We start from the raw sequence: 101,877 nt of genomic DNA, 5'->3' as shown, positions 1-101,877 counted from the left end.
TTTTGTGGTGATTTAACAATACTACTTTTAGGACTTGCTTTCCACTGTTTTTTATTATAGAAAACAGAAAATCGCTATGCCACAGCCTTGGCAGGCCATCGCGCAGCGATTTTGTTCAATTCCAGTTTGTAGCAGACAGTTTTTTAATCGACTGTCTGCTTTTCCTTTTCAATCATAATTGATAGTAGTGGTATAAAATGGTTCATATCCATTGTGAAAAGACCATTTAGAACGGTGTAGATTGATTGTAAGGGTGGTGGGAGTTCCGTTGATTTGGTTATGTTCTGCTTCAATTTCTGCTACCACTTCATCAGTATTCCAGTATTGATATACGATAACTTGTAGTTCGGTATCACGATTAGCCCCATTGCTGAATGACATACTGTTAAATACAAGATAATCGGGTAAACTGATATAATAGAGAACACTTGCAAGCAAGACTAGAATAATAGTGATAAATAATAATTTCTTTTTCATTTTGACATACCTCTGTTTCTATATATTTATAAGGATAACTATATAGTACCTCACTGTATAGTGAATTACTACATAAAGATTTATTGAATATACTTTTATGTAGAGGTGAGGTAATGAAGTACGGACATTTAGAACTTCACATAGAGGAACTGCTGAAAGAAAAAGGAATTAGTAAGAATACCATTTGTAAAGAATTGGATATACCGAGGTCTAATTTTAATCGTTATTGCAGAAATGAATTTCAGAGATTAGACGCACAACTAATCTGTAAACTGTGCAGTTACTTGGATTGTGGAATAGAAGAATTGATAGAGTATGTGAAAGAATGAGAGTCTGTCGGATTGAAGAAAAATCGTGCAGGCTTTTGTTGTGTCAAGAAAAAGAGAAAACCTAGTGAGGTCAAGGAACAAGGCGTAGCCGATACGCCGTAGGGCAGTCCTTGACGGAACGGACGCAGCCAACTGCACCATGATACAGCAGAGGACTTGAAAGGTCAGAAACCTTGCAAGTCCTCTTGTCTGTTATTGGGCGTTATTCTTTAAATAAAGTGCTTCTTTTACCACTTCTTTTTCAAATGCTGTTATGTGACCGTCCTGTATTCCGTTGTCGATATAAAAGCAATCGTCAGTTTGTGAGTAGGCAAGTTTGGTAACTTTTGGTTCACAGGTCTTTGTATCAATTCCATAATAGTAAATCGTGGCTGTTGTTAATACCATGTGAATACTTTCAAAATCTCTTGTAAAAATGGTATGCCTGTCAGAATAGAAGAAATCAGACGGACATTCATAGAATTGGGAACTATCCTCTTTCAAAAATAATGGCAGTATGTGCATTGCATTTCCAGCACGATTGACAAGGACATAAAAGCGTGGAATAAGGGCGGCATATTGCGTCATCATGGCAATATAGATATCGTCTAAATTATCGAGAAGATATTCGGAGCAGGAGTTGTTATAAAAGACATATTGCAGGGCATTGTCATTTTGGCTTGTATGTTCCATAGGCACATTTTGTCCGTAAAGCCACCGCAAGTCTACATCTAAGGAGTCAGCAATCAGTTCCATTTTATCGGCTTTCGGATTGTACTGTCCCGAAAGATAGGAACTGAACGCCCCTTTGCTGATACCTGTATCTTTGACTATATCTACCTGTTTTTTATTTTTTGCTTTCATGGCAAATTTAATCCGTTCTGCGATTGTATTCATCTGAAAACCCTCTCTTTCCATATCCTGTTATAACTTTTCATATCTTATCGTCTAAGGACACTATACCACAAGTTCAGAAAAAAGAAAACAAAAAGTTTATAAAAAACTAAACTTTATATTGCAAAACGAATATGTCTGTGCTAATATACAATTAAGTTCAGAAATAACTGAACTAAAAACGACGTCGTAAATATGAAAATGAAAATATGAGAAGCTGACCTATCGGTTCAACGGGGAGAAAGGAACGTGTATGCAGATTACATTGACAAAAGAACAGGTAAAAGAAGCGTTTGGAGAACTTCGTTTTATGGGTGCGGATAACTGTTACCGCTATGATAAAGACAGTAAGAAGAAAACAGAGGAAGTGGAAGCCTTAAAACTTCATCTTGGAAGCATGAAACTTGGGAACAGCGTGGATATTCGCTTGGAAGCAACGGAACTTCCGAAGATTGAGCCTTATGCTGTGGTGGAACTGGAAGAACCAGTATATGCTCCTTATGTGCAGAGAGGAAACTTTCCTGTATTAGTGGAGAAGATTACCTGTAAGGGTATCCGCCCTGTTCCAAATAAAAATATGTAGGCGGTCAAAGTTCCTGCCCTCGTTCTGACGTACCAAACGGCAGGTTGGGGGGCAGGGCAATGGCAACGCCATTGCAGGTAAGGAGGTTTGATAAATTTGGAAGAAAGAAGCGGAAGTTTTCTTCCAGAACTCCCCTACACTAACAGGGGAGTAATACGGCAGAAAGAAGAATTAAGTGCCTTGATAGATTGGTGTCAGATAACCATTAAGGAAGTTCCGTTAGAAGCAGTCATAGAAGATGTGTTGAAAATACCTATGGAACTTATGACTGTAACGGGCTATGAAAAGGGGATTGCAGGACATGAGGTTGTGGCAATCTTCGATAATATCAAGGTGCTAAAGCCGACAGGAAATGCACAGTATCAAGGCTTTCAGATTTTGATGAGTGGGAAAGGCTGTCGCAACTATGAGAATTTTTTACAACTCAATGAGGAAACATGGTTTGATTTCTTGAACAGAGTTTGCCAGTATCATATCAATGTTCCTCGGATTGATTTGGCGATAGACGACAGAAAACCGTATTTGAGTATTCCCGATTTGATTGTACGGACAAAAGAGGGATTGCTTTCCACAAAACTAAGGGAGATAGATTTTCACGACTCGGGAGAACTGAAAGAAGAAGTGTTTCAGAGTAAAGGTGGCAGTCTTTATCTCGGCAGTTCAGCCAGTAATTTGAGATTGGTATTTTATGAAAAGGGATATGAACAGAATAAAAAGTATGGAACAGAATTAGACGAAAATTGGAATAGATATGAGTTGAGATTTCGGCAGGAAATGGCGGTAAGTGTAGTACAGGAATTATTGAGATATAGAGATGTGGCAGGACTGGCAATGGAAGTATTGAACAGTAAAATACGATTTTTAGAAAAGCCGACAGGCAGCATGACAACACGAAAAAGACTTTATCCAACCTATCAAGCATGGGCGGAACTGATGAAAGATATAGGCAAGGTGAAACTTACCATGCAACCACAGAAGAAAAGTTTACAAAAGGTGTGGGAGTGGTTGGAAAAGTATGTTGCCCCGTCTTTGAAACTGTTTGCAGAGGTTGGGAAGATAGAGCAGAGAGATTATATTGGCAATCTCATAGAAAATGGAGAAATGAATATTACACAGAAGCAGTTGTATGATGATTATATAAAAGCAAGAAAATTAGACGAAAGGGGGTGATCGTATCGAAAAAGCATTACTAAATATAAATGAATTTTGTGAGTATATGGGGATTGGGAAAACAAAGGCAAGAGAACTGTTGAACAATCCGAAAAATAGATTTACAGTACGCATTGGTAATCGGTTGTATGCAAATAAGAAATTACTTGATGAATGGCTGGAATATCAATGCAAAAGGGCTTGAAAAGAAAATGGGGTGTGGATATAATGAAAATTGAAATATTTACTTTACCATATTTCTTTCAGTAGAAGAAAGGAAAGTTGGTATGGGTAAAGATTTAAAGGGCAAAGAACTCGGTAAGGGAATTTCACAGAGAGCAGACGGACGCTATATTGCAAGATTTACAAGCAAAACAGGGAAACGAAAAACGCTTTATGATTTTAAACTGAATGAATTAAAACGGAAGTTGCGAGAAGCGGTTTATGAAGATGAACATGGTTTGAATGGCAATGGCGAAAGTATCACTTTAAACGCATGGTATGTAACGTGGACGGAGTTGTATAAGAAGAAAACAGTTAAAATGACTACGATATATAAAAACCACAGTTACTACAATTCAAGAGTGAAGAACTCTATCGGAAAGATGTATTTGCAGGATATTAAAACATATCACGTTCAGAAGTTTTTAAATGACTTGATAGACAGCGGTCTTGCACATGGAACGGTGTCGAACATCAGATTTATGTTGAGTGATATGTTTGATAAAGCGGTATTGAGTGAATACATTAGAAAAAATCCTTGTATCGGTGTGGAAATGCCAAAAGAAGTGAAAAAAGAAAGACGTGTATTAACAAGAGAGGAACAGGAAAAATTCTTTACATTTGCTTCTTCCTACATACACATCAATGTTTTGAAATTTGCTGTGACAACAGGTTGTCGGATTGGAGAAGTGCTGGGACTAAAATGGGAAGATTGTGACTTTGAAAAAAGAGAAATTATAATCAATAAGACAATCCATTATTCAAAGGCTTCCAGTCCTGTTGAGGGTTCAAAGTTTTTCTATACGACTGCAAAAACCATATCCAGTAATCGTGTAATTCCTATGACAGATGAAGTGTATGAGATTTTACAAAATCAGAAGATAAAGCAGACAGAACAGAAGATGTGGAAACGCTCGATATGGAAACAGCATAAAGAATTTCAAAACTTGGTATTTACCTGTTCTGATGGTTCGCCAGTTTATTATTACAACGTCAATAGTGCAATCAAAGACTATGTAGCGAAAATCAATGTGATAGAGATTGAACTGGCAAAGGAAGAAAAGAGAGAGCCGAAGATATTTGAAGTGTTTACCTGTCACACTCTGCGACATACATACGCTACAAGGTGTTATGAAAATGGAGTAGACCAACAGGTAGTACAGAAACTCTTAGGTCATTCCACGCTGGCAATGACAACCGATTTATACACGCACGTTTCAGAAGAAAAGAAAAAAGAAGAAGTAGCCGAACTGAAAATATTGGCTTAAAATTGGAGTAAAAATGGAGTAAATCAGAAGATAGATAGCGAAAAACAGCGTAAAATCAACGTTTTCAAGTGGATATAAATATTGTGCAGAAATAATTGAGAAGAAATTCTTACAAAGAAAAGGCGTTGTAAAAGGGTAAATATTTCAAGACAAGATGAGAAATGGCGTAGGTAGTGGAAACATTATTTGCGCCGAAAATCTTTTACATACATTTAACTGGTAAAAAATATAGAGAATGGTAAAATTATCTTGCAAGGGGGGAGATAGGGAGGATTTTATATGTTCTTGATGGCGATATCTATTCTGGTAATTGTGGAAACCATTGGCTTCTTTCTTGCAAAACGGTATGACATGAGTGAAAAAGTAGACAAGGGAATAGAAATTTGTTATTGGAAATTAAGTTATAGACGAAAATTTATTAGAACACTTTGTTTTATTCCTGTATCTGTAATTATAATTATTGAGTTTTATAAGGAATTTCAATCATATATGTTTACAGGAATAATTGGCGTTGTGTTCTTTATATCAATTTTTATTCAGGCTTTTTATAATTATAAGAGATGGAAAAATGAAATTGAGGAATAAATTTTGTCCGGCTGGCATAAAAGTGAGGTCGAGGAACAGGACATAACCAACAGCACCACGGTATTTCAAGGTGTAATTATGAGATTCTATATAAAAGTTGTATGTTAACAAAGGAGGAGATTGAAATTGAAATTTGAACCTATTGAAGTCAAGGATAAATTAAATAGAACTATAGTGATACGAAGTGCAATCGCAGATGATGCAGAGGATTTAATAAAATATTTAAAAGTCACTACAGAAGAAACACCATATCTGATTCGAGAGCCGGATGAGGTTGCTATTACACATGAACAAGAAGTAGCGTTTATAAATAATTGTCTGAATTCAGATAAATCTTTGCTGTTAATTGCAACATTAAATGGAAGACATATTGGTAATTGTTCTTTAAATCCAATAGGAAGTTACAGGAGATATGCTCATAGGTGCGAAGTAGCAATTGCTTTATATCAGGAATTTTGTGGATGTGGTATTGGAAGAACTATGTTGGAGCATATGCTTAAAGTGGCAACAAAGATGGGATTTGAACAAGCCGAACTTGAAGTTATTTCTGACAATAAAAGTGCAATTGCTTTGTATGAAAAACTTGGTTTTAAGAAGTATGGTTCCTTGCCCGACAATATGAAATATGCAAGTGGCCATTATGCTTCAGCAGACTGGATGATGAAAAAATTATAATGGGCATTACAATTCCTGGTTTATAGCAGACAGTTTTTTCGATAGCTGTCTGTTTTCTTTTTCTCATAATGGATAGCAGATTTTGCAATCGGACAATTTGATGTAAAAAGAGTGAAATTCCTGTAACGAAAATTATTTATAGAGTACATATAGGAGGAGGTGGAATATGGAAGAGATGGTAGAGATTTACAAAAAATATATGCCGCAGGTGTATAAATTTTTGTTTAGCCTTTGTCACGATGTTCATTTAAGCGAAGAACTAACCCAGGAAACTTTTTTTCAGGCTATGAAATCCATTGATAATTTTCATGGAGACTGTAGGTTATATGTGTGGTTGTGTTCCATTGCAAAGCATTTGTGGTATAAAGAGTTAAAGAAGAAAAAAAGAGAAACGGCGGCAGAGAATGCAGAACAGGCAGATTATCGGAATCTTACAGAGAATTCGGCCATACAGAAAGTGGAAGTGATAGAATTATATAAAAAACTTCATTTGCTGGAAGAGCCTGTACGGGAGGTCATGTATTTGCGGCTGAATGCAGATTTTACTTTCAAAGAAATTGGAGAAATCATGGGAAAAGATGAAAATTGGGCAAGAGTAACTTTTTATCGTGGAAAGCAGAAAATCAGAAAGGAGAACCGCCATGAAATGTGAAATGATTCGCGACTTATTGCCTCTGTATATTGACGGATTGACCAGTGAGGAAAGCAATCGGGAAATAGAAAAGCATTTAAAAAACTGTAGAGGATGTCAAAAATACTATCAGGAAATGACAGGTGAAATTGGTGAAGATATATCCATAAGTGAGGAAGAAATACAGGAACTTCAAGTTATAAAGAAGATAAAGAAAAAAAATAAGAGAAAAATGTTTGGGGTACTTACAGGAATTGTTCTGGCTTTGGCCGTTTGCGTGATGGTTTTGTTTACACAATGGTATAGTTCTGCGAATTCCGAAGAAGTTACGGTAGATTATGGAGTGAGAGGAAATGTTGCATATTGTGCTATAGAAACAAAGCCGGGATACTCTATGGAAATAAACGGCTCTTCGTCTCATTTAAAAATATTAAGGCTGAGAAAAACAATGAGTCCGAAAGGTCAAACGATTAGCTGGGAAGAAAAAATAGGGACAGAGGAGAACCCTTGCAAATGGACAATAGAATTTCAAGATAAGATTATGGTTATTGAAAATGGACAGTTGACAAAGGAAAAGGAAAAATAGTGATGTTTTTGAGAAGACAAACGTTTGTTGAAATTGACTAAAAACAGCACAGAATATTAAAATTTTTATTTATATTGACATTTTCCGCCTGCTCGGATAAAATGAATCTATCAAACCAAGGAGGGCTGTTTTTATGAAGAAAAAGTCTTTAAAAGTGTTGTTATGTTCCACTTTACTGGCTATGGCGCTGACTGTTTCCGCATGCGGTGAGAAGGATGCAGGAAAAGACAGTGCAGAGGTTTCCAGTGAAAAAGAAACGCAGCAGGAACAGGAAGAAAAGGAAGTGGAAAAAGAGGAATCAGAACCGGTGAAATTGGAAGATGCCGAACCCATAACCGAGAAGTTCCCGGATATTAAGTCTTATGTGGAATCTGACCTTGTACAGGAACAGTTAGATGCACAGCTTTCTTCTCTTGGAGACAGCGGTATGAGTATGGAAGTGCTGGGAGAAGACAACAAGCTGATTTACCGGTATACCATGGATGGTATTGTTAAGACAGATGCGTTGACCGAACAGCTGCAGTCTGCTATGGATGGACAGGCGGATACTTTTAAAAACGTAGCAAGTTCTTTGAAATTGGCGGTAGAGGTAGAAAATCCGGTGGTTGTAGTGGAGTATATTGATATGAATGGGGAAGTGATTCTTTCCGCAGAGTATACGACAGAATAATTTTGGTGCAGAAATGGAATACAGGCCCGGGGCTGTGAGAGAAAACAGTCCCGGACATAGAAAAAGCGAAACAAGTCTAAGAATTCTAAGATGCTCATGAGAGATTCTCTCGAAATTTCAAAATAATTCCTTGATGAAGAAAGTTTTTTTTCGTATACTTTTGTATAAAAGCAGAGAAGGGAAACAGGATGAACAGAAATTATCAAAAAGAACTGGAAAAAATCATAGAAGAAAATCAAAAACAGGGAAAGATTCCCAGGCTTTTTTTGCACAGTTGTTGTGCGCCCTGCAGCAGTTATGTGTTGGAATATCTGTCCCGGTATTTTGAAATTACAGACTTTTTCTATAACCCCAATATTTTTCCCCGGGAGGAGTACGAAAAGCGAACAGAGGAGCTGAAACGGCTGATAGAGGAAATGCCTTTGGTGCATAAGCCGGTTTTTGTGGAAGGCAGGTATTGCCCGGAGGAGTTTTTTGAAATGGCAAAGGGACTGGAACAGGCTCCGGAAGGCGGAGAACGGTGCTTTCACTGTTACCGCATGCGGTTGGAAGAGACGGCCCGCATGGCTGCAGAGGGAGGATATGACTACTTTGCCACTACGCTGACCATCAGTCCCTTAAAGAATGCGGGAAAACTAAATGAAATCGGGGAAGAGTTGGAAAAGATTTATCATGTAAAGCATCTGCCTTCGGATTTTAAGAAAAAAAACGGATATAAACGTTCTACAGAATTATCCGGAGAATATCATCTTTACAGACAGGATTACTGCGGCTGTGTTTTTTCCAGACAGGAGCGTGAAAGACAAAAGCAGGAACAAAAGGAAAAACTCTTGCGTTCAACACTATAAAGTGATAAAATTTTACACAAGATATTGTCGAAAGTGCAAAAACGAAAGAACTTCGGCGATACGGTGAAAAAGAGAGGAATGAGGAACAATATGGCACAATTATGGGGAGGTCGTTTCACAAAAGAAACAGACCGTCTGGTGTACAATTTTAATGCGTCTTTGAGTTTTGATAAAAGACTTTATAAGCAGGATATCAAAGGCAGTATGGCCCATGCTTCCATGCTGGCTAAGCAGGGGATTCTTACAGAACTGGAAAAGGAAGAGATATTATCAGGCCTGCAGGAAATTTTAAAGGATATTGAAAGCGGAAAACTGGAGTTTTCACCGGAATACGAAGATATTCACAGCTTTGTAGAGGCAAATCTGATTGCCAGAAAAGGAGACGCAGGGAAGAAGCTGCATACAGGAAGAAGCCGTAATGACCAGGTGGCTTTGGATATGAAAATGTATGTAAGAGATGAAATTCAGGAGACAGACGAACTTTTAAAAGAACTGCTGGAAACTCTTCAGAAATTAATGGAAGAAAATCTGCACACCTATATGCCTGGCTTTACCCATTTGCAGAAGGCTCAGCCAGTGACTGCAGCCCACCATTTGGGCGCTTACTTTGAGATGTTCAAAAGGGACAGAAGTCGTTTGAAGGATACAGGAAAGAGATTGAATCTCTGTCCTCTTGGAAGCGGGGCGCTGGCAGGAACTACCTACCCTCTGAACCGGGAATATACTGCGCAGGCGTTGGGCTTTGACGGTCCTACTTTGAACAGTATGGATTCTGTGGCAGACAGGGATTATCTGATTGAATTTTTGTCCGATTTATCCATGATTATGATGCATCTGAGCCGTTTTTGCGAAGAGATGATTTTGTGGAATTCCAATGAATATCAGTTCGTGGAAATTGACGACGCTTACAGTACGGGCAGCAGTATTATGCCTCAGAAGAAGAATCCGGATATTGCCGAACTGGTAAGAGGAAAAACAGGAAGGGTTTATGGGGCGCTTATGTCTTTGCTTACTACCATGAAGGGAATTCCTCTGGCTTACAATAAGGATATGCAGGAAGACAAGGAATTGGCTTTTGATGCCATGGATACAGCCAAAGGATGTATTGCGCTGTTTAACGGTATGCTGTCCACTTTGGAATTTAAAAAAGAAAATATGGAAAAGAGTGCGAAAAACGGCTTTACGAATGCCACAGATGCAGCAGATTATCTGGTGAACAAGGGTGTGCCTTTCAGAGATGCCCACGGCATTGTTGGCCGTCTGGTGCTTTACTGCCTGGAGAAGAATATTTCTCTGGACGAGATGTCTTTAGAAGCATACAAAGCCATCAGTCCGGTTTTTGAGGAAGACATTTACGAGGCTATCAGTATGAAAAATTGTGTAGAGAAGAGAAATACCATTGGTGCGCCAGGCTCAGAAGCCATGAAAGAGGTACTGAAGCAGAATAAAAAATATCTGGAAGAATAAAAAGAAATTCTTGACATTTTGGAAAAATTTGTTATAGTAGTGTTTAACGAAAACAAATGTGCGTGTAGCAAAGACGTTTGCGGCGCAAAGGCGGTTGAAACAGTAAAATGGCTGAGTCAGAAAAAGCCGGCTGCAGACAAAGCGTTTTGCAGGCATAGGGTAAGGAGAATAGACAGATGAGTGAAAAATTAAGAGTTGGAATTTTAGGAGCTACAGGTATGGTCGGACAGAGATTTATTTCTCTTCTGGAAAACCATCCATGGTTTGAAGTCGTAACAGTGGCAGCAAGTGCAAGAAGTGCAGGAAAAACATATGAAGAGGCTGTAGGAGGTCGTTGGAAAATGACAACTCCTATGCCGGAAGCAGTGAAAAAACTTATTGTCATGAACGTGGCAGAGGTGGAAAAGGTTGCTTCTACGGTGGATTTTGTATTTTCAGCAGTGGATATGTCCAAAGAAGAAATCAAAGCGATTGAAGAGGAATATGCAAAGGCCGAAACCCCTGTTGTTTCCAACAACAGCGCCCACAGATGGACACCGGACGTACCGATGGTAGTGCCGGAAATCAACCCGCAGCATTTTGAGGTGATTGAGTTCCAGAAAAAACGTCTGGGCACAACAAAGGGCTTTGTGGCTGTAAAGCCAAACTGTTCCATCCAGAGTTACGCGCCAGTGCTTACTGCATGGAAGGAATTTGAGCCATATGAAGTAGTAGCCACTACTTACCAGGCAATTTCCGGCGCAGGAAAGACTTTCAAAGACTGGCCGGAAATGGTAGAAAATATCATTCCTTATATCGGCGGTGAAGAAGAAAAGAGTGAAATGGAACCTCTTCGTCTCTGGGGCGAAATTAAGGACGGCGTGATTGAGCCGGCCAAAGAACCGGTGATTACCTGCCAGTGTGTGCGCGTTCCGGTATTAAACGGACATACTGCAGCCGTATTTGTGAAGTTCAGAAAGAACCCCACCAAAGAACAGCTGATTGAAAAACTGGTAAACTTCAAAGGACTTCCCCAGGAACTGGAACTGCCAAGTGCACCGAAGCAGTTTATTCAGTACATGGAAGAAGACAACCGCCCACAGGTACAGTTGGATGTAGATTATGAAAATGGCATGGGAATTTCCATAGGCCGTTTAAGAGAAGATAAAGTGTATGATTACAAGTTTATCGGACTTTCCCACAATACGGTTCGCGGTGCGGCAGGCGGAGCTGTGCTTTGTGCAGAAACCTTGAAAGCAAAAGGTTATATTACAAAGAAATAAATATTACGAAAGAAAAATCCGGGGAAACCAGTGTCAGATTATGCAAAAGCAGGCACTGGTTTTTCGGCTCTGAAAGGGGTAGAAAACGTCAGAAATTTGACGCATATCCCAACCTGTGTTAAGATAAAAAGCATTGTAAAGAAATTAAAAGCAAAAGAGGAGCTTTCATGAGCAAATCATTATTTATAGCCGAAAAACCAAGTGTCGCCCAGGAATTTGCCAAGGCGCTGAAATTGAATACATCCAGAAAAGATGGTTATCTGGAATCGGAAAACACCATTGTAACCTGGTGTGTGGGACATCTGGTAACCATGAGCTATCCCGAAGCCTATGACCCGGCGCTGAAAAGATGGAGTCTGGATACGCTGCCCTTTTTGCCGGAAGACTTTAAATACGAAGTGATTCCTTCGGTGAAAAAGCAGTTTGATATTGTCAGCGGACTGCTGAACCGCAAAGATGTGGAAACTATCTATGTCTGTACGGACTCCGGGCGGGAAGGGGAATATATTTACCGTCTGGTAGCCATGATGGCAGGCGTAAAAGATAAGGAACAGAAGCGAGTGTGGATTGACTCTCAGACAGAGGAGGAGATTATCCGGGGAATCCGGGAGGCGAAATCGCTTTCAGAGTACGATAACCTTTCGGCTTCGGCCTATCTGCGGGCGAAGGAAGACTATCTTATGGGCATTAATTTTTCCAGACTGCTTTCTCTAAAATATGGCAATGCGGTTTCCAATTATCTGGGCAGCCGCTACCAGGCCATTTCAGTGGGGAGAGTTATGACCTGTGTCCTGGGTATGGTGGTACGCAGGGAGCGGGAAATCCGGGAGTTTGTGAAGACGCCTTTTTACCGGGTGCTGGGAAAATTTGAACGGCAGGGACACTCTTTTGAAGGAGAGTGGAGAGCCACACAAGGCAGCCGTTATTTCCAATCCCCCCTTTTATATAAGGAAAATGGATTTAAGAAAAAGGAAACAGCAAAGGAACTGGCAGAATTACTGTCTGCCAATCCCCCTTTGCAGGCGGTGGTAGAAAAGATTGAGCGGAAAAAGGAAAATAAAAATCCGCCGCTGCTTTTTAACCTGGCAGAACTACAGAATGAGTGTTCCAGGCTGTTTAAGTTAAGCCCCGATGAAACGCTGAAAATCGTGCAGGAATTGTATGAAAAGAAGCTGGTTACATACCCCAGAACCGATGCCCGTGTGCTTTCCACTGCCGTGGCAAAAGAGATTCAGAAAAATATAGGCGGACTGCGCAGTTTTGTCCATGTGGGGGCTTATGCAGAAGAAATTCTGGCCGGACAGATGTATAAAAATCTTTTGAAAACCCGCTATGTCAATGACAAGCAGATTACAGACCATTATGCCATTATTCCCACAGGACAGGGGTTAAATGCGCTGCGAAGCGTTTCTGTGCAGGGGGAAAAGGTGTATGAAGTGATTGTGCGCAGATTTTTGAGTATTTTTTATCCTCCGGCTGTTTACCAGAAAATCAGTCTGGTGTCTGTCAGGGAAAAAGAACGGCTGTTTTCTTCTTTTAAAGTGCTGGTTTCCGAAGGGTATTTGAAGGTAAGCGGGTATTCTTTCGGGAAAAAGAAAGAGGAGGAAACCTCGGAAGAAGAAACACAGGACAGCGCTTTTCTGGAAATGCTGCAGAATATCCGAAAGGGAAGTATTCTCTCCATCCAACGGTTTTTCATCAAGGAGGGAGAAACATCGCCGCCTAAGCGGTATACCTCCGGTTCTATGATTCTGGCGATGGAAAATGCAGGGCAGCTGATTGAAGATGAGGAATTGCGGGCCCAGATTAAGGGAAGCGGAATTGGAACCAGCGCTACCAGAGCGGAAATTCTGAAAAAACTGGTAACCATTCAGTATCTGGCACTGAATAAAAAGACGCAGGTCATTACCCCCACCTTGCTGGGAGAAATGATTTTTGATGTGGTCAATGCTTCTATCCGTTCTTTATTGAGCCCGGAATTGACGGCAAGCTGGGAAAAGGGACTGACTTATGTGGCTGAAGGCAGCATTACCCCACAGGAATATATGGAGAAACTGGAACGCTTTATCCGCTCCTGGACCCAGGGGGTTCTGGGACTTAGAAACCAGCTGATGTTAAAGCAGTTTTTCGATGCGGCGGCTCAGTATTATCAAAAGGGAACGGGCAATAAAACCAGAAAAAGCAACCGATGTGATACAGAGAAAGGAAGGTAAAAATGGAACAGTTGAAAATTCAGGAATTATACAGTGATTTAAGTAAAACCATGGCAAAGGAACTGTTGGAGAGCAAAATCTATCCATGGGAAGTGCTGCCGGAAATCAGCGCTTTTTTGGTGAAGCTGGGAAATGCATTAAGCGAAGAGGAATATGAAAAAAGAGGAGAAGATGTGTGGATTGCCAAATCTGCAAAGGTGGCGCCAACGGCCTATATCCATGGCCCGGCCATTATTGGAAAAGAGGCGGAAGTCCGTCACTGTGCTTTTATCCGGGGGAATGCACTGGTAGGCGAAGGTGCGGTTGTGGGAAATTCCACAGAGTTGAAAAACGTAATTCTCTTTGATAAAGTGCAGGTACCCCACTATAACTATGTGGGAGATTCCATCTTAGGCTATAAATCCCATATGGGGGCAGGTTCTATTACCTCCAATGTAAAATCAGACAAAAAGCTGGTGGTGGTAAAAGGACAGGAAATGCAGATAGAGACAGGATTGAAAAAGTTTGGCGCTATGTTGGGCGATGAAGTGGAAGTAGGCTGCGGTTCTGTACTGAATCCGGGAACGGTGGTGGGAAGCCACAGCAACATTTATCCCCTGTCTTCTGTAAGAGGTGTGGTTCAGGCCAACAGTATTTACAAAAAACAGGGTGAAGTAGTGGAAAAAAGATAGCTGCCTGCAGTACGGGATGTTAAATCCCGAATACTGCATAGCGCAAGGAAAATAAGAGCAGAAGATGTGCCGGATAGAAAAGGTAGAAGAAATATTTCATGCTTCTGCCTTTTTGCTGATTATACAGGTTGATGGGAAGAAAAGCAAAGCAGGCCACAGGCTCCCATAAAAGAGAGAGACATCCTGCAATGGTTTTTTCCAGAGGATAGGAATAAAACAGGTATAAAATGAGAATCAGTACAATCCCTTTCCAGTTGTAATCAGCAGCAAACAATTTTCCGAGAAGAATCCCTCCCCCTGCCGCAAAAAGCAGGAGGACGGGATTTTTTTGTCTGACGATGTCCATGAGCCAGAGGGTGAGAAAACCGATAAGAAGGGTAAACATCACGTTCTGGTAGGAAAACTCCAACAGACCGCCGTTAAAGCACAAATCAAAGGGCAGTTCAGACACACAGGCAAAAAGAAAGAGCCGCAGGGCATACTTCTTACGGTTGGAGGTATGGACAAAGCCTTCCACCAGAAGAAAACAGAAAATGGGGAAGGAAATTCTTCCTACTGACCGGAGTATCCGGTCTGCCTGGTACAGGAAAGAGGTGGTTTCAAAGTCCCAGGCAGAAGAAAGCTGTTGGTTGTAAGCGGAAATTACGCCGCTTTCCAGAAAAACAGCTCCAATATGGTCTGTCAGCATGGTGACAAGGGCAATCCATTTTAGGGCGCTGCCGGTAAGCAGCGGAGGAAGCAGTGTATTTTTTGCGGTATCAGGGTATCTGATTTTATAAAACATAAGCAGTATCCTTTCTGGTGTTTTTTTGTTTGAAGAAGTTCAAATTGCATTTATTATAGCACAAGATGCCTTTGTATTGAATAAAGTACCTGCAATTTCTTGCAAAGAAATAAAATTGTGTTTATTATAAACAACAGGGATTTCAGAAAAAATGCAGGAAAGGAAGAATGCAATGAGAAGTCTGGATACAAATGTAAAAAGAATCCGTCACAAAGTATTTAAAGAGATTGCCCGTGTGGGTTTTGAATCGGAACCGGAGACCCTGGTGGCTGATATTGAGGCCATTCCTTATCATATTGTACAGGAGAGGGCAACATACCGGGAAAGTATTTACCGGGAAAGAGCAGTGGCCAGTGAGAGAGTCCGCCTTGCCATGGGAATGTCTCTTCGGCCGGAAAATGCAGCCGTACATATTACCGCAGGTCTTGAGGCCAGCAACATTGACGAGAAATATTATGAGCCGCCGCTTATGCAGGTCATACCTTCGGCCTGTGATGCCTGTGAGCCTAAGATGTATGAGGTTTCCAATATGTGCAGAGGCTGTGTGGCGCATCCTTGTAAGGAGGTCTGTCCAAAGGGCGCTATCAGCATTGTAAAGGGCAAATCCATTATCAACCAGGAAAAATGCATTAAATGCGGAAAATGCAAATCAGTCTGTCCATATGATGCCATTGCCAAAAAGGAGCGTCCCTGTGCCAGAGCCTGTGGTGTAAATGCTATTGAAAGTGATGAATTGGGAAGAGCCAAAATCAACAATGAGAAGTGTGTTTCCTGCGGTATGTGCATGGTAAACTGCCCGTTTGGAGCTATTTCTGATAAATCACAGATTTTTCAGCTTGCCCATGCACTGAAAGAGGGAAAACAGATTATCGCAGAAGTAGCGCCGGCTTTTATAGGGCAGTTTGGGCCTGATGTGACACCGAAAAAATTAAAGGCGGCTTTGCAGGAACTGGGCTTTGCAGATGTCTATGAAGTGGCTCTGGGAGCAGATATTGGAGCAGTTGCTGAGGCACATCACTATGCAGAGAAAGTCAGCACAGGGGAACTGCCTTTCCTGCTCACTTCCTGCTGTCCTTCCTGGAGCATGCTTGCAAAGAAGTTCTTCCCGGATATGATTGGGAATATTTCTCAGGAGCTGACGCCTATGGTGGCAACTGCAAGAACCATTAAGCAGCGTTATCCGGAGGCTCATGTGGTGTTTATTGGCCCTTGTGCTTCGAAAAAACTGGAGGCTTCCAGAAAATCGGTACGAAGTGACGTGGATTTTGTCATTACCTTTGAGGAGCTGGCAGGAATGTTTGAGGCAAAGGGAATTCATCCCGAAGAATGCCAGGGTGAAAGTTCTCTTCATAATGCAACTGCAGCTGGAAGAGGTTATGCGGTTGCCGGAGGAGTGGCCAGCGCAGTAGAATCCTGCCTTCATGAATATTATCCGGAGGTAGAGGTTCACATTGAGCATGCGGAAGGCCTGGCAGAATGTAAGAAAATTCTGACTATGGCAAAAGCAGGAAAATTAAAAGGCTGTATGATAGAAGGTATGGGTTGTCCTGGCGGCTGTATGGCAGGTGCGGGAACCAATGTACCTCTGGCAAAAGCAGCAGCAGACTTGAAAAAATATAAAAAAGACTCTTCCAGACAGTTACCCCCGCCGGAACTGGCGGAAATCCATCTGGATTAAGAAAATTTAAGAAAAGCGCATGAAAAGAAGAACTGCAGGTTTTTTCGGAAAGAGAAAACTGCAGTTCTTTTTTCTATATTCTTTAGAAAAACTTTAAAATTGTCTGCTTGTTCTCTTTAAATCTGTTTTTTATGATAAAGACAACTTAAGAGAAAGACCAAAAGGGGGAAATCCTTATGAAAATATTAATCACAACAGATTGGTATAAACCGATTATCAACGGAGTGGTGACATCTGTGCTGAACTTAAAAAAGGAACTGGAAGAAAGAGGACATGAGGTAAGAGTTCTGACTTTATCCAGAAGCTATGAGTCTTATAAAGAAGCAGGCGTTTATTATATTAAATCCATAAATCTGGAAAAAATTTATCCGAATGTCAGGGCTGTGCTGCCTCATACGGAAAAGCTGGTGCGGGAATTGGTGCACTGGAATCCTGATATCGTACATTCCCAGTGTGAGTTTATGACCTTTTCTTATGCGGTCAAAATCAGTAAAAAATGCAACTGTCCGCTTTTGCATACTTACCATACAGTTTATGAGGATTATATTCATTATCTGCCTGGAAGAATTTCAGAACATAAAGCCGGGGCTGCTTTAGAAAAGAAAGCGGTAGCACAGTTTTCCAGAAGCGTGCTGAAAAAAGCCAGTCAGGTGATTGTACCTACGGAGAAAGTAGAGAAGATTCTGGAAGGCTATGAAGTAAAGAAGCCGATTTCCGTGATTCCTACAGGAATTGATTTGCAGAGATTTTCCGGAGATTTATCAAAAGAAGAAAAGCAGGAATTAAAGAAAAAATGGAACATTCCTTTGGAGAATCAGGTACTGGTCAGTGTGGGACGTCTGGCAAAGGAAAAGAATCTGGAAGAATTGTTAAGGTTCTTTGCACAGATGGTAAGAGAAGAAGGAAGAGAAAAACTGACTTTTCTGATTGCCGGGGACGGACCGGACAGAGAACGTCTGGAAAATCTGACCGTGGAGCTGGAAATTCAGGACTGTACTGTGTTTACGGGCATGATAAGCCCGGAGGAAGTAGGCCGGTATTATCAGCTGGGAGATGTATTTGTGTGTGCCTCCAACAGTGAAACCCAGGGGATTACCTATATCGAAGCCCTTGCCAGTGGAGTTCCGGCCCTGTGCAGGAAAGATGATTGTTTAAACCAGGTTGTGACAGACGGATATAATGGTTTCCAGTATGACTCCTATGCATATTTTAAAATGCATTTAGAATATCTGCTGGAGAAGGAAAGCCGGAGAGTGCAGATGGGAAAATGTGCCAGAGAGACCGCCTATCTGTATTCTACCTGGAATTTTTGCACTATGGCAGAATGTATTTATAAAGAAGTACTGGTACGACAGGGTATGGCAAAGCTTTCCCTGGCTGTACAGGAAGAAAAAGGATTTTCCAGGGAATTTCTGGCAGTCTGGAACCGGAAAAATATGTTGAGAAGAGGAGTGTAGGGTTATGAGAAAAATAAATATGTTATCAAAAGCAGATATGGTAAAAGGGCAGGGTGTGCTTTCCGCTCATGATGAGCAGGTGGCGCTTGCCAGACAGGTTATGAAGGGCAGTGCCGTGATTCTGGAAAATTCAAAAAAAGCCTGCGAAATTACGCACTATCACTCCATTAATCCGGAATACTATCTCTCGATTGACAAACGGAAAAAACAGGGGACGGCTGTGGGATATGTACACTTTTTGCCGGAAACTGTGGAAAACAGCATTTCTCTTCCAAGAGCGGTAAAGAATCTTTTCTATAAATATACGATTTCTTTTTACCGGAGAATGGATTATCTGGTAACGGTCAATCCGGTGTTTATTGACAAACTGGCACAGTACGGTATTCCCAGAGAGAAAATCACATACATTCCCAATGTGGTTTCCGAGGAGTCTTTTTATCCTATCTCCGGGGAAAAGAGAAAGAAAATCCGGAAAAAATGCCACATGGATCCGGATGCCTTTACTGTTTTATGTGTGGGGCAGCTGCAGAAGCGAAAGGGTGTCTTTGAATTTGTGGAAACAGCACGAAGAATGCCGGATTGTCAGTTTGTATGGGCCGGAGGTTTTTCTTTTGGAAAGATATCAGAAGGATACGAAGAGATTCGGGCTCTGATGAAAAATCTGCCCTCCAATGTGAAGTTTCTGGGACTGGTGGACCGAGAGAAAATGAACGAGGTCTACAATATGGCGGATGTGATGTTTCTGCCTTCCTATGAAGAACTGTTTCCCATGACCATTCTGGAATCCATGAATTGTGCTTTGCCGGTTTTGGTGCGGGATTTGCCTGAGTACAGACCCATTCTTTTTGACCATGCGTTGACTGGAAGAAATACAGAAGAGTTTGTACGGACGCTGCGCCAGCTGAAAGAAGAACCGGATTTTTATCAGAGAAGCGCGCATGCTTCCTATGAGGGTCATGAGAGATACAGCAGAACTGCGGTGGGAAACCAGTGGAAAGCATTTTATGAAAAGGTATTTCGCGAATCGGCAGAAGGAAAAAAGCTGAAAAACAAAAGGAATCTTTTAGGCAAAGAAAGAAAAGAGGAATTGGTATGGAAAAACAGAAAACAGCAGTATATCTGAATCTCTGCACACTCATAGGCCTGATAGGTATGGGGTGGTTTATCTGGTATGGAATCCGGCATCAGCTCTTTGTGTCTGCAGACGCATTAAAGGCTTTTTTAAGCCAGTTTGGCCTTTTTGCGCCGGCGCTGTTTATTGTGATTCAGATGGTGCAGGTGGTGATTCCTATTTTGCCCGGAGCAGTGGGCTGTCTGGGCGGTGTCCTGATTTTCGGACCGGTCTGGGGATTTGTATACAATTATGTGGGGATTTCCCTTGGTTCCATATTGGCCTTTCTGCTTTCCAAACGGTACGGAAGACCTTTTGTCCGTCAGATGGTGGGAGAAAAGAATTATGAAAAGTATATTGGCTGGCTGGAAAAAGGGAAGGCTTTCGATAAAGCATTTGCAGTAGCTATTTTTCTTCCTGTGGCGCCAGATGATTTGCTTTGCTATATTGCAGGGCTTACCCCTATGTCCTTGAAAAAATTTGCGGCAATTATTTTTCTGGGAAAGCCGGGTTCTATTTTTCTCTACAGTCTGGGCCTTACCGGGATTATGGAAGTGCTGCGGTATCTTTTTTAGACAGAATTTTGGAAAAAAAGAGAAAATAGGTCTGGATTTTTTTGCGGTTTTATGAGAAAATAGGTTTGAATAAGACGTTAAATGATTAACGCACTTGTAAGTATACATACTTGAAAGGAGTTTTAAAATGATTTATTCACATGAAGTAGAAACAATGTGCCCGGTAGCACAGGGCGTGAATCACGGTGCAGCTCCAATTCCGGAAGAAGCAAAGTGGGTAAAAGCAAAAGAAATCAAAGATATCTCTGGTTTAACACACGGTGTAGGCTGGTGTGCGCCTCAGCAGGGTACCTGTAAATTAACATTAAACGTAAAAGAAGGTATCATTCAGGAAGCACTGGTAGAAACTATCGGATGTTCAGGTATGACACATTCTGCTGCTATGGCATCAGAAATCTTGCCAGGAAGAACACTGCTTGAAGCATTAAACACAGACCTGGTTTGTGATGCGATTAACACAGCTATGAGAGAATTATTCTTACAGATTGTATACGGACGTACACAGAGTGCATTCTCTGAAGACGGTCTGCCGATTGGTGCTGGTCTGGAAGACCTTGGAAAAGGACTTCGTTCTCAGGTTGGTACAATGTACGGAACATTAAAGAAAGGTCCTCGTTATCTGGAAATGACAGACGGCTATGTTACAGGCATCGCATTAAACGAAGACGATGAAATCATCGGATACAAATTCGTAAGCTTTGGCAAGATGATGGACTTCATCAAAGCCGGCGATGATGCAAACACAGCATTTGAAAAAGCTCAGGGTCAGTACGGACGTGTAAACGACGCTGTTAAGATTATCGACCCACGTAAAGAGTAATCAGACGGAAGTGTCAGATATAGAAATCAGGAGGATAGAATAATGGCTTTATTTGAATCATATGAAAGAAGAGAAAAACAGATTCTGGCTGTTTTAAAAGAGTACGGAATGAACTCTATTGAAGAAGCTGCAGAAGTAACAAAAGCAGCCGGTTTAGATGTATATAAAATGGTTGAAGGTATTCAGCCAATCTGTTTTGAAAACGCAAAATGGGCTTACACAGTAGGCGCTGCTATCGCAATCAAAAAAGGCTGCAAGAAAGCAGCAGATGCAGCAGCAGCTATCGGTGAAGGTCTTCAGTCTTTCTGTATCCCGGGTTCTGTTGCAGACCAGCGTAAAGTAGGTCTTGGACATGGTAACTTAGGAAAAATGCTTCTGGAAGAAGATACAAAATGTTTCGCATTCTTAGCAGGACATGAATCTTTCGCAGCAGCAGAAGGCGCTATCGGTATTGCTGAAAAAGCAAACAAAGTTCGTAAAGAGCCTCTTCGCGTTATCTTAAACGGATTAGGAAAGGATGCTGCTCAGATTATTGCTCGTATCAACGGATTTACATATGTAGAAACAGAATACGATTACTACACAGGCGAATTAAAAGAAGTATTCCGCAAAGCATACTCTGACGGACTTCGTGCAAAAGTAAACTGCTACGGAGCAAACGATGTTCGTGAAGGCGTGGCTATCATGTGGAAAGAAGACGTTGACGTTTCTATCACAGGTAACTCTACAAACCCGACACGTTTCCAGCACCCGGTAGCAGGTACATACAAGAAGGAACGTATCGAAGCAGGAAAGAAATACTTCTCTGTTGCATCAGGCGGTGGTACAGGACGTACTCTTCACCCGGACAACATGGCAGCAGGCCCGGCTTCTTACGGTATGACAGATACCTTAGGACGTATGCACTCTGACGCTCAGTTTGCAGGTTCTTCTTCTGTACCGGCTCACGTGGAAATGATGGGTCTTATCGGCGCAGGTAACAACCCGATGGTTGGTATGACTGTAGCTGTAGCTGTAGCTGTTGAGGAAGCAGCTAAGGCTGGAAAATTCTAATATAGGGGCGAAAAACCTTGATTTTAAGGGGCTTCTCAAGTCGTAGTTCGGCTTGGGGAGTCCTGTTTTTTTGTCTAAAAGACTCATAAAAGCCACACGCAAGCCACACTCTACAAGCCACACAAGCCACACTTGAGTTTATGGTGGGTTAAGGCTTTCTCATATTAGGGTTTTTGAACAGATGTTAGATACGCTTTGAGTTCGTGTAAGTAAAGTGAAAAATTTATTTGGGAGGAGTGTGTCTATATGAGACGTGCAAATGGTTCTGGTAACATTTATAAGATGAAAGGAGGTAAGCGGAGAAATCCTTGGAGGGTGAGAGTCACCGTAGGCTGGGAGTTAAATCAAGAAACAGGCAGATGTAAACAGAACTTAAAGACCATAGGTTATTATCCAACGAGGGCTGAAGCTGAGGCAGCTTTGGTAGCTGGATAAAAATGTTGCTACTGCAATAGAATTACTTAAGAACCATGCCAGTCATATACAGGTATTGAGATTGGCACATTTAACCATGGAAGATGTAAGTGTAAAAGATAAATAGGGTATTAAGAGCAGGCTGCTATTTACTGGTATGTATTTAGCGGTCTGTTCTTTGTGTAAATCCTTATGAGTTTTGGTATCTTCACTCTCATATATCCCCCACAGAAACACTCCCTAAAAATGATATTGACATCTCCGTTCCACAGAGTTACAATGCCGACAATCCAACGGTTAGACAGCTCATTGTATTTGACTGAACCCATTGGAAACTGTTATAATATATCAAAGGAGGGATTGCATTGTCAGAAGGGATAGCGTATCAGAACAAAGACATTGAATTTAAGCTGATGAGCGAAACCTATAAGGAGAAATCCTTTGAGGCTTACGGCTTAAAACTACCAAAGATTAAGGAAGTATTGCCTACAAATTTGCCAGCAGTTTCGGCAAATGAAATGCGTATCGACAATGTGTTTTTACTGGAAGATGACACAGTGGCAATCGTAGACTATGAGTCAGAAAATAAGGCTTCTAATCGTGTGAAGTATATTAACTATATTGGCAGGATTATGCACAGATATGACTCACAGAACAAAGTCATACCTAAACTGCGTATGATTGTAATTTATACGGGAGACGTGGAACACGCAGAAGATACGTGGGAAATACCATGTTTGACTCTGAAAATGGAGCAGGTATTCATTCATAGCCTGCCAGATGCTGAAATCTACCAATCTATTAAAAAGAAACTGGAGAATAATGAAACATTATCAGATAAGGAACTTATGCAGCTTATCATTCTTCCACTTGCCAAGAAAGGCAAAGAAGAAAAACAGAGAATGATTGAGCAAGTAGTAGATTTGGCTAAACAGATTGATGATGAAAACACACAGGCATTTGTTATCACAGGTATTCTGGTGAGCAGTGATAAGTTTATAGACAGAGATTATGCAAAGGTAGTAAGGAGGTATTTGAGCATGACGAAAGTATTCCAGATATTAGAAGAAGAGAAACAAGAGGCAATCAACTTAGCTGAACAAAAACGTACTATTCGTATGGCAGAAAGTTTAATTAAAGATGAAGTAGATACAGTAGTTATTATGAGAGCAACAGGCTTTTCAAAAGAGCAAATTGAAGAAATCAAGCAGAATATGCTGACAACGAAATAGGGTATTAAGAGCAGGCTACTATTTACTGAGAGGTATTTGGTAGCCTTTCTCATTTCATTTAGTGGTGGGGGGAGTTGCCACTTGTGGCAAGGTTGACTGTTTCGTGGAAGAGATGATATACTTTGATTAAAGTGTCGTCATCCGCTTTCTCGTTGTTGTCACCTTTTGTTGTGATGTTACCTTCAGCATCAATAGTAACTGCTCGGTGGCAAACCTTTGTATCTTCATTTATACGAAACATAACTACATCGTCTTCTTTGATGCCTTTCGTTTTCTGTACAATAGCAATGGAGTTTGTTTCCATATACGGCTCCATTGAACCAGACAAAACTAACACTGGTCTGTACCCAAAGATATAAAACTCATCTTTCTGTATCATAACTCCCAACAGCATATAAACTGAAAGAGCAATGATACCATAAGAAATTATTGAACTACTGTGATAAAATAAAAGATTATGCAGATTCTTTCCCGGAAAACTATTGGATCAATACCAGCAGTAATGATGCTGTTAAGAAATTCATCAAGAACTTATCTATCCGGAAATGTATCAGTCTTTAGAGAACGTCTGGAGCCTTTTATTTATGACCGGATATTTAACGCAGCGTGAAAGGGTTGATGTGAAGAGGTATAAGGAGGAACGGAAGTATGACGAAGAACTCCGGGAAAACGGAGTAGATAAAATTTTAAAATATGGAATTGCGTGTTATATGAAACGGTGTAAAGTGAAACTGGCAGAGGTGTCATAGACGCTTTATACAATCCATCACCAGGACAAATAGAAACAAAGGAGAATATTTTGTTAGGAAAAACACACATGACAGTAGGAATTGCGGCTGCTTTAGCAGTGACACAGCCCGCCAGTGTTTCTGAAATGATTCTTGCTGTTGGCATTGGCGGATTGGGTGCATTGATAAGTGATATTGATGTGGGAACATCAGCTTCACATAAAGATGCGGATAAAATAACAGGGCTTTCAGTGGCTGTTATAGCCTTGGCCTTGTTTTTGGACAAGTTTTTTCATACGGGGATTATAAACAGGGTGATATATAGCAGCGGTTATGGAAAAATGATTTTTGGTATACTTCTTTTCGTAGGTATTTGCGCCTTTGGTAAAGAACAGCCTCACAGGTCATTTATGCACTCAATCTTAGCATTGATACTGCTCTCTTGTGCAGTGGGAGTGATATGGAAAAACGCGGTTATTTATTTTGCAGTAGGATTTATATCTCATCTTGCGACAGACATATTTAATAAGAGAAGAGTAAGGCTGCTCTATCCTTTGAAAGGCGGGGTATCCTTAGGATGGTTCCATGCATATGGATTGGCGAATACCATACTTTTTGTTATGGGAAGTGTGGTTGCCGGGCTGGAGAGTGTTTTCTTTGTGATAAGAATGCTGCAATAAATGAGAGAAAGACAAACTGTTTTAACTTTAGAACTTGTTTGTCCCACAAAAACGTTGTATAATACTTCTAAGAATGGTCTTTTTAAAGGCCAAAGATACAGAAATTCTGTATAGATTATCTAATGATAGCGGAGGAAGAAAATATGAACGTATTAGTAGTAAACTGCGGAAGTTCATCACTGAAATTCCAGTTAATCAATTCCGAGACAGAAGCCGTAGCAGCAAAAGGTCTGTGCGAGCGCATCGGACTTGACGGAAGACTGGTATATCAGCCAACAGGCGGAGAAAAGGAAACGACAGAGGCATCTATGCCAACACATACAGAGGCCATCAAAATGGTTCTGGATGCACTGGTAAATCCGAAAACAGGTGTATTGAAAAGCTTAGATGAAGTAGAAGCTATCGGACACCGTGTTCTGCACGGCGGTGCAAAAATTTCCGATTCCTGCATCATTGATGACGAGGTTATCTCTGTTATTGAAGAATGCTGTGATTTAGGACCTCTGCACAATCCTGCAAACTTAATGGGTATCCGTGCATGTATGGAATTAATGCCTGGCAAACCGAATGTAGCAGTCTTTGACACGGCTTTCCATCAGACCATGCCGGAAAAAGCATATATGTATGCTATTCCATATGAATATTATGAAAAATATAAAGTTCGTAAATACGGCTTCCACGGAACTTCTCACAGATTTGTTTCCAAAGAAACCATCAAGTTCCTGGGATTAGACCCGGATAACTCTAAAGTTATTGTTGCTCATTTAGGAAACGGTTCTTCCATCAGTGCGGTAGTGAACGGTAAATGTGTAGATACTTCCATGGGTCTTACACCGTTGGAAGGTCTGGTAATGGGAACGCGTTCCGGTGATCTGGATCCGGCTGTTTTAGATTTTATTTGCAAAAAAGAAAATATTGATGTTGCGGAAATGGTAAATATTCTGAATAAAAAATCCGGTCTGATGGGACTTTCCAAAGGACTTTCCAGCGATTTCCGTGATTTAAACGAAGCCAGAGAGCAGGGCAACGAAGATGCGAAACGTGCAGTAGACTGTCTGTGCTACAGAATCATCAAATACATCGGTTCTTACGCAGCAGCTATGAATGGTGTGGATGCCATTGCCTTTACAGGTGGTATCGGTGAAAATGCAATTCCTGTAAGAGAAACGGTTGTCAAAGGTTTAAGCTACCTGGGAATCACTCTGGACGAAGAAGCAAACCAGACAAGAGGAGAAAACAAAGTTATCTCTACACCGGATTCGAAAGTAACTGTTGCAATTGTTCCTACAAACGAAGAATTGGCAATTTGCCAGGAAACAGCTGAATTAGTTCAAAAATAATGGTTGACAAACCATAAAATCCTATGTATAATTTACAAGGTGTGATTAGGAGACTATTATGCTAATTGATTTATCGGAAATTTTATCCCTGGAAGGAAAGACACAGGTTGTTGAAGCACCTGTTTCCATGGATTCCTTTCAATCAAAACTGGGAGACTTCCCAGTTGCGGAAAAAGAGCCCCTTTCGCTGACTATTACAAATACGGGAAAGAAGGTTCTGAAAATCGAGGCGAAGGGCAGGATAACTGTCAACATTCCCTGTGATAAGTGTTTAAAGGATGTTCCCACTGAATTTGACATAAACTTTGAGCAGGAGATTGATATGCAGGCCTCAAAGGAAGACAGGATAAAAGACTTAGATGAAATTAATTATGTCACAGGTTGCAGCCTGGACGTAGAGCAGTTAGTGCATAATGAGATTTTAATCCATTGGCCTTTAAGGGTTCTATGTAAAGAGGACTGCCGGGGAATCTGTCCCAAATGCGGGAAAGATTGGAACGAAGGCTCTTGTGACTGTGACCAGTCCAGCCCTGACCCCAGAATGGCGGTAATCAGTGATATATTTAGCAAATTTAAGGAGGTGTAACCTATGTCCATCTGTCCAAAGAATAAATCTTCTAAAGCAAGAAGAGATAAAAGAAGAGCAAACTGGAAAATGAGCGCTCCGAACTTAGTAAAATGCAGCAAATGTGGCGCATTAATGATGCCTCACAGAGTTTGTAAAACTTGTGGTTCTTACAACAAAAAAGAAATCATCAACATGGAAGAAGCTTAGTTTTCCTTATAAAATAAGAGGTCTGGCATTTGTTCAGGCCTCTTATTTTGCGTCTTTGACACATTTCTGACACATATAAATTAATATTTTTGTAATATTTTAAAGGAAAAACTTGCGGTTTTTGAAAAAATAAGTTAATATATGTGAGGGAGTAAGAATGACAAGGAGGTAATACCGTGAAAAATAAATGGCTGAAAAAAGCGATGATAATACTGACTTTGAGCTGTCTGGCATTTTCCATGATAGCATGCAAAGCAGAGCATGTGCTGGACAAGGTTCTGGAGAAAACAGATTCCCAGAAGGCGGAGGAAGACAGCACAGAGAAAGAGGAGAGTACAGAGTCTAAAATTGAGGTGGCCAAGCCGGAACTGACCACCAATTTAAGCGGTTCTGTGACATATAAAAAAGGAGATACAGCAGAGCCCCTGACTGTGGAAGCTACTTCTTCTGATGGCGGAACTATTACCTATCAGTGGTATAAGAGTCAGACCAATACCAATGGCGGCGGAACTGTGATTGAGGGAGAGACGGAAAATACTTTTACACCTTCTACCCAGGAAGAGGGAACCATGTATTATTATGCAGTGGCTATCAGCACCATAGAAAATTCCACAAATCGGGTGACCAGTGATACAAAAGAGGTCATTGTAACTGCAGACGCGGAAGCGCAGCCGGCTGAAGAGGCCCAGGGTGACGAGCAGCCTGCACAGTAATATATTTTTTTCAAGGATTCTCTCAGGAGAATCCTTGCATTTTTTATAGATGTTTAGTAAAATCAGTGATAGGTATGACAGGAGGCAAGACATGGAAAACATAATTAAAGTGGCCGTAGACGCCATGGGAGGCGATTATGCGCCTACAGAAGCTGTAAAGGGCGCTGTGGCAGCCTTACAGGAAAGAGAAAATGTTCAGATATTTCTGGTTGGAAAACGGGAGATACTGGAAAAGGAACTGGAATCCTGTACCTATCCAGAGGAACGACTGGAAATTGTACCGGCCGGTGAAGTTATTGAAACAGGAGAACCGCCGGTAGCGGCTATCCGCGGAAAGAAGGATTCTTCTCTTGTGGTAGGTATGAAAATGGTCCGAAGAGGAGAGGCAGACGCCTTTGTTTCTGCAGGCAGTTCAGGGGCTATATTAGTAGGGGGAACTACCATTGTAGGCAGAATTAAAGGTGTGGAGAGAGCGCCTCTGGCCCCTCTCATTCCCACTAAGGATGGGGTATCCCTGCTCATTGACTGCGGGGCCAATGTAGATGCCCGTTCTTCTCATCTGGTACAGTTTGCACGCATGGGGTCTATTTATATGGAACATGTAATGGGAGTAAAGAATCCCAGAGTGGGAATTGTCAATATCGGCGTGGAGGAAGAGAAGGGAAATGCCCTTGTAAAAGAAACGTATCCGCTGTTGAAAGAATGTAAGGATATTAACTTTATCGGCAGTATTGAGGCCAGGGACATTCCGGCAGGGGCTGCAGACGTCATTGTCACAGAGGCCTTTGTGGGAAACGTAATTCTGAAGCTGTACGAAGGTCTGGGGGCTACCCTGATTTCCAAGATAAAGGGCGGCATGATGGCTTCTCTTCGCAGCAAGGCAGGTGCGCTTTTAGTAAAGCCCGCCTTGAAAAAAACGCTGAAGAGTTTTGATGCCAGCGAGTACGGCGGCGCACCCCTTTTGGGACTGAAGGGGCTGGTGGTAAAATGCCACGGCAATTCCAAAGAAAAGGAATTTAAAAATTCCATTATTCAGTGTATCTCTTTTAAAGAGCAGCACATCAGTGAGCGTATCGGAGAAAATCTGACCGTTGCACAAGAGAAAAAAGAGGAAGTTTAGGAGGATATATCATGGAATTGGAAAAATTACAGAAGATAATAGCAGAGGTTTTGAATGTGGATACAGAGGAGGTTACTCCTGATACTACCTTTGTAGACGATTTGGGCGCAGATTCTCTGGATATTTTCCAAATTGTGATGGGGATTGAAGAAGAATTTGATATTGAGATTCCGACAGAAGAAGTAGAACAGATTGTATCCGTAGGAGATGCAGTAGAGCAGATTAAACGTCTGATTGGCTAAGAAAAAAGGGGCTGTCGCATGAGGTGCATAAATGCCGTTTGATGTGACAGCCCCCTTTGGGATTCGTTTACAACAGGAAAGGAGAGATTATGAAAGAAACAAGAAAGTTTTTGGAACTGGAAAAGAAAATCGGGTATGCGTTTGAAAATTTAGACCTTCTGGTAAATGCGCTGACGCACAGTTCCTATGCAAATGAACATCACATTGCATACAGGGGGAACAATGAACGTCTGGAATTTCTGGGGGATGCGGTGCTTGAAGTGACCTCCAGTGAATTTTTATTCCGTACATATCCGAATCTTCCGGAAGGTGAACTGACGAAGAAGCGGGCCAGTCTGGTCTGTGAACCAACTCTGGCGCTGTGTGCAAGAGAGATTTCTCTGGGAAATTACCTGCTTTTGGGCAAGGGGGAAGAAGCCACAGGCGGCAGACGAAGAGATTCTGTGGTATCTGACGCTATGGAAGCACTTATTGGGGCTATTTATCTGGACGGCGGTTTTGCTAATGCAAAAGAGTTTATTCATAAGTATATTTTAAATGACATAGAGAATAAGCAGCTCTTTTATGATAGCAAGACTACTCTCCAGGAAATCGTGCAGGGCCGTTATGAGGAGGATGTACATTATGTGTTGGTGAAAGAGGAGGGACCGGACCATAATAAATTCTTTTATGTGGAAGCTCTGCTTGGAAAACGGGTGTTAGGTCAGGGCTGCGGACATACGAAGAAAGCGGCAGAGCAGCAGGCTGCTTACTGTGCTATTAAGAAGCTGAAAAATGAAAAGGGTGACGTATGTATTTAAAAAGCATTGAGGTACAGGGATTTAAGTCTTTTGCCAATAAAATTGTATTTGAATTCCATAACGGAATTACGGGAATTGTCGGCCCTAACGGCAGCGGTAAGAGCAATGTAGGCGATGCGGTGCGCTGGGTACTGGGAGAGCAGAGCGCCAAGCAGCTTCGTGGAGGCAATATGCAGGACGTTATTTTTTCCGGTACAGAGACCAGAAAACCTCTGGGATTTGCCTATGTCGCTATTACCATGGACAACAGTGACCATAAACTTCCCATTGATTACCAAGAGGTTACCATTGCCAGAAGGCTGTATCGTTCCGGCGAGAGCGAGTATCTTTTAAATGGCACTACCTGCAGGCTGAAAGATGTTCAGGAACTCTTCTACGATACCGGTATCGGAAAAGAGGGCTATTCCATTATCGGCCAGGGTCAGATTGACAAGATTTTAAGCGGAAAGCCAGAGGAGAGGAGGGAACTCTTCGATGAGGCGGCTGGTATTGTAAAGTTTAAACGGCGTAAGAATACAGCAGTGAAGAAATTGGAGGAAGAGCAGCAGAATTTGACCCGCGTCAATGATATTTTGTCTGAACTGACTCGACAGTTGGCTCCTTTGGAGAGGCAGTCGGAGACGGCCCGGATTTATCTGAAGAAGAAGGGAGAACTGAAAAAGCTGGACACCCAGATGTTTCTGGTGGAAATGAACCGTATCCGGAATCAGTTAAAAGAGGTTGAGGAAAAATACCGGATTGCCCAGTCGGATTTGGAGGAGACCTGCAAGAGTCTGGATGTAACCAAGAGCGAGTATGAGAAACTGGAACAGGAACTGGAAGAACTGGAACAGGAGATACAAAAGGCCAGAGAAGTTACCACCCGGAAAACGCTGGAAAAGCAGAATCTGGAAAATAGGATTCACCTTCTGCAGGAACAGATACGTTCTGCAGTACAAAAGGAAGAGCAGTATCAGGAGAGGACCGAAACCCTGCAGGCTGATTATGCAAAAAAAACAGAGGAAGAGCAGGGATACCTGGCGGAAAAGGAAAAATTGGAGAAAATTCTGCGGGAATGCGAGCATACACAGGCAGCAGCCCAGTCGGAATTTAAGGAAGCTGCCATGGAAATCCAAAAGCTGGAAGAAACGGTAGAGCAGGGGAAAAATGAAATTATCGAACTTCTGAATCTCCGTGCTTCCACAAAGGGGAAGTTGCAGAGATACGATGCCATGATGGAACAGATTTCCATAAGAAAAGTGGAATTAAACCAACGGCATTTACGGCTGAACAGCGATTCTGTACAGTTGGAATCCTCAGAGGAACAGTATCAGGCAGAAAAGGCGGAAATCGAAGAAACCATCGAAAAACTTATCCGGGAGGGAAACCGCTGCGAAGATAAGATTAAGAAATATCAGGCGGAGATATCCAGAAGTACCCAGCAGCTGGAGGTGGGGCAGACAGCTTATCACAGAGAGGCTTCCAGACTGGAATCTCTGCGTAATATTACAGAGCGTTATGATGGATACGGAAATAGTATTCGTCGGGTTATGGAACAGAAGAAGCAGGTATCCGGCATCCGGGGTGTTGTGGCAGACCTTCTGAAGGTGGAAAAAAGCTATGAGACAGCTATTGAGACGGCTCTGGGCGGCAGCATTCAGAATATCGTTACAGACAACGAAAATACAGCCAAGGAAATGATTGCTTTTCTGAAAAAGAATAAATATGGACGGGCTACGTTCCTGCCTTTGACCAGCATGAAGAATAAAAAAGTCTTTAACAATGCCAGTGCGTTGAAAGAGCCGGGGGTTATTGGCGTGGCCAGTGAACTGGTAACGGTTGCGGCAGAGTATGAGGGGCTTGCCAATTATCTGCTGGGGAGAACTCTGGTGGTAGACCATATTGACCATGGAATTGCCATTGCGAGAAAATACCAGTATACCATTCGTATGGTAACCATTGAAGGGGAGTCTTTGAATCCGGGCGGGTCTCTGACTGGTGGGGCCTTTAAAAACAGCAGCAACCTGTTGGGAAGACGTCGGGAGATAGAGGAACTGCATGAGACGGTGGAATCTCTGAAAAAGGATTTGGAAACCATGCAGCGGACACTGGAAGAGTATCGGAATAAGCGGAATCACTTCCGGGACGAAGCGGCTAAGGTACAGGAACAGCTGCAGGAACAATATATCCGGGAAAATACGGTGCAGATGAATTTAAATTCCATGAGCGGTAAGCGGGACGAACTGCGAAAGGGTTATGAAAGCCTGAAAGAAGAAAAGGCGAAACTGGAAAAGCAGAGTGAAGAACTGCAGGAAAACACCCAGTCTATTCAGCTGGAACTGGAAACCAGTGCAGCCCAGGAAAAGGAATTGGAAGCGCAGATTACCTCCAATCAGGAAATTTTGGAAGAGAAGAAAAAGGAAGAGGGCGAAATTTCGAAAAAACTGGAGAAATTCCATTTGGAAACCGCGAATCTGACTTCCCGTCAGGGATTTCTTCTGGAAAATATCAGCCGTGTGCAGGAGGAAAAGAAAAATCTGGAAGCACAGAAGGTGGCTTTGGCGGCTGGTATGAGCCAGGGAAAAGAAGAAATTCAGCAAAAAGAGCAGGAAATCGAGAAGATTCGTCAGGCTGTAACAGAGGCTCAAGCAGAAGCTTTGCAGGACGAAGAAAAGATGAAAAAGGCTCTGGAAGAGAAAGAAAAAATGAGCCAGAACCATAAGGCTTTTTTTGCGAAACGAGATGAACTTTCCGAGCGTATAAATCTGTTGGATAAAGAGAGTTACCGTCTGACCGGACAGAAGGAAAAGCTGGAGGAACAACAGGAAACCCAGGTGAATTACATGTGGGAGGAATACGAGATGACCTACAGCCAGGCGCTGATTCAGATGCCGGAGGAACTGCTGGAGAGGGCAGTGATTAAACAGGGCATTACGGATATGCGTATGGAAATCCGGAAACTGGGCAATGTCAATGTTAACGCCATTGAAGAATACAAGGAACTTTCTGAGCGCCATACCTTTATGAAAACCCAGCACGATGATTTGGTAAAAGCAGAGGAAACCCTGCGAGGGATTATTGAAGAACTGGATACGGGCATGCGCAGGCAGTTTGAAGAAAAGTTCCAGCAGATAAGGGTGGAATTTGATAAAGCCTTTAAGGAGCTTTTCGGCGGTGGTAAAGGAACTCTGGAACTGGACGAAGAAGAGGATATTCTGGAAGCGGGTATCCGCATTATTTCCCAGCCGCCGGGAAAGAAGCTGCAGAATATGATGCAGCTCTCTGGTGGGGAAAAGGCGCTGACCGCCATTGCGCTCTTGTTTGCCATTCAGAACCTGAAGCCCTCTCCATTCTGTCTGCTGGATGAGATTGAGGCGGCGCTGGATGATTCCAACGTGACCAGATATGCCCAGTATCTTCACAAGTTGACAAAAAATACACAGTTTATTATTATAACACATAGACGAGGTACCATGACTGCTGCAGACCGCTTGTATGGAATTACCATGCAGGAAAAGGGTGTGTCCACACTGGTATCTGTAAACCTGATAGAAAATGACTTGGACAAGTAGGAGGAACACATGGCAGAAGGAAAAGAAAAAAAAGGGTTTTTTAAGAGACTGGTAGAAGGACTTTCCAAAACAAGGGAGAATATTGTTTCCGGAATTGATTCCATTTTCAGCGGTTATTCCAGCATTGATGACGATTTCTATGAGGAAATTGAAGAAATTCTGGTTATGGGGGATATTGGAATCAATACCACTACAGCCATTATTGAAAGACTGAAGGAGCAGGTCGCTGAGAAGAAAATCAAAGACCCTCAGGAGTGTAAGCAGCTTTTGATGGATAGTATTAAAGCCCAGATGGCAGTAGGAGAAACGGCTTACGAATTTGAAAACAGAAAATCTGTCATTCTGGTTATTGGGGTCAACGGAGTGGGAAAAACCACTTCTGTAGGAAAGCTGGCAGGAAAATTAAAAGACCAGGGCAAAAAAGTAATTATGGCTGCTGCGGACACCTTTCGCGCAGCTGCTGGAGAGCAGCTTACCCAGTGGGCCAACCGGGCCGGTGTGGAATTAATCGGCGGACAGGACGGGGCAGACCCGGCATCGGTGGTATATGATGCGATTGCTGCAGCTAAAGCCAGAAATGCAGATGTCCTTATCTGCGATACGGCAGGAAGACTTCATAACAAGAAAAATCTTATGGAAGAGCTGCGGAAAATTTACCGGATTATTGAAAGAGAATATCCGGAAGCATATCTGGAAACCCTGGTGGTTCTGGATGGTACCACAGGGCAGAACGCCCTGGCTCAGGCAAGACAGTTCCATGAAGTGGCCAATGTAACGGGAATTATACTCACAAAGCTGGACGGCACAGCCAAGGGCGGTATCGCCGTGGCTATAGAGTCTGAACTGGAGATTCCGGTGAAATATATCGGAGTAGGAGAGACGATTGACGATTTACAGAAGTTTGACTCTGATGAATTTGTCAATGCGTTATTTAATATGGATTCCCATGCACAGAGAGAAGAATAGAAACAGGAAGAGGGTATGTGAAATGCTTACATTAGAAAAGTTTGAGGAAGCATCAGAAATCGTCAAAAAAGTGACACAGGAAACCAAGCTGATATACAGTGATTATTTCAGCAGTCATACGGGAAATAAGGTATACTTGAAACCGGAAAATATGCAGGTAACAGGAGCCTATAAAATCCGCGGGGCTTATTACAAAATCAGCACCTTGACACCGGGAGAACGGGAAAAAGGGCTGATTACCGCTTCTGCGGGAAACCATGCCCAGGGTGTGGCATATGCGGCAAAGGCTTTCGGGGTGAAAGCTGTGATTGTGATGCCAACAACCACACCGCTCATTAAAGTGGAGAGGACCAAAAGCTATGGTGCACAGGTCATTCTTCACGGAGATGTGTATGACGAAGCCTGTGCTCATGCGTATAAGCTGGCAGAGGAACATGGCTATACGTTTATTCATCCCTTTGATGACCCGGCTGTTGCCACTGGACAGGGAACCATTGCCATGGAAATTTTAAAAGAGCTGCCTTTAGTGGACTACATATTAGTCCCTATCGGAGGCGGCGGACTGGCTACAGGCGTTTCTACTTTAGTAAAGCTGTTAAATCCCAACATTAAGGTTATCGGTGTAGAACCGGCAGGCGCTAATTGTATGCAGGCATCCCTTTTAAACGGTGAGGTTATGACACTTCCTTCTGTCAATACCATTGCAGACGGAACCGCAGTAAAACGTCCGGGAGACCACATTTTTCCATACATTCAGAAAAACGTAGACGAAATCATTACAGTGGAAGACGATGAACTGGTAGTTGCTTTCCTGGATATGGTGGAAAATCACAAGATGATTGTAGAAAATTCGGGTCTGCTGACCGTAGCTGCCTTAAAACATTTGAAATTCCAGGATAAAAAGGTGGTATCCATTTTAAGCGGAGGCAATATGGATGTGATTACCATGGCTTCTGTGGTACAGCATGGACTCATTGCCAGAGACCGTATCTTTACCGTGTCTGTGCTTCTTCCGGATAAACCGGGAGAATTGGTGCGTGTAGCCAGTGTCATTGCCAGGGAACAGGGAAATGTCATTAAACTGGATCACAATCAATTTGTAAGCACCAACCGTACGGCAGCCGTAGAACTGAAAATTACGCTGGAAGCTTTTGGTACGGAGCACAAACAGCAGATTATCGAAGCCTTGAAAAAAGAAGGATATCAGCCAAGGCTGGAAATGGCAAATTTATAAAAAGCAAAAACAGGGGAGTCTGTGACTTATGGAAGCCGCGGATTCCCCTGCTTTGTGTTGTGGATTATTTTACGGTAACCAGTTCGTATTCACTGTTTCCAATACCTATTTTGACACCGTGCTCAATGGCAGATTGCCAGTTGGTATCCGGGAAGATATGGTGGAAATGGTCGTGGCAGCAGTCCTCTTTGTGTTCAGCGAGGGCTTCGCTTAACCGGCTGTTGGAAAGCACTGGCTGGGCATTGACTGCGTCAGCGCAGGCCACGTCCAAAGCCACCGGGTCAAAGGAGGCAAACATACCCACGTTTGGTACAATGGCTGCATCGTTCTCGCCATGGCAGTCACAATACGGAGATACATCGATTACCAGACTGATGTGGAAGTTTGGACGTCCGTTGATAACTGCTTTGGTATATTCTGCCATTTTGCAGTTTAAGATATCGTTGGATTCATCAGAAGCCGCTGCAATGGCATCTTTTGGACAGACACCGATACATCTGCCGCAGCCCACGCATTTGTCATGGTCAATGGAAGCCTTGTTGTCTGTAAACTGAGGCGCATCATGGGCACAGATTTTAGCACACATATGGCAGCCTACGCATAAATCCTGGAGAACATGAGGTTTTCCGGCAGAGTGCATTTCCATCTTACCGGCACGGGAGCCGCAGCCCATACCGATGTTTTTAATCGCACCGCCAAATCCGGCAGCTTCATGTCCCTTGAAATGGGACAGGGAAATCAAAACATCTGCGTCCATAACGGCACGCCCAATTTTGGCTTCTTTTATATAAGTACCGCCTTCAACGGGAACCAGTGCTTCGTCTGTACCCTTCAGACCGTCGGCAATGAGAATCTGACAACCGGTTGTCATGGGATTAAAACCGTTTAAGTTGGCACTGTCCAGATGGTCCAGGGCATTTTTTCTTCCCCCTACATAAAGAGTGTTGCAGTCTGTAAGAAAAGGCTTTCCACCCAGTTCTTTTACCACATCAGCTACCGCTTTGGCATAATTTGGTCTTAAAAAGGCCAGGTTTCCCGGCTCTCCGAAGTGCATTTTAATCGCAACATATTTATCCTGGAAATCAATATTTCCAATTCCCGCAGTTTTTATGAGGCGCTGTAGCTTGTTCAGCAGATTATCGCCGTTTTTCGCTCTTAAGTCTGTAAAATATACTTTTGATACGCTCATTTTTCATCCTCCTGTGTTGCATATTTACTTTCGCCAGTATTCATGATATATTTTATCATTGAGAGAAAGAAGAAACAAGAGGCAATGAAAAAAGGCATGAGAAGAGAACTTTATTTGGAGTGTTATACGGGAATAAGCTGCAGGAAGCTTTTGGGTGCTTTGTTGGCTCTGGGAGCAGAGAAGGAGGAGCTGGAGCAGCGTTTGACCTGTCTGGCCCAGTGTCTGGTCTCCATTGAGGCACAGTATGAGAGCCAGGGAATAGAGGAAGTTGTTTTAAAGAACATAGAGTCTGCTTATCCGGTGTTTAAAACCAAAGAAGAAACCGAAAAAAAAATTGCGGAAAGTCCCTGGGGAGAAAAAACAAAGACTGCACTTTACAGACTTTGGGAAATCAGCCTGCAAAGCGAGGAAGAATCTTTTCTGGAAGGAGCGGCGGCCTGGCTGGCATTGGAAATACTGGGATTTGAACAGCTTCAGGTTCTTTCTGTTACAGAAACGATGGACAGCAGAGACGGTGAAATTCTGCCGTGTGCAAAATTGCTGCAGAGCATAGAAAAATACCAGGTTCCCATGCATTTTATCAGAGGTCAAAAGGAGAAAAGCAGTCTGCTGGGAATGGAACTTCTGGGAATTATGGGGAAACCTGCAGTATTTCCGGACAGAGTCTGTATCGAAAAAACAGGTGCGGGAAGTGTCATTACACAGGAAAATTCATTCCTAAGAGAAGGACTTCGCGCCGTAGTGCTTACAGAATCAGTGCCGGAGAAAACGGAAATCCAAAGGCAAAGAGACAGGAAAGAAACTGCAGAGAAACAGGACTCTGTCCGGGTGCTGGAAACCAATGTGGATGACTGCAGCGGAGAGCAGCTGGGGTATGCCATTGATTGTCTCATGAAGGCCGGAGCTCTGGATGCTTCCTGTTTTCCCATTTATATGAAAAAAGGCCGTCCGGCTTATATGCTGCAGGTTATCTGCAGGGAAAACAAACAGGAGGTCCTGGAGGACATTATTTTTCGGGAAACTACCAGTATCGGACTTCGTAGATATGAGGAAAAGAGAAGAGTGCTTCCGAGAACCTTTGAAGAAGTTGTATTAAAAGATGGTCACAGGGTCAGAATCAAGGTTTGTTTCCACCATGGAAAGCGGTTCTGTTATCCGGAATATGAAACAGTGAAACAGATATGTGAAGAAACTGGAAGAGCCTTTCGGGATGTATACGATGAGGCGTCTGCAGCAGCGGGAGGATATTATGAGAACTTATGAAGAAAAAAAGAAAGCGCTTTATGATTTTATGAATACCTGCATAGAAGAAGACATCTGTATTGCCTTTTCCGGCGGAGTAGACAGCAGTGTGCTGCTGCAGCTGGCCAGAAACTGTGCAGAAGAAAAGAAGAGACAGAGCAGTATTTATGCAGTTACCTTTCATACCATGCTTCACCCTTCCTGCGATTTGGAGATTGCACAGAAAGTGGCAAAAGAAGCGGGAGCTATACATAAGGTACTGTTTGTCAATGAACTGGAGCAGGCAGAAATCCGTTTTAACCCCAAGGATAGATGTTATCTCTGCAAAAAGGCTTTGTTTGGAAAGCTGAAGGCATATGCGGAAGAAAAGAGAGTATCCTGCATATTAGAGGGCACCAATGAGGATGATTTGCATGTGTACCGTCCGGGACTTAAGGCGGTAAAGGAAATGGGGGTTCTCAGTCCGTTGGCCATGCATGGGTTTACCAAGGAAGAGGTTCGTCGTCTGGCAGAAGAACTGGGGGTTTCTGTGGCAAAAAGACCATCTACGCCTTGTCTGGCTACCAGACTGCCTTATGGGGCAGAAATCCGTCCGGAGATACTGGAGAAAATTGCGAAAGCAGAAGAATATCTGAAAAAGGAAGGTTTTCCGGTGGTGCGCCTGCGGCTTCATGGAGAAATTGCCAGAGTGGAGATTCCCAAAGAGCACTTTGGACGTTTTCTTAAAATGCAGGAGACATTGGTTCCAAAGTTGAAAGCCATGGGATTTCGATACCTGACACTTGATATGGAAGGCTTCCGCAGCGGAAGTATGGATGAAGAATAGAAGAAAGAAAAATCAGAATTTTGCACGAAAAAACCAGAGCCTGTTGGTGTTCCTGCATATTGTTACACAAATTTTGTCAATTTTTCAAAAAATAGTTGCAAAATGAAAAATTTATGGTATACTAATGAAGTAATCAGTTGTGAGCGCAATTGATTGAGCGGGAGTGCTGGAATTGGCAGACAGGCAAGACTAAGGATCTTGTGGGTGTATGCTCGTGTGGGTTCAAGTCCCATCTCCCGCAGTCTGGTATATGAGGCGTGTATGAAAAAGGTTGAAGTTCCGCTGGGATTAAGAGGAACTTCAGCCTTTTTCATTTGTTTTGGGACGAAAGAACTTTACCTTCTTTCGTCCTCTTTTTTGCGTTACAAAATTTCTGAAAAAAAGTAATATTTATCTAAAAAAACTATAAAATGATAGAAAATTAAGGATAGTTGTAGTAAAATCATATGTATCTAAATGTGAAACTGAGGGGAGACTTATCAAAGATGCGGCAGGAAAGGAGAAAGGTCATGAGTGAAAGAATGATAAGTGTAAAAATATTGGGAAAGCAGAAAACATATCCTTATGGAACATCTTACGCACAGATTGCGACAGAATATCAGGGTAGCACCAGATATCCCATTGTCCTGGTTATGAAAGACGGGAAACTGTGTGAACTGCACAAAAAACTGAAAAAAGACGGTGTTCTGGAATTTGTTACAACAGGAGATGAGATTGGACACAGCACTTACAAAAGAAGCGCTTCTTTGCTGTTTTTAAAAGCGGTTTACCATGTGGCAGGGCACGAAAATATCCGGAAAGTCACGCTGCATTTTTCCGTAAGTTCCGGTTATTATTACACCATTGACGGAAACGTGAAGATTACCAGAGAACTTCTGGATGCGGTGAAAGCCTATATGCTGGAACTGGCAGAGCAGAAAGTGCCCATTTTAAAACGCAGTGTCAGCACAGGGGAAGCTATTGAAATTTTTCATAAATATGGTATGTATGATAAAGAAAAACTGTTTCGTTTCCGCAGAGTGTCCAGAGTGAATTTGTACCGTTTGGGAGATTTTGAGGACTACTTTTACGGATTTATGGTGAATCATACTGGTTATTTGAAGTATTTTGAACTCTATCCCTATGAAGGAGGACTGGTGCTGCAGCTTCCAAGAAGGGAATGTCCGGATACGGTGCCGGAATTTTCTCCGAGACCTAAGATTTTCCGGGTGCAAAGAGAATCGGAAAAATGGGGCGAAATGGTACAGTCTGACACCGTAGGAGAGTTGAATGAACAGATTACAGGACAAGGAGCCAATCAACTGATACTGATTGCAGAGGCTCTGCAGGAGTCCAGAATTTCTCAGATTGCAGAGCAGATTGTAAAGGCCGGAAATAAAAAATTTATTATGATAGCAGGTCCCTCCTCTTCCGGAAAAACGACCTTTTCCCACAGACTTTCCATACAGTTGGCGGCTCATGGGCTGAAGCCGCATCCCATTGGTGTGGACAATTATTTTGTGAACCGGGAGGATACCCCTTTAGACAGCAATGGAAATTACAATTTTGAATGTCTGGAAGCCATTGATGTGAAGAAATTTAACGAAGATATGCTGCGGCTTTTGAGCGGAGAACGGGTGGAGCTGCCCCAGTTTAACTTTAAAACCGGACAGAGAGAGTACCGGGGCGATTTTCTTCAGCTTGGAGCAGAGGATGTGCTGGTGATTGAGGGAATTCACTGCCTGAATGATAAATTAAGCCATTCCCTTCCGGTGGAAAGCAAGTTTAAAATATATATCAGTGCGCTGACTCAGTTAAATATTGATGAACACAACCGGATACCCACCACGGACGGCCGTCTGATTCGCCGGATTGTAAGAGATGCCAGAACCAGAGGAGCTTCTGCAAAGGCTACCATTGCCATGTGGAATTCTGTGCGAAAAGGAGAAGAAGAGAATATTTTTCCCTATCAGGAATCTGCAGATGTGATGTTTAATTCCGCACTAATATATGAGCTGGCTGTTTTGAAACTGTATGCAGAACCTCTGTTGTTTTCTATCAGACAGGGGGAGCCGGAATACAACGAGGCAAAGCGGCTTCTGAAGTTCCTGGATTATTTTGTAGGGGTTCCCAGCGAATCCATTCCCCACAATTCCATTTTAAGAGAATTTGTAGGCGGAGGGTGCTTTGATGTGTGAAAAAGTTTGCATTTTCATTTTTTCTGTGATAGAATAACCGAGTGTCATAAGTAGGATAAATAATCGCGGCTGACAGGACCGAAAGGGGTCAGGTGAGGAAAGTCCGGGCTTTGCAGGGCAGAATGCCAGATAACGTCTGGTGGAGGTGACTCCAAGGACAGTGCAACAGAAATGTACCGCCGGGGATTTCTCCGGTAAGGGTGGAAGGGCAGTGTAAGAGACTACCGCCTTTCTGGTAACAGAGAGGGCACATGTAAACCCCATTCAAAGCAAGACCGAATAGAAAACATTGTGGCTGCCCGTCACGTTTTCAGGTGGGTCGCTTGAGCCTGCTGGCGACAGCAGGCCTGGATAGATGATTATTCACGACATAACCCGGCTTATCGTTCTGCTTATGCACGAAAAGAGAGGATATCACATGAGGTTTGGGCTTCATGTGATATCCTCTCTTTATTGCTGCTGTCCCAGAAGATAATCGATAAATTGCTGGGCTGTCCGTCCGGAAAGGCCGCCGTGCTGGAGTTCCCAGGCATTGGCTTTTTGGAGCAGTTCGTTTTCCTCCATAACAATGTGGTGGCGTCTGGCCAGGGTCAGGACGATTTCCTGGAATTCTTTTTTCTCAGGAGAACCGAAATAAATGGTAACACCGAAGCGGGATACCAGAGATAGTTTTTCCTGTACCGTGTCATTGGTGTGCAGGTCATCGTTGCGGTCTTCTTTATCACTGTAGCGCTCCCGAACCAGATGTCTGCGGTTAGAAGTGGCATAAATCAAAATGTTATCCGGTTTCCGCTCCAGACCGCCTTCAATCACAGCTTTCAAATACTTGTATTCAATTTCAAAATCTTCAAAAGATAAGTCGTCCATGTAAATAATAAATTTATAGTGGCGGTTCTTTATCTGGGCAATGACATCGTTTAAATCCCCGAACTGGTGCTTGTATACTTCAATAATACGCAGTCCCTGGTCATAATACTGGTTTAAAATGGCTTTAATGCTGGAAGATTTTCCCGTTCCCGCGTCTCCGAACAGCAGACAGTTGTTGGCAGGCTTATTGTTTAAGAAGGCCTCTGTGTTGTCAATGAGTTTTTTCTTGGCAATTTCGTAGCCAACCAAATCGTCCAGATGTACATGAGCTATTCTGGTAATCGGGACAATCCGTACCCGGTCGTCTGTGCTTCTGTGTTCCAGGCGGAAGGCTTTATGAAGGCCCAGCTTTCCCACACCGAAATCTTTATAAAAGCCTGTCATGTGTTCCATAAATTCTTCGGCTGTTTCTGCGCTGGCCAGAAGCCGGCTCAAAGTACAGAGACGGTTTTTGATTCGTTCATTAAACTGTTTCCCACTGCCTGGCGTATTTTCATAGTGGCTGATAAGCCGGCAGCAGGACCGGGTGCCGTAAAAGCTTTCAAAAGCAGAAAAATCCAGATGAAACAAGTCTTTAAAAATACCAAAGTCATGAAGGGCAAGGTGGTTTAAAGAACCTTGGCCGGGGCCGATGATTTCGCAGGAGGTACTGAAAGCATTTTCGTGGTTTACCAGAAGATAGGTCAGGTAATTGTTCCAGAGATTCCCCGTAAATCCGTAAGTATTTGCCATTTCCACCAACCCGTTCATACAGCGGTAGAAAAGAGGGGCGGATTTTTGGGGATTGTCCGGCTCCTGACAACAGATGGATAAGGCCTCCAGCATATCGTTTAAAATATCTCCCTGTTCAAAATTTTGATACAGAATACATTCTTCTACATGAAACATCATTCATTCCTCCTCTGATAGTAAAATACGGCTGTGTGCTTTAATAATTTCCGTGTACCCGCAGATTCTGCGCCTCTGCCTTTAAGCCACGCAGGGCGTTCTGTACGGCGCTGTCGCTTAGATTTCCTTCAAAATCCACAAAGAACCGGTATTCCCAGTTTCGCTCTGCAATGGGACGGGACTCGATTTTCGTCATGTTCAGTCCGTTGTAAATAAAATGGGAAAGACTGTTGTAAAGACTTCCGCTTTCGTGAGGAAGTTCATAGCTGACGCTGATTTTCTTTGCGTCTTTGCAGTATATTTTTTCCTTTGTGACAATAATAAAGCGGGTGGAGTTTCCCGGATTGCTGTAAATTCCCGTGGCCAGAGGAACCAGGCCGAAGTATTCTGCCGCATAGGGGCTTGCAATGGCAGCCTGGGTCTTGTCGCCGTCTTTTGCCACTTTTTTTGCAGCTGCAGCGGTATTGCTAAATTCCCGGCAGTGCCATGTCTCATGGCTGTCCAGAAATTCCCGGCACTGCATGAGAGCCTGAGGGTGGGAGTAGACGCTCTGAATATCTTCCAGTGTTGCTCCCGGCACACCCATAAGCACATGACGGCACCGGATAATCTGTTCTCCGGCAATGACATGATTGTATTCATTTAATAAGTCGTAGTTGTCCTGAACAATGCCGGCAGTGGAATTTTCAATGGGAAGCACGGCATAAAAAGCATTCCCCTTTTTGATTTCCTCCATGGCGTCCTTCCAGGTATCCACATGATAGCTTTGAATGTTTTCCCCAAAAAAAGCATGCATGGCAGCGTGGCTGTAGGCACCTTCCACTCCCTGGAAAACTACAGAAACCTTGTCCTTTGGCAGAGTCTCCACAACACGGAATTCTCCGGTTTCCGGCGGGGCGCTTTCCTGGAGAAGCTGGTACTGCCGTTTGCGGCTGATGGACATAATGTGCTGATATAGTTCCTGTACACCGCAGCAGTTAAAGGCGCTGTGTGTTTTTTGACCCAGAGTTTCCAGCTTTTCCTGTTCCCGGGTGCGGTCAAAAACCGGTTTTTGAGTCTCTATTTTAAATTTTGCCACGTCTTCGGCAATAGACATACGTTTTTCAAACAGTTTTACAATCTGGTCATCAATGACATCGATTTCTTTTCGCATTTCCTGTAAATCCAGCATATGCAGCCTCCTCTTGTTGATAAATGTAACCTTTATGATACACCGACACTTTACTGTGTGCAAGTGTTTTGTATAAAATATCCCGGAAAATTCCATAATAAAGACAAAAAGAAAGAGGAGCAGCTGGTTATGAAAAGCGATTTTATCAAATGCGGGGCAGCAGGCTGGTGTCTGGAAATTCTCTGGACCGGACTGCATGCGTTGGGCAACAGGGAGTGGAAAATGATGGGGCAGTCTTCTCTTTGGATGTTTCCCATCTATGGCATGGCCGCCTGTATTGGCCCTTTGTCACGGCATTTGAAGAAAATTCCCATTATCTTCCGGGGCGGGATTTACATGACTGGAATTTTTGCCGCAGAATTCGGAACAGGTATGTTTTTGAAACACTATGATATGTGTCCCTGGGACTACAGCAACACTCCGTACCACTACAAAGGCGTCATACGTTTGGATTATGCGCCTGTGTGGTTTTTGACAGGGCTGATATATGAAAAATTATTGTCTGCAAAGAAGTGAAAATTCTTGAAATACACAAAGAAGTGGTATATGATGATACAAGGGTTCAAAATCCTGAGAGTACACATTAGGAGGTAATCTATGAGACATTTAATGAGTCCACTGGATTTATCCGTAGAGGAGCTGGCAAAGGTACTGGACCTTGCCAATGACATTGAAAAAAATCCGGAAAAATATGCCCACAAATGTGATGGGAAAATTTTAGCAACATTGTTTTATGAACCGAGTACAAGAACTCGTTTGAGTTTTGAATCTGCCATGATGCGTCTGGGCGGAAAAGTTCTGGGATTTTCCAGCGCCAATTCCAGTTCAGCGGCAAAAGGCGAGAGTGTTGCGGATACGGTTCGGACTGTATCCTGTTATGCGGATATCTGCGCCATGCGTCATCCAAAGGAAGGTGCGCCTTTGGTTGCGTCTATGGCTTCCCGGATTCCGGTTATCAATGCAGGAGACGGCGGACATCAGCATCCCACACAGACATTGACGGATTTACTTACCATTCGTTCTTTAAAAGGAAGACTGGATCATATTACCATAGGATTGTGCGGAGATTTAAAATTCGGAAGAACCGTACATTCGCTCATTGAGGCGCTGGTGCGTTACGAAGGTGTAAAATTTGTGCTGATTTCACCGGAAGAACTGAAAATTCCGGACTATATCAGAGAAGATGTGTTAAGAGCCAGCGGTCACGAATTTGTAGAAGTAGAGCGTCTGGAGGATGCGATGCCTTCTCTTGATTTGCTGTATATGACCCGTGTACAGAAAGAGCGTTTCTTTAATGAAGAGGACTATGTGCGCATGAAGGATTTCTATATTCTGGACAAGGCCAAAATGGAACTGGCAAGACCGGATATGCTGGTGCTTCATCCACTGCCCAGAGTAAACGAGATTTCCGTAGAAGTGGACGCTGACCCAAGAGCTGCTTATTTCAAACAGGTGCAGTACGGTGTTTATGTTCGTATGGCGCTGATGCTGAGTTTATTGGGAATGGGGGTAGACTTATGTTAAATGTAGGACGTTTAAGTGAAGGTGTGGTATTAGACCATATCAAAGCCGGAAAGAGTATGACCATTTACCACGATTTAGCGCTGGATAAACTGGACTGCTGTGTGGCCATTATTAAAAATGCCAGAAGCGGAAAAATGGGGCGCAAGGATATTATTAAGGTAGAATGTCCTATCGATACCTTGGATTTGGATATTCTGGGATTTATTGACCATAACATTACGGTGAATATTATTAAGGACGGGGAGATTGTGGAAAAGAAAGACCTGCATCTTCCAAAAGAAATCCGAAATGTCATCAAATGCAAAAACCCGCGCTGCATTACTTCCATTGAGCAGGAGTTGGACCATGTGTTTATTCTGGCTGACCCGGAAAAGGAAGTATACCGCTGCAAATATTGTGAAGAAAAATACAGGGGAAACCGCAACAAATAAAGAGGCAAAGGCAACAAAGAAGAGGGCAGATGCTTGAGAAAATCAGGTCATCTGCCCTCTTTTATAATGCCTTGGCATATCTGTCATAAACTATAGAAATGAAGGATTTGTCAAATTGATGTTTTTAGGGGAAATCTGTAGAAAATACTGGACATTTGCGGGGAGAAATTATATTATTTATGCTATGCAGCATTATGTGAGGAGGATATGAGATGAAGAAAGTTGTAAAGTTCGGAGGAAGTTCACTGGCCAGTGCGGAGCAGTTTAAAAAAGTAGGCGCAATCATCCGCGCAGACGGAACCAGAAGATATGTGGTACCTTCTGCACCGGGCAAACGCTTTTCAGAAGATACAAAGGTAACGGATTTATTGTATGCGTGTTACCGCGCCGCCAATGAAGAGATTTTTCAGAAGGTACTGGCAGAAATTAAGAGCCGTTATCAAGAGATTATTGACGGTTTGGAATTGTCTCTGTCTTTGGAAGAGGATTTTAAAATTCTGGAGGAAAACTTCAGACAGCAGATTGGGGAAGAGTACGCGGCTTCCCGAGGAGAATATTTAAACGGTAAAATTATGGCGGATTATCTGGGCTTTACCTTTGTAGATCCGGCAGAAATGATTCGCTTTGACGGAAACGGACAGTTTGACGCAGAGATTACGGAAGCCTTAGTGGCAAAAAGGCTGAAAGACGTGACAGAAGCCGTAGTTCCCGGTTTTTACGGTGCAAAAGAAAACGGGGAAATTAAGACGTTTTCCAGAGGCGGCTCGGACATTACAGGTTCCATTATTGCAGGAGCATTAGATGTGGAATTGTATGAAAACTGGACAGACGTATCCGGGGTTATGGTGACAGACCCCAGAATCATCAACAATCCCAAATCCATTGACACCATTACCTACAGAGAATTAAGAGAGCTTTCCTACATGGGCGCTACCGTACTTCACGAAGATGCGATTTTCCCTGTCAGAAAAGCCGGAATCCCGATTAATATTAAGAATACCAATGCGCCGGAAGAAGACGGTACTATGATTGTGGAGGATACCTGCAAAAAGCCGCCGTATACCATTACCGGTATCGCAGGCAAGAAGGGATTCTGTTCGCTGTTTATTGAAAAATCCATGATGAATTCGGAAATCGGCTTTGGACGCAAAGTTTTGCAGGTGTTGGAGGAACAGGGAATTTCCTTTGAACATGTACCTTCCGGGATTGACACTATGACTATCTTTATTCATCAGGATGAATTTGCGGAAAAAGAGCAGCAGGTGATTGCCGGAATTCACAGAGCTGTGAAGCCGGATTATATGGAACTGGAAACGGATTTGTCTCTGGTTGCCGTTGTGGGAAGAGGCATGCGTTCCAATCGCGGTACCGCCGCCAGAATTTTCGCGGCCCTTGCCCATGCGAATGTCAATGTGCGTATGATTGACCAGGGCTCCAGTGAGCTGAATGTCATTGTAGGCGTAAAAGACGAAGATTTTGAACCGGCGATTAAGGCCATTTACGATATTTTCGTAGAGACACAGGTTTAAGAGGCATAGAATATGAAAATTGTAGTGATAGAACCTCTGGGTGTGGAAAAAGAACAGCTTTTGTCCATTGCAGAGGAAAAACTTCCCAAGTCCGCAGAGCTGGTGTGTTACGATACCAGAGTGACGGATACGGAGATATTGATTGAAAGAGGGCGGGACGCAGATGTGGTAGTAGTTGCCAATCTTCCCTTAAACGGGCAGGTGATTCGGGGTTTTCAGAAGCTGAAACTGCTTTCCGTAGCCTTTACCGGCGTAGACCATATTGATTTGGAAGCCTGCAGGGAAAAGGGCGTGACGGTCTGCAACTGTGCCGGATATTCCACCGTGGCTGTGGCAGATTTGGTGTTTGGCATGCTGCTTTCCCTTTACCGGAACATTCCTGCCTGCAATGAGGCGGTACGCCGGGAGGGAACCAAGGACGGGTTAGTAGGCTTTGAATTGGCCGGAAAGAAATTCGGCGTAGTGGGAACCGGAGCCATCGGACTGCGGGTGGCGCGGCTTGCCCATGCTTTTGGCTGTGAAGTCTATGCTTACAGCAGGACGGAAAAGGAAATTGACTGGGTACATTACATGCCGTTAGAAAAACTTCTGGGCATCTGTGACATTGTATCTCTGCACACACCCTTGACAAAGGAGACACACCATCTGATTTGCCGGGAAAATCTGGCGCTTATGAAGAAAAGCGCTGTGCTGATTAATACGGCAAGGGGTCCGGTGGTGGACAGCGAGGCTTTAGCCGAAGCCTTAAACCAGGGGAAAATCGCAGGGGCTGCGGTCGATGTGTTTGAGACAGAGCCACCGGTGTCTAAAGACTACCCGCTGTTTCATGCAAAAAATACCCTTGTGACGCCACATGTGGCCTTTGCCACAAAAGAGGCCATGGTAAAACGGGCGCACATTGCTTTTCAGAATGTGAAAGCATGGCAGGGGGGCACTCCTCAGAATGTAATAGGAGAGCCATAAAAAAGATAGAACAGAAAAAGGTTCGAACTTTTCAAAACAAATTTATAAGGGAAATGGTAAATTGGAAAAAAGTGCAAATGACAAAAAGATTTGCACTTTTTTCGCATTTAAAAAAATGTAAGAATAATTCCCTGCTCCAGAAAGTATTTGATTTCTTAAAGTCTTTTATGTCCATCTGATAATGGATATGTATTTCTTCTACTCGCTTTTGTTCCTATATGTACAATTTGGTCTTGACAAATCACTCTTTCTCTTATAAAGTATTAAGTGTACTAATAATGTTAGTACACTTAATACGGAACTCTATTTTGGGAAAGGAGGAAACATTTTGATTGTTATTGATTATCAGAACCGAAAGCCCATATACGAGCAGATTGTAGAACGGTTTCAGATGCTGATTGTAAAAGGAATTATGGAGGCAGATACCAAGATGCCGTCGGTTCGTTCTCTGGCAACAGAACTTTCTATCAATCCCAATACCATTCAGAAAGCGTATACCATTCTGGAACAGCAGGGGTACATTTATCCGGTAAAGGGAAAGGGAAATTTTGTTTCAGGAAATCAAGCATTGAAGGAAGAACAGAAGACCGTGTTTTTTGAAAAATTGAAAAAACTGATACGGGAAGGACGGGAACTGGAAATACCAAAAGAACTTTGTCTGGAAAAAGCAGCGGAGTTCTATGAGGAGGGTAAATCATGATAAAAACAGAAAAACTGTGCAAAACATTCGGAGAAATAAAGGCAGTGAACGAAGTTTCCCTGACTATTACAGACAATATTATTTTTGGTCTGGCAGGCACTAACGGCGCTGGAAAAAGTACTCTGCTGCGTATACTGGCCGGTGTGCTCAGACAGGACAGCGGAAAGATTCTGGTAGACGGACAGGAAGTATATGAGAATCCCGCCTGCAAAAGAGAGATTTTCTTTTTGCCGGATTCCTCCTATTTCTTCCAAAACAGCAGCATCTGCGATATGGCCAGATATTTTTCCATGTACTATCCGAGATACGATGTTGCCCGTGTGGAAAAGCTGGCAGACAAACTGGGACTGGAAAAAAAGAGGAAAATCAGTACGTTTTCCAAGGGTATGAAACGTCAGGCCGCCATGCTTCTGGGCGTCTGTGCAGGAACGAAATATTTGTTCTGTGATGAAACCTTTGACGGTCTGGATCCGGTGATGCGCCAGGCTGCCAAGAGTATTTTGGCCTACGAGGTATCGGAAAGGGAATTTACCCCGATTATTGCCTCTCATAACCTGAGGGAACTGGAAGACATCTGCGACCATGTGGGACTGCTTCACAGAGGCGGTGTGCTGCTTTCCAAGGACGTGGAGGAAATGAAGCTGCATATTCATAAAGTGCAGTGCGTGCTTTCTGAAGCCGCGGATGAAGAACTGCTGCTGAGGGAACTGGATATCATGCAGTATGAGAAAAGGCTGTCTCTGCTGACCATGGTTGTGCGGGGGGAGCAGGAAGAAATTCTGGAGAAAATCCAGAAGAAGAACCCGCTTTTTGCAGAAGCCATTCCTCTTACTTTAGAAGAAATCTTTATCAGCGAAACGGAGGTAGCTGGATATGACATCAAGAAATTATTTATTTAACAGCATAAAAGAAAACATCCGCAGAAATTTTTATCTGCTGATTTTACTGTCTGTGTCCATGCTGGCTGTGCTTCCTGCTTACACAATCATGCAGATGGAACTGGCACCTTTGCAGTACCCTGCTATGGGAAGTTCTTTGAATTCCTCGCAGGAGATGCTTTTAAAATGCCTGGATTCCACCAATCCGGGTGTACAGATAGTGGTTATCGGCGCGGCTGTGCTGCTGGCTATGACGGGTTTTTCCTACCTGCATGCAGGAAAGAAGACTGACTTTTACCACAGCCTGCCCTTAAAGAGAGAGGAACTTTTTATGATTTCCTTCTCCAGTGGATTTTTGACCTTCCTGCTGCCGTATCTGGTATCCGTGGCTTTGACCTGCCTGGTAGGTGCGGTTTACGGTGGTTTCAGCGAACAGACGGCGGCAACGCTGTTTCAAGCCATGGGGATTCACATTTTATTTTTTGTGGTGATTTACAGTGCGGCTATACTTGCTGTTTTGCTTACGGGAAATCTGTTTACAGCGCTTCTGGCCTTTTTGGGCATGATGAGTTATGGCTGGCTGGTGTATATGGCTTATCAGATGTTGAATGATCGTTTTTTATATACCATGGGGAATTTCGGAAATTCCAGTATGGAATATTTTTTAAGTCCTGTAATTTCTTATATTGGTGTTGCGGATACCCTGCTAATTGCGCCCCAGCTGCAGAAACAGTTGATAATTCTACATGTGGTGCTGGCTGTGGTACTTCTTGCAGCGGATATCTGTATTTATAAAATCCGTCCGTCGGAAAGCTATCATAAAGCCATTGCTTTTCAGAAGCTGCAGCCGTTGATTAAGGTCTGCTGTATCATTCCCATTGCTCTTGTGACGGCCCTGCTTTTCAGTTCCGGTATGACACACAGTTTTGTCTGGCTGGTGATTGCCGTATTGATTGTAAGCTTGGTTCTGTCCGTGGCTTTTGAATTTTTGTATACCATGGATCTTAGAAAAAGCCTGCGTCCCCGTGTTTCGTCAGGCATGGTGCTGGCTGCGGTGCTTCTTGTGCTGACGGGCTATAAGATGGATATTACAGGGTATGATTCTTATCTTCCGAAAAAAGAAAAAATAGAAACCATGTCCGTGTATTTCCCAAGCATCAATGGAAGATTTTCCTATAGTGAAGACTATTTTACCAATTACAGAAATGCAGAGGGTGATTTCCTGAAAAAAACCAGGATAAAAGACTTTGCACCTATATATGAATTGGCAAAAATGGGAGTAGAAGCCAGCAGAGAAGAAAAAAAGACAGATTATGGGACAGCGCCGGAATTAAGAGAGTCTGTGTATGCAACTCCTATGGATTATGTTACAAATCAGAACAGTCAGGGAGAAACCCTTGTTTCCGTGTATGTGGCTTATCATCTGAAATCAGGCAGAACCGTTTACCGGGCTTATATGATTCCGGAAACCGAAGAAGTGATTTCTCAGATAACAGCCGTGTATGATGACTGGAGTTACAGGGAAAAAATGCTGCCCACCAGCTATCAGAAGGCAGAGGACATAGATTATTTATACCTGGATACTTTTTATGAGTCGAGAAAACAGATTTCCGGAGGCAGAAGCGAGCTGGAAGAAATTTACAAGACGTATAAGACAGAACTGGAAAATATGAGTTTTCAGGAAAGCTGCGAAAACCGGGTTGTGGGTTATTTGATAACAGAAAAAGAGTGGAAGGATTATGGAAACGATACGTATACCACCAGCTACTCCCTTCCGATTTATGAGAACTTTACAAAGACCATGGGACTTTTAAAAGAAGCGGGAGAAGAGGTATTGGTAACCATAGATAGTGAGCAGGTTGAGGCTCTGACTCTGAGTTTCTGGAACGAAGAGCAGGAGAAGACTGTAGAAATCAAAGACAATGCCCAGATAGAAACACTCTCCGAGCATCTTACTTATGAGGACTGTCGCTATGGTGTGGACAGTCGTGTGGAATATGATATTATGGTAAACATTTTATGGAAAAACAGAGAATACTCATCTCCGAATGTATATCTTATGGGGGATGAAAGTGTGGAAGACATTCTGAAAAATCTGAATTTTGACTAACCGTTTGTATAGCAGGCGCCCCGGAGAAATCCGGGGTGTTTTTGCTTGTGTCATTGACAAGGCGGGAGGGGCGAGGGTACAATGAAGAAAAGAGATTTAAGAACAGCGAGGGTGTTGCAAAATGGGTAAACGAATCAATCTGGAAGAGGAAAAGGAATTGATGGCACTTGGAAAGGCGCTGTCTTCGGAAATCAGACTGAAAATTCTGGGACTTCTGCAGGAAGGACCTTTGTGTGTCAATGAAATTGCAGAGCTTTTGAACATTCCTGCTTCTTCCGCAGCGCTTCATGTACGGGTGCTGGAGGAGGCGGAACTTATCCGCACAGAGCTAAAGCCGGGTATTCGGGGCTCCATGAAGCTGTGTATCCGTCAGGAAACCAGTGTGGTGCTGGATTTACAGAAAAAATCCAAGGAGCAGAGGGAAGAAGTGATTTCCATGCCTGTAGGAAATTATGTGGATTATAAAATTACTCCTACCTGCGGTATGGTAAATGAAGAAGAGTATATTGACGGAGAGGATGAGCCGCGCTGCTTTTACGACCCCAGACGGACCACGGCCAAGCTGGTGTGGTTTTCCTCCGGTTATCTGGAATACCGTTTCCCCAATGCGGGTATGCAGAAGGAGCCGGTAAAGTCTCTGGATTTTTCTGCAGAGTTATGTTCAGAAACAGCGGATTACAATCTGGACTGTCCTTCGGATATCACACTCTGGATTAACGGCATAGAGGCGGGAACCTGGACTTGCCCTTCGGATTTTGGAGGGAGAAGGGGGAAGTTAAATCCGGACTGGTGGGAAGATAAAAACAGCCAGTATGGTAATCTGAAAAACTGGCACATTGATGAGACCGGTACTTACCTGGACGGTCTGCAGGTCAGCGGACGGGGAATTGAAGCGTATGCTTTGGCCGAGGGACCTTATGTGTCAGTGCGCATCGGCATTAAGGAGGACGCAGAGCATGTAGGGGGTGTGAATATCTTTGGGAACTGTTTCGGAGATTATCCCCAGGATTTGGTTATGCGCCTGAAATATTAAGGCGGAGACAGGATTTCTTTGAAAAAGGGCTTTACATCTTGTTTTTCTGTGCTATAATTTCGTTATAAACAAAAAAGATGAATTAAAACATAAAAACTGTTTTAAATGAGAGAAGGGAATTGTGCAGGTCTGTTTTACAGGATGACACAACAGAATTGGGAGGAAGCAAATATGTTGAATAAAGATATCAGAGATTTGGTGCAGTATGGAATGGATGCAGGACTGGTGCCGCCCTGTGAAAAAAATTATACCATCAACCTGCTGCTGGATATGTTCCATGAGGACGAATACCAAGAGCCGCAGGAAGAAATCTGTGCCGATTTGGAGACGATTTTAAAAAGTCTTCTGGATGAGGCGGTAAAGAGAAACATTATCGAAGACAGCATCGGATACCGGGACTTGTTTGATACAAAGATTATGAACTGTCTCATGCCCCGTCCGTCCCAGGTGCAGGAAAAATTCTGGAAAGAATACGAAAAGAGCCCTCAGGAGGCTACGGATTATTTTTACAAATTAAGCCAGGACAGCGATTATATCCGCCGCTACCGCATTAAAAAGGACAGAAAATGGACCGTGGACAGCCCGTACGGTACTATTGACATTACTATCAATCTGTCCAAGCCGGAAAAAGACCCAAAAGCCATTGCTGCAGCAAAGAACGCAAAGCAGAGCAGCTATCCCAAATGCCTGCTGTGTATGGAGAACGAAGGTTATGCAGGACGGTTGAATCACCCGGCCAGAGAGAATCACCGGATTATTCCCATTACCATAAATGATTGCCAGTGGGGCTTTCAGTATTCTCCTTATGTGTATTACAATGAGCATTGTATTGTGTTTAACGGACAGCATGTACCTATGAAAATTGAGCGAAATACCTTTGTAAAGCTGTTTGACTTTATCAAGCTGTTTCCTCACTATTTCCTGGGTTCCAATGCAGACCTTCCCATTGTAGGAGGTTCTATTTTAAGCCACGACCATTTCCAGGGCGGACATTATACCTTTGCTATGGAAAAGGCACCTATGGAAAAGGAAGTCACCATTTCGGGATACGAAGATGTAGAGGCCGGCATTGTAAAATGGCCGTTGTCTGTGCTGAGAATTCGCAGCAAAGATGAAAAACGGCTGATTGATTTGGCCAGCCATGTACTGGAGGTGTGGAGAGGCTACACCGATGAAGAGGCGTTTATCTTTGCTGAGACAGAAGGAGAACTTCACAACACGATTACACCGATTGCAAGAAAAAGAGGAGAGTTTTTTGAACTGGATTTGACTCTGCGCAATAATATTACCACAGAAGAACATCCACTGGGACTGTATCACCCTCATGCAGCCTACCACCATATCAAGAAAGAGAATATCGGCTTAATTGAAGTTATGGGTCTGGCAGTACTGCCAGCCAGACTGAAAGAGGAACTGGAGCTTCTGGCTTCCTGCCTGCTGGAAGGAAAAGACCCTGCACAACATGAAATGCTGGTAAAACATGCAGACTGGGTAAAAGAATTTTTGCCGAAATATCCAAACCTTACCAAGGACAATGTGATGGACATTCTGCAGGAAGAAGTGGGACAGGTCTTTGTCCATGTGCTGGAAGACGCAGGGGTTTACAAATGCACGGAAGAGGGCCGGGAAGCGTTCCAGCGTTTTATCCACGCTTTATAATTCTAAAGAGAAAAACAAAAAAGATAGGTGTCCTGCCTGTCTTTTTTGTTTTTTTTATGCTATACTACTTGATAAACAAAGAAAAGAGGGATAGTTATGCATCCGGTATACGAAAAACTCCAGGGCTGTCTGGCCAGTATCCGGCAGAAGACAGACTTTGTGCCAAAGGTGGCGCTGATTCTAGGCTCCGGTCTGGGAGACTATGCAGAAGAGATAGAAATTCACCAAATCATACCATACGAAGAAATACAGGGCTTTCCCGTGTCTACCGTACCGGGACACAAGGGACGATTCGTCCTTGGATATGTAAAGGGCGTGCCTGTTATCATTATGCAGGGCAGAGTTCACTATTATGAGGGGTATTCCATTACAGATGTGGTGCTTCCGGTGCGTCTGATGAAGCTTTTGGGAGCCGAGATTCTGTTTCTTACCAATGCGGCGGGAGGAGTGAATTTTGACTTCCGGCCGGGAGATTTTATGATGATTACAGACCAGATTTCCTCCTTTGTCCCATCGCCGCTGATTGGCTCCAATGTGGAAGAACTGGGAGAGCGGTTCAGCGATATGAGTGAAATCTATGATAAGGATTTGCAGAAGCTTTTAGAGAGCACGGCAGAAGAATTGCGGATTCCTCTTCAGAAAGGGGTTTATATCCAGCTTACCGGTCCCAATTACGAATCTCCGGCAGAAGTGCGTATGTGCAGAATTCTGGGTGCAGACGCAGTAGGTATGAGTACGGCCTGCGAGGCTGTGGCGGCCAATCACTGCGGCATGAAAATCTGCGGAATTTCCTGTATTACCAATCTGGCCTGCGGCATGAGCGAAACCCCTTTAAACCATAAAGAGGTACAGGAGATAGCAGACCAAAAAGCCCCGGATTTCAAGCGGCTTTTGACGGCTGCGCTATCCCGTATGTAAGACAAAAATGAACCAGATAAGGAGAATACAATGAGGGAAAAAATCCTGCTGATAGACGGACACAGTATTTTAAACAGAGCCTTTTACGGCCTGCCGGATTTGACCAATTCCGAAGGGCTTCACACCAATGCCATTTACGGCTTTTTAAACATCCTGTTCAAAATGATGGAAGAAGAAAAACCGGATTATCTTACGGTTGCCTTTGACCTTTCGGCGCCCACCTTCCGGCACAAGATGTACGACGCCTATAAAGGAACCAGAAAACCCATGCCCCAGGAACTGCGCCAGCAGGTGCCGGTGATGAAGGATGTGCTTGGCGCTATGGGGGTGCCCATTCTCTCTATGGAGGGGTATGAGGCGGACGACCTTTTAGGAACGATTGCCAAACGGAGCGAGGCCAAGGGCATGGGTGTCACCGTGCTTTCCGGAGACAGGGATTTGCTGCAGCTGGCTACAGACCATATCTGCATTCGTATTCCAAAGACAAAGGGCGGAAAAACCACCATTGAAGATTATTTTGCAAAAGATGTGCAGGAGGCTTATCAGTTAAGCCCGCTGCAGATTATTGAACTGAAAGCCCTGATGGGAGATACGGCGGATAATATTCCGGGGCTTCCCGGAGTGGGAGAAAAAACGGCTACCAAGCTGCTCTTAGAGTACGGCAGTGTGGAAAATGCCCATGCCCATGCAGAGGAAATTAAGCCCAACAAAGCAAAAAATGCTTTTTTAGAGCATTATGATTTAGCGGTACTCAGTAAGGATTTGGCAACTATCCGCATTGACAGTCCGGTGGAGTATGACTGGGAAACTGCCAGAATCCATGATTTATATACTCAGGAAGCCTACGAATTTTTTAAGGAACTGGAATTTAAAAATTTCCTTTCCAGATTTGAAGAGACTGGAAATACCAGCAAGGCAGAAGAGCATTTTGCAACCATTACGGATTTTGCAAAAGCAGAGGAACTTTTTGCACTGGCTCAAAAGAAAGAGCGGGTGGGACTGGAACTTCTGGAAGAAAAAGGAATGATTCTGGGGCTTGGTCTGGCTTATGAGGAAGAAGGGGATTTGCAAGTGTACGGCATGCTGCCCCAGGGATTTGTGACGGAAGCATATCTTCTGGATAAAGCAAAAATGCTCTGTCAGCAGGGAAATGCGGTGGCGTCTTTGAATGTAAAGGCCATGCTGCGGCATATGGATTTAGACCATCATACCGCCATGTTTGACGCCCAGATAGCCGCCTATCTCTTAAATCCCTTGAAATCCGAATATGCTTATGACGATATTGCCAGAGAATATCTGGGAGAAATGCTCCCTGCAAAGGAAGACCTGCTGGGAAAACTTTCTTATTCCAAGGCAGCGGCAGAGAAAGAAGAGGAACTGGCAAAAAGCGTCTGCTATATGGCTTATACGGCTTTAAAAGCCAGACAGCCTCTTTTGGAGGCTCTGGAAGCAGCAGGGATGAAAAAGCTGTATACAGATATGGAAATGCCTCTGTTGTTTACCCTTTCCGATATGGAGAAAGAGGGAATCCGGGTGAATGCAGAAGAATTGAAGGAGTATGGAGAAAAGCTGCAGGTGCGGATTGCAGAACTGGAGAAAAGTATCTGGCAGCAGGCAGGGGAAGAATTTAATATCAATTCTCCCAAGCAGCTTGGAGTGATTCTCTTTGAAAAGCTGCAGATGCCGGGAGGAAAGAAGACGAAAACCGGATATTCCACGGCGGCAGATGTACTGGAAAAGCTGGCTGCAGATTATGCCATTGTATCGGATATTCTGGAATACCGCCAGCTTACCAAACTGAAATCCACCTATGCGGACGGTCTGGCGGGCTATATTGATGAAGGCGGCCGAATTCATTCCACTTTTAACCAGACGATTACTGCCACAGGGCGTATCAGCAGTACAGAGCCCAATCTGCAGAATATTCCGGTGCGGACAGAACTGGGACGGCTTCTTAGAAAGGTATTTATTCCCAAAGACGGGTATGTGTTCTTGGACGCAGACTACTCCCAGATTGAACTGCGTGTTCTGGCTCATATGTCCGGGGACGAAAAGCTGATACAGGCTTATCGGGAAGCCCAGGATATCCACAGAATGACGGCTTCTCAGGTGTTCCACATTCCTTTTGAAGAGGTAACTCCTCTGCAGAGACGGAATGCCAAAGCCGTCAACTTCGGTATTGTGTATGGTATCAGCTCTTTCGGACTTAGCCAGGATTTGAGCATTACGAGAAAAGAGGCAGAGCAGTACATTAAAAATTATTTTGAGACTTATCCGAAGATAAAGGGATTTCTGGATAATCTGGTACAGCAGGCCAAGGACGAGGGATATGTCAGTACGATGTTCGGACGCCGCCGTCCTGTGCCGGAACTGAAATCCAGCAACTTTATGCAGCGTTCCTTTGGGGAGCGGGTAGCCATGAATTCCCCTATTCAGGGCACGGCAGCAGATATTATTAAAATTGCCATGATTCAGGTCAGCCGCCGCCTGAAAGAGGAAAATCTGAAATCCAGACTGATTCTGCAGATACACGATGAGCTGCTGATTGAAACGGCAGAGGATGAGGTGGAACAGGTTTCCGCCATTCTGGAGCAGGAAATGAAGGGAGCGGCGGAGTTATCCGTATCCCTGGAAATTGATATGCACACCGGCAAAAGCTGGTATGAGGCAAAATAAATAGAGAAATGCGTTACAAAGGAGGAAGTGTCTATGAGGATTATAGGAGTAACCGGCGGCGTGGGAAGCGGCAAAAGCGCGGTATTGAATTATATGGAAGAACATTTCGACTCCAGAGTGGTAAAGGCAGATGAAGTGGGGCATATGCTGATGATGCCCGGAAGAGAGTGCTATGAACCGGTGATTCAGCTTTTCGGGGACTGGGTGGTAAGGGAGGACACCTCTCTGGACCGGGCAGCCATTGCATCCATTGTCTTTGATAATCCCGAAATGCTGAAAAAGCTGGACGATATTGTACATCCGGAAGTGAAAAAATACATTTTAAGGGAAATTGAACGGTCCAGAAAAGAAGAGACGGAATTTTTCTTTATTGAGGCGGCTTTGCTTCTGGAAGAAAAATATGATGAAATTTGTGATGAGATATGGTATATTTATTGCGAAAAAGAAGTACGCATGGAAAGACTGCGCAGAGACAGAGGCTATTCAGATGAGAAAATCAAAAAGCTGATGGACAACCAGCTTCCGGAAGAGGTCTTTGAAGAGCGCTGTGATTTCCAATTATATAATGATGAAGATGTAGCTCATACTTATCTTCAGATCGAACGGAAAATGAGGACATATTATGAATCTTTGTAGTATAGCCAGCGGCAGCAGCGGAAACTGTATCTATGTGGGAAGTGATACCACAAGCCTGCTGGTAGATGTAGGAATCAGCGGAAAACGCATTGAAGAGGGACTGCGAAGCATTGACCACACCACCGGGGACTGCGACGGTATTTTGATTACCCATGAGCACTCCGACCATATCAAAGGACTTGGGGTGATTTCCAGAAAGCACAAAATCCCCATTTACTGCACCAGGGGAACCATGGAGGCCATGCAGTCCATGAGCAGCCTGGGGAAAATGCCGGAAGGGCTTTTCCGTCCCATAGAGGCAGACAAAAAATTTCAAATCGGGGATTTGCAGGTGCAGCCCTTTGCCATTTCTCATGACGCGGCAGAACCGGTGGGATACCGGATAAATCATGGTACAAAGTCTGCAGGCATTGCCACGGATTTGGGATATTATGATGATTACATAGTGCAGAATCTCTCCGGACTGGATGTGCTTTTGCTGGAAGCCAACCATGATGTAAATATGCTGCAGGTGGGAAGTTATCCCTATTATTTGAAGCAGCGTATTTTGGGAAACCGGGGACATCTTTCCAATGAAACGGCAGGCCGCCTTTTGTGCCGTCTGCTGCATGAGCGGATGAAAGCTGTTTTTCTGGGACATTTAAGTCGGGAGAACAATTACGAAGCGCTGGCTTATGAAACGGTCTGCTCCGAGGTGACTATGGGGGAAAATCCCTGGAAATCTTCGGATTTTAAAATTGCTGTGGCACACCGGGAGCAGGTGTCGGATTTGGTAACTGTGTAAAGACAGCAGGTAGAAAGAAACATTTTACAAATAAAATAAGAAATGAGGAGCTAATCATGAAGAAGACCATTATTACCGTTGTGGGAGAAGACACCGTAGGAATTATTGCAAAGGTATGTACTTACCTGGCAGAGAACAAAATTAACATTCTGAATATTTCTCAGACGATTGTAGACGGATATTTCAATATGATGATGATTACAGATACCAGCATGTCTGCAAAAAAACTCAATGTGATTTCCGAAGAACTGGAAGATATTGGAAATGGAATCGGCGTGGTGATTCGTGTGCAGTTAGAAGATATTTTCACAAAAATGCACCGGATTTAAGAAGCAGGCAGAAAGGACGGAAAATCACCTATGATTAACATGTATGAAGTCAATGAGACAAATAAAATGATTGAGGAAGAAAACCTGGACGTGCGCACCATTACGCTGGGTATCAGTCTTCTGGACTGTATTGATTCCGATTTACAGCAGGTGAACCGTAAGGTTTACGAAAAAATTACGGGACTGGCCAGACATCTGGTGGAAACAGGAGATGATATTTCCAAGGAGTTCGGAATTCCGGTTGTCAATAAAAGAATTTCTGTAACCCCTATTGCACTTGTAGGCGGTGCAGCCTGCAAGACACCGGAGGATTTTGTCAGTCTGGCAAAGACGCTGGATAAGGCGGCGAAAGAGGTGGGCGTCAACTTTATCGGGGGCTATTCTGCCACCGTGTGTAAGGGCATGACAGCGGCAGACGAGCTTTTGATTCGTTCTATTCCTGAAGCGCTGGCTTCTACGGAGCGGGTATGCAGTTCTGTGAATCTGGGTTCTACCAAAACAGGAATCAACATGGATGCCGTGCGCCTTATGGGCAGTATTGTTCTGGAAACGGCTCAGGCTACCAAGGAAGAGGATTCTCTGGGCTGTGCAAAGTTGGTGGTATTCTGCAATGCTCCTGACGACAATCCGTTTATGGCAGGTGCTTTTCACGGAGTGACCGAGGCAGACGCGGTTATCAATGTAGGCGTATCCGGTCCGGGTGTTGTGAAAAAGGCGCTGGAACAGGTGAGAGGCAAGAATTTTGAAGTGCTCTGCGAAACGATTAAAAAGACGGCCTTTAAGATTACCCGCGTGGGACAGTTGGTGGCTCAGGAGGCGTCCAGACGTCTGGGGATTCCTTTCGGTATTATCGACCTTTCTCTGGCGCCGACTCCGGCTATTGGAGACAGTGTGGCAGATATTCTCCATGAAATCGGTGTGGAATATGCAGGCGCGCCGGGAACCACGGCTGCTCTGGCTCTTTTAAATGACCAGGTGAAAAAAGGCGGTGTGATGGCTTCCTCTTATGTAGGCGGATTGAGCGGTGCTTTTATTCCGGTCAGCGAAGACCAGGGTATGATTGACGCAGTTGTAGCGAATGCCCTGACCATTGAAAAGCTGGAGGCTATGACTTGTGTCTGCTCCGTAGGGCTGGATATGATTGCGATTCCCGGAGATACAAAAGCAACCACGATTGCAGGCATTATTGCAGACGAATGTGCCATCGGTATGGTAAACCAGAAAACTACAGCCGTGCGTGTGATTCCGGTTATCGGCAAAGGCGTGGGAGAAACGGTGGAATTCGGCGGTCTTCTGGGCTATGCGCCGGTTATGCCGGTGAATCCCTATTCCTGCGAAAACTTTGTGAACAGAACCGGAAGAATCCCGGCGCCGATTCACAGCTTTAAGAACTAAGGAGAAGAGGAAATGGAATCTCTTTGGTCGGTACTGAGTATTGTCATACAATTTTCCGGGGTTTTTGGTATTTTTTATGTGATTCGCGGCATGTATATGTTCCGTAAGAAAAAGTTTCCCACCGCGGGATTTGATGAAACCCAAAAAGAAGAAAACCGGGCATGGTGCAGAGGCGAGGGCACGGTATGCCTGTACTGGGGCGTTTTGCTGCTGTTTCTGAATGTGTATGCATTTGTTGCGGCGTGGACAACAGGGCAGCTTTCTATGGTTGTAGTCATGGTGTTTGTGCTGTTGTTCTGCGCAGGCTGCGGGGGACGTATTCGGAACAATCTGAAATACAGAAATAAACAGAACCAGAAAATAAAAAGAATATAAGAAAAGTGAAAAGAGCAGAATCTGGAGAGTACGGCATCTCTGGATGCTGCTCTTTTTCGCTGGAATTTTAGATTTCTATGGTTTTCGTTGCTATTTTCTGGCGGAATGTGCGGTCATGTTCTACGAAAATCATGGTGGGTGCAAATTCCAGTATGAGTTCTTCTATCTGCATACGGGAATAGATGTCAATAAAGTTCAGGGGTTCATCCCATACATAGAGATGAGCCTGCTCACAGAGACTTTTGGCTACCAACACTTTCTTTTTCTGGCCTTCTGAAAAATCCCGCATATCTTTCAGGAACTGTGTACGGGTAAAGTCCATTTTCCGCAGCAGGGTTTTCAGCAGGGTTTCTTCTATCTGGTTCTGGGCCGCAAAGTCTGAAAGTGTGCCTTTTAAGTGGGAAGTGTCCTGTGGAACATAGGAAATTTGAAGCCCGGAACCTACGGTAACTGTGCCTGTATGAGGAACAGATATCCCGGTCAAAAGTTTTAAAAGGCTGCTTTTGCCGCTGCCGTTTTTTCCATGCAGCACCAGACGGTCCCCTTGCTGTACAGAAAAGGAAAACGGTCCGCAGACAGGTTTCCGGTCATAACAAATGCAGATATGGGAAAAGGAAGCCAGAGTATCTGTATGATATTTCTGAGGGAAAAGCTTTAAATTTTCCGTATATTCTGCATTTTTCAAAAGGCCGGATTTTTCTTCTATGGCCTGTTTCTGCCGGGCTTCAATCGTTTTTGCACGTTTCATCATTTTAGCGGATTTATGGCCAATATAGCCTCTGTCTACAGGTCCGTTTCCATATTTGGCAGTTTCTGTGCGGACAGACCAGGCAGAAGTTCTCTGGGCCGCCTGCCGCAAATGGGAAATATCCTTTTTCAGACGTTCGTTTTGGGATGTTTCAAAGTCCTGCTGCCGTTTGAAATTTTCCATCCAGGAAGAAAAATTTCCGCTTTGTATTTCGATATTGGTTCGGTTTAAAGACAGAATGTGGTCTGCGCAGTTGTCGAGAAAGCAGCGGTCATGGGAAACCAGAAGAAAGCCTTTCTTCTTTTTCAGGTAGGCTTTTAAAAATTCCCATTCTTCTGCAAGAGGCGCAATGTCCCAGAGAATTTCTTCTGTAAGCCGTTCTTTTTTTGTGACCGGACAGGGGAAATAATCAAAGGACACAGAGCTCAGGATTTTTCCGCTGTATTCGTATTTGTTCTGTAAAAGATTTAAAAATGTAGTTTTTCCCCTGCCGTTTCTGCCCACAAATCCCAGTTTCCAGTCCGTATCAATCTGAAAGCTGACATTTTCAAAAATATTGTCAGAACTGGAAGGGTAGGAGAATGTGAGATTTTCTATTTTAATCATGGACATGGTGAAGTCCCTCCTTCTCTAAAAGAAATTTTGTACGATAAAAGGAGCCGCAGGAAAGAAAACCCCTTGCAGCTCCTTTTATCCTTCCGTCTGAAAAGGACGGCAAAATAAGATATCAATAGAGGGTGGGAATGAGTATTTTTCTTTCCACCTCTTTCTGTCTGGAATATATAAGATACCATAACATGGATTGAGGAAATAGTCAAAGGAAAAAAGTTTGTATTAGAAAAAGAGTATGGTATAATTTAAAAAGGAATGCGTGATATTTTCAAAGACTTTTAGGTACATTTAAGGTTCTGCACCTATATTTGTTACAAAGAAAAAAGTAAAAATACAGAGGAGGGAATGAACATTGCGTTTATTACTTGCAGAAGATGAAAAAGCATTATCCAAGGCACTAACAGCCATTTTGGAGCGGAACAATTACTCCGTGGATGCGGTTTACGATGGAGAAGAGGCGCTGGCCTATCTGGACGCCGACAATTATGACGGCGTGATTCTGGATATTATGATGCCAAAGGTAGATGGTATTACGGTATTAAAGGAACTTCGCAGCAGGGGTAATCTGCTTCCCGTGCTGCTTCTGACTGCCAAATCAGAAGTGGATGATAAGGTGGCCGGTCTGGATGCAGGGGCCAATGACTATCTGGCAAAGCCTTTTCATTCCAAAGAACTTTTAGCCCGAATCCGGGCCATGACACGGACACAAACGGCTCAGGCAAATTCTAAACTGCAGATTGGAAACGTGACTTTAGACAGAGCGACCTTTGAACTTACCACACCTACCGGCAGCTTTCGGCTGGCCAATAAGGAGTTTCAGATGTTGGAACTTATGATGAGCAACCCCAGCAATCTGATTTCCTCAGAACGTTTTATGGAAAAAATATGGGGCTATGACAGCGAAGCAGAAATCAATGTAGTCTGGGTTTACATTTCTTATCTGCGGAAAAAGCTGGCTGCTCTCCATGCGAATATTCAGATTAAAGCTGTAAGAAATGCGGGATACTCCCTGGAGGAAGTCAAATGATAAAAAAATTGCGGAAAAAGCTGGTATTGGCCTCTATGGTCTCTCTTTTGGTTGTACTGCTGATTATAGAAGGAAGTATCGGTATTTTAAACTATCAGAAAATCGTTGCAGACGCAGATCAGGTACTGAATATTCTGAAAGAAAATTCCGGTCAGTTTCCGGACATGCCGCCCCATGGAGAACCGGAACAAAAAAAAGAAATGAAAGATGCTTACGAAAAAGAACATCTCATGTCCCCGGAACTGCCCTATGAATCCCGGTATTTTTCCGTTTTGCTGAATGAAGACGGAAAGGCCCTTTCAGCAGACACGGGACAAATTGTGTCTGTGGACGATTCAGAGGCCATGGAGTATGCCGAAACCGTATGGGAAAAAGGGCAGGATAAGGGGTTTATGGGAGATTATCGGTATTGTGTGTACACTTCGGATTCAGAGGTGCGGATTATTTTTCTGGACTGCAGAAGAAATCTTGAGACTTTCAGCAATTTTGCCCTGACAGCGCTGGGAGTTTCTGTATCCGGGCTTGCGGCGGTATTTGCGCTGTTGTTTTTTCTGTCTGCCCGTATTGTAAAGCCTTTTTCGGAAAATTATGAAAAGCAGAAGCGGTTCATTACCGATGCAGGACATGAGTTAAAGACGCCTTTGACCATTATTGATGCAGATACGGAAGTGCTGGAAATGGATTTCGGAGAAAGTGAATGGCTCAGTGACATTCAGAATCAGACAAAACGTCTGGCGGATTTAACCAACAATCTGATTCTGCTTTCCCGTATGGAAGAGGAGCAGACCCGGGAACTGATGGTGGATTTTCCTCTTTCTGATGTGGTGGAGGAAACGTTGGGAACCTTTCAGGCTCTGGCAAAGACCCAGCATAAAAATCTTACCGGAAACATTGCGCCCATGATTTCCATGCGCGGGGACGAGAAGGCCATCCGCCGTCTGGTAACTATTTTGCTGGACAATGCTGTTAAGTACTCTGGTGAGAACGGAGAAATTGCAGTGACGCTGGAAAAGCAAAAAAGGCGGGTTCGGCTGTCTGTGTTCAATACCACAGAATTTATTTCCAAAGAACATACCCAGCATTTGTTTGACCGTTTTTACCGTACAGACAGTTCCCGGAATTCCCAAACCGGAGGGTATGGTCTGGGACTCTCCATTGCTGCAGCTACAGTGGAAGCCCATAAAGGGAAGATTGCGGCAGTGACAAAGGACGAAAAGTCCTTGTTGATTAGCATTTCTTTTCCTGTGGCCTAGCACCGGAAAATTTTTAAGTTGATTTCAAGTATTCTTTAAAGTTCAGTTAAGGTCTCCGGCTTATTATGGATTCAGAATCAATAGAAAACAAAAGCAGGAGGACAAACATATGCCAAAATATAAAGAATACACAGGAGAAACAAGAAATTTTTCAAAGAGCGCCGGATATAAGCGGCGACGCAGAAGAAAAAAACTTCAGAAAAAGGTAACTTCCCTGGTTTTAAGCGCAGCTCTTTTCGGGGCAGTGGCAGGCGGAACCTGTTATGGGATAAACTATGGGCTGGAGACTGTAAAAAGCAGCAGTACACAGACCGCGCAAAACCAGAATACGGCTTCCCCGGCTCTGCAGACGGTTTCCACAGCAAGCGCTCTGGACGCAGATCATCTCAGTGTTTCCGACATTGCAGCAGAGAGACTTCCTTCCGTAGTCTCTGTTACGAATATATCGGTGCAGGAGGTGGAAAATTATTTTGGGCGTTTTGAAGGAAGAGGCGGAAGTCCTTCCCAGTCCCAGGTGGAAGAAACAGCCAGCTGCGGTTCCGGTATTATTATTTATGCCGATGATTCGGATTATTATATGGTGACCAATTATCATGTGGTGGAGGGAGCTACGACACTGTCGGTTACATTTGCAGATGATGAGACGTATGAAGCGCAGTTATGCGGCTATGATGAAAATACAGATTTGGCAGTGATTAAGGTTTCTGTTTCTGATTTGTCTCAGGATACGATTTCAAAGATTTCGATTGTGGACATCGGTGATTCTGACGACTTGCAGGTGGGCGAACAGGTGGTTGCCATCGGGAATGCTCTGGGGTATGGACAGTCAGTTACTACAGGTGTAGTCAGCGCCGTCAATCGGAGTATCAGCAGCAGCAACAGCAGCCAGGAGACGGCTGTCAGTTATATTCAGACCGATGCGGCCATCAATCCGGGAAACAGCGGAGGGGCGCTGCTGAATATGAATGGAGAATTGGTGGGAATCAATACGGCAAAGATTTCTTCTACAGATGTAGAGGGAATTGGCTATGCCATTCCTATTTCACAGGTAACGGATTTGATTAATTCCCTTATGCAATAGGAGATGTATACATTGACGTTGGAAAAATATTACAAAAATGCACTGCCTCTTTTGGAGCAAGGGGAAGAATGTCTGCAGGAGTTATTGAAAGAATATCCGGTGAAAGAGACAAGAGACGGGATTCAGCCGGTATTATATGCAAATTCCCGGTTAAAAAAACCGGAAAGCATGATAGAAAAGCTGAAGAAAAAAGGCGTCCCTACAGACAGTGCTTCTGCACTGAAAAATACCCATGATGCTATCGGAGTCCGGGTTATCTGCTCCTTTGTAGAGGAGGTTTACCGTCTGTCCCGGTGGCTTTACAACAGGAGTGAAATTCGCATAATAGGGGAGAAGGATTACATTGCCTATCCCAAACCAAACGGTTACCGCAGTCTTCACCTTCTGGTTGCATTTACGGATAAACACCTGGAGGGAATCACGGCGGAAATACAGCTTCGCACCATTGCCATTGATTTCTGGGCCGTGCTGGAACATCAGATGAAATATAAGAGAAATATCAAGCATGAAACCACCATCCGACAGGAACTGAAACGGTGCGCCGATGAAATTGCTTCGGTGGATGTGTCCATGCAGACGATACGGGATATTCTCCGCAGTGAAGAATGGGAATAAAAATCCTTGACATATATAGATAACCGATATAGTATATAGTTAATCGATATATCGAAAAACTATATGCTATATTTTTGTTTGAAAATGTCTGACACAAGGAGGTAGAAAATGGCAATCAGTAAAACAATGGTTTCCGGCAGTATGACGATGTTGCTTTTAAAGCTGCTGTCGGAAAAAGATATGTATGGGTATGAAATGATTTCAACATTACGGCAGCGTTCTCAAAATGTTTTTGAGCTGAAAGCGGGAACCCTCTATCCTTTGCTGCACACCATGGAGGAGAAGAAGCTTCTGCAATCTTATGAGCAGGAAATCCAGGGGAAAATGCGGAAATATTACAGCATTACCAGAGAAGGCCGCAGAATGCTTTCTGAGAAAGAGGCGGAGTGGCGGGAATATGCCGGAGCAGTAACCAGTGTCTTAGGATTGGAGGGGTGACAAATGGAAGAATATTTACAAAAAGTACTGGAGCAGATACGCTGCAAGCAGGCCCGAAAAATGGTGGAAGAAGAACTGCGGGGACATTTGGAAGAGCAGATTTCAGACAATCTTCTGGAAGGCATGGACAGGGACGAGGCAGTGAAAAGGGCGGTAGAGGATATGGGAAGCCCTGTAGAAACCGGAATTTCTCTGGATGCCCTTCACAGACCACAGATGTGTTGGTCTATGATTATCCTCATAGGGTTTATCAGTTTTCTGGGAATTGTGATTCAGACCGTGATTGGAAAAAGCGATGGAACCTTGGGAAACAGCCACATTATCCGCTATATTTTTCATGTGGTGCTGGGCTTTGGCCTGATGCTGGGCGTATACCGCCTGGACTACAGTTTTCTGGGAAAATATGCAAAATTTCTGGCAGGACTGGGCGGACTTTTCCTTTTCCTGCAGGCAGAGTTTTTCCCTGTATCTGTGAATGGCGCCAATAGCTGGATAACGCTTCCCGGAATCGGAACGTTTTCCATATCTTCCATGTTGTATCTGGCGATTCCTCTTTATGGAGGAATTTTATATCAGTATTATGGACAGGGAATACGGGGAATTGGCAAATGTCTTCTGTGGCTGCTGCTTCCGGTTTATCTGGCTTACCGTATGCCACATCTTTTTCAGGCCGGATTTTTGTTTCTGGTGGAGGGGGTTCTCTTGAGTTATGCGGTATGGAAAGGCTGGTTTCAGGTGAAAAGGGGAGTTTTTCTAGGAATGTTCTGGGGAATAACGCTGGCGCTCCCGGCAGGGATTGCCGTGTTGGGGGTGAAACTTCATTGGTTTGCCCCTTATCAGATAGACAGAATACAGTATTATCTTGGACGACTGGGACATATTTCTGGATTTTCAACAGAAGTGATAAGAGAAAATGGCAGATATGATGTGGTTCAGTTTTTAAGCGCCAGTTATGGTGTCATAGCCGCTGTGGTTGTGGTTGCTATGGTGCTGATTCTGGCCATGAAAGGGCTGCATGTGGCAAAGAAACAGAAAAATCAGCTGGGAATGATGATTGGTTATGCAGGTGCATTATTTTTCCTCTTTATGACACTTTTTCACATAGGGGAAGCTGCCGGATTTTTCCCTGGAACGACCAGTTTTCTGCCCTTCCTTTCTTCCGGCGGCTCAAACCTTCTGGTATCTTATGTGGTTCTGGGACTTCTGCTCAGCGTGTACCGCTATCAGAACCTGCTTCCTGCAGAGCAAAAGAAAACCGTTGTTCACAAAAGAACAGGCGGCTTTTGCAAATCATGAACAAAAGCGGTCTGTTTTTTTATATGCAGTACGGACTGGTAGAGGTTGGAGACAAAAATATCTGTCTCAAAAGCAGAAATTTCTTCCTTAGGCAGCCGTTTTTTGTAGTCCGCGGCTTTTGTGAGGACAGGAATCGTACTGTTGTTCTGTAAAAGCCGGAGAAATTCGGAACTTTTCTTTTGAAAGCCAAGCAGCCGCACATAACCGGGAGCATGGGAAGGCAGGTCTGCCGGAATTTCCAGGAGCGTGTGGAGCAGGGCGCGGTTAATTCTGGTACGGGTCAGTTCCTTTGTTTTTAAAAGTCCTGCAAACTGGGAAAAGGACATAAATTCATTCAAACGGTTGCAGATTCGCCTGGCCAGTTCCGGGGACATGTCGGCATACTGACAAAGGCTGTCGGGGGTACTGCGCATCAGTTTGTATTTTAGCAGCAGGGAGAAATCGTCCTCGGTCATCATGTCTTCTTTTGTCAGATTGTGGGGCAGAGAGGCTACCATTTCCGGCTGTGTCCGGGTGAAAAGTGATAAAAGAGCCGGGAGAAATTCTCTGGAGTCCGTATCCTGTAATTGGGAAAGGCTTCTGCGGACAGCGGAGGCGCTGGGATAGCTGTTTTCCAGTTTTTCGGCGTGATAGGCGCTGCCTTCCCGTTTCAGTGTTACCGGACGTATAGAACTTTTCAGTGAAAGCAGCGCTTTGCAGTATTCGACTCCCAGAATATTGTTTGGCGTATCTAAAAATTCGTTGTTCCATGGACCGGAAAGGAATTTTGCGCCGTATTCTAAGAGTGCAGCTTTGCGGGCTGAGGGGAAAGAGAGGCCCTTTTTCAGGTTTTCTTTTAAAGAAATCTGAAAGGCTTCCGGTTCTTTCGACAAAATTTCAGCCGTGGCCATACAGGGAGAGAGTTCTCCGCTTTCGCTGCCAAAGCAGAGAAAATCTATACCATGTAAAGCATTTAGAATTCCTATGCTGCCTTTGGCAAAATATTCTGCACTGGAGGAGGCGTAATAAGAGGGGAGTTCCAGCACCACATCAGCCCCTCCCAGAAGCGCCATTTTTGTCCGCAAATGTTTGGAAAAAACAGCAGGAGTGCCCCGCTGGACGAAATCACCGCTTAAAACGACTACAGCATAGTCTGCTCCGGTCAGTTCTTTGGCTTTTTCTATGTGATAGGCATGTCCTTTATGGAAAGGGTTATATTCCGCTATGATTCCGACTGCTTTTTTCATGGTAAAATCCTTTCTGTAAAAATTGTGTTCTGTTACTATATAAACATATGAGGGAGTTGTGTGCAAGGAAAAAATAGAGAATATAAAATTGTCAAGAAAAAATACTTGACAGCCGTAGAATCCTGTTGTATGATAACCAAGGTGATTACGAATGGAAAAATTTGTAGAACAGACTTTGCTGTATGATTTCTACGGAGAGTTGTTGACAGCTCACCAGAGAAGAATCTACGAAGATGTGGTTTTAAATGACTACTCCTTAAGTGAAGTGGCCGACGAGCTGGGTATCAGCCGGCAGGGCGTGCATGATAATATCAAGCGCTGCAACAAGGCTTTGCAGGATTACGAAGCAAAGCTGCATCTGGTAGAAAAGTTTGTGAATATTAAAAAAAAGGTCCATCGTATTCACAAGCTGAGCAGAGAATGTGAAAATCTTAGCAGACAGGAACTGGTTTCCCAGGTGGAAAGTATTTCTCAGGAAATCTTAGAGGAGTTATAACAGATGGCATTTGAGAGCTTAACAGACAAACTTCAGAATGTATTTAAGAATTTAAGAAAAAAAGGACGTTTGACCGAAGCCGATGTAAAGGCTGCCTTAAAAGAAGTAAAGATGGCGCTTTTGGAAGCGGACGTCAGCTTCAAGGTAGTAAAGCAGTTTATGAAGGCTGTGCAGGAGCGTGCTATCGGACAGGACGTTATGTCTGGTCTGAATCCGGGTCAGATGGTCATTAAGATTGTAAATGAAGAGCTTGTCCGCTTAATGGGAAGTGAAACAACAGAGATTGCCTTAAAGCCCGGCAATGAAGTGACCGTTTTGATGATGGTGGGACTTCAGGGTGCCGGTAAGACTACAACCACTGCAAAGCTGGCAGGAAAGCTGAAGTCCAAAGGAAGAAAGCCTCTCCTGGCTGCCTGCGACGTCTATCGTCCGGCTGCAATCAAACAGCTGCAGGTAAACGGAGAAAAACAGGGTGTGGAAGTCTTCGCCATGGGAGATAAAAACAGCCCGGTGGACATTGCAAAAGCAGCTTATGAGCATGCAAAAAATGAGAAGTATAATGTGCTGATTCTGGATACGGCAGGACGTCTTCACATTGATGAAGATATGATGAAGGAACTTGCCCAAATCAAAGAAGCCATTGACGTAGACCAGACCATTCTGGTGGTAGATGCCATGACCGGACAGGATGCGGTAAATGTGGCAGAGACCTTTGGAGAAAAAGTTGGAATCGACGGAGTCATTTTGACAAAGATGGATGGTGACACCCGAGGCGGTGCGGCGCTTTCCATTAAGGCCATCAGCGGAAAGCCGATTTTATATGTGGGTATGGGCGAGAAGCTGTCCGATTTGGAACAGTTTTATCCCGACCGTATGGCGTCCCGTATTTTAGGGATGGGGGATGTCATGAGCCTGATTGAAAAGGCACAGGCCAATCTGGATGAAGAGAAAGCCAAAGAAATGGAGCAGAAGTTCCGCAAAAATTCTTTCGGATTTGACGACTATCTGGAAAGCATGAACCAGATGAAAAACATGGGCGGTTTGTCCAGTGTACTGAATATGCTTCCGGGTGTGGGTTCCCAGATTAAGGACATTGACAGCATGGTAGATGAAAAGGATATGGCGAGAAAAGAAGCGATTATTCTGTCCATGACCCCAAAAGAACGTTCTCATCCCGAAATTTTAAGCCCTTCCAGAAAGAACCGGATTGCCAAAGGCGCAGGTGTGGATGTGGCGGAAGTCAACCGTATGGTCAAACAGTTTGAACAGGCCAAGAAAATGATGAAACAGATGCCCGGACTGATGGGCGGCAAAGGTGGTAAAAGAGGAAAATTCAAACTTCCCTTTTAACATATATGAAACTTTATGAAAAAACCAGGAGGTGAAAAGAAATGGCAGTAAAAATCAGATTAAGAAGAATGGGACAGAAGAAAGCTCCTTTCTATAGAATCATTGTTGCAGATTCCAAATCCCCAAGAGATGGAAGATTCATCGAAGAGATTGGAACATATGACCCAACTCAGGAACCAAGCGTATACAAAGTAGACGAAGAAGCAGCTAAAAAATGGCTTGCAAACGGTGCTCAGCCAACAGAGGTTGTTGCTAAAATCTTCAAACTGGCTGGTATCGAAAAATAATCCGGGAGGTAATTTGTAATGAAAGAATTAGTAGAAGTAATTGCAAAATCTCTCGTAGATTCTCCTGAAGAAGTCGTTGTGACAGAAACAGAAGAAAACGACGCTATCCTTTTGGAACTCAAGGTTGCCCCTGCGGATATGGGGAAAGTAATTGGCCGCCAGGGCCGCATTGCCAAAGCTATCCGTACTGTGGTAAAGGCCGCGTCTTCCAAAGGTGAGAAAAAGGTTGTCGTAGATATTTTACAGTAATAACAATCATGAAAGGGGTTGTCGCATGAACAGCAGTGTGACAGCCCCTTTTTTATCATACCGGGCCCAAAGACCGGGAGAAAGAGGAGTATATAATATAGATGGAAGATTTATTGCAGGTAGGCGTGATTACCACAACCCACGGTATTCGCGGAGAGGTAAAAGTATACCCCACCACAGACGACGCCCACAGATTTGACTATCTGGAAAGTGTGCTTCTGGATACAGGAAAAGAACTGTGTGAACTGGAAATCCAGCGGGTGAAGTATTTCAAACAATTTGTTATTTTGAAATTCCGTGATGTGGACAATATTAACGATATTGAGCCTTACAAGGGAAAAAGTCTTTATGTCACCAGAGATTTTGCCGTACCTTTGGAAGAAAATGAATATTATATTGCAGACTTAATAGATATGGACGTATTTCTGGAGGACGGCTCTCTTTTCGGTACTTTAAAAGATGTCATGGAGACCGGGGCCAATGATGTGTATGTGATTCACACCACAGATAAAAAAGAGGTACTGGTTCCTGCTATCAAAGACTGTGTCAAAGAAGTAGACGTAGAGCAGAATAAAATGATTATTCATCTGCTGAAAGGACTGTGCTAGGAGGGAAATCATGAAGTATCATGTATTGACGCTGTTTCCGGAAATGATTGAAAATACCGTAAATACCAGCATTACGGGGAGGGCCTTAAAAAGCGGAAAAATTTCTCTTCATACGGTAAATATCCGGGATTTTGCTGATAACAAACACATGCGGGTCGATGATTATCCCTATGGCGGAGGCGCCGGTATGGTTATGCAGGCCGAACCGGTTTTCAGAGCTTATGAATCTGTGCGAAAAGAATCCCAGGCAGCCCGGCAGGGAAAAAAGCCCAGATGTATTTACCTGACGCCTCAGGGACAGGTATTCCGCCAGACCATGGTAGAGGAACTGGCTATGGAGGAAGAGCTGATTTTCCTCTGCGGTCATTACGAGGGGATTGATGAGCGGGTACTGGAGGAAGTGGTGACAGATTATGTGTCCATCGGGGATTATGTGCTGACCGGGGGAGAACTGGCGGCCGCTGTTATGATTGACGCTATTTCCCGTTTTGTACCCGGTGTGTTGAACAATGAGGAATCCTCTCAGTTTGAGTCCATGCAGGACAATCTGTTGGAATATCCACACTATACCCGCCCGGAAGAGTGGAATGGGAAAAAGGTGCCCAAAGTGCTTCTTACAGGCGACCACAGCAAAATTGAGGCGTGGAGGCTTAAGCAGTCTGTCAAAAGAACAAAAGAGCGCCGTCCGGACCTGCTTTCTAAAAACAGACCTGTGACAGCGGCATATTTCAGTCCCACAGAGGGTACGAAAAGGGCCACAGAACTGCTTATGAGCTGTCTGACCCAGAATCCGGCGTATCTGGACTTGACCAGAAGGAAATTCCGAAAACAGAAGCATGTATTTAAAGAGCAGGAGCTTCTGGTGGCTGCGGCTCCGGTATACGGAGGACAATTGCCTCAGGTAGAGAGTGGTATTTTCTCTTCTCTGCAGGGAAACAGGACGCCCTGTATTCTGGCAGCTGCGTATGGCAACCGCCATTACGAGGATACACTGGCTCAGATGAAGGAAATTCTCACAAGACAGGGGTTTGTTTGTATTGGCGCCATAGCTCCGGTGATTCCGCACATTTATTCAGCGAAGCTGGGAATGGGAAGACCGGATGACAAAGACCTGGAAATCTTCCGGAAGTTTGCCGTTGCTGTGAAAAAAAAGCTGGAAGAAGCGGAAAATAGTGTGCTTTTGGAAACAGACGTACCGGGAAATCCAAAACCTGAGCCCAAAGCTATGAAACCAGTGGAAAAAAGCTTTGCGCGGGAAGCGTGTACGGGCTGTCAGGCCTGCGTGCAGAAATGTCCGGTAAACGCCATTTCCATGGAAACGCTGGAGATCCGGCCGGACAAGTGTTTAAACTGTATGCGGTGTACAAAGGTCTGTCCCACAGGTGCCAGAACTTTTGAGGCCGGTCAGGTGCGGGACTATCTGGAAAGCAATTATGCTGCGCCGAGAGAAGTGGAGTATTTCCTGTAAAAAAATTCAGCAAGGAAAAAACCTTGACAACAGCAGACAGGCATAGTATAATCAAACCTGTTGTAAAAAGAGATGGTCCTCTGCTGCTGATTGCATTAAGAACATCCAGGATAAAAGGAGAAAAATCATGAACGAAATTATTAAAAACATCGAAGCTGCTCAGATGAAAGCTGAAGCACCGGAATTCAACGTAGGTGACACTGTAAGAGTTCACGGAAAAATCAAAGAAGGAAACCGTGAAAGAATCCAGATTTTTGAAGGTGTTGTATTAAAGAAACAGGGCGGAAGCAACCGTGAAACATTCACAGTAAGAAAAACTTCCAACGGAATCGGCGTTGAAAAAACATGGCCATTACATTCCCCTAACGTAGAAAAAGTAGAAGTTATCAGACGCGGTAAAGTAAGACGTGCGAAACTGAACTACTTAAGACAGCGTGTAGGTAAAGCAGCTAAGGTTAAAGAATTAGTAAAATAATAACGTAAGCATGACAGAGGGTGTTGCAGTAGTGGCACCCTCTGTTTGTTCATCATGCGGATGAATTTATGCGGGGACGGGGTGACAGGATTGAGCAGAAAAAGAAAGAAAAAAAATATCAATATAGAAGAACAAAAAGATTTGGCGCTGGAATTTATCAGAAGCGAAACGGGACGCCGGGTGTTCGGCTGGGTGTTTCAGATTGCAGTGGCCCTTGCTCTTGCGGCTGTAGTGGCGATTTTCTTTTTCCAGAGTATCAGTATGCAGGAAAGCAGTATGGAGCCAACCTTCCAGACCGGTGAGCGGTTTTTCATCAACAAGGTGGTCTATAAGCTGGGAGACCCCAAAAGGGGAGATGTGATTGCTTTTACCAAGGATGGCAAGGATAATGCGGCAGTGCACATCAAAAGAGTGATTGGTCTTCCTGGAGAAACCATACAGATTAAAGACGGACAGGTATATATTGACGGAAAGCTGTATGAGGAAAGTAAGGAATTGTCGCAGATCAGCAATGCCGGTCTGGCTGATGAAGGGGTGACGCTGAAAAAGGATGAATATTTCGTCCTGGGAGATAACCGGAATAACAGCGAGGACAGCCGTTTTGCAGAAGTGAAAAACGTAAAGAAAAAATATATCTTAGGGAAACTCTGGTTTCGGATTTCGCCCTTTGATTCTATGGGATTTTTAAAAGACTGACAGAAAAGAGAGGATAAGTATGAATTATCAATGGTATCCCGGCCATATGACAAAGGCCAAACGTATGATGCAGGAAAATATTAAGCTGATAGATTTGATTATTGAGGTGGTAGATGCCAGAATTCCTCGTTCCAGCAGGAATCCTGATATCGATGAGCTGGGGAAAAATAAGGCCAGACTCATACTTTTAAATAAGGCGGATTTAGCGGACGAAAGAGAAAATGAAAAGTGGGCTCAGTATTTTCAGGAGAAGGGCTATTACACGGTAAAACTCAATGCAAAAAGCGGTGCAGGCATTAAAAACGTTCTGCCTGCGATTATGGAATCCTGTCAGGAAAAGCTGGAGAGAGACCGGAAACGAGGAATTAAAAACCGTCCTGTCCGGGCTATGGTAGTGGGAATTCCAAACGTGGGAAAATCTACGTTTATCAATGCCTTTGCAGGAAAGGCCTGCACAAAAACCGGAAATAAACCGGGAGTTACCAAAGGAAAACAGTGGATTCGCATTAATAAAAATGTGGAGCTTCTGGATACGCCCGGAATTCTCTGGCCCAAGTTTGAAGACCAGAGCGTAGGTGCCAAGCTGGCTATGGTGGGCTCTATAAAGGATGAAATTTTGAATCTGGAAGAACTTTCGCTGGAGCTTCTCGGATGCCTTCATGAATTTTACAAAGGGCTTTTGGAGAAGAGATATGAACTGACAGAATCCGATGACCGTTTATCTATGCTGACACAGATTGCGGAGAACCGGAAGTGTATTCAGAAGGGAAATGAACTGGACTATTTAAAAGCTGCCAACATATTTCTGGAAGAATTCCGAAACGGAAAAATCGGAAGAATCACTTTGGAAAGACCAGAGCAGTAGAGGGGAAACAGGAAATGAAAAGTATTCAGGAAATAAAAGAAGAACTGAAAAGAGCGCCGGAGGAGGAACTTCCGGCGCTTTGCGCTCTTTATCAGGAAGACGGACGGAAAGGGGTTCAGAGCCTTCTGCAGCAGGCGAAGAAACGTCTGGAGCGTCTGGAGCGGGAAAAACAGCGTATAGAAGCTATGAGAGCGTATGAAGAACAGTACGGTCATCTGGGATATATCTGCGGTATTGACGAAGTGGGAAGAGGGCCTTTTGCAGGTCCTGTGGTGGCAGGCGCAGTTATTTTGCCCAGGGACTGCCGGATTCTCTATATCAATGATTCCAAACAACTGTCGGAGAAGAAAAGAGAAGAACTGTATGAAGAGATTCTGGAGAAGGCGGTAGCTGCAGAAGTGGGATATGCTTCGCCTGCCAGAATTGACGAAATCAATATTCTTCAGGCAACCTACGAGGCCATGCGGGAAGCTGTCTCCAAGCTGCCTGTAAAGCCCCAGATTCTCTTAAACGACGCGGTGACCATTCCCGGAATTGACATTCCCCAGGTGCCCATTATCAAGGGAGACGCAAAAAGCATTTCCATAGCAGCGGCCAGTATTGTGGCAAAGGTTACCAGAGACCGGCTTATGCGGGAATATGATAAAATCATGCCCCAGTATGGTTTTGCCTCTAATAAGGGCTATGGTTCCCAAGCACATATAGAAGCCATTCAAAAATACGGTCCCACCCCTATTCACAGGCGTTCTTTTATCCATAATGTGCTGGGAGAACAAGAATGACAGGAGAAAAAGAGAACGGCTCCAAAAGAGAGCTGGGATTTCAGTATGAAGAAGAGGCTGTCCGCTACTTGAAAGACCAGGGATACCGGATTTTGTGCCGGAATTTTAGCTGCAGGCAGGGAGAAATTGACATTGTAGCCAAAGAGGGCTGTTATCTGTGCTTTGTGGAAGTGAAATACCGCGGTACAGCCAGATGGGGAGACAGCCTCTCTGCAGTGGATTTTCGGAAACAGCAGCGGATATCCAGAACCGCCCTGTATTATCTCGCCAGACACGGATATGGGACAGAGACACCCTGCCGCTTTGATGTGGTGGGGATAACGCCCACAGGGACAACACTCATAAAAAATGCATTTGAATTCAGAGGATAGAAGTATGGAATTACAAGAAAAAAATGGTGTCCTTTTTTTGTCTTATCCGGCTTTTTCGGAACTGCCGGGATTTTATCATGGCTTTTCTACCAGAAAGGGAGGGGTAAGCAAAGGGATTTATGCCTCTATGAACCTTAGTTTTACCAGAGGAGACAAGGAAGAGGATGTGAGAGAGAATTACCGGAGAATAGCAGAAGCCATTGGCTTTTCTGCGGACAGCATTGTATGCGCAGACCAGACCCATACCACCAGGGTACGAGTGGTAACGGAGGAAGACCGGGGAAAAGGGGTGACAAGGCCAAAAGATTATCAAGAGGTAGACGGGCTGGTTACGAATGTGCCGGGAGTGACGCTGGCTACTTTTTATGCGGACTGTGTTCCTTTGTTTTTCATAGACCCGGTAAACCGCGCCGTAGGGCTGTCTCATTCCGGATGGAGGGGTACCGTAGGCCGTATGGGAGCGAGGACGCTGGAGGTTATGGAGAAGCAGTACGGCACCAACCCGGAAAGCGTGTATGCGGCCATAGGCCCTTCCATCTGTCAGAAATGTTATGAGGTCAGCGGGGATGTAGCGGAACAGTTCCTGGCAGAATTTGCTCCTTACCGGGAGGACAAAACCCTGATTTACAAAAAAGAGAATGGAAAATACCAGCTGAATCTGTGGCGTGCCAATGAACTTGTGCTGACAGAGGCAGGGATACGTCCCCGAAATCTGAGTTTTCCTGACCTTTGCACCTGCTGCAATCCCGAATTGCTGTTTTCCCATCGGGCCAGTAAGGGGAAAAGAGGAAACCTCTGCGCCTTTCTCGGAATAAAAAATCAATAGGAGAAGTGCATAAAATTTACAGGACAGATAAAGTAGTATTACATAAATGTTACGAAAAGTTAAAAAAATGCTGTTCTTTTTTGAATTTTTGTGTTATAATCAGTTTCGTTAGTGAAAAGGAGCTTTGATTATATGAAGAAAAAAACAAGTACAAGCCTGCTTTTGGGTCTGTTAGCGACCAGCCTGGTTGCGGCCCCTTGTTACGGTTCTGCTACTCAGAAAAAGATTTCAGCAGCACAGAATACGCAGCAGGAAAACCAGAAACAGTTAGACAATGCCCAGGGGAGAATCGATAGCTTGGAATCCAAGAAAAACGATTTAGAAGGGTACTTGAAAGAGTTGAATCAACAGCTTAGTGAATTAGGGGAGAATTTACAGGAGATTCAGACTCAGTCAGAGGAGAAACAGACAGAACTGGAAAAGCTCGAGAAGGAACTGGCAAAGGCTCAGGAAAAAGAAAAAGAGCAGTATGACAGCATGAAGCTTCGTATCCAGTACATGTATGAAAACTCAGACAATTCCTATATGACACTTTTGTTGGAAGCTGACAGCTTTACAGACTTTTTAAGTCAGGCGGAAAATATGACGGAAATGACAAAGTATGACCGCAAGATGCTGGAAGAGTACAAAGAAACCACAGAAGAAATCAAGGAAAAAGAAGAGAGCATTAAAAAGGAACAGGAAGAACTGGAAACCCTGAAACAGGAAAGCCTGGACAAGCAGGATGAAATTACAGCCGTGGTAAAAAGCACCAGAGGTCAGATTGAAACCTACGAAAGCCAGATTTCCGCAGAACAGACCAGTGCGAAAGCACTGCTCAGCAAAATCGAAAGTCAGAAAAATACCATTGATAATCTGATTAAGCAGCAAAAAGATGAAGAGGCTGCACAGATTCTGGCTGAAAAACAGGAACAGAATTCTGCTTCATCCCAGAATAATTCCGGCGTCTCACAAGAGACAGCACAGCCAAGCGCGCCGGAATCTCAGGATAACAGCCAGAATCAGAATTCCCAGTCGCAGCAGGAGGAAAGCACTACACCGCCTGTCCAGCAGGAAGACAGTCAGAATGAGTCCCAGCAGGACAATTCCCAGGGAAAATATCTGGGGAAATTTACACTGACAGGTTACTGTAACTGTGAGAAGTGCGGAGGTCATTCCAGCGGACTGACAGCCAGTGGAACTACACCGGTACAGGGAAGAACGATTGCCATGGGCGGTGTTCCATTTGGAACCAAGCTGTTGATTAATGGCAACGTGTATACCGTTGAGGACAGGGGAGTTCCATACGGACATGTGGATATTTTCTTCAACAGTCATGAAGAAGCCTTGCAGTTCGGAAGGGGTTCTGCTGATGTTTATCAGATAAACTAAAATCATACATAAAAAAAGAAGGCCGATGGCCTTCTTTTTTTACTTTAATATCTGTTTAACAGACGGTTGATTTTATCAGTAGTGCTGCGGACTTTTTCCACAGACAGGTCATGGTTTAAAATATCCATGATACTTGCCAGATATTTGCTCATGTCAGCTTCCAGATAATACGGACGTTTTAAGAGTTCCGGATTCCGGTAGTTCAAGTTGGTGGTGATAACACGATAAATATATTCGTTTTCATAATACTCATCGAATTTTTCCAGACCGTCTGTGAACAATCCGAAAGTTGTGCATACAATGACGCGTTTTGCCTTGCGGTCTTTTAACTTTTTGGCTACGTCTAACATACTTTCGCCGGAGGAAATCATATCGTCGATGACAATGACGTCTTTGCCCTCCACAGAATCTCCCAGGAATTCATGAGCAACAATGGGGTTTCTGCCGTTTACTACCGTGGAGTAGTCCCGGCGTTTGTAGAACATACCCATATCCACGCCCAGAATATTGGAGAAGTACACGGCTCTTTGCATGGCGCCTTCATCCGGGCTGATAATCATCAGATGTTCATTGTCAATCTTAAAGTCATCAATAGAAGCACATAATGTCTTTAAGAACTGGTAAGTAGGCATAAAGTTATCAAAACCGGACAGCGGAATCGCATTCTGCATACGGGGATCATGGGCGTCAAAAGTGATGATGTTGGATACACCCATACCCACCAGTTCCTGCAGAGCTAAAGCACAGTCCAGAGATTCTCTTTTGCTTCTCTTGTGCTGGCGGCTCTCATACAGGAAAGGCATAATCACATTAATGCGGTGAGCTTTTCCTGCTGCCGTAGCGATAATTCGCTTTAAATCCTGATAATGGTCGTCCGGTGACATGTGGTTTACATGACCGCACATATTGTAAGTTAAGCTGTGGTTGCACACGTCTACCATAACGAACATATCCGCGCCGCGGATGGATTCATTCATCACACCCTTGGCTTCTCCAGAGCCAAAACGCGGGCATTTGCAATCAACTAAAAAGGTGTTCTCAGCATACCCACGGAAATTCAGACCTGACTGATTGTGGGAATCTAATTCTTTACGAAACTGTACCAGATGAGCATCCACCTGAGCAGCCAGATGAGAGCAGCTTTCCAAAGCGGCAATCTTAATAGGCGCTACGGGAATGGACTTTTCCAGCAAACTGATATTAACCATAGTGACCTCCATTTTCGGTTTTTTAACATAATTTGATAGAATAAAACACAATTACACAATAAGTTATAACATTCGACAAGTACAACCGTCAAGGAAAACTTATTGCTTTTTTTCTGTAATGTTGGTATTATAAGAAATAACGGGCATTTGCAGGAGGAAGAAAATGAAAGATTGCCGACATAAAATCAGCCGGGTAAAGGAAGGAAGTATTGCCTGGGAACTGGAACTGCAGCCGGGAGATGAGCTGCTCTCCATTAACGGGGAAACAATAGAAGATGTGTTTGATTACCATTACCTGGTAAATGACGAATATATAGAACTTCTGGTGCGCAAACCAGACGGAGAAGAGTGGGAGCTGGAAGTAGAGAAAGAGTTTGAGGAGGATTTGGGACTGGAATTTGAAAACAGTCTGATGGACGAATACCGTTCCTGCAGAAACAAGTGTGTGTTCTGCTTTATTGACCAGATGCCTCCGGGTATGCGGGAAACTCTCTATTTTAAAGATGACGATTCCCGCCTGTCTTTTCTTCAGGGAAATTATGTGACGCTGACCAATATGAGCGACCATGATATTGACCGGATTATCCACTATCATTTGGCTCCTATTAATATTTCTTTTCAAACCACCAATCCCCAGCTTCGCTGCAAAATGCTGCACAATCGCTTTGCGGGAGATATTTTTCCAAAAGTGCAGCGGCTTTTTGAAGCAGGTATTGAAATGAATGGACAGATTGTTCTGTGCAGGGGCTTAAATGACGGGGAAGAACTGGAGCGCAGTATTTCGGACCTTGCGAAATATCTGCCCCATTTAAAGAGCGTTTCTGTGGTCCCTGTGGGACTGAGTAAGTACAGAGACGGACTCTATCCTTTAGAGCCCTTCACAAAAGAAGATGCAGAGCAGGTGATAGATACCATTGAAGTGTGGCAGACGAAGTTTTTCCCTCAGTATGGGCTGCACTTTGTGCATGCCAGTGATGAGTGGTATCTGCTGGCAGAAAGAGAACTGCCGGAAGCAGACCGCTATGACGGGTATCTGCAGCTGGAAAACGGTGTGGGCATGCTTAGGCTTCTGGAGGAAGAAGTGCAGGAGGCGCTGGAAGCCAGAGACGGAGACGGGCGGCAGAGAACGGTTTCTTTTGCCACAGGACGTCTGGCTTACCCTTATATCGCGCGGTATGCCCGGGAGATTCAGAAAAAGTATCCGGGAATGGAGATAAAAGGGTATGAAATACGAAATGACTTTTTTGGAGAAAAAATTACGGTATCCGGTCTTCTTACGGGACAGGACATTACGGCTCAGCTAAGGGGAAAAGAACTGGGAGAGTATCTGCTTCTGCCCTGTAATCTTTTAAGAAGCGGGGAAGAGGTTTTTCTGGATGATAAGACCGTAGGGGATATTGAGCAGGAATTGGGAGTTCCTGTAAAAATTGTAGAAGAGAGCGGCGCAGATTTCGTGGCCGCAGTTTTGGAACAGGAAACAGAAAGAACACAGAAAAGGAGACAAATGTATGAGCAAACCGATAGTAGCAATTGTTGGCAGACCTAATGTAGGAAAATCCACGCTGTTTAATGCACTGGCAGGAGAGCGGATTTCTATTGTAAAGGATACCCCAGGTGTGACCAGAGACCGGATTTATGCAGAAGTGACCTGGCTGGACAAGACTTTTACCATGATAGATACCGGTGGTATTGAGCCGGAAAGCAAGGATGTTATTCTATCTCAAATGCGGGAACAGGCACAGATTGCCATTGACACCGCAGATGTGATTGTTTTCATGACAGATGTAAAACAGGGACTGGTAGATGCAGACGCCAAGGTGGCAGACATGCTCAGAAGAAGCAATAAACCTGTAGTGCTGGTAGTCAACAAAGTGGACAGTTTTCAGAAGTTTATGATGGATACTTATGAATTTTATAATCTGGGTATTGGAGAACCGGTGCCGATTTCCGCAGCTTCCATGCTGGGGCTGGGAGATATGCTGGAAAAAGTAGTGGCCCATTTTGATGAACACGCAGGAGAGGAAGAGGAGAGCGACATTCCGAAAATTGCCGTAGTGGGAAAACCCAATGTGGGAAAATCTTCCCTGATTAATAAAATTCTGGGAGAGGACCGCGTGATTGTTTCCAACATCGCCGGCACTACCAGAGATGCCATTGATACCCTGGTAGAGTACAATGGGAAAGAATACACTTTTATTGATACGGCAGGTCTTCGCCGGAAAAACAAAATTAAGGAAGAACTGGAGCGTTACAGCATTATCCGTACTGTCACTGCTGTAGAACGGGCCGATGTGGTGGTTATGATGATAGACGCTACAGAGGGGGTGACAGAGCAGGACGCGAAGATTGCCGGCATTGCCCATGACAGGGGAAAAGGTGTAGTCATTGCCGTAAATAAGTGGGATGCTATTGAGAAAAATGACAAAACCATCTATAAATTTACAAATAAAGTGCGGGAGACTCTTTCCTATATGCCGTATGCAGAAATTATGTTTATTTCCGCCCAGACGGGACAGAGAATTCCAAAATTATTTGAGACGATTGATATGGTGCTGGAAAACCAGACGCTGCGAATTCAGACAGGCGTGTTAAACGAAATCGTCACTGAGGCTATTGCCATGCAGCAGCCGCCGTCTGACAAGGGGAAACGCCTGAAAATCTTCTATACCACACAGGTAGCTGTCAAACCGCCGACCTTTGTTATTTTTGTCAATGACAAAGAATTAATGCATTTTTCTTATACCAGATATCTGGAAAATAAAATCAGAGAAGCCTTTGGGTTTAAAGGAACTTCCCTGAAATTTATTATTCGCGAGCGCAAAGAAGGAGAATAAAAAGAAATGTTGGTGCGAATGATTTGTCTGGCAGTGGGATATGTATGCGGACTGTTTCAGACGTCTTATATCTATGGAAAAAAGCAGGGGATTGATATCCGGGAACACGGCAGCGGCAATGCGGGAAGCACCAATGCCCTTCGGACACTGGGAAAGAAGGCGGGGGCGCTGACGCTTCTGGGAGACTGTCTAAAGTGTGTAGCGGCTATCTGGATTATCCGTCTGATTTTTGCCTCTCACGGAGGCAGTGATTTGCTTTTGCTGGAGCTGTATGCGGGAGCTGGCTGTATTCTGGGACATAACTTTCCTTTTTATCTGAACTTTAAAGGGGGGAAAGGAATTGCGGCTTCTGTGGGACTTTTGCTGGCTCTTGACTGGAGACTGTTTCTGGTTTGTGCGGTGCTGTTTTTCGGTGCGTTTTTCCTGACCCATTATGTGTCCCTGGGCTCCCTGCTGGCCTATCTGGGATTTGTCATTGCCTTGATTGTGTTTGGACAGATGGGAACTTATGACTGTACGCAGAGGGCGCTTTACGAAATGTATGTTGTAGCGGCAGGACTTATGCTTTTGGCATACTGGAGACACAGACAGAATATTGTGCGTCTGCTTCACGGAAATGAAAACAAAATTTTTCTTGGAAAAAAGAGGTGAATGCTTTGGCAAAAGTAAGTGTACTTGGAGCAGGAAGCTGGGGGACAGCCCTTGCTGTCTTGCTGACCCAAAATGGTCATGAAACGATTCTGTGGTCTCACAGACAGGAGCAGGCAGAAGAACTTGCCAATAAGCGGGAGCATGAGGCAAAACTCCCGGGAGTCACCCTTCCGGAAGAACTGGAAATTACTGCTGATTTTGAGAGGGCTTTGACAGGCCGGGATGTGCTGGTGCTTGCTGTGCCTTCTGTAGCTGTGCGGAGTACGGCGCGGCGCATGTGTCCTTATATCAAACAGGGACAACTCATTGTCAATGTGGCAAAGGGCATTGAAGCCCATACACTCACCACGCTGACGGATATGATAGAAGAAGAGATTCCCGGTGCCCAGGCCTGCGTTCTCTCCGGACCCAGCCACGCAGAAGAAGTGAGCCGGGGATTGCCTACCACCTGTGTAGTAGGTGCAAAGAAATGGGAAATTGCAGAATATCTGCAGAATATTTTTATGAATCCTATTTTTCGGGTATACATCAGTCCTGATATTCTGGGTATTGAGCTGGGCGGAGCGCTGAAAAATGTCATTGCCCTGGCAGCGGGAACGGCAGATGGACTGGGATACGGTGACAATACCAAGGCGGCTTTAATCACCCGGGGGATTGCGGAAATTTCCCGTCTGGGAATTGCCATGGGAGCCAGAGCCGATACCTTTTACGGGCTGTCCGGTATCGGGGATTTGATTGTAACCTGCGCCAGCCGCCACAGCCGCAATCGGAAAGCCGGTTTTCTCATGGGACAGGGAAAGACCATGGAAGAAGCCATGGCAGAAGTAAACATGGTGGTAGAAGGCGTTTATTCTGCAAAGGCGGGGCTGGAACTCTCCCAGAAGTACCAGGTGGAAATGCCGATTATCCATCAGGTAAACAAAGTGCTGTTTGAGGGAAAAAATCCTGCAGAAGCAGTGAGAGAACTTATGGTAAGAGATAAAAAAATAGAATCCTGGGACAGCGCCTGGGAATAGGGATAGAAATATAAAAATTCTGCCCCGTTAAAGCACATATGGGAAGAAATCCTGGTGTGTGCTTTGACGGGGCAGAGTTTATTTTATGTACGGAACCATATCCTCGGGGATTCCGGCAACTCTCTGACCGGCATCCATGGCAGCGATAGCAGTCATCTCTTCTTCAGAAAGAGAAAAATCGAAAATTTCGCTGTTTTCTTTTAAACGTTCCGGATGTACAGATTTGGGGATAACGGCGATTCCCTGCTGGACGAGCCAGCGCAAACCTACCTGGGCCGGAGATTTCTGATACCGTTTGCCGATTTCCAGCATTAGAGGACTCTGCAGATAGGCGCCTCTTGCTAAAGGGGCATAGGCCTGCATAGCGATACCGTTTGTCTGACAGTAAGCAAGCAGTTCCGGGTGATTGAACAGGGGGTGAAATTCTATCTGGTTTACGGCAGGAAGCACATCAGAAACGGTTTTTAACAGTTCTAAATCCTGTATGGAAAAGTTGGATACACCAAGAGATTTTATTTTTCCTGCAGCCTGGAGCTTTTCCATGGTTTTCCAGGTGTCGCAGAAGCATCCGGGTACAGGCCAGTGAATCATGTATAAATCCACATAGTCCAGCCCCAGCCGTTCCAGGCTCCGGTTGAAACTGTCTTCGATATCTCCAATGCGCTGTGCGGTATTCCAGATTTTTGTAGTGACGAATAATTCTTCACGGGGAATGTCCAGGGCTTTTATGGCTTTTCCAACGCCCTCTTCGTTCTTATAGAAAGAAGCTGTGTCGATTAAGCGGTATCCCAAAGCTGCAGCAGAGCTGACAGCCTGTTTCAATTCTCCGTCATCGGTTGCTTTATAAACCCCAAGTCCAAGCATGGGCATTTCTTTCGTATCGTTTAACTGAATTACATGGTTGTCAAAAGACATAAACGAACCCTCCTTAAAAACTCCTGTTTAGTATACCACGAAAATGTGAAAAATGTGATACGATTTTATTAAATTCCTTTATGAAAAAAAAGATTGTTCAAAAATATACAGAATTCGTGGGGAAGATGAGGGAAAACTGCCGTATGGCGGTGGAAATATAAAGGAGAGGGAGGGCAGACAAAACAAAGAGAGAACGGGAGAAGAAAAAACAGTTTTGGGGAAATGCACAAAATGCAAGATGTCAAGAGGGGATTTTTGAAAAAATTTACGGGTTGGACACAGAAAAAAACATAAAATATCTTGATAAAAATATGGAAAACAGGTATAATGAGAACAATTGATAAATTATTGTCATTCATTGCGTCCAAAGCCAAAAAACGGGCGCAGAAAGGATAGGAATATGCATTTAATTAAAGATGAAAATGGAAATGTGATTCCTCATGGAGGAGATGAACATCATCACGACCATGGTCATAACCATGAGCATTGCGGCAGCTGCGAAGACGGCTGTTCCGGAAACTGCACAGACGAAGTTGTGGCATTGCTGAATTATATGCTGTCTCACAACGAACACCATGCAGAGGAATTGGACCAGATGGCTGAAAATCTGAAAAAGATGGGTATGGAGGATGCGGCAAAGACAATCAAAGAAGGCGTGGCAGACTTCCAAAAAGGAAATATGCGTCTGGGACTGGCTTTGACACTGGTAAAAGAACATTTAAAGGAGGCTTAAAATATGTGTCTTGCAACTGTTCAGAAAGAAAGTGACAATACCGTAATCTGTAAAATGGTAAGCCGTATTGATGTGGACGGAGATAAAGTAATACTCCGGGATATTATGGGCGAAACCAAAGTGATTGAAGGAAAAATCCTGATGGTAGATTTGGCAAACAGCCTTGTAAAGCTGGATTGCGAGTAATGATTTTAAAGGGTAAAACCTTAAAATAATATATTACAATATGCGGAGGTAGAAATTATGAAATTATCAGATGCAATGAGAGAGAAAATGCTCCTTTCCTTTGAGCTTTTCCCGCCAAAAACAGACAAAGGAATGGAAAATCTTCCAGGTACAATCGAACATCTTTGCAAGTACAAACCGGAATATATTTCTTGTACATACGGTGCCGGCGGTACAAACGTTGGAAAGAACATGGATGTCTGTAAGATGATTAAAGACGCAGGAACGATTCCGGTAACACACTTTACCTGTATCGGAAACACTGCAGAAGGAATTAAAGAACAGCTGCAGAATTACCTGGACAACGGTGTGGACCATATGCTGGCTCTGCGCGGCGACCTTCCTTTCGGATGGACAGGTACCGGCGGCGATTTCGCTTATGCAACAGACCTGGTGGCATATGTTCGTAAAGAGTTTGGTGATAAAATCGAAATCGCAGTAGCAGGTTCACCGGAAGGACATATTTCCTGCCGCAGCCTGGAAGCTGATATCGCTGTTTTGAAACAGAAACAGGACAACGGCGCTGACTACATCATGACACAGCTTTGCTGGGATATGGAACAGTTCAAATACTGGTTAGACGCTATCCGCTGCGCAGGAATCACAATGCCTGTAGATGTTGGTATCATGCCTATCTTAGATCAGGCTGCTACCATTAACATGGCTCTGTCCCGTAACGCGTGCGTAATGCCTCGTGAACTTTGCGAAATCATCTCCAGAAACTGGATTTTCCCGAACCCATTCGTAAAAGATCCATTCGATGCAGATGTAGAAGGCAAGAAAGAAAGATTCAGAGAAGCCGGCATTGAATACACAATCCGTCAGATTGATGAATATCGTGCATGCGGTATCGAAGGTATCCACCTGTACGCTCTGAACAAATGGAAAGACGTATCTGAAATCATTGACCGTTCCGGTCTTCGTACATTAGTGTAATTTGAAACAGTATAGTATAGAATTTGGGAGGTGCCCTTTATGGCGCATGTAATTGCGGTTGCCGGAAAAGGCGGCGTAGGTAAGACAACATTGACCGGACTTATCATTCAGTATCTTGGTGAAAAGGGAAAAGGTCCGATTCTTGCAGTAGACGCAGATGCAAACTCAAATCTGAACGAGGTTCTCGGTGTAGAAGTAGAAGCTACGCTGGGAGAAGTTCGTGAAGAGGTGGCCAGGTCAGAAATGGCAAAGGACAATCCGATTCCGGCAGGAATGACCAAAGCGGATTATATGGAATTTAAGTTTGATGATGCGCTGGTAGAAGATGATGATTTCGACTTGCTGGTTATGGGACGGACACAGGGGAAAGGCTGCTATTGTTTTGTAAATGGACTTTTACAGGCGCAGTTACAAAAACTTCAGAGACATTATCCGTATATTATCGTGGATAATGAGGCAGGTATGGAGCACATCAGCAGGGGCGTGCTGCCCAGCATGCAGACAGCGATTTTAGTCAGTGATTGTTCACGCAGAGGCGTACAGGCTGTAGGAAGGATTGCCAAGCTGATTGAAGAGTGCGATATGCACCCTCAGAAAATAGGTTTGATTATTAACCGCGCACCTGGCGGCGTATTAAACGAAGGAACCAGAGAAGAGATTGAAAAACAGGGATTGGAACTTCTGGGTGTTGTGCCTCAGGATGAAACCGTGTTTGAATATGACTGTGAAGGAACTCCAACTGTGACGCTTCCGGAGAATTCTCCGGTGAAAAAAGCAGTACGGGAGATTGTTGACAAACTGGGACTTTAAAAGCGCAAGCTTTGGCCTCTCTGTCTGGGGCAACTGCACTGGGGAGAGAGGATTTTTTATAAAGCTGATAACCCCCTGGGGCGGATAGGGGTACAGAATCCGCCTGCTTGAACGAGGCAAGCCACTTTAAAATATTTGAAAAAGAGGCGACAATAAAAGGAGGATATTCATGAGTGAATTCAGATTAACTACAGTAGAAGAATTTGAAGCTGCTACTGCGAGACTTCTGGAAACAGGCGCAAAAGTCGGCGCTGATTCCTGGCAGGCTCGTGTGAAAAATCAGACACCACATTGTAAATTTGGTGAAGAGGGCATTTGCTGCCGTATCTGTACAATGGGACCATGCCGTATTACAAAGAAAGCGCCAAGAGGAATCTGCGGCTGCGACGTACACGGTATTGTAGGACGTAACTACCTGAAATTTACAGCAGGCGGTTCCGCTACCCATTCAGACCATGGTCGTGAAATCTGCCATACCTTATATGAATCATCAGCAGATGGCTGCTATAAAGTAAAAGACCCTGAAAAACTGATTCGTATTGCAAAAGAATGGGATATCGAAACAGAAGGCAAAGATATCTATGATTTGGCACACGAAGTGGCTCTGGAAGGTCTGATGGAATATGGTAAACCGTTTGGAACACAGAGATTCTTAAAGAGAGCTCCGGAATCACAGCAGAAACTGTGGGAAGAAAATGAACTGGCTCCTCACGCAATCGACAGAGAAGTTTCCCGTTCTTTACATATGGCTCATATGGGATGTTCTTCCAAACCGGAAGCGCTGGTAAAACAGTCTATCCGTGCCGGACTTTCCGATGGATGGGGCGGTTCCATGATGGGAACAGAGTTCTCTGATATTTTATTTGGAACTCCAAAGCCAATCGAAACAGAAGCAAACCTTGGTGTTATGGTAGAAGAAAACGTAAACATCGTTGTTCACGGACATGACCCAAGTCTTTCTGAGATGATTTGCGAAGTTGCAGACAGCCCGGAAATGGTTGCATATGCAAAAGAAATGGGCGCAAAGGGAATTACAATTTCCGGTGTGTGCTGTACTTCCAACGAAGTTGCAATGCGCCGCGGTATTCCAATGGCCGGTAACTTCTTACAGCAGGAAAACGTGGTTCTGACAGGGGCTTGTGAAGCTATCGTCGTAGACGTACAGTGTATCTTCCCGGCACTTGGACCTTTAAGCAAATGTTTCCATACAAAGTTTATCACAACTTCTCCAATCGCTCAGATGCCGGATTCTGATTTCATCCGTTTTGATGCACATACAGCATTGGAAAAAGCTACACAGATTGTAAAACTGGCAATCGAGAACTTCAAAAACAGAAAGCCGGAATTGGTATACATTCCACAGATGAAACAGAAAGCTACCGTAGGTTATTCTACAGAAGCTATCGTAAAAGTTCTGGATGGTGTTACCAACTCACAGGTTGATGAACTGGGAACTACAAAACCATTGTTACAGTGTATTACCTCCGGTGTACTTCGCGGTGCTGTTGCTATGGTTGGATGTAACAACCCAAGAGTTCGTCCTGACCTGGCTCATATCGAACTGATGAAGAAAATGCTGGCAAACGATATCATCGTTATCGCTTCCGGATGTTCTGCACAGGCTGCTGCGAAAGCAGGTCTTATGGATAAAGCTGCCAAAGATATCTGCGGCGACGGTTTGAAGAGAGTCTGTGAATTGGCTGACATTCCTCCGGTACTGCACATGGGCTCCTGCGTGGATATCTCCCGTATGCTGGTTCTGGCTGCAACTCTTGCAAAAGATGCAGGCCTGCGTATTTCCCAGCTTCCGGTTGTAGGATGTGCACCTGAATGGATGTCTGAAAAAGCAGTATCTATCGGTAACTATGTAATTGGTTCCGGTCTGGATACTTTCCTGGGTGTTGACCCATATGCTTCAGGTTCCAGCGAAATGGTTGAAATCCTCACAAACGGCACAAGACAGTGGTGTGAAGCAGCATTTACTGTAGAAAAAGATATTGAAAAATTAGGCGATGCCATGATGGCAAGAATCGAAGAGAAGAGAGCTGCCCTTGGTATCTAAGAGCGTCAAAATCGGAAAAGCTTCTTGTTTTAGGGGAAGCTTTCCGAAAACATGACTAGGAAAGGTGAATGACATGAAAATTGCAGTTACAGGAAAAGGCGGCGTAGGGAAAACCACTTTTGCGGCAACCCTGGCTCGTCTGTATGCGGAAGAAGGAAAGCATGTGCTGGCAGCAGATGTGGACCCGGACGCAAATCTGGGACTGGCGCTGGGCTTCGACGAGGAAACCCTGGATTCCATTGTTCCCATTACAAAGATGAGAAAACTCATTGAAGAGAGAACCGGCAGCGGAGAGGACAACCAGTTTTATAAACTGAACCCTCAGGTAAGCGATATCCCGGATACCTATTCCAAAATGGTAAACGGTGTGCGGCTTCTGGTTCTTGGCACCGTGGAAACAGGCGGCGGCGGCTGTGTCTGCCCGGAACATGTAATGCTGAGAAGAATCATCAATAATCTGGTTCTGCACAGAGATGATGTAGTAATCCTGGATATGGAAGCCGGATTGGAACACTTGGGAAGAGGAACCACAGAGTCTGTGGATCAGTTTATTGTGGTGATTGAACCAGGTGCGAGAAGCGTACAGACTTATAAAAATGTAAAACGTCTGGCAGAGGATTTGGGCGTGAAGCAGGTTCGTGTAGTGGCAAATAAGGTGCGAAACCAGGAAGATGAAGACTTTGTGAGAAGCCGGATTCCAGCGGAAGACCTTCTGGGCTTCATTCACTATAACACCGAGGTTATGGACGCTGACCGTCAGGGAAAATCCCCTTACGATTTCAGCAATACAGTAAAAGAAGAAATCACAAAAATCAAAGACATAATCGATAAAGGATTATGAGAATGTTAGGAGGAAAAGACATTGACATTATTTGAAACAGTATTTAGTGGAAATGACGCTGTCTATGGTTTGACAGAAGGCGCTATCAACGCTGCTATTGAACAGCACGGCGCTGACAAAGCTATCAGCTTTCCCAATACAGCATACAGCTTACCATGCTACTACGCTGTAACAGGTGTAAAGGTTGGTACTTTAGGAGAATTAAAAGAAGCATTAGGCGTTGTAAAAACTCTTATGACAAGAGAAATGAGAACACATGACATCTTTATGTCCGGTGTTGCAACTGCTCTTTGCGCTGAATTTATCGAAGTATTAAAATACATTGACGGAGCTGCTCCATACGAAGAACCATGCTACGGACATCTGGCTGACGCGGTTATTCGTGAACTTGGTGTTCCTCTTGTAACAGGCGACATCCCAGGTGTTGCTGTTATCCTTGGAAAAGCTCCTACAACAGAAGATGCTGTTGCACTGGTTAAGAGCTACCAGGCACAGGGTATTCTGGTAACCTTGGTGGGCGATGTAATTGATCAGCTTGCAGAAGCAGGTATGAAGACAGGCGCTAACGTTCGTGTGATTCCGTTAGGAAAAGACGTAACCGCAGTTATCCACGTTGTATCTGTTGCATTAAGAGCAGCTCTTATCTTTGGTAACATCACACCAGGTGATGCAGGCAGCTTAATGAAATACACCATGGAACGTGTTCCTGCATTCGTAAATGCATTTGCACCATTAAACGATGTTATCGTTGCATGCGGCGCAGGTGCTATCGCTCTTGGATTCCCGGTTATCACAAACCAGGAAGGCGTATCCGAAGTACCGAAGAGCTTAATCGTTCAGACAGACGTAAGCAAATTCAACGCTACTTCTCTGGAAGCACGCGATATCAAAATCAAAATTACAAACATCGACATTCCGGTTGCTTTCGCTTCTGCATTTGAAGGCGAAATTATCCGTCGCGGCGATATGCAGGTAGAGTTCGATGGTTCCCGTGTAGACTGTGCAGAATTAGTACAGACTGTAGATGCATCCGAAATCGAAGATCACAAGATTACAGTGGTTGGTCCGGAAGCAGATGAAATGGAACTGGGAAGCAAGAACAGCATTGCATACGTTGTAAAAGTTGCAGGAAAGAATATGCAGCCAGACTTTGAGCCGGTTATTGAGCGTAAATTCCACAACTACATCAACTGTATCGAAGGTGTTTACCATACAGGACAGCGTGATATGCAGCGTATCCGTATCAGCAAAGACGCTTTTAATGCAGGATTCCGTATCAAACATATCGGTGAAGTATTATATGCGTCTGTTAAGAATGAATTTGACGCTGTTGTTGATAAATGTGAAGTTGTTATTTACACAGACCCGGCTGAATGTACAAGAATCCGTCACGAAGTGGCTATTCCTACTTTTGACAAACGTGATGACCGTCTGAAATCTCTGACAGATGAATCTGTAGACGTATACTACAGCTGTATTCTGTGCCAGGCTTTCTCACCATCTCATGTATGTGTGGTTACACCGGAACGTCTGGGACTCTGCGGTGCGGTTTCATGGTTAGATGCAAAAGCGACGAATGAACTTGACCCGAACGGTCCTTGTCAGGTTATCACAAAAGAAAGACCAATCGACGAAAGAATCGGTGAGTACGAAGACGTAAACGAAGCAGTACAGAAATTCTCCCAGGGCGCTCTGCAGGATGTATCTCTGTACTCCATCATGGAAAAACCAATGACCTCCTGTGGATGTTTTGAATGCATCTGTGGTATTGAGCCATTCTCCAACGGTGTTGTTATCACAAACCGTGAGTATGCAGGTATGACTCCTCTTGGAATGACCTTCCCGGAACTGGCTTCCATGACAGGCGGCGGTGTACAGACTCCTGGTTTCATGGGACATGGTAAACATTTTATCGGTTCCAAGAAGTTCATGAAAGCAGAAGGCGGTATTGAACGTATCGTATGGATGCCGAAAGAGCTGAAAGACACCGTTGCTGAAAGAGTTAACGCTACAGCAAAAGAACTCTACGGAATTGACAATTTCACAGACATGATTGGTGATGAAACAATCGCAACTGATCCGGAAACACTGGTTGCATTTCTGACAGAAAAGAACCATCCAGCACTTTCTATGGAGCCAATGATGTAATTGAGAAACAAAAACATAAATGTATGTTTTGTATACAGGAAATGGGAGTTTGTCCAAAAGAGGAAAACTCCCGTTTCCCACATTAGAGAAAGTTGATAAAAATACTCTAAATTTCTACAAAAAACGCAGGTGATTTTCAGAGATTTTGATGAAAGTTTTCGCCAAATATTACCGGGGAAACTTGTCAATATTACCTGAATTGTAGTATAATGTAGGCGGTAAATGCGGATTGCCATAAGCATTTGCCGGTTATAAAAAATATGAAGGAGGCTAATGGAAATGCCGTTTAATCAGAAACCACAGAAATTCAATGCAAACATTAACACAGTTGAAATTGGCTGCGGGGACAAAGCAATCAAATTAGGAGGAGAATGTACTTTTCCTTTCTATACTTTTGATGCTCCTCTTGAAAATGCACCAAAAGTAGGTGTGGAAATCTCAGATATGGGATTATCTGAAATCCCTGGTATTCAGAAATTTTATGAAGGCGCTTCTACAATGGCTGAAATCGCTAAAAAAGCAGAAGCTATGGAAGGCGCTGATTTCGTATGCTTACGTCTGGAAGGCGGAGACCCAAACGGAGCAGACAAATCTGTTGATGAATTAGTCGCAGTAGTAAAAGAAGTTGCGGAAGCAGTTACAGGCCCGTTAGTGGTAGAAGGCTGCAAAAATGTCGAAAAAGATTCTGAATTACTTCCTAAAGTTGCCGAAGTATTACAGGGCAAAAATGCTCTGGTTCTTTCTGCGAGAGAAGAAAACTACAAAGCAGTTGGTGCTGCTGCAGGACTTGCTTACAACCAGAAGGTTGGCGCTGAATCTGCTGTAGATATCAACCTTGCAAAACAGTTAAACGTTGTAATGACACAGTTAGGTGTTAAGGCACAGGATATTGTTATGAACGTTGGTTCTGCTGCTGTTGGTTACGGATTTGAATACGTAGTATCTACTATGGACCGTATCAAAGGCGCTGCATTATCTCAGAACGATAACATGTTACAGATGCCGATTATCACAACTGTAGCTGATGAATCCTGGAGTGTAAAAGAAGCTATGGCATCTGAAGAAGATATGCCTGAATGGGGTCCATTGGAAGACAGAGGTATCAGTATGGAAGTGCAGACAGCAGCTGCTGTATTAGCATCTGGCTCTGACGCTGTTATTCTGAAACATCCTCAGTCTGTTGCAGCAATCTCAAAAATGATTAAAGAATTAATGTAATCGTAAAACAGGAGGATAAATAGAAATGGCATTAACAGGTATTCAAATCTTTAAAATGACACCAAAGAAAAACTGTAAAGAATGCGGCTGTCCTACTTGTATGGCATTTGCCATGAAGGTGGCTCAGGGTGCTCTGGAAATTTCCAAATGTCCGCATATGTCTGACGAAGCTTTAGCTGAATTATCAGAAGCTACAGCACCGCCAATGAAAACAATCAAAGTAGGTGCAGGCGAAAACGAATACAGCCTGGGCGGTGAAACTGTTTTATTCAGACATGAAAAAACATTTGTAAGCAAAACAAGATACGCTGTTTCTCTTTGCACATGCATGGATGACGCAGCAGTAGATGCAAAGCTGGCAGAAATCCAGAAAGTAGACTACGACCGTATCGGTGAAAGAATGCACGTTGAAATGATTTATGTAAATTATGAAGACGGAGCAGACAAAGACCGTTATGTGGAAATGGTGAAAAAAGCGGCAGCTCTTGGCAGAACTTTAATCCTTGGATGTAAAGATGTTGAAGTTGCAAAAGCAGCTCTGGAAGTATGCAAAGACGGCAAACCGGTATTAAACGGCGCTACAGCAGCAAACTACGCAGCAATGAGCGAAGTTGCTACAGCAGCAGGCGTGGTACTTGGTGTTGCAGGTGCAGACTTAAATGAGACTTATGATACGGTTGCAGCTTTAGAAAAAGCAGGCAACAAAAACCTGGTTATCGACGCAACCGGCACATCTGTAAAAGAAGCATATGCAAATGCAGTACAGATTCGTCGTGCATCTGTAAAAGACCAGGATAGAACATTCGGTTACCCAACTATCGTAAATGTTGCAGCACTGGCTCACGGTGACAGAACATTACAGCAGGCTCTGGCTTCTCTGTTTACTGTAAAATACGGTTCTATCGTTGTTATGGAAACTCTGGACTATGCAGAAGCACTTCCATTATTCGGTTTAAGACAGAACGTATTTACAGACCCGCAGAAACCAATGAAAGTAGAGCCGGGCATCTACCCATTAAATGGTGCAGATGAAAACTCTATTTGCCTGACAACCGTAGACTTTGCTCTTACATACTTCGTGGTATCCGGTGAACTGGAACGTTCTGGTGTGCCATGTAACCTGATTATCTCCGATGCAGGCGGACTCTCCGTATTAACTGCATGGGCTGCAGGTAAATTATCTTCTACATCTGTAGCAAACTACATTCAGGAAAATGTAGAAGGTAAAGTAAAATCCAGAAAACTGGTTATCCCAGGTAAGGTTGCTGTATTAAAGGGCGACATCGAAGCAAAACTTCCAGGCTGGGAAATCATCGTAGCTCCTCTGGAAGCTGTACAGTTAGTAAAATTCCTGAAAGATTTAACAGCTTAATGTTTGCATAGGACAGCTTTGGCAGACTGTCTGAAAGGAAGGAAAGCACCTTCCATTTCTTAAGAGGCGGCAGTTCCTTTTGGGAACTGTCCCGCCTCTGTAAATCTGAATTCTCTTCTGTATTCCCCGTTTCTTTTTGAAGTTGTTTTCAAAAAGGGGAAATAGGAGTTGAATAGATAGAAAACAATGACCTTAAAATATTAATTTATATAAAAGGAGAAGTATTATGGCTAAATTTGTTACAATTGGTGAAAGAATTCACTGTATTTCCCCATCTATCCGCAAAGCAATGGCTGAGCGTGACCCTGAACCAATTTTAAAACGTGCGAAAGAGCAGTTAGATGCAGGTGCTACATACCTGGACGTAAACATTGGACCTGCTGAAAACGACGGTGAAGACTTAATGAAATGGGCTGTTCAGTTGATTCAGTCTAACTTCGACAACGTTCCTCTGGCTCTGGATACAGCTAATAAAAAAGCGATTGAAGCTGGTATTTCTGTATACAACAGAAGCAAAGGAAAACCAATCGTAAACTCTGCTGATGCAGGCGGAAGAATCGAGAATATCGACCTGGCTGCAGCAAACGATGCTATCGTTATCGCACTTTGTTCAGCAGAAGGTATTGCAGCAGACAACGACGAGCGTATGATGCACTGCCAGAACATGCTGGAAAGAGGTATGATGTTAGGTATGGAACCAACTGATTTATGGTTCGACCCATTATTCCTGGTTGTAAAAGGTATGCAGGACAAACAGATGGAAGTTCTGGAAGCAATTAAAATGTTCAGCGATATGGGTCTGAACTCTACAGGTGGTCTTTCCAATAACTCCAACGGTATGCCAAAACACATCCGTCCAATCATGGATTCCGCTTTAGTAGCGATGTGTATGATGCAGGGTCTGACTTCCGCTATCGTAAATCCATGTGATTTAAGATTAATGGAAACTATCAAATCCTGTGATGTATTCAAAAACAATACTTTATATGCAGATTCTTATCTGGAAATCTAATATCTGCAGACAGACGAAATAAGATTCCTATACAGGGGGTGTCGCATTAAGCGAGGATTGTTTGATGTGACAGCCCCTGTGTACAAGAAAGAGAAAGGCAGAGTTTCTATGTTTAAAGTGACTTTTAAATTCGGAAGCGGCGAGGATGTCACGACCTTTGCCCAGGAAGGTGAGAACCTTTTAGACGTAGCACGCAAAACCAATGTAGCGATTGACGCTCCCTGCGGTGGAAATGCATCTTGCGGGAAATGCAAGGTAAAATTTGTGGACGGGGAACTGGATTCTCCCAAAACACGGCATATTTCAGATGAGGAGTATGAAAGCGGCTGGAGATTGGCATGTGTAAGTAAGATTACGGGTGACGTTGAGGTAGAAGTACCCGATATAGCATCTGCTTACCGCAGCCGAATGAAAGTTGCGGATTTAAGTTCCAAAGAAGAAATTGCCATTTTTGAAAACGCAAAAAACGATTTGGAAACGGCAGGTCTTGCCTTAAAAAACAGTATGGAGATTCTGGATGTGTCCATGGAGATTCCTACCCTGGACGACACCATGCCGGATAATGAACGTCTGGTTCGGGCCATTAAGAAACAGACAGGTGCCTCATCTGTGCGTCTGCCCTTCCAGGTGCTGACGAAGATAGCCAGAGTGTTCCGGGAAAGCGGCTTTCAGGTGCGCTGTGTGGTCCGGACTTCTTCTGCCGGAAACATTTTTGTTTATGATGTGTATCCCAAAGATGCCGAAGTAGTAATCGGAGGACTGGCTGTGGACATTGGTACAACCACAGTATCTGCGCTTTTGATTGATATGCTGACGGGTGAAATTATCGGAAAAGCGTCTGCCGGAAATGGACAGATTCGCTACGGTGCAGATGTTATCAACCGTATTATTGAATCTATGAAACCGGGAGGCAGTAAAAAACTGCAGGACGCCATTATTGGAGAAACCATCAATCCGCTGATTGAGCAGATGTGCAGAGCCAGCGGTTTTCTGCCGGAACACATTTACCGCATGGCAGTAGCAGCCAATACAACCATGAATCATCTCATGGCAGGAATGGAAGGCGACCCCATCCGTATGGAGCCTTATATTCCTACTTTTTATAAAACCAATTCCCTCTTTGCCTCAGATATTGGGATTTGCATTAACCGGGATGCCCATATCATTGTAGCGCCCAATATTGGAAGCTATGTAGGCGGAGATATTACAGCAGGTACTCTGGTAAGTATGCTTTGGAACCGGCCGGAGTTTTCCCTGTTTATTGACCTTGGTACAAATGGCGAACTTGTATTCGGCAACTCAGACTTTATGATGAGCTGTGCATGTTCTGCAGGTCCTGCTTTTGAGGGCGGTGATATCAGTTGCGGTATGCGTGCTACAGATGGGGCCATTGAGGCATGTACCATTGATAAAGAAACCATGGAACCTTCCTACAGCGTTATTGGAAGAGAAGGTGAAAAACCCATTGGTTTATGCGGTTCCGGTATTATTGACGTCATTGCAGAACTGTTCCGTACCGGAATTATCAATCCGAAAGGAAAGTTTGTCCGGGAAGGAAAACGTATCCGTCACGATGAATATGGCATGGGCAGTTATGTTCTGGCTTTTGAAGAAGAAGCAGGTTCTGTCAAGGACGTAGAAATCAATGAAGTGGATATTGATAACTTTATTCGTGCAAAAGGAGCAATTTTCTCTGCTATCCGCACCATGCTGGCTTCCATAGATTTTGAAGTGGAAATGATTGATGATGTCTATGTGGCAGGCGGCATTGGCAGTGGAATCAATATGGAGAATGCTGTGCGAATTGGTATGTTCCCGGATATTCCTATTGAAAAATTCCACTATATTGGAAATTCTTCTCTTGCGGGGGCTTATACCATGCTTCTTTCAAGAGACGCAGAAAGAAAATGCTATGATTTGGCATCGAACATGACCTATCTGGAACTGTCCACAGTGCCGTCCTACATGGACGAATTTGTGGCGTGCTGTTTTATTCCGCACACAGATACCGCTCTGTTTCCGTCCAGTGTACAGGAATCATGAGTTTTGACTAAAATTATCCGAGGTGAAAATATGAATTTTGATTATGCAAAAGACAGTAAGGAACAGCGCCCCTATGAGCATTATTTAAGTGCCTATAAAAGTATGGACCCAAAGGAAATCAGTGAGAGAACGGGCTTTCCCTATGACGAGGAAACCGGCAATTTTACTGTCCGTCTCATGGGAAGCACTTATCTGGTTTCATTCCCGGACTATGAGATTCAGCCTGTAGAAGATACGATTGGTGTGTATCCTCTTACAGAGGCCATGAATGTAAAAATTCTGATTATCCGGTATATGGCGGAACGGTTTCAGACACCTTTCTCCGGTAAGTTTATCACTTATCATGAGGTTCCATGGGGTGAGGTGTATTTCAGGCAATTCCAGGGCAGATGTCTCATGCGTTTTGCTTTTTCCTACGGAAATAAACTGGAAATGTTTGCGAAAATAATGGAACATCTGGGAGCAGAGAAATCAGAGGAGGGAGATTGTTCCTATAAACTGGAGTTTATGGACAACCTTTTTATTAAATTTATCCTCTGGGCCGGAGACGACGAGTTTCCACCGTCTTCGCAGATTTTGTTCTCTGATAATTTTGCGGCAAGCTTTGCAGCAGAAGATTTAGCTGTGGTGGGAGATATTTCCATCAATATGATGAAAGCACTGGAAAAAAAGCTGTCTTAAGAATGTGAAGTATTAGTAGAGTAGATATTGCGCGTTAAGTGTCATGGGATGGGAAGTTGTCCATGAACGAAGGTAATCTGGTTATCTTTGGATTCGCCACGATGTAATATTGCGTCCGCTACTACATTAAGGATTTGATAAATTCTTCTCTTTGGTGTAGTAAACTACTATGCCGTATCATTGCTGTAAATGCTGTTTCGGACAGCAAAAGAGGAGGATTTATTACAAATGAAAAGAGTAAGTAAAGTAAAAATCATGGTATTTGCGGCTGTTTTGATTGCCATGAATATTGTATTGTCCAGAATACTGTCCATATCCATCGGCCCAACGCTGAGAATCACGGTTTCTCAGACACCGGTGTATCTGGCCGGTTTCTGGTTTGGACCTGTTGTAGGTGGCCTTTGCGGATTCCTGGGTGACTTGATTGGAAGTCTGCTGCAGGGCTATGCGCCAAACCCGTTCATTTCCATTTCTGCGATTCTGACGGGAGCGCTTCCGGGAATTGCAGCGTGGTTATTTAAGAAATCCATAGGTCTGCCCCAGATATTGGGCATTACGATTTTAAATGGACTTGTGGGGTCTCTGGGATTCACCTGCATCGGTCTTCACTTTTATTACGGAACCCCTTGGGTGGTACTTTACAGCACTCGTATCATCCAGACAGTTTTGCTGACAGCAGTCAATACGGTTCTGGTACTGTTACTCTATAAAAGCCCTTTGACCGCTTATCTTAAAAAGAGCATGTCTATGGGAATTATACAGGAGAGGCAGATGCCGCAGAGCCATGTGAAATAAAACATTAAGGGAGGTTTTAGAATGGGATTTAAAACTGACATTGAAATTGCACAGGAATGTACAATGGAGCCGATTACAAAAATTGCGGAGAAAGCAGGTATTGATGACAAATATCTGGAGCAGTACGGCAAGTACAAAGCAAAAATTGACTACAA

103 protein-coding genes, 1 tRNA gene, 1 other RNA gene, 1 pseudogene and 1 riboswitch are annotated in these 101,877 nt (G+C 43.9%); of the genes and pseudogenes, 95 read left to right on the top strand and 11 right to left on the bottom strand.

The window, feature by feature from the left end; translation table 11 throughout:
• Nucleotides 1–168 precede the first annotated feature (168 nt).
• Nucleotides 169–477, bottom strand: a complete 309-nt coding sequence (locus WBS51_RS09175; RefSeq protein WP_173823011.1) for a hypothetical protein — start codon at nt 475–477, stop codon at nt 169–171.
• 113 nt (nt 478–590) lie between these two features.
• Between WBS51_RS09175 and WBS51_RS09170 the strand changes: the two genes are divergently transcribed.
• The gene (locus WBS51_RS09170) at nt 591–806 is read left to right on the top strand and encodes a helix-turn-helix domain-containing protein (protein ID WP_004611575.1); all 216 of its coding nucleotides are present in this window, start codon (nt 591–593) and stop codon (nt 804–806) included.
• Between the two features lie 192 nt (nt 807–998).
• On the opposite strand, the gene WBS51_RS09165 is transcribed toward WBS51_RS09170, so the two are convergent.
• Nucleotides 999–1,682, bottom strand: coding sequence for a helix-turn-helix domain-containing protein (locus WBS51_RS09165; RefSeq protein WP_173749541.1), 684 nt, complete (start codon nt 1,680–1,682; stop codon nt 999–1,001).
• 250 nt (nt 1,683–1,932) lie between these two features.
• Here WBS51_RS09165 and WBS51_RS09160 point away from each other — a divergent pair, with 250 nt between their 5' ends.
• The 14 genes from WBS51_RS09160 (at nt 1,933) to WBS51_RS09095 (ending at nt 14,509) form a co-directional block, all read left to right on the top strand.
• Nucleotides 1,933–2,262 carry a hypothetical protein gene (locus WBS51_RS09160; RefSeq protein ID WP_004613680.1) on the top strand — a complete coding sequence of 110 codons (330 nt, stop codon included), beginning with the start codon at nt 1,933–1,935 and terminating at the stop codon, nt 2,260–2,262.
• Nucleotides 2,263–2,349: 87 nt separating this feature from the next.
• A complete protein-coding gene (locus WBS51_RS09155) occupies nt 2,350–3,432 on the top strand; it encodes a replication initiation factor domain-containing protein (RefSeq protein ID WP_173749540.1) in 1,083 nt (360 codons plus the stop codon).
• A 4-nt stretch (nt 3,433–3,436) separates the two neighbouring features.
• On the top strand, nt 3,437–3,616 hold the full coding sequence (locus WBS51_RS09150) for an excisionase (RefSeq protein ID WP_081445676.1): 180 nt from the start codon (nt 3,437–3,439) through the stop codon (nt 3,614–3,616).
• An 82-nt stretch (nt 3,617–3,698) separates the two neighbouring features.
• Nucleotides 3,699–4,901 carry a tyrosine-type recombinase/integrase gene (locus WBS51_RS09145; RefSeq protein ID WP_173749539.1) on the top strand — a complete coding sequence of 401 codons (1,203 nt, stop codon included), beginning with the start codon at nt 3,699–3,701 and terminating at the stop codon, nt 4,899–4,901.
• 279 nt (nt 4,902–5,180) lie between these two features.
• The gene (locus WBS51_RS09140; RefSeq protein WP_173749538.1) at nt 5,181–5,486 is read left to right on the top strand and encodes a hypothetical protein; all 306 of its coding nucleotides are present in this window, start codon (nt 5,181–5,183) and stop codon (nt 5,484–5,486) included.
• Between the two features lie 126 nt (nt 5,487–5,612).
• Nucleotides 5,613–6,161 (top strand): GNAT family N-acetyltransferase, encoded by a 549-nt coding sequence (locus tag WBS51_RS09135; RefSeq protein WP_173749537.1) that lies wholly within the window; start codon nt 5,613–5,615, stop codon nt 6,159–6,161.
• A gap of 166 nt (nt 6,162–6,327) precedes the next feature.
• Complete coding sequence (locus WBS51_RS09130; protein ID WP_173749536.1) at nt 6,328–6,813, top strand: RNA polymerase sigma factor; 486 nt, start codon at nt 6,328–6,330, stop codon at nt 6,811–6,813.
• On the top strand, nt 6,803–7,378 hold the full coding sequence (locus tag WBS51_RS09125) for a zf-HC2 domain-containing protein (protein ID WP_173749535.1): 576 nt from the start codon (nt 6,803–6,805) through the stop codon (nt 7,376–7,378). The genes WBS51_RS09130 and WBS51_RS09125 overlap by 11 nt, the downstream gene beginning before the upstream one ends.
• A 133-nt stretch (nt 7,379–7,511) precedes the next feature.
• Complete coding sequence (locus WBS51_RS09120; RefSeq protein WP_173749534.1) at nt 7,512–8,048, top strand: DUF4854 domain-containing protein; 537 nt, start codon at nt 7,512–7,514, stop codon at nt 8,046–8,048.
• Nucleotides 8,049–8,236: 188 nt separating this feature from the next.
• On the top strand, nt 8,237–8,896 hold the full coding sequence (locus WBS51_RS09115) for an epoxyqueuosine reductase QueH (RefSeq protein WP_173749533.1): 660 nt from the start codon (nt 8,237–8,239) through the stop codon (nt 8,894–8,896).
• Between the two features lie 90 nt (nt 8,897–8,986).
• Nucleotides 8,987–10,363 (top strand): argininosuccinate lyase, encoded by a 1,377-nt coding sequence (gene argH / locus WBS51_RS09110; protein WP_173749532.1) that lies wholly within the window; start codon nt 8,987–8,989, stop codon nt 10,361–10,363.
• A 176-nt stretch (nt 10,364–10,539) separates the two neighbouring features.
• Nucleotides 10,540–11,625, top strand: a complete 1,086-nt coding sequence (asd, locus tag WBS51_RS09105) for an aspartate-semialdehyde dehydrogenase (protein WP_173749531.1) — start codon at nt 10,540–10,542, stop codon at nt 11,623–11,625.
• Nucleotides 11,626–11,792: 167 nt separating this feature from the next.
• Nucleotides 11,793–13,838 carry a DNA topoisomerase gene (locus WBS51_RS09100; RefSeq protein WP_294462714.1) on the top strand — a complete coding sequence of 682 codons (2,046 nt, stop codon included), beginning with the start codon at nt 11,793–11,795 and terminating at the stop codon, nt 13,836–13,838.
• Between the two features lie 2 nt (nt 13,839–13,840).
• Nucleotides 13,841–14,509 carry an acyltransferase gene (locus WBS51_RS09095; RefSeq protein WP_173749529.1) on the top strand — a complete coding sequence of 223 codons (669 nt, stop codon included), beginning with the start codon at nt 13,841–13,843 and terminating at the stop codon, nt 14,507–14,509.
• A 19-nt stretch (nt 14,510–14,528) separates the two neighbouring features.
• Here the strand turns inward: WBS51_RS09095 and WBS51_RS09090 are convergent, their stop codons facing one another.
• Entirely contained in the window at nt 14,529–15,293 is a 765-nt protein-coding gene (locus WBS51_RS09090; protein ID WP_173749528.1) for a TraX family protein, read from the bottom strand.
• 172 nt (nt 15,294–15,465) lie between these two features.
• On the opposite strand from WBS51_RS09090, the gene WBS51_RS09085 reads away from it, so the two are divergent.
• The 8 genes from WBS51_RS09085 (at nt 15,466) to WBS51_RS09050 (ending at nt 23,633) form a co-directional block, all read left to right on the top strand.
• On the top strand, nt 15,466–16,971 hold the full coding sequence (locus WBS51_RS09085; protein ID WP_173749527.1) for a 4Fe-4S dicluster domain-containing protein: 1,506 nt from the start codon (nt 15,466–15,468) through the stop codon (nt 16,969–16,971).
• A gap of 176 nt (nt 16,972–17,147) precedes the next feature.
• Nucleotides 17,148–18,428, top strand: coding sequence for a glycosyltransferase family 4 protein (locus WBS51_RS09080; protein WP_173749526.1), 1,281 nt, complete (start codon nt 17,148–17,150; stop codon nt 18,426–18,428).
• A 4-nt stretch (nt 18,429–18,432) separates the two neighbouring features.
• Nucleotides 18,433–19,551, top strand: coding sequence for a glycosyltransferase family 4 protein (locus WBS51_RS09075; protein WP_173749525.1), 1,119 nt, complete (start codon nt 18,433–18,435; stop codon nt 19,549–19,551).
• Nucleotides 19,521–20,114, top strand: coding sequence for a TVP38/TMEM64 family protein (locus tag WBS51_RS09070; RefSeq protein ID WP_173749524.1), 594 nt, complete (start codon nt 19,521–19,523; stop codon nt 20,112–20,114). Before WBS51_RS09075 ends, WBS51_RS09070 begins: the two co-directional genes overlap by 31 nt.
• A gap of 127 nt (nt 20,115–20,241) precedes the next feature.
• Nucleotides 20,242–20,934: an iron-sulfur cluster assembly scaffold protein gene (locus WBS51_RS09065; protein ID WP_173749523.1), complete on the top strand. Its 693-nt coding sequence runs from the start codon at nt 20,242–20,244 to the stop codon at nt 20,932–20,934.
• A 42-nt stretch (nt 20,935–20,976) separates the two neighbouring features.
• Nucleotides 20,977–21,987, top strand: a complete 1,011-nt coding sequence (locus WBS51_RS09060) for a GGGtGRT protein (RefSeq protein WP_173749522.1) — start codon at nt 20,977–20,979, stop codon at nt 21,985–21,987.
• A gap of 246 nt (nt 21,988–22,233) precedes the next feature.
• Nucleotides 22,234–22,422 carry a hypothetical protein gene (locus WBS51_RS09055; RefSeq protein ID WP_173749521.1) on the top strand — a complete coding sequence of 63 codons (189 nt, stop codon included), beginning with the start codon at nt 22,234–22,236 and terminating at the stop codon, nt 22,420–22,422.
• Nucleotides 22,423–22,766: 344 nt separating this feature from the next.
• The gene (locus WBS51_RS09050) at nt 22,767–23,633 is read left to right on the top strand and encodes an RpnC/YadD family protein (RefSeq protein ID WP_173749520.1); all 867 of its coding nucleotides are present in this window, start codon (nt 22,767–22,769) and stop codon (nt 23,631–23,633) included.
• 58 nt (nt 23,634–23,691) lie between these two features.
• Here the strand turns inward: WBS51_RS09050 and WBS51_RS09045 are convergent, their stop codons facing one another.
• The gene (locus tag WBS51_RS09045) at nt 23,692–24,012 is read right to left on the bottom strand and encodes a signal peptidase I (protein ID WP_244092050.1); all 321 of its coding nucleotides are present in this window, start codon (nt 24,010–24,012) and stop codon (nt 23,692–23,694) included.
• Between the two features lie 47 nt (nt 24,013–24,059).
• Here WBS51_RS09045 and WBS51_RS15245 point away from each other — a divergent pair.
• The 12 genes and pseudogenes from WBS51_RS15245 to ilvA form a co-directional block, all read left to right on the top strand.
• Nucleotides 24,060–24,382: pseudogene (locus WBS51_RS15245) on the top strand (hypothetical protein); the annotation flags it as partial.
• A gap of 68 nt (nt 24,383–24,450) precedes the next feature.
• Nucleotides 24,451–25,041, top strand: coding sequence for a metal-dependent hydrolase (locus WBS51_RS09035; RefSeq protein WP_173749518.1), 591 nt, complete (start codon nt 24,451–24,453; stop codon nt 25,039–25,041).
• A gap of 143 nt (nt 25,042–25,184) precedes the next feature.
• Entirely contained in the window at nt 25,185–26,381 is a 1,197-nt protein-coding gene (locus WBS51_RS09030) for an acetate/propionate family kinase (RefSeq protein WP_173749517.1), read from the top strand.
• Between the two features lie 58 nt (nt 26,382–26,439).
• Nucleotides 26,440–26,967: a YceD family protein gene (locus WBS51_RS09025; RefSeq protein ID WP_173749516.1), complete on the top strand. Its 528-nt coding sequence runs from the start codon at nt 26,440–26,442 to the stop codon at nt 26,965–26,967.
• Nucleotides 26,968–26,970: 3 nt separating this feature from the next.
• Nucleotides 26,971–27,156 (top strand): 50S ribosomal protein L32, encoded by a 186-nt coding sequence (gene rpmF, locus WBS51_RS09020; protein ID WP_173749515.1) that lies wholly within the window; start codon nt 26,971–26,973, stop codon nt 27,154–27,156.
• A gap of 176 nt (nt 27,157–27,332) precedes the next feature.
• Nucleotides 27,333–27,869: a hypothetical protein gene (locus WBS51_RS09015; protein ID WP_173749514.1), complete on the top strand. Its 537-nt coding sequence runs from the start codon at nt 27,333–27,335 to the stop codon at nt 27,867–27,869.
• 91 nt (nt 27,870–27,960) lie between these two features.
• Entirely contained in the window at nt 27,961–28,989 is a 1,029-nt protein-coding gene (gene plsX, locus WBS51_RS09010) for a phosphate acyltransferase PlsX (protein ID WP_173749513.1), read from the top strand.
• Nucleotides 28,990–29,000: 11 nt separating this feature from the next.
• A complete protein-coding gene (gene acpP, locus WBS51_RS09005) occupies nt 29,001–29,231 on the top strand; it encodes an acyl carrier protein (RefSeq protein ID WP_111919654.1) in 231 nt (76 codons plus the stop codon).
• 89 nt (nt 29,232–29,320) lie between these two features.
• Nucleotides 29,321–30,031 carry a ribonuclease III gene (gene rnc / locus WBS51_RS09000; RefSeq protein WP_173749512.1) on the top strand — a complete coding sequence of 237 codons (711 nt, stop codon included), beginning with the start codon at nt 29,321–29,323 and terminating at the stop codon, nt 30,029–30,031.
• A complete protein-coding gene (gene smc, locus WBS51_RS08995; RefSeq protein WP_294462285.1) occupies nt 30,022–33,582 on the top strand; it encodes a chromosome segregation protein SMC in 3,561 nt (1,186 codons plus the stop codon). The genes rnc and smc overlap by 10 nt, the downstream gene beginning before the upstream one ends.
• A 9-nt stretch (nt 33,583–33,591) precedes the next feature.
• A complete protein-coding gene (gene ftsY / locus WBS51_RS08990; RefSeq protein WP_173749510.1) occupies nt 33,592–34,548 on the top strand; it encodes a signal recognition particle-docking protein FtsY in 957 nt (318 codons plus the stop codon).
• Nucleotides 34,549–34,570: 22 nt separating this feature from the next.
• The gene (gene ilvA, locus WBS51_RS08985; protein ID WP_173749509.1) at nt 34,571–35,782 is read left to right on the top strand and encodes a threonine ammonia-lyase; all 1,212 of its coding nucleotides are present in this window, start codon (nt 34,571–34,573) and stop codon (nt 35,780–35,782) included.
• Nucleotides 35,783–35,846: 64 nt separating this feature from the next.
• Here ilvA and WBS51_RS08980 read toward each other — a convergent pair whose 3' ends face one another.
• Nucleotides 35,847–36,971, bottom strand: coding sequence for a DUF362 domain-containing protein (locus WBS51_RS08980; protein WP_291683598.1), 1,125 nt, complete (start codon nt 36,969–36,971; stop codon nt 35,847–35,849).
• Nucleotides 36,972–37,067: 96 nt separating this feature from the next.
• Here WBS51_RS08980 and larC2 point away from each other — a divergent pair, with 96 nt between their 5' ends.
• From larC2 to rnpB, 6 genes are all read left to right on the top strand, one after another.
• Entirely contained in the window at nt 37,068–38,234 is a 1,167-nt protein-coding gene (gene larC2 / locus WBS51_RS08975) for a nickel pincer cofactor biosynthesis protein LarC2 (RefSeq protein ID WP_294462275.1), read from the top strand.
• Nucleotides 38,221–39,039: an ATP-dependent sacrificial sulfur transferase LarE gene (gene larE, locus WBS51_RS08970; RefSeq protein ID WP_173749506.1), complete on the top strand. Its 819-nt coding sequence runs from the start codon at nt 38,221–38,223 to the stop codon at nt 39,037–39,039. The genes larC2 and larE overlap by 14 nt, the downstream gene beginning before the upstream one ends.
• 157 nt (nt 39,040–39,196) lie before the next feature.
• Nucleotides 39,197–39,280 (top strand) — tRNA-Leu (locus WBS51_RS08965).
• A 20-nt stretch (nt 39,281–39,300) separates the two neighbouring features.
• On the top strand, nt 39,301–39,426 hold the full coding sequence (locus WBS51_RS08960; RefSeq protein ID WP_264293468.1) for a hypothetical protein: 126 nt from the start codon (nt 39,301–39,303) through the stop codon (nt 39,424–39,426).
• Between the two features lie 122 nt (nt 39,427–39,548).
• Nucleotides 39,549–41,216, top strand: a complete 1,668-nt coding sequence (locus WBS51_RS08955) for a nucleoside kinase (RefSeq protein WP_294462272.1) — start codon at nt 39,549–39,551, stop codon at nt 41,214–41,216.
• A gap of 47 nt (nt 41,217–41,263) precedes the next feature.
• An RNA gene (rnpB, locus tag WBS51_RS08950) (RNase P RNA component class A) lies at nt 41,264–41,615 on the top strand.
• Nucleotides 41,616–41,666: 51 nt separating this feature from the next.
• On the opposite strand, the gene WBS51_RS08945 is transcribed toward rnpB, so the two are convergent.
• Both WBS51_RS08945 and pheA read right to left on the bottom strand, forming a co-directional pair.
• Nucleotides 41,667–42,971: an ATP-binding protein gene (locus tag WBS51_RS08945; protein WP_173749543.1), complete on the bottom strand. Its 1,305-nt coding sequence runs from the start codon at nt 42,969–42,971 to the stop codon at nt 41,667–41,669.
• Nucleotides 42,972–43,011: 40 nt separating this feature from the next.
• Nucleotides 43,012–44,142, bottom strand: a complete 1,131-nt coding sequence (gene pheA / locus WBS51_RS08940; RefSeq protein ID WP_173749504.1) for a prephenate dehydratase — start codon at nt 44,140–44,142, stop codon at nt 43,012–43,014.
• A gap of 129 nt (nt 44,143–44,271) precedes the next feature.
• On the opposite strand from pheA, the gene WBS51_RS08935 reads away from it, so the two are divergent.
• The 17 genes from WBS51_RS08935 (at nt 44,272) to WBS51_RS08855 (ending at nt 62,082) form a co-directional block, all read left to right on the top strand.
• Nucleotides 44,272–44,658, top strand: coding sequence for a putative ABC transporter permease (locus WBS51_RS08935; protein ID WP_173749503.1), 387 nt, complete (start codon nt 44,272–44,274; stop codon nt 44,656–44,658).
• A gap of 81 nt (nt 44,659–44,739) precedes the next feature.
• Nucleotides 44,740–45,666, top strand: coding sequence for an aspartate carbamoyltransferase (pyrB, locus tag WBS51_RS08930; RefSeq protein WP_291683710.1), 927 nt, complete (start codon nt 44,740–44,742; stop codon nt 45,664–45,666).
• Nucleotides 45,660–46,097: an aspartate carbamoyltransferase regulatory subunit gene (locus WBS51_RS08925; RefSeq protein WP_111919700.1), complete on the top strand. Its 438-nt coding sequence runs from the start codon at nt 45,660–45,662 to the stop codon at nt 46,095–46,097. The genes pyrB and WBS51_RS08925 overlap by 7 nt, the downstream gene beginning before the upstream one ends.
• 212 nt (nt 46,098–46,309) lie before the next feature.
• Nucleotides 46,310–47,626, top strand: coding sequence for an aspartate kinase (locus tag WBS51_RS08920; RefSeq protein ID WP_173749501.1), 1,317 nt, complete (start codon nt 46,310–46,312; stop codon nt 47,624–47,626).
• A 12-nt stretch (nt 47,627–47,638) separates the two neighbouring features.
• A complete protein-coding gene (locus tag WBS51_RS08915) occupies nt 47,639–48,589 on the top strand; it encodes a 2-hydroxyacid dehydrogenase (RefSeq protein WP_294462257.1) in 951 nt (316 codons plus the stop codon).
• A 328-nt stretch (nt 48,590–48,917) separates the two neighbouring features.
• Nucleotides 48,918–49,289 carry a GntR family transcriptional regulator gene (locus WBS51_RS08910; protein WP_173749499.1) on the top strand — a complete coding sequence of 124 codons (372 nt, stop codon included), beginning with the start codon at nt 48,918–48,920 and terminating at the stop codon, nt 49,287–49,289.
• Nucleotides 49,286–50,188 (top strand): ABC transporter ATP-binding protein, encoded by a 903-nt coding sequence (locus WBS51_RS08905; protein ID WP_294462254.1) that lies wholly within the window; start codon nt 49,286–49,288, stop codon nt 50,186–50,188. The genes WBS51_RS08910 and WBS51_RS08905 overlap by 4 nt, the downstream gene beginning before the upstream one ends.
• Nucleotides 50,163–52,277, top strand: coding sequence for a DUF6449 domain-containing protein (locus WBS51_RS08900; protein ID WP_294462252.1), 2,115 nt, complete (start codon nt 50,163–50,165; stop codon nt 52,275–52,277). The genes WBS51_RS08905 and WBS51_RS08900 overlap by 26 nt, the downstream gene beginning before the upstream one ends.
• A gap of 121 nt (nt 52,278–52,398) precedes the next feature.
• Nucleotides 52,399–53,310, top strand: a complete 912-nt coding sequence (locus WBS51_RS08895) for an ArsR/SmtB family transcription factor (protein WP_294462247.1) — start codon at nt 52,399–52,401, stop codon at nt 53,308–53,310.
• A 171-nt stretch (nt 53,311–53,481) separates the two neighbouring features.
• Nucleotides 53,482–54,969, top strand: a complete 1,488-nt coding sequence (galT, locus tag WBS51_RS08890) for a UDP-glucose--hexose-1-phosphate uridylyltransferase (protein ID WP_173749496.1) — start codon at nt 53,482–53,484, stop codon at nt 54,967–54,969.
• Between the two features lie 96 nt (nt 54,970–55,065).
• A complete protein-coding gene (locus tag WBS51_RS08885; protein WP_294462241.1) occupies nt 55,066–55,887 on the top strand; it encodes a purine-nucleoside phosphorylase in 822 nt (273 codons plus the stop codon).
• Between the two features lie 30 nt (nt 55,888–55,917).
• Nucleotides 55,918–58,563, top strand: a complete 2,646-nt coding sequence (polA, locus tag WBS51_RS08880) for a DNA polymerase I (protein WP_302228933.1) — start codon at nt 55,918–55,920, stop codon at nt 58,561–58,563.
• 33 nt (nt 58,564–58,596) lie between these two features.
• The gene (gene coaE, locus WBS51_RS08875) at nt 58,597–59,199 is read left to right on the top strand and encodes a dephospho-CoA kinase (protein WP_173749493.1); all 603 of its coding nucleotides are present in this window, start codon (nt 58,597–58,599) and stop codon (nt 59,197–59,199) included.
• A complete protein-coding gene (locus WBS51_RS08870; RefSeq protein WP_294461889.1) occupies nt 59,186–59,983 on the top strand; it encodes an MBL fold metallo-hydrolase in 798 nt (265 codons plus the stop codon). Before coaE ends, WBS51_RS08870 begins: the two co-directional genes overlap by 14 nt.
• A 56-nt stretch (nt 59,984–60,039) precedes the next feature.
• On the top strand, nt 60,040–60,312 hold the full coding sequence (locus WBS51_RS08865) for an ACT domain-containing protein (RefSeq protein WP_294461890.1): 273 nt from the start codon (nt 60,040–60,042) through the stop codon (nt 60,310–60,312).
• A gap of 30 nt (nt 60,313–60,342) precedes the next feature.
• Nucleotides 60,343–61,707, top strand: a complete 1,365-nt coding sequence (locus WBS51_RS08860; RefSeq protein ID WP_173749490.1) for a PFL family protein — start codon at nt 60,343–60,345, stop codon at nt 61,705–61,707.
• Nucleotides 61,708–61,719: 12 nt separating this feature from the next.
• A complete protein-coding gene (locus tag WBS51_RS08855; protein WP_294461892.1) occupies nt 61,720–62,082 on the top strand; it encodes a hypothetical protein in 363 nt (120 codons plus the stop codon).
• 67 nt (nt 62,083–62,149) lie between these two features.
• On the opposite strand, the gene WBS51_RS08850 is transcribed toward WBS51_RS08855, so the two are convergent.
• The gene (locus WBS51_RS08850; RefSeq protein ID WP_294461895.1) at nt 62,150–63,442 is read right to left on the bottom strand and encodes an ATP-binding cassette domain-containing protein; all 1,293 of its coding nucleotides are present in this window, start codon (nt 63,440–63,442) and stop codon (nt 62,150–62,152) included.
• A gap of 352 nt (nt 63,443–63,794) precedes the next feature.
• Between WBS51_RS08850 and WBS51_RS08845 the strand changes: the two genes are divergently transcribed.
• From WBS51_RS08845 to WBS51_RS08820, 6 genes are all read left to right on the top strand, one after another.
• Complete coding sequence (locus WBS51_RS08845) at nt 63,795–64,469, top strand: response regulator transcription factor (protein WP_294461898.1); 675 nt, start codon at nt 63,795–63,797, stop codon at nt 64,467–64,469.
• On the top strand, nt 64,466–65,722 hold the full coding sequence (locus tag WBS51_RS08840; RefSeq protein ID WP_294461900.1) for a sensor histidine kinase: 1,257 nt from the start codon (nt 64,466–64,468) through the stop codon (nt 65,720–65,722). Before WBS51_RS08845 ends, WBS51_RS08840 begins: the two co-directional genes overlap by 4 nt.
• A 109-nt stretch (nt 65,723–65,831) precedes the next feature.
• The gene (locus WBS51_RS08835) at nt 65,832–66,803 is read left to right on the top strand and encodes a S1C family serine protease (protein ID WP_294461903.1); all 972 of its coding nucleotides are present in this window, start codon (nt 65,832–65,834) and stop codon (nt 66,801–66,803) included.
• A 3-nt stretch (nt 66,804–66,806) separates the two neighbouring features.
• The gene (locus tag WBS51_RS08830; RefSeq protein ID WP_294461906.1) at nt 66,807–67,418 is read left to right on the top strand and encodes a GTP pyrophosphokinase; all 612 of its coding nucleotides are present in this window, start codon (nt 66,807–66,809) and stop codon (nt 67,416–67,418) included.
• 108 nt (nt 67,419–67,526) lie between these two features.
• Nucleotides 67,527–67,856 carry a PadR family transcriptional regulator gene (locus WBS51_RS08825; protein WP_173749487.1) on the top strand — a complete coding sequence of 110 codons (330 nt, stop codon included), beginning with the start codon at nt 67,527–67,529 and terminating at the stop codon, nt 67,854–67,856.
• 3 nt (nt 67,857–67,859) lie between these two features.
• A complete protein-coding gene (locus WBS51_RS08820) occupies nt 67,860–69,152 on the top strand; it encodes an FtsW/RodA/SpoVE family cell cycle protein (protein WP_294461910.1) in 1,293 nt (430 codons plus the stop codon).
• On the opposite strand, the gene WBS51_RS08815 is transcribed toward WBS51_RS08820, so the two are convergent.
• Nucleotides 69,119–70,378, bottom strand: coding sequence for a nucleotidyltransferase (locus WBS51_RS08815; RefSeq protein WP_173749485.1), 1,260 nt, complete (start codon nt 70,376–70,378; stop codon nt 69,119–69,121). The two genes, WBS51_RS08820 and WBS51_RS08815, sit on opposite strands and share 34 nt — an antisense overlap.
• Nucleotides 70,379–70,529: 151 nt before the next feature.
• Here WBS51_RS08815 and ylxM point away from each other — a divergent pair, with 151 nt between their 5' ends.
• The 13 genes from ylxM to WBS51_RS08750 all read left to right on the top strand — a co-directional run bounded on the left by ylxM (nt 70,530) and on the right by WBS51_RS08750 (nt 80,222).
• Nucleotides 70,530–70,874: a YlxM family DNA-binding protein gene (gene ylxM, locus WBS51_RS08810; protein ID WP_173749484.1), complete on the top strand. Its 345-nt coding sequence runs from the start codon at nt 70,530–70,532 to the stop codon at nt 70,872–70,874.
• Between the two features lie 3 nt (nt 70,875–70,877).
• Complete coding sequence (ffh, locus tag WBS51_RS08805) at nt 70,878–72,224, top strand: signal recognition particle protein (protein WP_173749483.1); 1,347 nt, start codon at nt 70,878–70,880, stop codon at nt 72,222–72,224.
• Nucleotides 72,225–72,265: 41 nt separating this feature from the next.
• Nucleotides 72,266–72,511, top strand: coding sequence for a 30S ribosomal protein S16 (gene rpsP, locus WBS51_RS08800; protein ID WP_111919888.1), 246 nt, complete (start codon nt 72,266–72,268; stop codon nt 72,509–72,511).
• 18 nt (nt 72,512–72,529) lie between these two features.
• Nucleotides 72,530–72,760 carry a KH domain-containing protein gene (locus WBS51_RS08795; protein ID WP_173749482.1) on the top strand — a complete coding sequence of 77 codons (231 nt, stop codon included), beginning with the start codon at nt 72,530–72,532 and terminating at the stop codon, nt 72,758–72,760.
• A gap of 101 nt (nt 72,761–72,861) precedes the next feature.
• Complete coding sequence (gene rimM / locus WBS51_RS08790; RefSeq protein ID WP_173749481.1) at nt 72,862–73,368, top strand: ribosome maturation factor RimM; 507 nt, start codon at nt 72,862–72,864, stop codon at nt 73,366–73,368.
• 10 nt (nt 73,369–73,378) lie between these two features.
• Entirely contained in the window at nt 73,379–74,836 is a 1,458-nt protein-coding gene (gene trmD, locus WBS51_RS08785) for a tRNA (guanosine(37)-N1)-methyltransferase TrmD (protein WP_291683351.1), read from the top strand.
• A gap of 127 nt (nt 74,837–74,963) precedes the next feature.
• Nucleotides 74,964–75,311: a 50S ribosomal protein L19 gene (rplS, locus tag WBS51_RS08780; protein WP_111919885.1), complete on the top strand. Its 348-nt coding sequence runs from the start codon at nt 74,964–74,966 to the stop codon at nt 75,309–75,311.
• Nucleotides 75,312–75,365: 54 nt separating this feature from the next.
• Entirely contained in the window at nt 75,366–76,007 is a 642-nt protein-coding gene (gene lepB, locus WBS51_RS08775; protein ID WP_302702770.1) for a signal peptidase I, read from the top strand.
• A 19-nt stretch (nt 76,008–76,026) separates the two neighbouring features.
• Nucleotides 76,027–76,872 (top strand): ribosome biogenesis GTPase YlqF, encoded by an 846-nt coding sequence (ylqF, locus tag WBS51_RS08770; protein ID WP_173749478.1) that lies wholly within the window; start codon nt 76,027–76,029, stop codon nt 76,870–76,872.
• 14 nt (nt 76,873–76,886) lie between these two features.
• Nucleotides 76,887–77,654, top strand: a complete 768-nt coding sequence (locus WBS51_RS08765) for a ribonuclease HII (RefSeq protein ID WP_173749477.1) — start codon at nt 76,887–76,889, stop codon at nt 77,652–77,654.
• Entirely contained in the window at nt 77,651–78,025 is a 375-nt protein-coding gene (locus WBS51_RS08760; protein ID WP_173749476.1) for a YraN family protein, read from the top strand. The genes WBS51_RS08765 and WBS51_RS08760 overlap by 4 nt, the downstream gene beginning before the upstream one ends.
• Before the next feature lie 4 nt (nt 78,026–78,029).
• A complete protein-coding gene (pgeF, locus tag WBS51_RS08755; RefSeq protein WP_173749475.1) occupies nt 78,030–78,851 on the top strand; it encodes a peptidoglycan editing factor PgeF in 822 nt (273 codons plus the stop codon).
• Nucleotides 78,852–78,983: 132 nt separating this feature from the next.
• Complete coding sequence (locus tag WBS51_RS08750; RefSeq protein WP_291683349.1) at nt 78,984–80,222, top strand: PcsB-like coiled-coil domain-containing protein; 1,239 nt, start codon at nt 78,984–78,986, stop codon at nt 80,220–80,222.
• A 44-nt stretch (nt 80,223–80,266) separates the two neighbouring features.
• Here the strand turns inward: WBS51_RS08750 and WBS51_RS08745 are convergent, their stop codons facing one another.
• Complete coding sequence (locus WBS51_RS08745; protein WP_173749473.1) at nt 80,267–81,430, bottom strand: ribose-phosphate pyrophosphokinase; 1,164 nt, start codon at nt 81,428–81,430, stop codon at nt 80,267–80,269.
• Nucleotides 81,431–81,593: 163 nt separating this feature from the next.
• Here WBS51_RS08745 and WBS51_RS08740 point away from each other — a divergent pair, with 163 nt between their 5' ends.
• The 4 genes from WBS51_RS08740 to WBS51_RS08725 are packed head-to-tail and all read left to right on the top strand — an operon-like array spanning nt 81,594 to nt 85,931.
• Entirely contained in the window at nt 81,594–82,976 is a 1,383-nt protein-coding gene (locus WBS51_RS08740; RefSeq protein ID WP_291683348.1) for a DUF512 domain-containing protein, read from the top strand.
• Nucleotides 82,939–84,264, top strand: a complete 1,326-nt coding sequence (gene der / locus WBS51_RS08735) for a ribosome biogenesis GTPase Der (protein ID WP_173749471.1) — start codon at nt 82,939–82,941, stop codon at nt 84,262–84,264. The genes WBS51_RS08740 and der overlap by 38 nt, the downstream gene beginning before the upstream one ends.
• A gap of 6 nt (nt 84,265–84,270) precedes the next feature.
• On the top strand, nt 84,271–84,915 hold the full coding sequence (plsY, locus tag WBS51_RS08730; RefSeq protein ID WP_173749470.1) for a glycerol-3-phosphate 1-O-acyltransferase PlsY: 645 nt from the start codon (nt 84,271–84,273) through the stop codon (nt 84,913–84,915).
• A gap of 5 nt (nt 84,916–84,920) precedes the next feature.
• Nucleotides 84,921–85,931 carry an NAD(P)H-dependent glycerol-3-phosphate dehydrogenase gene (locus WBS51_RS08725; RefSeq protein WP_291683347.1) on the top strand — a complete coding sequence of 337 codons (1,011 nt, stop codon included), beginning with the start codon at nt 84,921–84,923 and terminating at the stop codon, nt 85,929–85,931.
• Nucleotides 85,932–86,009: 78 nt separating this feature from the next.
• Here WBS51_RS08725 and WBS51_RS08720 read toward each other — a convergent pair whose 3' ends face one another.
• Nucleotides 86,010–86,846, bottom strand: coding sequence for an aldo/keto reductase (locus WBS51_RS08720; RefSeq protein ID WP_291683346.1), 837 nt, complete (start codon nt 86,844–86,846; stop codon nt 86,010–86,012).
• A gap of 400 nt (nt 86,847–87,246) precedes the next feature.
• Here WBS51_RS08720 and WBS51_RS08715 point away from each other — a divergent pair, with 400 nt between their 5' ends.
• From WBS51_RS08715 to WBS51_RS08650, 14 genes are all read left to right on the top strand, one after another.
• Nucleotides 87,247–87,579, top strand: a complete 333-nt coding sequence (locus WBS51_RS08715) for a cobalt transporter (protein ID WP_294461945.1) — start codon at nt 87,247–87,249, stop codon at nt 87,577–87,579.
• 3 nt (nt 87,580–87,582) lie between these two features.
• A complete protein-coding gene (locus WBS51_RS08710; protein WP_173749466.1) occupies nt 87,583–87,765 on the top strand; it encodes a CooT family nickel-binding protein in 183 nt (60 codons plus the stop codon).
• Nucleotides 87,766–87,822: 57 nt separating this feature from the next.
• On the top strand, nt 87,823–88,740 hold the full coding sequence (locus WBS51_RS08705; protein WP_111919874.1) for a methylenetetrahydrofolate reductase: 918 nt from the start codon (nt 87,823–87,825) through the stop codon (nt 88,738–88,740).
• Between the two features lie 39 nt (nt 88,741–88,779).
• Nucleotides 88,780–89,550, top strand: a complete 771-nt coding sequence (locus tag WBS51_RS08700; protein ID WP_173749465.1) for an ATP-binding protein — start codon at nt 88,780–88,782, stop codon at nt 89,548–89,550.
• 169 nt (nt 89,551–89,719) lie between these two features.
• Complete coding sequence (cooS, locus tag WBS51_RS08695; protein ID WP_294461958.1) at nt 89,720–91,612, top strand: anaerobic carbon-monoxide dehydrogenase catalytic subunit; 1,893 nt, start codon at nt 89,720–89,722, stop codon at nt 91,610–91,612.
• Nucleotides 91,613–91,685: 73 nt separating this feature from the next.
• Nucleotides 91,686–92,453: an ATP-binding protein gene (locus tag WBS51_RS08690; protein ID WP_291683344.1), complete on the top strand. Its 768-nt coding sequence runs from the start codon at nt 91,686–91,688 to the stop codon at nt 92,451–92,453.
• A 21-nt stretch (nt 92,454–92,474) separates the two neighbouring features.
• Entirely contained in the window at nt 92,475–94,601 is a 2,127-nt protein-coding gene (acsB, locus tag WBS51_RS08685; RefSeq protein WP_173749462.1) for an acetyl-CoA decarbonylase/synthase complex subunit alpha/beta, read from the top strand.
• A gap of 279 nt (nt 94,602–94,880) precedes the next feature.
• Entirely contained in the window at nt 94,881–95,819 is a 939-nt protein-coding gene (acsD, locus tag WBS51_RS08680) for an acetyl-CoA decarbonylase/synthase complex subunit delta (protein ID WP_291683342.1), read from the top strand.
• Nucleotides 95,820–95,844: 25 nt separating this feature from the next.
• Entirely contained in the window at nt 95,845–97,191 is a 1,347-nt protein-coding gene (gene acsC / locus WBS51_RS08675; RefSeq protein WP_173749461.1) for an acetyl-CoA decarbonylase/synthase complex subunit gamma, read from the top strand.
• A 226-nt stretch (nt 97,192–97,417) separates the two neighbouring features.
• On the top strand, nt 97,418–98,203 hold the full coding sequence (acsE, locus tag WBS51_RS08670) for a carbon monoxide dehydrogenase/acetyl-CoA synthase methytransferase subunit (RefSeq protein ID WP_111919868.1): 786 nt from the start codon (nt 97,418–97,420) through the stop codon (nt 98,201–98,203).
• Nucleotides 98,204–98,311: 108 nt separating this feature from the next.
• Nucleotides 98,312–100,246, top strand: coding sequence for a corrinoid activation/regeneration protein AcsV (gene acsV, locus WBS51_RS08665; RefSeq protein ID WP_294463312.1), 1,935 nt, complete (start codon nt 98,312–98,314; stop codon nt 100,244–100,246).
• A gap of 30 nt (nt 100,247–100,276) precedes the next feature.
• Nucleotides 100,277–100,927, top strand: a complete 651-nt coding sequence (locus WBS51_RS08660; RefSeq protein WP_294463311.1) for a DUF3786 domain-containing protein — start codon at nt 100,277–100,279, stop codon at nt 100,925–100,927.
• Between the two features lie 14 nt (nt 100,928–100,941).
• A riboswitch (THF riboswitch) is annotated at nt 100,942–101,050 on the top strand.
• Between the two features lie 105 nt (nt 101,051–101,155).
• On the top strand, nt 101,156–101,722 hold the full coding sequence (locus WBS51_RS08655; protein ID WP_294463310.1) for a folate family ECF transporter S component: 567 nt from the start codon (nt 101,156–101,158) through the stop codon (nt 101,720–101,722).
• 21 nt (nt 101,723–101,743) lie between these two features.
• The coding region (locus WBS51_RS08650) for a formate--tetrahydrofolate ligase (protein WP_342694068.1) at nt 101,744–101,877 on the top strand (134 nt) is incomplete at its 3' end.

It is taken from the genome of Blautia acetica (assembly GCF_038739805.1).
Taxonomy (GTDB): Bacteria; Bacillota; Clostridia; order Lachnospirales; family Lachnospiraceae; genus Blautia.
This window is presented reverse-complemented; position numbering and strand designations above follow the sequence as displayed.

Coding starts and splice junctions, on each gene's coding strand:
- WBS51_RS09175 (WP_173823011.1), bottom strand. CDS start 477: ATGAAAAAGAAATTATTATTTATCACTATTATTCTAGTCTTGCTTGCA.
- WBS51_RS09170 (WP_004611575.1), top strand. CDS start 591: ATGAAGTACGGACATTTAGAACTTCACATAGAGGAACTGCTGAAAGAA.
- WBS51_RS09165 (WP_173749541.1), bottom strand. CDS start 1,682: ATGAATACAATCGCAGAACGGATTAAATTTGCCATGAAAGCAAAAAAT.
- WBS51_RS09160 (WP_004613680.1), top strand. CDS start 1,933: ATGCAGATTACATTGACAAAAGAACAGGTAAAAGAAGCGTTTGGAGAA.
- WBS51_RS09145 (WP_173749539.1), top strand. CDS start 3,699: ATGGGTAAAGATTTAAAGGGCAAAGAACTCGGTAAGGGAATTTCACAG.
- WBS51_RS09140 (WP_173749538.1), top strand. CDS start 5,181: ATGTTCTTGATGGCGATATCTATTCTGGTAATTGTGGAAACCATTGGC.
- WBS51_RS09130 (WP_173749536.1), top strand. CDS start 6,328: ATGGAAGAGATGGTAGAGATTTACAAAAAATATATGCCGCAGGTGTAT.
- WBS51_RS09125 (WP_173749535.1), top strand. CDS start 6,803: ATGAAATGTGAAATGATTCGCGACTTATTGCCTCTGTATATTGACGGA.
- WBS51_RS09120 (WP_173749534.1), top strand. CDS start 7,512: ATGAAGAAAAAGTCTTTAAAAGTGTTGTTATGTTCCACTTTACTGGCT.
- WBS51_RS09115 (WP_173749533.1), top strand. CDS start 8,237: ATGAACAGAAATTATCAAAAAGAACTGGAAAAAATCATAGAAGAAAAT.
- argH (WP_173749532.1), top strand. CDS start 8,987: ATGGCACAATTATGGGGAGGTCGTTTCACAAAAGAAACAGACCGTCTG.
- asd (WP_173749531.1), top strand. CDS start 10,540: ATGAGTGAAAAATTAAGAGTTGGAATTTTAGGAGCTACAGGTATGGTC.
- WBS51_RS09100 (WP_294462714.1), top strand. CDS start 11,793: ATGAGCAAATCATTATTTATAGCCGAAAAACCAAGTGTCGCCCAGGAA.
- WBS51_RS09095 (WP_173749529.1), top strand. CDS start 13,841: ATGGAACAGTTGAAAATTCAGGAATTATACAGTGATTTAAGTAAAACC.
- WBS51_RS09090 (WP_173749528.1), bottom strand. CDS start 15,293: ATGTTTTATAAAATCAGATACCCTGATACCGCAAAAAATACACTGCTT.
- WBS51_RS09085 (WP_173749527.1), top strand. CDS start 15,466: ATGAGAAGTCTGGATACAAATGTAAAAAGAATCCGTCACAAAGTATTT.
- WBS51_RS09080 (WP_173749526.1), top strand. CDS start 17,148: ATGAAAATATTAATCACAACAGATTGGTATAAACCGATTATCAACGGA.
- WBS51_RS09075 (WP_173749525.1), top strand. CDS start 18,433: ATGAGAAAAATAAATATGTTATCAAAAGCAGATATGGTAAAAGGGCAG.
- WBS51_RS09070 (WP_173749524.1), top strand. CDS start 19,521: ATGGAAAAACAGAAAACAGCAGTATATCTGAATCTCTGCACACTCATA.
- WBS51_RS09065 (WP_173749523.1), top strand. CDS start 20,242: ATGATTTATTCACATGAAGTAGAAACAATGTGCCCGGTAGCACAGGGC.
- WBS51_RS09060 (WP_173749522.1), top strand. CDS start 20,977: ATGGCTTTATTTGAATCATATGAAAGAAGAGAAAAACAGATTCTGGCT.
- WBS51_RS09055 (WP_173749521.1), top strand. CDS start 22,234: ATGAGACGTGCAAATGGTTCTGGTAACATTTATAAGATGAAAGGAGGT.
- WBS51_RS09045 (WP_244092050.1), bottom strand. CDS start 24,012: ATGATACAGAAAGATGAGTTTTATATCTTTGGGTACAGACCAGTGTTA.
- WBS51_RS09035 (WP_173749518.1), top strand. CDS start 24,451: ATGACAGTAGGAATTGCGGCTGCTTTAGCAGTGACACAGCCCGCCAGT.
- WBS51_RS09030 (WP_173749517.1), top strand. CDS start 25,185: ATGAACGTATTAGTAGTAAACTGCGGAAGTTCATCACTGAAATTCCAG.
- WBS51_RS09025 (WP_173749516.1), top strand. CDS start 26,440: ATGCTAATTGATTTATCGGAAATTTTATCCCTGGAAGGAAAGACACAG.
- rpmF (WP_173749515.1), top strand. CDS start 26,971: ATGTCCATCTGTCCAAAGAATAAATCTTCTAAAGCAAGAAGAGATAAA.
- plsX (WP_173749513.1), top strand. CDS start 27,961: ATGGAAAACATAATTAAAGTGGCCGTAGACGCCATGGGAGGCGATTAT.
- acpP (WP_111919654.1), top strand. CDS start 29,001: ATGGAATTGGAAAAATTACAGAAGATAATAGCAGAGGTTTTGAATGTG.
- rnc (WP_173749512.1), top strand. CDS start 29,321: ATGAAAGAAACAAGAAAGTTTTTGGAACTGGAAAAGAAAATCGGGTAT.
- smc (WP_294462285.1), top strand. CDS start 30,022: ATGTATTTAAAAAGCATTGAGGTACAGGGATTTAAGTCTTTTGCCAAT.
- ftsY (WP_173749510.1), top strand. CDS start 33,592: ATGGCAGAAGGAAAAGAAAAAAAAGGGTTTTTTAAGAGACTGGTAGAA.
- ilvA (WP_173749509.1), top strand. CDS start 34,571: ATGCTTACATTAGAAAAGTTTGAGGAAGCATCAGAAATCGTCAAAAAA.
- WBS51_RS08980 (WP_291683598.1), bottom strand. CDS start 36,971: ATGAGCGTATCAAAAGTATATTTTACAGACTTAAGAGCGAAAAACGGC.
- larC2 (WP_294462275.1), top strand. CDS start 37,068: ATGAGAAGAGAACTTTATTTGGAGTGTTATACGGGAATAAGCTGCAGG.
- larE (WP_173749506.1), top strand. CDS start 38,221: ATGAGAACTTATGAAGAAAAAAAGAAAGCGCTTTATGATTTTATGAAT.
- WBS51_RS08960 (WP_264293468.1), top strand. CDS start 39,301: ATGAAAAAGGTTGAAGTTCCGCTGGGATTAAGAGGAACTTCAGCCTTT.
- WBS51_RS08955 (WP_294462272.1), top strand. CDS start 39,549: ATGAGTGAAAGAATGATAAGTGTAAAAATATTGGGAAAGCAGAAAACA.
- WBS51_RS08945 (WP_173749543.1), bottom strand. CDS start 42,971: ATGTTTCATGTAGAAGAATGTATTCTGTATCAAAATTTTGAACAGGGA.
- pheA (WP_173749504.1), bottom strand. CDS start 44,142: ATGCTGGATTTACAGGAAATGCGAAAAGAAATCGATGTCATTGATGAC.
- WBS51_RS08935 (WP_173749503.1), top strand. CDS start 44,272: ATGAAAAGCGATTTTATCAAATGCGGGGCAGCAGGCTGGTGTCTGGAA.
- pyrB (WP_291683710.1), top strand. CDS start 44,740: ATGAGACATTTAATGAGTCCACTGGATTTATCCGTAGAGGAGCTGGCA.
- WBS51_RS08925 (WP_111919700.1), top strand. CDS start 45,660: ATGTTAAATGTAGGACGTTTAAGTGAAGGTGTGGTATTAGACCATATC.
- WBS51_RS08920 (WP_173749501.1), top strand. CDS start 46,310: ATGAAGAAAGTTGTAAAGTTCGGAGGAAGTTCACTGGCCAGTGCGGAG.
- WBS51_RS08915 (WP_294462257.1), top strand. CDS start 47,639: ATGAAAATTGTAGTGATAGAACCTCTGGGTGTGGAAAAAGAACAGCTT.
- WBS51_RS08905 (WP_294462254.1), top strand. CDS start 49,286: ATGATAAAAACAGAAAAACTGTGCAAAACATTCGGAGAAATAAAGGCA.
- WBS51_RS08900 (WP_294462252.1), top strand. CDS start 50,163: ATGACATCAAGAAATTATTTATTTAACAGCATAAAAGAAAACATCCGC.
- WBS51_RS08895 (WP_294462247.1), top strand. CDS start 52,399: ATGGGTAAACGAATCAATCTGGAAGAGGAAAAGGAATTGATGGCACTT.
- galT (WP_173749496.1), top strand. CDS start 53,482: ATGTTGAATAAAGATATCAGAGATTTGGTGCAGTATGGAATGGATGCA.
- WBS51_RS08885 (WP_294462241.1), top strand. CDS start 55,066: ATGCATCCGGTATACGAAAAACTCCAGGGCTGTCTGGCCAGTATCCGG.
- polA (WP_302228933.1), top strand. CDS start 55,918: ATGAGGGAAAAAATCCTGCTGATAGACGGACACAGTATTTTAAACAGA.
- coaE (WP_173749493.1), top strand. CDS start 58,597: ATGAGGATTATAGGAGTAACCGGCGGCGTGGGAAGCGGCAAAAGCGCG.
- WBS51_RS08870 (WP_294461889.1), top strand. CDS start 59,186: ATGAATCTTTGTAGTATAGCCAGCGGCAGCAGCGGAAACTGTATCTAT.
- WBS51_RS08865 (WP_294461890.1), top strand. CDS start 60,040: ATGAAGAAGACCATTATTACCGTTGTGGGAGAAGACACCGTAGGAATT.
- WBS51_RS08860 (WP_173749490.1), top strand. CDS start 60,343: ATGATTAACATGTATGAAGTCAATGAGACAAATAAAATGATTGAGGAA.
- WBS51_RS08855 (WP_294461892.1), top strand. CDS start 61,720: ATGGAATCTCTTTGGTCGGTACTGAGTATTGTCATACAATTTTCCGGG.
- WBS51_RS08850 (WP_294461895.1), bottom strand. CDS start 63,442: ATGTCCATGATTAAAATAGAAAATCTCACATTCTCCTACCCTTCCAGT.
- WBS51_RS08840 (WP_294461900.1), top strand. CDS start 64,466: ATGATAAAAAAATTGCGGAAAAAGCTGGTATTGGCCTCTATGGTCTCT.
- WBS51_RS08835 (WP_294461903.1), top strand. CDS start 65,832: ATGCCAAAATATAAAGAATACACAGGAGAAACAAGAAATTTTTCAAAG.
- WBS51_RS08830 (WP_294461906.1), top strand. CDS start 66,807: ATGTATACATTGACGTTGGAAAAATATTACAAAAATGCACTGCCTCTT.
- WBS51_RS08825 (WP_173749487.1), top strand. CDS start 67,527: ATGGCAATCAGTAAAACAATGGTTTCCGGCAGTATGACGATGTTGCTT.
- WBS51_RS08820 (WP_294461910.1), top strand. CDS start 67,860: ATGGAAGAATATTTACAAAAAGTACTGGAGCAGATACGCTGCAAGCAG.
- WBS51_RS08815 (WP_173749485.1), bottom strand. CDS start 70,378: ATGAAAAAAGCAGTCGGAATCATAGCGGAATATAACCCTTTCCATAAA.
- ylxM (WP_173749484.1), top strand. CDS start 70,530: ATGGAAAAATTTGTAGAACAGACTTTGCTGTATGATTTCTACGGAGAG.
- ffh (WP_173749483.1), top strand. CDS start 70,878: ATGGCATTTGAGAGCTTAACAGACAAACTTCAGAATGTATTTAAGAAT.
- rpsP (WP_111919888.1), top strand. CDS start 72,266: ATGGCAGTAAAAATCAGATTAAGAAGAATGGGACAGAAGAAAGCTCCT.
- WBS51_RS08795 (WP_173749482.1), top strand. CDS start 72,530: ATGAAAGAATTAGTAGAAGTAATTGCAAAATCTCTCGTAGATTCTCCT.
- rimM (WP_173749481.1), top strand. CDS start 72,862: ATGGAAGATTTATTGCAGGTAGGCGTGATTACCACAACCCACGGTATT.
- trmD (WP_291683351.1), top strand. CDS start 73,379: ATGAAGTATCATGTATTGACGCTGTTTCCGGAAATGATTGAAAATACC.
- rplS (WP_111919885.1), top strand. CDS start 74,964: ATGAACGAAATTATTAAAAACATCGAAGCTGCTCAGATGAAAGCTGAA.
- lepB (WP_302702770.1), top strand. CDS start 75,366: ATGCGGATGAATTTATGCGGGGACGGGGTGACAGGATTGAGCAGAAAA.
- ylqF (WP_173749478.1), top strand. CDS start 76,027: ATGAATTATCAATGGTATCCCGGCCATATGACAAAGGCCAAACGTATG.
- WBS51_RS08765 (WP_173749477.1), top strand. CDS start 76,887: ATGAAAAGTATTCAGGAAATAAAAGAAGAACTGAAAAGAGCGCCGGAG.
- WBS51_RS08760 (WP_173749476.1), top strand. CDS start 77,651: ATGACAGGAGAAAAAGAGAACGGCTCCAAAAGAGAGCTGGGATTTCAG.
- pgeF (WP_173749475.1), top strand. CDS start 78,030: ATGGAATTACAAGAAAAAAATGGTGTCCTTTTTTTGTCTTATCCGGCT.
- WBS51_RS08750 (WP_291683349.1), top strand. CDS start 78,984: ATGAAGAAAAAAACAAGTACAAGCCTGCTTTTGGGTCTGTTAGCGACC.
- WBS51_RS08745 (WP_173749473.1), bottom strand. CDS start 81,430: ATGGTTAATATCAGTTTGCTGGAAAAGTCCATTCCCGTAGCGCCTATT.
- WBS51_RS08740 (WP_291683348.1), top strand. CDS start 81,594: ATGAAAGATTGCCGACATAAAATCAGCCGGGTAAAGGAAGGAAGTATT.
- der (WP_173749471.1), top strand. CDS start 82,939: ATGAGCAAACCGATAGTAGCAATTGTTGGCAGACCTAATGTAGGAAAA.
- plsY (WP_173749470.1), top strand. CDS start 84,271: ATGTTGGTGCGAATGATTTGTCTGGCAGTGGGATATGTATGCGGACTG.
- WBS51_RS08720 (WP_291683346.1), bottom strand. CDS start 86,846: ATGTCTTTTGACAACCATGTAATTCAGTTAAACGATACGAAAGAAATG.
- WBS51_RS08715 (WP_294461945.1), top strand. CDS start 87,247: ATGCATTTAATTAAAGATGAAAATGGAAATGTGATTCCTCATGGAGGA.
- WBS51_RS08710 (WP_173749466.1), top strand. CDS start 87,583: ATGTGTCTTGCAACTGTTCAGAAAGAAAGTGACAATACCGTAATCTGT.
- WBS51_RS08705 (WP_111919874.1), top strand. CDS start 87,823: ATGAAATTATCAGATGCAATGAGAGAGAAAATGCTCCTTTCCTTTGAG.
- WBS51_RS08700 (WP_173749465.1), top strand. CDS start 88,780: ATGGCGCATGTAATTGCGGTTGCCGGAAAAGGCGGCGTAGGTAAGACA.
- cooS (WP_294461958.1), top strand. CDS start 89,720: ATGAGTGAATTCAGATTAACTACAGTAGAAGAATTTGAAGCTGCTACT.
- WBS51_RS08690 (WP_291683344.1), top strand. CDS start 91,686: ATGAAAATTGCAGTTACAGGAAAAGGCGGCGTAGGGAAAACCACTTTT.
- acsD (WP_291683342.1), top strand. CDS start 94,881: ATGCCGTTTAATCAGAAACCACAGAAATTCAATGCAAACATTAACACA.
- acsC (WP_173749461.1), top strand. CDS start 95,845: ATGGCATTAACAGGTATTCAAATCTTTAAAATGACACCAAAGAAAAAC.
- acsE (WP_111919868.1), top strand. CDS start 97,418: ATGGCTAAATTTGTTACAATTGGTGAAAGAATTCACTGTATTTCCCCA.
- acsV (WP_294463312.1), top strand. CDS start 98,312: ATGTTTAAAGTGACTTTTAAATTCGGAAGCGGCGAGGATGTCACGACC.
- WBS51_RS08660 (WP_294463311.1), top strand. CDS start 100,277: ATGAATTTTGATTATGCAAAAGACAGTAAGGAACAGCGCCCCTATGAG.
- WBS51_RS08655 (WP_294463310.1), top strand. CDS start 101,156: ATGAAAAGAGTAAGTAAAGTAAAAATCATGGTATTTGCGGCTGTTTTG.